Here is a 112,910-nt window from a genome sequence, read left to right as displayed (position 1 = left end):
TTTGGCCCTGGTCAGCTCGCTGAGCGCCTGCAGCTGGTCCCCCTCTGGCAAACCCTATGACTTTCCAAAGCCCGGAGAACCCTCGGCGAACATTCGCATGAAGCAATCCTCCGACACGAATCTGGCCCTGCTGAACATCGATGACCGGGGTTGCTATCAAGGAGTTTCATCCATGCCTTACGCCGATGGCTACCTTAGCGCCGACGTCAGGCCGGACAAGCCATTGGTCCTCAGATATGACGATACCTATGGCAGCCAATACTGCGTGATACAGGTCTCCTTCACCCCCGAGAAAGATGCCTCGTATCTCTTTCAGTCCGATACGTACAACAAGAAGGTGTCCGGTCTGATACCAGGCCTTGAGCGTGACCAGGCATTTTGTGCCATCGGCGCATTGAAAAAGCAGGGTGACGAATGGGTCGCTCAGCCGTTGGAAAAAGTGCGACCTATGCCAACCAGCCCCATGTGCATACGTTTTCGTAAAACCGATGCAACGCCCCGCCCTTCTCTGTTCCCATTTGCAAACTGAGCCACGTACTGAACGCTTAAGCGAGTCGATCAGTTGGCCTGAGACCTGCCCTGGCGACCGAGGCGCGGCGCCAGGCGCACGTAGACCAGCTCGGCGCACAATTCCACCAGGGTCTGGGTGATGATCACCGCTGGCAGCACCGGAATCGCTCCCGGCACCGCCAGGGCCAGCGGCAGCACCACCAGGGAATTACGTGTCGCGGCACTGAACAGCACCGCCCTGCCCGCTGCCGCGTCGAGGCGCCAGGCCCGTGCCACCCAGGCGCCGAGCAACGGGGCGATGACCGCGAACGCCAGGTACACCGGCAACACCGCCAGCGCGCTGGGCAGTGCGGCTTCGATACGCGGCCCGGTTGCGGCGATCACGATGAGCAGCACCAGCGCCGTGGCGGGTACCGGGCACAGCCCCAGGCCGAGATTGACGCCCGCCATCGCACGGCTGCGCCGGCCCAGCCATTGCAGGGCGGCGGCCAGCAGCAACGGCAGTGCGATCAGCCAGGCGAAGGCCTGCAGGAACGGCCCGGCATGAATGACTCCGGTGGCCACCTCGCCCAGCAGGACCTCCAGGTACAGCGGCAGTGCCAGCATCTGCACCACCAGCAGCACTGGGGTGGCGGCCAGCAGCAGCCGTGCGTCGCCGCGTCCCAGTTGGGTGAAAGTCACCACATAGTCGATGCACGGTGCCAGTAACACCAGCAGCACACCCAGGCGCACCAGAGGGTCGGCCGGCACCAGCGGCAGCAGCGCCCACACCAGCAACGGCACGACGATGAAATTGGCACTCAGCAGCGCGCCGATGAAGCGCAGCCGGGTAAAGGCCTGGCGCAGTTCGACCAGTGGCACCTGCAGAAAGGTCACCAGCAGCATGAAGGCCAGTGCCGGCTCGACAGCCGCCTCCAGCGCCTCGGTGCCCGGCAGTCGCCAGGCCAGCACAGCTGCCAGCAGCACGGCGACGAAGTAAATGGTGACCTGACGGTTTTCCAGGGCATCCCGGACAGCTTGCATGCAGCGACTCCTCGTTGCGGACGAAGGCTGGCCAGCCTTCTGGATCAGGCTGCCGAACCTACAGGGATTTGCTCGTCACTTGAAGCCTGCGGCAGCCCTGCCAGCGGATTGATGGACCTTTTGCCATTACCGGCCACTCCAACCTGCAGGACGTGCCTCGGCACCTGTATCGCTGTATTGGAGAGGTAAAGCGATGGTCATTGCCTGCCTGGGATGGGGTTCACTGATATGGAAACCGGGCGATCTGCCTTTGCGCTGCGAGTGGTTCTTCGATGGCCCGAGGCTGCCGGTGGAATTCTGCCGGGTCGGCGACGGCGGCGAACTGGCCACGGCCTTGTGCATGAACGCGACGCCCAGCCAGGTGCTGTGGTCGGTACTGGATGTGCCTGACCTGGATACGGCCTGCCAGGCGTTGCGCGTGCGCGAGCAGATTCCCGAGCAGCGCGACGACGGCGTCGGCCTGTACGTGCCGGCGCGTAACGACCAGGGGGTCCTGGCCGACTGGGCCCTGGAGCGCGGTGTCGACGCCCTGGTGTGGACGGCACTGCCGCCAAGGATCGACAACCAGGAAGGTCGCCTGCCCAGCCGCAAGCAGGCCATCGATTACTTGCAGGGCCTGCAGGGCGAAACCCGCGAGCACGCCCGCGACTACCTGGCCCGCGTGCCGGAACAGATCGCCACGCCCTGGCGGCGTGAGGTCATGCGTGCGCTGGACCTGAACTCAGGCGCCTAGCCGCACGCTGCCGCTCGCGAACGCGGCATCACGCTTACAGCCAACACTGTTCAGTCAGGCCGGGTAGGAGCGGCTTCAGCCGCGAAGCGACCGCATGTTCACAACAGATGCAGGGAGTTTCCTGACGCTTTCGCGGCTAAAGCCGCTCCCACCGGGCCACATGCCGCTTAACCGAACTGTGTTGCCCCTGGCCGTGTTCAGGTCGAGCGTTCGAAGAACACCAGGCGTATGGCCAGGGCCGCCATGACCCCGGCGAAGCCGTAGTTGGCCAGCCGTGCGCGGCGCGAACCGCCGACCAGGCGGCGCTTGAGCAGCAGCGCAGCGGCGGCCAGAAAGGCATTGAACAACAGCGCCATGAGCGACAGCAACGCGCCGAGGACCAGCAGTTGCAGGGCGACATGGCCATTGCCGAGGGTGACGAACTGCGGCAGGAACACCATGAAGAACAGCAGCGCCTTGGGGTTGAGCAGGCTATTGAGCGCGGCGCGCAGCAGCACCCGGGGCCAGGCGGCCAGTTGTGCCGGTTGCCCGGTTGGCGCCTTGGCGTCTTTGACCGCCTGCCAGGCCATCCACAGCAGGTAGGCGGCACCGAGCATGCGCAGGATCTCGAACGCTGGCGCCCAGCTCATCACCAGCGCTCCGACACCGGCGCTGACCAGCAGGGTCAGTACCAGATCAGCCAGCGCATTACCCAAGGCAGCGGCAAACCCGGCCCGCCAACCATAGGCCAGCGCATGGCTGGTAACGAACGCCATGTTCGGGCCGGGCACGACCAGCAGCACAAGTGCGGCGAGGCTGAAGAGGTAGAGGCTGTTCAAGTCCGGCATGGGCAACACTCCCTGAGGTCGAAGCCACACAGTAGAGGCTCGGCGCAGCCGACCATAGATACAGACCGGGGCATTTTCGACCAGACAGTCGCCGCCAGGCTCGATGCCGCGTCTTCGCTGAAGCCAGCCTGACCGACCGTTTTCTAGCGCACGATCCGCTCGACATGGATCTCCAGCTTCTTGATCCGGTACCACAGGCTGCGTTCGGAAATGCCCAGCAGTTGCGCGGCGGCGGCCTGGACGCCCTGGGTGCGCTGCAGGGCAGCGAGGATGCAGGTCTTTTCCACTTGCGCCAGGGCGGCGTCGAGGTCCGAAGGAATGTCGCTCACGGCGTCGAGCGGTGCTGCCTCCTGGGCCGCGGGAGCGTTGAACAGATAGCCCGGCAGGTCGCTGTCCTGGATCACCGGACCGCTCGCCACGATGGTGGCGCGTTCGACGCAGTTCTGCAGTTCGCGGATATTGCCCGGCCAGCCATAGCGACTCATGGCCAGCAGCGCTTCGGGGCTGAAGCCGGTGATGCGCTTGCCGGCCTCGGCACCCAGGCTGTGGGCGAAATGGCGCGCCAGCGGGGCGATGTCTTCGACCCGCTCACGCAGCGGCGGCAGCGGAATCGGGAAGACGTTGAGGCGGTAGTAGAGGTCTTCGCGAAACTCCTTGTTCGCCACCGCTTCGAGCAGGTCCTTGTTGGTGGCTGCGATGACCCGCACGTCGACCTTGCGCTCGCGCGGGTCGCCCACCGGCTCGATGATGCGCTCCTGCAGGGCGCGCAGGATCTTGGCCTGCAGCGCCAGGGGCATCTCACCGATTTCGTCGAGAAACAGCGTGCCCTTGTCGGCCTGCTGGAAGCGCCCTATCCGGTCTGCCACCGCCCCGGTGAAGGCGCCCTTGCGGTGGCCGAACATCTCGCTCTCCAGCAGGCCTTCGGGAATCGCCGCACAGTTGACCGCCACGAACGGCTGGTCGGCGCGATTGCCGTGGCGGTGGATGGCGCGGGCGACCATTTCCTTGCCGGTGCCGCTCTCCCCAGTCAGCAGAATGGTCGCGCCGCTTTCGCGCACCGACTCCACGGCCTGGATCACCCGGCGAAAGGCCGGGCTCTCGCCCACCAGGCTGTCGATCTGCCGATGCTCGTCGAGTTCGGCGCGCAGGCGATGGTTGTCGCGCAGGATGTCACGGAATTGCAGGGCCTTGCTGACGGTGATGTCCAGCTCGTCGATGTCGAACGGCTTGGCGATGTAGTCGAAGGCACCGTTGCGCATCGACTGCACGGCGTTCTTCACCGTGCTGTAGGCGGTCATGACGATCACCGGCACCTGCGGGTAGCGCGTGCGGATTTCCGCCAGCAGTTGCGGACCATCCATGCCAGGCATCCGCCAGTCACTGATCACCAGGTCGATGTCTTCGCGCTCCATCACCGTCAGGCCATGCAGACCGTTACCGGCGGTGAACACCTGCAGGTTGCTGTGGCTCAGGGCCGAGGCCAGCAGGTCGCAGAGCTTGGGTTCGTCGTCGACCACCAGCACGTTGTGGCTCATGGCTGCTTTCCTTGATCGCTGTGTTCATGGCTGGGCAGGTACAGGTTGAAGGTCGCCCCGGCGCCTGGTTCGCTGATGCACTCGATGTGCCCGTCGTGGTTTTCCATGATCGAGTAGACCTTGGCCAGGCCCAGGCCGGTTCCCGAAGCCTTGGTGGTGACGAACGGCGTGAAGATGCGTTCGAGCATGTCGGCCTCGATGCCCTGCCCGGTGTCGCTGACGCTGATCAGCGTCCAGGGCCCTTCGCTGGACAGGCTGAGGGTCAGGGTGCCGCCGTCGGGCATCGCGTCGATGGCGTTGAGCACCAGGTTCAGGCACGCCTGGGTCAGTTGGCGGCCATCGGCGTAGATACGCGTTTCAGGGTCGCGCTCTTCGATGTGCGCCTCGATATGCCGGGTCGCCAGCTCCGGCGCGCAGAAACCCAGCAGGTCCTCCAGCAGCGGGCGGGCCGGCTGCAGCGAGCGCAGCGGCGCGCTGGGCCGGGCGAAATCGAGAAACTCGGTGATCAGGTCGTTGATGCGCGTCACCTCGCTGATCACGTATTCGAGGTGGCGCATGTCGGCTTCCGGCAAGGCCGCACGGCGGTGCAGCAACTGCGTGGCGGTCTTGATGATGCCCAGCGGGTTGCGAATCTCGTGGGCCAGGCCCATGGCCACTTCACCCAGGGTGTGCAGGCGGTCGCGGCGGCGCAACTGGGCTTCGAGGTCCTGCAGCTCGCGCAGGCGCTCGGTCATGTGGTTGAAGGTCACGCTCAGGTCGGCCAGCTCATCGCTGCCGATCACTTCGACATGCTGCTGGTAATCGCCGGCGGTCACCGCCTGAACCCCTGCGGCCAGCCCACGCAGCGGGCGGGTCAGACGCTGCGAGATGAACCAGCCGACGCTCAGCGACAGCGCCGAGCCGAACAGCAGGATCAACAGGAACAGGTTGGTCTGGTTGACCAGCCCGACCAGCGTCGAATGGCGCAGCAGGCCGCTGAACACCACCCCCTGCATGTCGCCGCCGTCGTTGAAGATCGGCGAATACACGCCGCTGTAGCGCGAATTGGACTGTTCGCTGGGCTCACGGGTCTGGCGCAGCAGCGTCTCGATGCCCGGCGGCACGCGCAACGGGTGGTTCTCGAAGCGCTGGGTGGAAAAGACTTCGGCAAAGCCCTCCTGGTCCTTGAGGTACAGGCGCAGGTCGAGGGAATGCACGTCGGCGACGCTGGTCAGGAAGCTGCTGTCCAGGTAGGTGGCGATCATCAACTGGCAATCGACCCCGCCCTGGATGGTGTGATAGGTGGAAACCACCGCCCCCACCGGCGCGCCGCCGTAGCGCACGGTCTGCAGCACTTCATCGGCGCCCAGGCTGATCTGCCCGACCACTGCATCCGGCGCGGTGGAATACAGCACCTGGTGGTCGCTGCTGCGCACCAGCGCCACCACATCGATGCCCATGGCATCGGCAATGTCGGCGATGCGCCGGTCAGGCACCTTGCCCGGTTGCGCGCCGTTGTCCAGGTAGCCGAGGAACAGCTGCGCGGCGCGCGCGTTGTCGCGCAGGATCTCGCTGATCTCGTCGTTGACGATGCGCGTCGACTCCTGCAGCCAGATACGCACGTTGCTGTCGAAGATCTGCGACAGCGTGGTAGCGGCCAGCTCGGCGGCGATCATGGTAGGGATCACACTGACCAACCAGAACGCCAGCACCAGCTTGCGCTGCACGGTCCAGCGCGACAGGGAAAACAACCGGGGTTTGGCCTGGGTCATGAATGTTCGCTTATAGCGGCCGCCATGGCGGGATCGTGTCGGTCGGGGCGGATGAGCCGTTTCACCAGGCGCAGCAAGGTGTCGATCAACCAGTTGCGATGGCGAAAGAACAGCATATTGCCCTGGAATCGGCAACCGAAACGCATCTTGCTGGCGTAGCCGGCCTGCCCGCACTCGTAAGTGCTGATGCCCTGACGGATGCAGTATTCGACATTGGCCAGCCAGCTGCGGGCGTAAAGGCTGTGCTCGCGGGTGCGTTGCAGGTCATGGGCGAAGAATTTGTCGAGCAGGCGGTGTTCGTCGACCAGCAGCAGATTGAAGGCCGCCAGTTGCCCGTCGACCCAATACAGCACGCAGACTGCCCGGCCTGGCAGGCGCTGCAGGACACCGGTGAAGTAATCCGGCCCCAGGCGCTCGAACTGCAGGTCGCTACGTGCCAGGGTGGCTTCATACAGGCGCATCATTTCCGGCAGCACGTCCTCGACCTGCTCGCGCCACTCGATCTGCGGTGCCGGGCTGCGCAACAGGCGCCGCAGGTCCTTGCGGGTGGACTTGCCCAAGGTGCCGACGTAGTCATCCAGGCAGGCGAAGCCCATCGGCAGGCTGGCGCCGGGCAAGCTCGGCAGCGCATGCAACCCGGCCTGCTCGCAGGCCTGCACCCACTCGCCGGCAGCCAGCGGCGCGTCCTTGACCGCCAGCAGGCCAATGTCGAAACGCTGCGCATCCTCACGGGCCAGCGCCAGCAGGCGTTGCAGCAGGGCGGCGCGCTGCACCTGCGGCAGGTGGCGGGCCACCCCCGCTTCACAACGCTCGGCCACGGGCGAGCCCAGGGCATACAGCCCCAGTTGCAAGGCACCCGGCCACAGGCGTGCCAGCGCCTGACTCAAGCGCCTTGCCAGGCCCTGCACCGTGGTGTCCAGGCTGTAGCGGGTGATGAACGCCGGCACCGCCGCCACGAGTTGCTGGTCCTCATACAGCGCCAGGTAGCGCCATGCGAAACCCTCGATGCCGGCTTTCTCCACGGCCAGGTAGTAGTCCCAGTCCTCCAGCGTGCCGGGGAAACAGGCGTTCCACTGTTCACGCTCGATACGTTCGATGCTGGCGAATGCATGGGCGGTGATCATCGCGTCAGGCCCTGCGTGGCAAGGCAGCCACTGCCGGGGCGATGAGCCCTTCGACACGGGCATCGATGAAGTTGGCACTCAGGTTCACCACCTCGCGGTATTGCAGGTCGACGGTGATCATGTGGTAGCAGTTGTCGAGCAGCACCTTGAACACCGGGCCGCCGATGTGCCGTTCGATGTAGTCGGCGTTCCAGCGGCTGGTGATGTCGTCTTCCTGGGAATGCAGCACCAGCGCCGGTGTTCGGATCGACGGCATCCCGCGCTTGGTCCTGGCGATCAGCCGATGCAGCTCGCGCACACTGATGCCCGACATGGTCAACAACCCGGCATTGCTGCTTTCGCCGTCTTTCATCTGCCGCTCGACGATGGCCCGCAGGCGCGGATTCTTGATGCCGTAGGGCGGCTTTTCGTTGAAGCGGCAGATGTGCACGCCAAACGGAATGGCCATGAAAATCCGCGTGAAGCGTGCGGCGAACGGCATGTTCCAGCCGTCGTAGCGCAAGGTCGTGGAGTACAGCAGCAGGCCGGCGACCTGGCCGGGGTGTTCGGCGGCCAGGTGCATGGCCATCACCGCGCCCATCGACAGCCCGCCGACGAACACCTGCGCGTGGCGGGCGCGGATGCCGGCGAACGCGCGCCGGGCGCTTTCATACCAGTCAGTCCAGACCGTGCGGCGCAGGTCGTCGTTGTTGCCACAATGGCCGGCCAGGGTCGGCACGTAGACCGTGCAGCCCCGGTCCGCCAGGCCCTGGGCCACGCGGCGCAGCTCGGCCGGCGTACCGGTCAGGCCGTGGATGAGCAGCACCGCGACCTCACCGGTGCCGACTGCGAAGCCGGCATCCCCCTCACCCATCTCCACCGCGACGGCGTTCATCGTTTCATGGCCCGATGCAGCAGGCGGTCGAGCAGGGCCAGGCCCAGGTCGATCTCCTCGTAGGTGATCTCCAGCGACGGTGCCAGGGTGATGACGTTCTTGTAGTAGCCACCCACGTCCAGTACCAGGCCCAGACGCCGACCATCGACTTCCAGGTCGCCCTTCATGCCTTCTTCGACCATGAAGTCCAGGGTCGCCTTGTCCGGGGTGAAGCCGTCGGCCGCGCAGATTTCCGCACGCAAGGCCAGGCCCAGGCCGTCGACGTCACCGATGATCGGGTAGCGCTTCTGCAGCTCCTGCAGGCCGGCGAGGAAATACTTGCCCTTGGCCATGACCATGGCGCCGTAGTCGATTTCCGAGGTCATCTTCAGCACTTCCACCCCGACGGCCGTGCCCAGCGGGTTGGAGGCGAAGGTCGAGTGGGTCGAACCTGGCGGGAAGATCCCGGGGTTGATCAGCTCCTCACGGGCCCAGAGGCCGCCCAGCGGGTTCAGGCCGTTGGTCAGTGCCTTGCCGAACACGATGACGTCCGGCTTGACGTCGAAGTGTTCGATGGACCACAGCTTGCCGGTACGGAAGAAGCCCATCTGGATCTCGTCGACCACCATCAGGATGCCGTGTTGGTCGAGGACCTTCTTCAGCTCGCTGTAGAAGTTCATCGGCGGGATCACATAGCCGCCGGTGCCCTGGATCGGCTCCACATAGAACGCCGCGTACTCGCTCTGGCCGACCTTGGGGTCCCAGACACCGTTGTATTCGGTCTCGAACAGGCGGGCGAACTGCTGCACACAGAGACTGCCGTACTCTTCCTTGCTCATGCCTTTCGGGCCACGGAAGTGGTACGGGAACGGGATGAACTGCGCACGCTCGCCGAAATGCCCGTAACGGCGGCGGTAGCGGTAACTGGAGGTGATCGACGAGGCGCCCAGGGTGCGGCCGTGGTAGCCACCTTCGAAGGCGAACATCAGGCTCTTGCCCTGGGTGGCGTTGCGCACCACTTTCAGCGAGTCCTCGATGGACTGCGAACCGCCGACGTTGAAATGCACGCGACCGTCGAGGCCGAACTTGTTGCGGGCATCCACGGCGATGCGTTCGGCCAGCTCGATCTTGCCCTTGTGCAGGTACTGACTGGCGATCTGCGGCAGGGTGTCGATCTGCTGCTTGAGGGCGTTGTTCAGACGCGGGTTGGCATAGCCGAAGTTGACCGCCGAATACCACATCTGCAGGTCGAGGTAGGCCTGGTCGCTGGTGTCGAAGACGTAGGAGCCTTCGCAGCGGCTGAAGATGCGCGGGGGTTCGATGTAGTGAACGGTGTCACCGTAGGAGCAGTACTTGGCTTCCTTGTCGAGAAGGATGCGGTCTTCGGCGGTAGCGATGCGGATATCAGACATGATGGAAGCGTTCCTGCAGTTCGGGAGTAAGGGTCGGGACGATCGGGGTCAGCAGCTGTGGCAGGTTGGCCAGCAGCGCGGGGATTTCGGCAAAGGTGTCGAAGCGTGCATGGGGCAGCCCGAGGCGCACGCAGTGGTCGGCGAGGCTGCCGCGGGCCAGGACGAAGTCGGCGGTCTCGGCCACGCACATGTCCGAGCGACCGTCGCCGATCACCAGCACGTGGCGGCCCGCCGGCACCGAGCGGCACTTGCAGTTGCCGGCAGCGGCACGGCAGGTGTCACGGGCATAGGGAAAGACGATGCGCCAGCGGTCGTGGTCGACCTGGCGCAGGCCGTTGGCAACGATCGGCAGCAGCGAGCAGTCGTTGCGCGACAGGATCCGCGCGATGGCCTGCTCCAGGCCGTCGCTGACGATATCCAGGGTCGCGCCGAGGCTGGTGGCCAGGTCGACGAAGGCCGGGAAGTCCGGGTCGATGGCCACGCTGTCGAAGTAGCCCAGCAGTTGCGCCGGGGTGGCCCGTACCAGGGCCAGCTGGCGGGTCAGGCACTCCCGCGAGCCGATCTGGCCGTCGAGCCATTGTTGTTCGATCGCTTCCCAGCCGGGTTCGGCGAAGCGTTCCAGGATGCTGTCAATGACGTCGGTCCGGGTCACGGTACCGTCGAAGTCACACACGATATGCCAGTGCATCATCTGCGTTTGCCCATGTTGAGTGAAGCGCGCTCGGCGCAGTCGCAAGGGGCTGGAGCAGCAAGCGTGCCAACACACCACAAGCCCGCAGGACGTGGCCTGCAGCCTGTGCGGGGGTAAAAGGCGGCGGGTGGAGCTACAAATTTTGTAGCTCGCTACAAACAACATGAGTGCTTGCCGAGCGGCGGCGCGATGGTGATTGATAGCGCCATGTCAATCTGCCCGAGGAATCGCCCATGCCACCGATGCGCAATCTGCTCTGCGGCGTCGCACTCTGCGCCACGCTGGTCAGCCCGCCCGGGCGCGCCGCCGAGCCGGACGCCAGCGCGGCCAAGCCGCTGTGGGGCCTGCAGGGCATGGCCGGAGCGCTGTGGTCGTATCGCCCCTATGACCCCACGGCGAGCAGCTACGAGTTCAAGGCCGTGCCGTACCTGGACCTGAGCCTGGGCGATGTCGACCTGGACTCCGAAGACGGGCTGTCGTGGAACGCCTTCAAGACCGACAACGGCTGGAGCGCCGGACCGTATCTCAACTACCTGCCAGGACGCGACGGCCAGGGCTCGCTGCGCGGCCTGCGGGATGTCTCGGGCATGGGCGTGGCCGGTGGCTTCGTGGCCTACAGCCCGGTGCAATGGCTGAGCCTGTTCGCCCGCGCCGGGCGCACCTTCGGCACCGCCGAGAGCCAGGGCGGCGTATTGGGCCAGGTGGGCGCGGAGGCGGATTATCCATTGGGCGCCGGGGTATTCGGCAGCACCCGGCTGGTGGCGCACCTGGCCAACCGAGAGCTGAACCAGACGTTCTTCGGGGTCAGTGCGGACGAGTCCCTGGCCTCAGGCATCCGCCCGTACAACGCCGGCGGCGGTCTGCGTGACCTGACCCTGAGCCAGAGCCTGGCGGTGCCGCTGTCGCCGCACTGGTCGCTGCTGGGCAACCTGAGCTGGACCCACCTGACCGGCTCGGCCGCCGACAGCAGCATTGTCCAGCAACGCGGCCACGCCGAGCAGGGTGAAGTGGATATCGGCGTGGCCTATCACTTCTGAGAGTCCCCCGCTCAAGCCGACTTGCAGAAACGACTACAGCCGCGAAGCGCCTCTTTTCTAGACCGGGTAGGAGCGGCTTCAGCCGCGAAGCGATCGCATGTTCACGACAGATGCAGTGAGTTTCCTGGCGCTTTCGCGGCTAAAGCCGCTCCCACTGGGCCACATGCCGCTTAAGCGGACAGTAGTGTGGCTATAGCCGCCTGGCCGACCCCATCGGCGAAATCAGGGGCCGGTAAGGCCAATACCCTTTGCGGCTCTTGATACGCGGTTCAACCCTCCCCCTCGGCCATGACCGCGATGCCGCTGATGATGATCGCCACGCCCACCCAGCGCAGCCAGTCGATTTGCTCACCCAGCCCCAGCCAGGAGCCCAGCAGCACGCCGACGAACACCAGTGAACTCAAGGGAAAGGCCACGCTCACCGGGGCACTGCGCAGAATCAGCATCCACACGAAGAACGACCCCGCATAGCAGGCCAGCGCCAGCAGCACCGCGGGCGTCAGCAGCGCAGTGTCTAGCCAGGCCAGGCCGAATGGCAGATCGGTAAGCGCATCGCCGCCCACCTTCATGGCGATCTGCGCCGTGCTTTCACTGCCGATCAGCAACAGCCACAGCACCACGGCGGTGACGCGATGCTGCAACCAGCCAGGCGTGCTGGAAAGACTCGAAGAAGATGTCGTGTTCATGTTCAACCTCCGCTGGCGATGACCAGCATGACGCCACCGGTAATGATCAGCGTACCCAGCCAGCGGCGGCGACTCACCGCTTCGCCGAGTATCAGGCGACCAGCCAGCACCACCCCGCAATAGGCCAGGCTGGCGGCAGGAAAAGCCAGGCTCAAGGGGGCCAGCGACAGCACCGCCAGCCACACCAGGAACTCCAGGGCATAGGCCAGGATGCCGGCCCACAGCAACGGCGCGCCCAGCAGCTGCCACCAGAAGCCGGCCAGGCGAAAGCCGCCGTCCATTTCCGGCAGGCGGTCCAGACCCAGCTTGAAGGCGATCTGTCCGGCGACATCGAGACCGATGGACAGCGCGATCAGCGCAATCACCGAGGGACTCATGGGAACACCTCGTCGAACAGCGCCAGCAAGGCCGCGTTGGTCTGCGCATTGCGCTGGATATCCGCAGCGCTCCAGCGTTCGGCGGGCGGCTGGTCGCTGCGCGCCTCCCAGCGTTTGAACGGGTTGCGGTGCAGCGGTGCGGAAAACTCGCCGCATACGTCGATACCCAGCACCCGCTTGCGCGTGGCCATCAGGCGCAACGCGTCGAGCAGGTGGGTCAGGCGCATGCCGCCCTGGTCCCAGTTGGTGGCGGCGTCCTCGCTGGCCAGCACGTCCTTGTCGATGGTGATCCACACCGCTTCGGTGGGCAGCGTCGCCGCCAGTTGGGCCAGGAAGCGCGACCAGTCCAGCTCGGCCAGGTTGGTCCAGTGCAGGTAGTGGCCGCGCTGCTGGTGGCCAGGGCCGTCGCCCACATGCCCCCAGACCCGCGACGGCGCGTGCTGCCAGGGGAACAGCTGCAGCTGCCCGCTGCGCAGGGCGGCGAAGTTGGCCCCCCGCAACTGCGGGTTATGCAGGTCGTCGCTGCACGGCCCGAGGGTGATCACGCGGCGAACCAGCGGCAACTGCAACGCCCGGTTGACCCACGAGCCGCAATGCCGGCGCGGCGCCAGGCGTACCCAGTCGGGGTGGTTGTCGAAGTGGATCAGGCTGACCGGCTCGGTCAGCCCGGCGAGAAACGCCGGGGTCAGGTGGTGGTAATCGCCGGAGCCGACGAAATAGATCTGCGGCCGGCGCCCCCTGGGGCGGCTGCCCTGCTGCAGGCGCTGGCTGAACGCCCGGTAGCGGGCTTCGGTGGTCCACAGCCGCAGCTGCGGCCCGAGGTCGAGCAGGTCGATATGCGTGGCGCGGCCTTCGGCCAGGCGCCGGGCGATGGGTTCCTGGGCGGTAAGGCTGTGGTCGAGGTCGAGGATGTTCAAGGCGCGAATTCACCTGTTCACCCCGCCCTGACACCGCCGGTACTGGATGTACGAGGCGGCCGGGCGGGCCTGAAAGGGGTGAATGCAAGGGGTGGGCCAGCTGCCGGCCGCGGACTCAATCGACGGCGTTGGCCTGGTGCTCGGTGTCCACCGAGGTGTCGATGCTCACCACCACCGACATCCCTGGCCGCAGCCGCGCGGCCAGCGGCTGGTCGGGGTCGACGCTGATGCGTACCGGGATGCGCTGGGCGATCTTGACGAAGTTGCCGGTGGCGTTGTCGGCCGGCAACAGGCTGAACTCCGAACCGGTGGCCGGCGAGATGCGCTCGACCCGACCATTGAGCTTCTGGTGGTCCAGGGCATCGACGCTGAAGCTCACCGGCTGGCCAAGGCGCACCTGGGCCATCTGGGTTTCCTTCAGGTTGGCGATGATCCACAGGTTATCGGGAACCAGGGCCATGAGCTGGGCACCGGAATTGACGTAGGCACCCAGGCGCACGCCGATCTGCCCCAACTGCCCGTCGCGTGGCGCGGTGATGCGGGTGTTGTCCAGGTCGATACGCGCCAGCTCCACCGCGGCTTTGGCGTTCTCCACCTGGGCCTGCAGCGAGTCACGGTTGACGATCACCGTCTGCAGGTCTTCCCTGGCGATCTGCAAGGCGGCACGCGCCTCGGCTTCGGCGGCCTGGGCCTGGGCGTCGGCCGCGCGGGCGACGTCCAGCTCGCTGCGCGACACCGAGCCGTCGGTGACCAGCGCCTGGTTGCGCTTGAGGTCGGCCGCGCTCTTGCGCACCTGTGCCGAACTGCTCTGCAAGGCGGCCTGGCGCTGGGCGATGGTCGCCTCGGCACTGCGCCGCTGCTGCAGGTTGTTGGCCAGGGCCGCCTGCTGCACGCCCAGTTGCGCCTCGGCCTGCTCCAGGCGCTGACGGTAAATGCGGTCGTCCAGGCGCACCAGCAGTTGCCCGGCCTTCACATGCGCGAAGTCCTGCACCGTGACCTCATGCACGTAGCCGCTCAGTTGCGGGCCGATCAGCGTGGTCTGGCCATGCACCTGGGCATTCTCGGTACTCTGGATGGGGCTGGTGAACGGCGGCAGTTGCCAGGCGTAGAGCACGATGAGAATGCCGCCCAGGGCGATCAAGGCGAACAGCGTGGTGGAAATCACCCGGGCGCGCAGCGGCCGTGGCTTGCTGGTGGCCGGCGAGGTGAGCGGCGCCGGCGGCGGGTTGCTGGCGACCGGGGCCGCATCGGTGGAATCTTTACGGGTGGTGTCGTTCATCGAGTCTGCGCACTGCTGGTGGATGGGGAGGCCGCAGACAGCGGCTGGGTGGGCTCGGTGGTCATCTTCAGCCAGATCATCCGCAGGGTGATCCATAGCATGGTCAGCACGGCGATCAGGGCGATGAGCATGAACACGTCGTTATAGGCCAGCACATTGGCCTCGCGGGTGGCGGTGCTGGCCAGGGCGCGCATGCCCTGGGCGGTGCGTGCGGCGGGGTCGGCGATCACCCCGCCATAGGCCGCTGCAGCACTCTGCAGGCGGGCCTGCACCAGCGGGTCGAAGGCGGTGATGTGCTCCATGAGCTGGCTGGAGTGAAACTTCTCGCGCACGATCTGGAAGGTGCCCAGCGCCGCCGAACCGATCAGCCCACCAATGTTCTGGGTGATGCCGAACAGCACCGAGAAGCTGACCATGTTGCGCGGGTTGGCCAATACGCCGCTGATGCCCAGCACCAGCGTCGGGCCAAGGAAGAAGGTGCCACCGAAGGCCAGCAGAAACTGGCTGAGGTACATGTTTTCCGGACGGGTCTGGTAGGTCGAGCCGCTGTCCATCCAGGCGCCTGCGGCCATCATCGCCAGGGAAATCAGCAGCGGCTTGATCAGGTGCGCCGGGTCGATGGTCAGGGCACTGACCAGCAGGCCTGCGATGCTGCCGAGCAGCATCACCAGGTACAGGCTGTGCAACTGCTCGCTGCCCAGGTTCAGCGCCTGCAAGAACGCCACCGCGCCCACCGATTGTTCGGACAGCACCACCCGGAACAGAATCACCGCCAGTCCCAGGCGCAGGATCGCCCCGCTGCCCAGCCAGCGGGTGATCAGCAAAGGGTTGCGGCGGTTGTGCTCGATGGCCAGCCCCGCGCAGATCAGCGCGATGGAGGCCGCCGAGGCGATGCCGATCCAGGGCTCTTCCAGCCACCATTCGATGCGCCCCAGTGACAGCACCGCACACAACAAGGCAAAGCCGCTGGCCAGCAGGCCGAAGGTCAGGAAGTCGAGCTTCTCGAAGGCCTTGAAGCGGTCGCCCGGCGGCAGCTTGAGCATCAGCACGCAGCCCAGCGAGAGCATCGCCATGCCCAGTTCGAACAGGTACAGCCCGCGCCATTCGGCGATCTGCAAGAGGTCTTCGGAAATCAGCCGCGCCAGCGGCGTGGCCAGTTGCGCGGTGCCCAGCCCCAGTACCAGGGCCTTGAGCCGCCACTTCTGTGGAAAGGCCTGGATCATGTAGTACAGGCCCAGGGTGCTCAGCGCCGCGCCGACCATGCCGTGGGCCGCACGCACGGCCACGGCGGAGTCGATATCGTTGACGAAAAGGTGGGCCAGGGTCACCAGCGCGTAAAGCACCAGGAACAGCTCGGTGAAAGCCCTCAATCCATACTGCTGGCGGAACTTCACCAGCAGCAGGTTCATCGAAACGTTGGTCATCACGTACGCGGCCGGCAGCCAGGCGATGTCCTCTGTGGTGGCGCCCAGAGCACCTTGCAGATACGGCAGGTTGGCGACCACCAGGGCATTGCCCAGGCCACCGGTCAGGGCCACGATCACCCCGACCAGGGCAAAGGCCAGGCGCTTGGGTGTCGGATGCAGGGGCGTGGAGGGCGAACCCGGCATGGTCGGGCGCTCATGGGGCTGCCACTGGCGCGGGGCGTACTTGTCGGTCATGGATGCAGGTTCATGAGCAGGCCTTGAAAGTCCCTTGTGTGACATTGGCGGTCGCCGGAATGCTCAGTGCGCCCCGCAATTAACCGGCAACATCGCCAGTGAAGCGCAAAGGACGGTAAAGCTCCAGAGCCGCCTCGCAGCAAAAGGCTATGCTCTTGGGAAGTGGCGGAACCTTGGCCAGGCCGGCCGCCGGACAAAAACGACAAGGAGTTCGAAATGAGTTCATCGGCTTCACTCCAGCGCCAGGCTAAGCAAAGCGGCGACAAAGCCATTCTCAGCGACGTGCGCAACCACATCGGCCACCTGATCCTCAACCGCCCCGCCGGGCTCAATGCCCTGGACCTGGACATGGTCCGCCACCTGCAATGGCAGCTCGACGCCTGGGCCGAAGACGACGACATCTATGCCGTGGTACTGCGCGGTGCCGGCGACAAGGCATTTTGTGCCGGCGGTGACATCCGCGCCCTGTACGACAGCTATCGCGCCGGCCAGGGCCTGCACCTGCGCTTCTTCGAAGAGGAATACGCCCTCGACCAGACCATCCACGACTACCGCAAGCCGATCCTCGCGCTGATGGACGGCCTGGTGCTGGGCGGTGGCATGGGCCTGGTGCAGAGCGCCGACCTGCGGGTGGTCACCGAGCGCAGTTCGCTGGGCATGCCGGAAGTGGCCATCGGCTATTTCCCCGATGTCGGCGCCAGTTACTTCCTGTCGCGCCTGCCCGGCGAGCTGGGCATCTACCTGGGCGTGACCGGCAACCGTATCGGCGCCGCCGACGCCTTGTACTGCGGGCTGGCCGACTGGCACATGCCCAGCCAGGCCCTGCCCCGCCTGGACCACATGCTCGACCACCTGAAATGGAAGATCACCCCGCTCAAGGACCTGCAGGGTGTGATGGCGCGCCTGGGCAGCCAGTGCCTGCCAGAGCCACCGCTGCAGGCCCTGCGCCCAGCCATCGATCACTTCTTTTCCCTGCCGGATGTGCCGAGCATCCTTGAACAGCTGCAGCAGGTCTCGGTGGCCGACAGCCGCGAATGGGCGCTGGATACCGCTGCCGCGATGCACAACCGCTCGCCCCTGGCCATGGCGGTGACCCTGGAACTGCTGCGTCGTGGCCGACACCTGTCGCTGCCGGAATGCTTCGCCATGGAATTGCAGCTGGACCGCCAATGGTTCGAGCAGGGCGACCTGATCGAAGGCGTGCGCGCCCTGATCATCGACAAGGACAAACGCCCGCGCTGGAAGCACAGCAAGGCCGCAGGCGTCAGCCAAGAGGATGTGCAGCGTTTCTTCACCCGCCAGGAGAGTTGATATGCACGACATCGAACTGAGCGAAGAACAGGTGATGATCCGTGACATGGCCCGGGATTTCGCCCGCCATGAAATCGCCCCGCATGCCGGGCGCTGGGAGCAGGAAGGCTGGATTGACGACGCGCTGGTGGCGCGCATGGGCGAACTCGGCCTGCTGGGCATGATCGTCCCCGAACAATGGGGCGGTTCGTACCTCGACTACGTGGCCTACGCCCTGGCCGTGGAAGAGATTTCCGCCGCCGACGCGGCCACCGGCACCTTGATGAGCGTGCACAGCTCGGTGGGCTGCGGCCCGCTGCTCAACTACGGCAGCGAACAGCAGAAGAACACCTGGTTGGCGCGACTGGCCAGCGGCCAGGCCATCGGTTGCTTCTGCCTCACCGAACCCCATGCCGGCTCCGAAGCGCACAACCTGCGCACGCGGGCCGAGCTGCACGGTGACCAGTGGGTACTCAACGGCGCCAAGCAGTTCGTCAGCAATGGCCAGCGCGCGCAACTGGCGATCGTCTTCGCGGTCACCGACCCGCAGCTGGGCAAGAAAGGTCTTTCGGCCTTCCTGGTGCCCACCGACACCCCCGGCTTCACGGTCGAACGTCGCGAACACAAGATGGGCATCAAGGCTTCGGACACCTGCGCCATCAGCCTCGATGACTGCCGCATCCCCGCCGCCAACCTGCTGGGTGAACGCGGCAAGGGCCTGGCCATCGCCCTGTCGAACCTGGAGGGCGGACGTATCGGCATCGCGGCCCAGGCTCTGGGCATCGCCCGCGCCGCCTTCGAAGCCGCGCTGGCCTACGCCCGCGAGCGGGTGCAGTTCGACAAGCCGATCATCGAGCACCCCAGCGTCGCCAACCTGCTGGCTGACATGCACACGCGCATCAACGCCGCACGGCTGCTGGTGCTGCACGCGGCGCGTCTGCGCAGCGCCGCCCTGCCCTGCCTGTCCGAGGCATCGCAGGCCAAGCTGTTCGCCTCGGAAATGGCCGAGCAGGTGTGCTCCAGCGCCGTACAGATCCACGGCGGCTACGGTTACCTGGAAGACTACCCGGTGGAGCGGCTGTACCGGGATGCGCGTATCACCCAGATCTACGAAGGCACCAGTGAGATCCAGCGCCTGCTGATCGCCCGTGAGCTGCGCCACTACTCGCTGTAGCCGCCATCATTCTGGCACCAGCCGACGGCGGCCCAGCTGAGTGACCAGCAAGGCCACCGTATCGGCGTTGGCAAGCATCACGTCGGTACGCACTTGAACGTTTGCGTAGAACTCGGAACGGGCTTGTGCGAGCGTCTTTTTACCGGTTATGACGAAAATCTTGCGCAGCACCTTTGGGTCTTCAGACCCCAGGTCCTGCCAGGTGCCATCATCGTTGTGGCGATAGAACAGACGATCACTCGGAGTACGGTGCGACAAGCCGTTCTGATGCACGAGCATCTCAGCCTTGAGACCTCTTCGGTAGGTAGAGTTGTCGTCGAGCAGATCTACGAACGGCATATGCGACTCCAGATAGGCGATATCTTCGGTGGCGCAGTAAAGATGCGAGAGCTCGTGCAGCAGCACCGCCGCGCGAAAATGAGTTCCGACGTTGAACTGCCCAATACGCCTTACGCTGGGTTTGAGGCGACACACGGGGTCGAGGAAAAAACGCTCAGTGAGATACAGGCATTTCTGTGGTTCACGAGGAAAGGTGAAGGCCAGCGTGTTCTCCCCGCTGTAGCGCCGGGTGCCCACTACGTAGCGCGATGAGTTCCACGGCGACAACGAGCTGTCCATCAATTCCTGGTAGAGAACCCTGACAGTTCGCTCCAACTCACCGTATAACCTTGCATCGGGCTGCGGTGTGCCAAAGAACTCGGCCACCCAGGCGTCTACGGAAGAATGACGCGCCCCGGCGGCATCACGAAAGGCCAGATTGTCGAGACAGGTTTCCAGATAATTGCGCGCCTGCGCATGCGCCTCGCTGATGGCCATTGCGCGGTTGCTGTAGCGTTGACGTATTTCCGGCATGCCGCGCGCCTCAACAATCATGGAATGGTTGACATCGACTTGGATCAGTCCATTGCTGAGTCGCGTCAATGCCCCACCGCCGCCGCGCAATCCACCGCGAACATCGATTTGCCATTGCTGCTGATTGTCAACGAGGATACGCGGGCCCCGCTCATCATCACGCAAGATGTACCAACCGTTCTCATCACGGGCAGCCTGATAGGTGGCCCCTGCCAAGGGCACGAAGCAACGACCTTCATCATCTACATAGACATTCAGCAGTTCTTCATGCCTGAGCTCATTGAGAAGGACGTCATGAACCTGGAACGGGCGCAGCCGCCCCCAAAGCTCCGGCGTCATCCCGTCGTTGCTCCACGAGAACTCCGGAAAGCCGAGGACATGAGGCCCGTCCGCAACAGCTTCAGATTCGCTGTCGGAGGGCTCGGACTCGGGCTCGGATTCGACCGGAGTCTCGTGGATAGTCCTCCGAGCGGCGATCAGCAAGCTGAGCGCGGCGAGCATCTCGGCAGCCGCCTTGCCCCATTGAGCCTGCTGCGCATCGAGTGCCGAGGCCTTGAACAGCCCGTGGCTTTGCCAAACGCCTAGCAAAGCGCCGAGACGCCCAGGTAAGAGGCTTAGCACTTGCTCCACACCCAGCGTCCAAAGAAAACGGGTCTTGGCATGCTCGGCCTCGGCGTTGGTTACACTCAACCGGCCGAACCACCACCGCATCACCTCGCCTGTGCTTTCGAACAAGGTACGCAATGCGTTGCCCTGTACCGGCGCCATCAGCAACGTTACCGGGCCAGGAGCCTGCCAAGGTACATCGCCAGTCGACTCGGCGCTGAACGGCACGTGTGGCTCACGAAAGCCGCCATTGGCATACAAGCGTCGCCCGAAAGGGCCAAGACGCTCGAGAATCAGAGCCTGTAAAGACTCGCTGGTGTGCAGGTCGTCCAGCAAAGCCTGCTTGCTGCTGTACTCCTGCACGATGAAGTCGGCGTTGAACAGCGTATACAGTAGCCAGGGACCTGTCTGAGGCTCGGTGGGCGCAATGACAAATGCGCCCGGCACCCGGTCTGGCTGCATCCCAGGAGCGGCCAACAACTGCAATGGGCTGAATACCAATCTACGGCCCAGAACCTCCTGCCGGCTGAGTGCCTCAGGCATGTTCAATATGGCTTCCACGAAGCGGTAGCCGGTCTCACTCAAACGCCCGACCACGTACAGCGAGTAACAGCGCAACAACTCCAGCGGGGGAACCTGCTCGGCATAATCGCGCAAGCGCTGCGCGTAATCGGGATCCATGGGGGAAAATCGGGTTTCCAGCATCAGGCGATATGCGGCTGAAATGTCAAGATCTTTCACCAGACGGTCGAGGTAGATCGAGGTCAGTCGCGGGTCAAGGTGCCCACCATGACTGGTCGTCATCGAGATCATCCCCTCTTGGGCCGCCGAAAATCGCTCAATGGCATAGTCGGTCAGGCTAGTACGGACCTGTGTCGTCGCGGCGGGCAGGCTTTGCGGAGTTTCTCCGGAACCTACAAGACCGGGTGTATAGCGGGTCAGGGTCACCATGATGCTATCCGGATCCAGACCAACTCCCGGAAAGTCAACTTCTAACCTTGCCTGAAGCCTGCCGTAGGCGAAAGCCCTCGGCTCAGGGATATCATTAAGAAAACTCCGCTCGGAGTGACAGGCTACGTACCAACGTTGAACTATTCTGCTCAGCTCTTTGAGCTGGTGAATCGAAGCTTTCCTGACCCACAGTGGAAGCCGCGCATCCGCAAGGATCATCTGCATGGTGGCAGTCACACGATCAAGCAGCCGACGGTTCGACTCGTCGAGCTCGAATGGGTATATCGACTCACGTATGATCGGAGCCGGCGCTCGCCATGCCTGAACCCGACGCAGGGTCCTGACGGCCGCCCGACATTGCCGTTCAAGAGCCTCTGTTTGCATAACCTGAATAAAGTGCCCGGTGATGGGTTCCAACTGCAGCTCGAGGCGCAACGCTGCCTCGGGTCTTTCCAGATACTGCTGCAGGCGGTGGCGATCGTCGAACTCAAGTTGCGACATCCAGTTGGCCCTGACTTCGGCATAAGACATCTGCTCGGCCAGACTCCTTTCCAACGCTGCCGGCGAGTCGTGCTCGCTGAACCCTTCGCACAGCGCCCAAAGCACCAGTCCACCCGCTCCCGATTCGCGACGCAACACCAGCGTCTCATCGAGTCGCACCGCGGGCTGTTCGCGACCGCCGATCAACTGCACTCGGCACACCTCGACACGCTCGGCGCCCAACGCGTGACGCAGCGAGTCCACGGGGCGATCAAGGGCTTGTCGCACCATAGCCAGGCTCGGATCTGACAGATCATTTGTCCGCTGCGCCATGCCCATATCAAGACGAAGGGCACAGTCACGCAGCTGGCTGCTCTGCGCTGGCAGCCGCAGTCGGGTATCGAGCCAACGCCGTGGGCTGGAGAAAAGCCGCCGCAAGCCCTTTTCGTAGAACACTACGAAATCAGCACTGACCTTCTCGAGGACGTGCTCCAGTAACGCCAACGACACTTGATCGACTGGCTCCACCGGGCCTTCCGACGCCCCGCGTAACAGCTCGGTGTCAGCCGGCAGCTTCTGTGGTGCACAACCGCTGAATCGCTCCAGGGCCCAGCGGAGCAACGGCCTGTTACCCGTGTGTGCAAACTTTATCCAAAGGTCGGCAGCGTCCAGTTCGACATTGGTACAGACTGCCAGATAGCGATTCAACAACTGCCGCATACGATCGAAAACGCCTTCGACAACTTCAGCCTGACGATCAATGAGCAGGGCCAGAAGTTTCATCTGCCCGCCCCAGGTTTGCGTATTCAGCAACTCGGTGGTATGCACGACATCCGCCCGTAGCGGCCTTGGATTAAGCACCCAACGAGTGTCGAAAGAACCGTGCGAGCCTGCCCATCGCAACGACCCACGCAACTGGAACAGCCGCCTGTCGAGCGGCATGCGCACGTCCAGGGCATCATCCAGCCGAACGCTCGCATGCTCGAAGGCAATGGCCGGCAGCCCGAGAACATGCTGCACACTGCGTTGCTGCAAGCCGATGATCGACTCCAGTTGACGCTGGAATAGCGGATCTTCGACCAAGTCAAAGCGCAAACCGCGAATCTCTGTGGATCGTAATGCAGCGTGCTCATCAAGCGAGCTGTAAAGCAACATCTCGGCCCGCCCTTCATCAGTCCTGAAATACGCCTCCAACGCCTGACGACTGACGAAACGGCGAATGCCGTGGCAGGAAGAATACAGATAGAGCCCCGGCAGCTCGGTACCGGAAGGCTCGAGCACAAAGATTCCCGAGAGCTTGATGAACAGCGGCTGGATGAAAAGTGCAGCGACCTGCCAGACTTGCCCGTGACTGTTCTGGCGCAGGAAGACCAGATCTCGCAGACGCCGAAACTCCAACTCGCTCAGGCGTCGCTCGGTTCTTGCATCGATCAGGGCGCGACGAAAGACTTCGGCTAGCCTATTTTTTACGGCTTCACCCGCAGACACTGCATTGCCACGCGGCGTGTTCCAGAAGCTGTCCAACAGGCGATTGAAGTACAGGCCCAGGTTGGTGCTCGCAGCAACCAGGGAGGCTTCCCACGCACGGCTTTCCTCATCACTGACCGCCCACCCCTGGGCGTCCATGAATACCCATCTTGATGGTGCCCTGACCATGGGCTCACAGGCGGCGTCAATCAGCGTCTGCGTGCCCAGCACGCGAGTACCAGCCGGGTCATCAATGGCGATTTGCAAAAGATGCTGAAAGACATCGAGATTTGCAGAGCCCACTTGTCGCGCCAGCTCATCCTGCAGCTTCAGCGCCATTGCAGCACGCAGATCAGGAAGCTCGTCGAGACGCTCTTCCAGCGCCTGCAGGCGCATAGCCTCTTTGTCGAGTATGCGTCTGGAGCGCTGCACAAACGGATCGCCTTCCACATGTTCCAGCTCCAGCGCGGCCGAACGTCCGCGCAGAAAGCGCAAAGTGATGGCCTCGTCCAGCTGTCGACGATCGGCAAAGGCTTCGGTGCCGAACAGCAGCGTGTTGAGAAACAGCGGAGCCTGGGCGTCCAGGCTATCGCTGATGATCCAGGCGGCGTCGAGTTCGGCACCCAGGTCGAGGCCCGTGTCACTGGACAACCGGTCGATACGTGGCAGCGGCGGCTCGCCTTCGCCGGGCATCGCCAACAGCAGGCGCTGCAACCATTGCTGCTGTGCGGCCGTGATGCGGCCGCTGCCGAGCGCTTCCTTGAGGTGCTGGCCGAACCGCTGCCGTAGCGCCTGTTCGGTGAAATAGGGAGTTGCGAGGGTGGTCATGAAAGCTTCCTTCTTGCACGGCCTCAGCGGGCGCCTGGTGCCTGATGAGGAGGGAATGAAGAAGGAAGCTAAACGTAATGTTCGCCGACACCTGCCGTATATATGGCAATCGTGATCCCAGTATCAGCGGCCGCCGCCCGGCCTTCAGGGCGACGGCGATGGCGCAATCAGAACTTGCGGATCTTTTCCACCCAGGCGGCGAAAGTGTCGATAAAAGTCTGCAGGAACGCTTTGGTGCGCTCGTTAAGCTGGCCGTTCTCGTCGAAACTGGCGCTGATATTGCCCAGGTACGACTCTGGCTGCTGCAGGCAGGCGACGTCGAGGAACACCAGCGACTGGCGCAGGTGATGGTTTGCGCCGAAACCGCCAATGGCACCGGGTGAGGCACTGATCACCGCACCGGGCTTGCCGCTCATTTTGCTCTGCCCGTAGGGACGCGAACCAACGTCGATGGCGTTTTTCAGCGCGCCGGGCACCGAGCGGTTGTATTCAGGGGTGACGAACAGCAGGCCATCGGCAGCGGCCAGTTCCTGACGAAAACGCGTGTAGGCCGCCGGAGCGTCATCGCCATCGATGTCCTCGTTGTACAGCGGCAGGTCGCCGATCTCGACGATTTTCAAATTCAGGCTTGGCGGCGCCAGTTCTGCGAGGGTGTGCGCGATCTTGCGGTTGATCGAGGCTTTTCTCAGGCTGCCGACCAGGACGGCAATCGTATGGACCTTGCTCATGAAGACTCCTGCTGCTCATTGAAGAAAGTGCAGTTATAGACCAGCGGTGGCGCCGGTTGTATGAGGCCTGTGCCTTTTATTGCGCCAGATCGGCTGCCCGAACTGGCGAACCAGTCACCGCTTTGATGGTCTACCTGTGCGATTGACAGCAATTCCGCGGTTTATTTGCAAAGGTTCAAGGTAAAAAATGGCTTCAGTTCTGGTCGGGCAGTTTCAAACAAGGGATGCAGAGGGTCGTGTCTACCCGGTACAAGAGTTTCAGGAAGCACAACTCGATGGTGAGGGCGGCGCCACGGTGGTGACCACCTACCGGCTGGTGATCGGCGACCGCGTCAACCATCTGGGCGGAGATGAATTCGAACTGGTGCAGACCGGCGTGAAGATGACCCGGATCCCCTGAACAGGCTCAGGCGGCGGGAAAGATCAGGTACCAGAAAATGGCCACTTCCCGCGTCTGCGGGTCGATGCCGCGGTAGCACAGGTGATCGACCCCTCCGACCACGAAACCGAAATCCTCGTAGAGCCGACAGGCGTCCAGGTTGTTGTTCTGGGTTTCCAGCATGATGCCTGCCAGCCTGCGCGACTGGCTCCAGCGACAGGCACTTTCCAGCAGTGACCGGGCTACCCCGTTGCGCCTGGCCGGGATGTCCACGGCCAGCTCATCGATATGCGCGAAACCATTGCCATGCGCGCGCAGCACCACATGACCCACCGCCTCCTCGCCCAACCAGGCGACCAGCACCGTGCTGTCGCCGCTCATGCGCCGTTCGCTGAACTCCAGCGAGTCGACCCCGTAGTTCTTTTCGTACGGAACCACTTCCGTCACCGGCCAGGCCGCGACCGGCTCGCCCACCCTGACGCTGGCGTAGCCGCGTACCGTGAAGGTGAATTCGCCGTTGAGGATGTAGTCCTCGAACTGCTCGTCAGCGACACGGATGCTCAGCACGGGACGCGGCGACATGGTCGTGGCCGGCTCAGGAACTGGCCGGCTGCCCGGCTTCCTGCAACTGCACCCACAACGCCGGGGCACCGGCGGCCTTGGCGATGATCGCCATGCGTGCTTCGTGCTCGGCCAGCTCTGCCTCGCTGGCGCGGATGATCCGCCCGGCAGCACGGTCGGCCGCCAGGCGACGGATCTCGCTGGGACGGCTGGCATCACCGTCGCCGCCGTCGGCGCCCTGGCCGGACAGCGACAAGGTGGTCTGCCCACCGGTCATCGCCAGGTAGACGTCGGCGAGGATCTCGGAGTCGAGCAAGGCGCCGTGCAGCTCACGGCCGGAGTTGTCGACCCCGTAGCGCTTGCACAGCGCGTCGAGGCTGTTGCGCTGCCCCGGATGCCGCTCACGCGCCATCAACAGGGTGTCGAGGACCGTGCAGTACTGGGTGACGTCGGCGCGATCCTGCTGGCCCAGCAAGGCGAATTCGTTATTGATGAAGCCGACGTCGAACGCCGCGTTGTGGATGATCAACTGCGCGCCGCGGATGAATTCGAAGAACTCGTCGGCCACCTCGGCGAAGCGCGGCTTGCCGACCAGGAATTCGTTGGTGATGCCGTGGACGCCAATGGCGCCCTCGTCGCTTTCGCGATCGGGCTGCAGGTAGACATGGAAATGGCGGCCGGTCAGGCGCCGGCCGATCAGCTCGACACAACCGATCTCGATGATCCGGTGACCTTCGGTCACCGGCATGCCAGTGGTTTCGGTATCGAGGACGATCGAACGATTATCGGGATTTTGCAGTGACATGGACGCTTGCCTCTTGTGCAGGCGCGCATGTTAACACGCCTGCCGCAGGCGTCGCGTCAGGCCTTGCGGCGCACTTCGTCGACGCCGCGGTTGGCCAGCTGGTCGGCACGCTCGTTGCCCGCATGGCCGATATGCCCGCGCACCCACTTCCACTCCACCTTGTGACGGCTGACCTGTTCGTCGAGCTGCTGCCAGAGGTCGGCATTCTTTACCGGCTCCTTCGCGGCGGTTTTCCAGCCGCGCTTCTTCCAGTTCGCCATCCACTCGGTGATGCCTTTCATCACGTACTGCGAGTCAGTGACCAGGGTGACCTCGCAAGGACGGGTGAGGGCCTCCAGGCCACGAATGGCGCCGAGCAGCTCCATGCGATTGTTGGTGGTGTTGGCTTCACCCCCCCAGAGTTCCTTTTCCTGGCCCTTGTACACCAGCAACGCGCCCCAACCGCCAGGCCCGGGATTTCCCTTGCAGGCACCGTCGGTAAAAAGTTCTACGCGTTCACTCATGGTCGTTTTCCCGGATCAAAGAAACTGCTGACGGCTCACGGCTGGTGACCGTCACGGTTGACCTTGGCCAGTGGCAGGGGAATCAGCTTGCCGATAGGCTCGCGTCGCACCTGGCGCAGTGGCCGCAGCCCCACCACCAGCTTGCGCGCAACCAGCAGGTAGAAGCCGCCGCCGACCAGGCCCTGGCCACCGGCCCAGGTTTCGAGCCCCAGCAGGCGTGCCTGCCACTTGGCCGATGCAAGCGGCGGACGATAACACCCGAAGCGACGCTTCTCCAGCGCGAAGCCCAACAGGTTGAGCCAGTCGGCCACCCGCGACGGCGAAATGCAGCGCGCCTTGCGCAGCGCATCGCGGGCGAACACGCGGCGTGCGCCCCAGAAGCTCCACGGATTGATACCGACGATCAGCAGGTGCCCGCCAGGGCGCACGCTGCTGGCAGCCTCGCGCAACAGCCCGTGGGGCGATACACAGAAATCCAGGCCATGCTGCAGCACCACCACGTCGGCAGCATGCTCGCACAGCGGCCAGGCCTGCTCCTCGCAGGCGATTTCCATGCCCGGCAGTGGCGCACCGAGGCGCACGCTGCGCTGGATCTGTGGCGCCTGTGGCAGCGCCTGCGCAGATGGTCCGTAGTGCACCAGGAAACTCCCGAACAGACGCGCCAACTCTTCTTCCAGCAAGCGCCGTTCCTCGTCCTGCAGCAGTTGCCCCAGCGGCCCCGAGAGCCACTCGCGGGCGGCGCAGGTCAACGCCAGCCATTGGGGATCGGCCTGGGCGAAGGCTTCATCGGTCATTGCTGGTTACCTCCAGGACTCAGGGGCGGATCGACGCCCCAGAGGGACACGGGACAGACATGGCGGTCGACGAGTATGCCGACAGTGCCTAAGATGCACTATCGTTTCTCGCCAGGCGAACTGCGCAATGATACAGATCCACGCCCTCCCCGCTTTCAGTGACAACTACATCTGGTTGTTACAAGACCTTTCGACCCGCCACTGCGCCGTGGTCGATCCGGGCGATTCGGCGCCGGTACTGGCCTGGTTGCAGGACAACCCCGACTGGCAATTGACCGACATCCTCATCACCCACCATCACAACGACCATGTCGGCGGCGTGGTGGCGATCAAACAGGCCACCGGCGCCCGGGTGCTGGGCCCGGCCAGCGAGTCGATTCCGGCCCGCGACGTCGCTCTGCAGGACGACGAATGCATCGAAGTGCTGGGCCGCCGCTGGCAGGTCATCGACGTGCCCGGACACACCGCCGGGCACATTGCTTTCTATCATGATGACGCTCAAAGACCACTGCTGTTCAGCGGCGATACGCTGTTCGCGGCCGGCTGCGGACGCCTGTTCGAAGGCACGCCACAGCAGATGCACGACTCGCTCAGCCGCCTGGCGGCACTGCCCGACCATACCGCCGTCTACTGCGCCCACGAATACACCCTGAGCAACCTGCGCTTCGCCCAGGCCGTTGAACCGCAAAACGCCGATATCGCCCGGCGTCTGGCCGAAGTCAGCCAATGGCGGGCCGAGAACCGGATCAGCCTGCCTACCGACCTGGCGCTGGAGCGCCGGACCAACCCCTTCCTGCGGGTTCATGAAACATCCGTTAAAGAAAAAGCGGATGAATGGAATGGTCGCGACAACCGCTCGCCGGCGGAGATTTTTGCCAGCCTGCGCGACTGGAAAAACAACTTCTGATACAGCCGTCCATCTGCGGAAAAAACCTCAAAGGTTGACCATCGCCGGGTCCCTTCCTAGAATCGCCCGACATTTTTTCCTGGAAACACCCCAGACAATGTCGTCATCTACTGGAAACCCCGCGAATTCCGAGACTTTGACGCGTCTGGCCCGAGCCATCGCGGTGACGGCCAGCGCACTGCTGGCAGGTTGCCAGACCGGCGGTCACGTCCAGCCGGAAAGCACGTATCGCAGCAAACCCAGCTTGGCTTCCGGCATCAAGCAGAAGCCGCTGTTCGTCACCCCGGCGGCGCAGAGTCAGCCCCAGGATGTCTGGGAGCGCATGCGCCAGGGTTTCCAGCTGCAGCAGGGCAATGACCTGAACCCGCGCATCGACCAGCAGCGCCTGTGGTTCGCCAACAACCCCACGTTCCTGGAGAGCGCCGGGGAACGCGGCAGCCTCTATATGCACTACATCGTCGAACGCCTCGAAGAACGCAACATGCCGCTGGAGCTGGCCCTGCTGCCGGTGATCGAGAGCGCCTACAACCCGATGGCCATCTCCCGTGCCCAGGCCGTCGGCCTGTGGCAGTTCATCCCGTCCACCGGTCGCTACTACAACCTGCGCCAGACCAGCTTCTACGACGGGCGCCGCGACATCCAGGCTTCGACCAATGCGGCGCTGGATTACCTGAGCCGCCTGCACGACATGTTCAACGGCGACTGGCTGCTGGCCCTGGCAGCCTACAACGCCGGCGAAGGCACGGTCAGCCGCGCCATCGAACGCAACGACAAGCTCAACCTGCCGACCGACTACTGGAACCTGCCGCTGCCGCAGGAAACCCGTGACTACGTACCCAAGCTGCTGGCCCTGGCCCAGGTGGTACAGACGCCAGCGGCCTACGGGGTGAACCTCACGCCGATCGCCAACGAGCCCTACTTCGAAGTGGTGGAGCTGAACAAGCGCGTCGATCTGTCCAAGGTCGCCAGCCTGGCTGACATCGACGAAGACGAACTGATCCAGCTCAACCCGGCATTCAAGAAGCGCCTGACCGTCGATGGCCCGCAGCACCTGCTGGTACCGACCTCCAAGGCGCAACTGCTGGCGGCCAACCTGCCGAACCTGCAGCCCGCCGAGCTGATGCAATGGCAGCACTACCGGGTTCGCCGCGGCGATACCCTGGAAAGCCTGGCCAAGCGCTACCAGGTGTCGGTCAGCACCCTCAAGGGCAACAACCAGTTGTCGGGCAACCTGCTGAAGGTCGGCCAGTCGCTGAGCATCCCGGTGCGACCGGGCGGCGTCGCCCAACCGGCCTTCGAGCTGGTGGCCAGCGAGGAAAAGCCGGTGCGCTCGCGCACCTACCGGGTCAAGAGCGGCGACAACCTGTCCAGCATCGCCCAGGCCAACAAGGTCGACGTCGACGAACTGCAGCGCTGGAACAAGCTCTCCGGCAACCGCCTGAGCATCGGCCAGACGCTGGTCATTCAGGCGCCTGCCAAGGTCAGCAGCAGCGCCGTGGCCAGTAGCACAAACAGCGAAGGCAAGCCGGTGCAGTACAAGATCCAGAAAGGCGATTCCATGTATGCGGTCGCCAAGCGCTTCAACGTCGAGATGAAACATCTCAAGCGTTGGAACCCGCGCACCGGCCAGGCCCTCAAGCCCGGCCAGACCCTGACCGTCTACCTGCCCCGTTGAGCGAGCGGTTTACCGCTCTGCCACGGTCTTTTGTGGTAGCCATCAAGCTGCTACTGTTAGCGGCCCGATAAAGCCGTGCGGATCGTGATACGTCCCTTCCTGTCAGCCCTCATGCTGGGCCTGAGCCTGAACGCCAGCGCAGCCATCAGCGAAAGCCATGGCTATGCGCAGTTCGGCACGCTCAAGTACCCGCCCAGCTTCACGCATTTCGACTGGGTCAATCCCGAGGCGCCGAAGGCTGGCACCCTGCGGATCATGGGCTTCGGCACCTTCGACACGCTCAACCCCTACACCCTCAAGGGCAGCAGCCCGGTGGCGACGGGCAATTTCCTGCAGTACGGGGTCAATGAGCTGAACGAGCCGCTGATGGTCGGCACCGGTCCCTATGACCCGTCGGGTGACGAACCGGCTTCCAGCTACGGCCTGATCGCCCGCAGCGTCGAGTACAGCGAAGACCGCAGCTGGGTGGTCTACAACCTGCGCCCCGAGGCCAGGTTCCATGACGGCCAGCCCATCACCGCCTACGACGTGGCGTTTTCCTATCGGACCCTGCTCAAGGACGGCCACCCGCAATACCGCACGGCGCTGCAGGAAGTGCAGCGCGTCGACATCCTTGGCCGTCATCGTGTGCGCTTCGTCCTCAAGCGCGTCGGCAACCCGCTGCTGATCCTGCGCCTGGGCGAGATGCCGGTGCTGCCCCAGCACTATTGGAAAGACCGTGATTTCAAGGCCACGACCTTCGAACCACCTCTGGGCAGCGGCCCGTATCGCATCACGCGGGTGCAACCGGGCCGCCAGCTGGTGTTCGAGCGGGTCAAGGACTACTGGGGCAAGGACCTGCCGGTCAATCGCGGCAAGTACAACTTCGACCGGGTCGAGGTGGAGTTCTACCGCGACAGCGAAGTGGCTTTCGAAGCCTTCAAGGCCGGTGAATTCGACATCTATATCGAGCACCAGGCAAAGAACTGGGCCAACGGCTACACCTTCGCCGCCGTACAGCGCGGCGAGGTGATCAAGGCCGAGATTGCCCACCAGATTCCGACCCAGACCCAGGGCCTGTTCATGAACAGCCGACGCGCGACCTTCGCCGATGCGCGGGTGCGTGAAGCCCTGGGCCTGATGTTCAATTTCGAGTGGACCAACCGGGCGCTGTTCAACGACGCCTACCAGCGCTCGAACAGCTATTACCCCAATAGCGAGTTCGCGGCCAGCGGCCTGCCCTCCGGCGCCGAGTGGCTGTTGCTCAGCCACTATCGCGACCAGTTGCCGGCGAGCCTGTTCACCCAGCCACCCAGCCTGCCGCGCAGCGACGGCGGCGGCATTCCCCGGGAAACCCTGCGCCAGGCCCTCGGGTTGCTCAAAGACGCCGGCTGGCGCTTTGCCGGCCAGCGCCTGGTCGATGCGCAGCAGCAGCCGCTGCGCCTGGAGATCCTGCTGGTCAACCCCGGGCTGGAGCGTATCCTGCAGCCTTACGTCGAGGACCTGCGGCGCATCGGTATCGATGCAGGCCTGCGTACCGTGGACCGCGCGCAGTACCGCCAGCGCCTGGAGCATTTCGATTTCGACATGATCCTCATGACCCTGCCGCAGACCCTGAGCCCTGGCCTGGAGCAATGGCAGTACTTCCACTCCAGCCAGGCGGCGATCAGCGGCAGCAAGAATTACGCCGGGGTCAGCAACCCGGTGGTCGACGGCCTGCTCAATCGCCTGCTGGCCGCCCAGAGCCGTGAAGATCAGGTGGCCGCCGCCCGAGCACTTGACCGGGTCCTGCTGTCAGAGCACTACATGATTCCCAACTGGTACCTGAACAACCACCGCCTGGCCTGGCGCAACCGCTTCGCCATGGTCACCACGCCGCCCTATACCCTGGGCTTGCGCGCGTGGTGGCTCAAGCCTCTGGAGACATCCCGATGACCCCCATGCGTTCGCTGCTCGCCGGCGCCTGCGGCCTGATGCTCGCCGCCCTGGCCGGCACCCTGCAGGCCCAGCCGCAACACGCCGTGACCCTGTATGACGAAGCCCCCAAGTACCCTGCCAACTTCAAGCACTTCGACTACGTGAATCCCGACGCCCCGAAGGGCGGCACCCTGCGCCAGGCCGGCTTCGGCAGTTTCGACAGCCTCAACCCCTTCATCAACAAGGGCACGCCGGCCGAAGACGTGGGCATGATCTACGACACCCTGGCACGCGCCAGTCTCGACGAGCCGTTCACTGAATACGGCCTGATCGCCGGCAAGATCGAGAAGGCCCCGGACAACACCTGGGTGCGCTTCTATCTGCGCCCCGAAGCGCGCTTCCACGACGGCCACCCGATTCGCGCCGAAGACGTCGAGTTCACCTTCAACACCCTGATCAAGGACGGCACGCCCATGTACCGGGCCTACTACGCCGGTGTCGACAAGGTGGTGGTCGAGGACCCGCTGCGGGTCAAGTTCGTGTTCAAGGACAACCACAGCCGCGAACTGCCGCTGATCCTCGGTCAGCTGCCGGTGCTGCCCAAGCACTTCTGGGCCAGCCGCGACTTCACCAAGAGCAACCTGGAATTCCCGCTGGGCAGCGGCCCCTACAAAGTGGCGGAGGTCAAGGCCGGGCGCTCGGTGCGCTACGAGCGGGTGAAGGACTATTGGGCCAAGGACCTGGCGGTCAACCGTGGGCAGTACAACTTCGACGTCATGGCCTACGACTACTACCGCGACAGCGACGTGGCCCTCGAAGCCCTCAAGGCCGGCCAATACGATTACCGCGAAGAGAACACCGCGAAGGCCTGGGCCACGGCCTATGACATCCCGGCGGTGCGCGACGGCCGGCTGATCAAGGAAGAACTGCCCAATGGCAACCCGCAGGGCATGCAGGGTTTCATCTTCAACCTGCGCAAGCCGGTGTTCCAGGACCCCAGGGTGCGCGAGGCGCTGAGCCTGCTGTTCGACTTCGAATGGACCAACAAGCAGCTGTTCAATGGTTCCTACACGCGCACCAAGAGCTACTTCGACAATTCGGAAATGGCCTCCAGCGGCCTGCCCTCGCCTGCCGAGCTGAAGCTCCTCGAACCGCTGCGCGGCAAGGTGCCCGAGCGCGTGTTCACCGAGCCCTTCACGCTGCCGGTTACCGATGGCAGCGGGATGATCCGCCCGCAACTGCGCCGTGCGTACCAACTGCTGCAGGAAGCCGGCTGGCGCATCAAGGACGACCAGATGACCGATGCCCAGGGCAACCCGGTGAAACTGGAGTTCCTCATGGTGCAGACGGCCTTCGAACGGGTCATGCTGCCCTACAAGCGCAACCTCAAGGACCTGGGCATCGACCTGTCGATCCGCCGGGTGGACGTGGCCGAATACATCAACCGCCTGCGTTCGCGGGACTTCGACCTGATCGTCAGCAGCTTTCCGCAATCCGCCTCGCCGGGCAACGAACAGCGCGAGTACTTCCACTCGGTCAGCGCCGATCGCGCTGGCAGCCGCAACCTGATGGGCCTCAAGGACCCAGCGGTGGACGCGCTGGTCGACGGCCTGATCCGTGCCGACTCCCGCGAAGAACTGGTCACTCATGCCCGCGCCCTGGACCGGGTACTGCTGTGGGGCTTCTACGTGGTGCCCAACTGGCACATCAAGAGCTGGCGCATCGTCTACTGGGATCACCTGGCTCACCCACAGGCCAAGGCCCTCACCGATATCGGCCTGAGCAGCTGGTGGGCCAAACCGGGCGTGCAGCCCGCCGCACCGACGCCGCTGCCAGAACCCCAGACCGAGGAGGAGCGCTGAGATGCTGGCCTACATCCTGCGGCGCCTGCTGCTGATCATTCCGACCCTGTTCGGCATCCTCATCATCAACTTCATCATCATCCAGGCTGCGCCCGGCGGCCCGGTGGAACAGACGATCGCCAAGCTCGAAGGCTTCGACGGCGCCACCAGCCGCATCGCCGGCGGTGGCTCGGAGGTCGGCGTGGCCGGCTCCAGCTACCGGGGTGCGCAGGGCCTGGACCCGGCGCTGGTGCAGGAAATCGAGCGTATGTACGGCTTCGACAAGCCCGCTCCAGAACGCCTGTGGATCATGATCAAGAACTATGCGCAGCTGGACTTCGGCACCAGCTTCTTCCGTGATGCCAAGGTCACCGACCTGATCATGGAGAAGATGCCGGTTTCCATCTCTCTGGGGTTGTGGAGCACCCTGATCATGTACCTGGTGTCCATTCCACTGGGCATCGCCAAGGCCACCCGGCATGGCAGCCAGTTCGACGTCTGGACCAGCTCGGCGATCATCGTCGGTTATGCCATTCCGGCCTTCCTGTTCGCCATCCTGCTGATCGTGCTGTTCGCCGGCGGCAGCTACTTCGACTGGTTTCCGCTGCGCGGCCTGACCTCGAACAACTTCGACGAGCTGAGCACTACCGGCAAGCTGCTGGACTATTTCTGGCACCTGGTGCTGCCGATCACCGCCCTGGTGATCGGCAACTTCGCCACCCTGACCCTGCTGACCAAGAACAGCTTCCTCGACGAGATCAGCAAGCAGTACGTGATCACCGCCAAGGCCAAGGGCCTGTCGAACAACCGCGTGCTGTACGGCCATGTGTTCCGCAACGCCATGCTGCTGGTGATCGCCGGCTTCCCTTCGGCGTTCATTGGCATCTTCTTCACCGGCTCGCTGCTGGTGGAGGTGATCTTCTCCCTGGACGGCCTGGGCCTGATGAGCTTCGAATCGGCCATCAACCGCGACTACCCGGTGGTGTTCGGCACCCTGTTCATCTTCACCCTGCTGGGCCTGGTGGTGAAACTGATCGGCGACCTGACCTACACCCTGGTCGACCCGCGTATCGACTTCGAAAGCAGGGAGCATTGATATGACGCTGTCTCCAATCAACCGCCGCCGCTTCGAGCGCTTCAAGGCCAACCGCCGAGGCTGGTGGTCGCTGTGGATCTTTCTGGTGCTGTTCGTGCTCAGCCTGGGCGCGGAGCTGATCGCCAACGACAAGCCTCTGGCCCTGCGCTACGACGGCCAGTGGTACGTCCCGGTGTTCGAGCGCTACCCGGAAACCACCTTCGGCGGCGAATTCCCGCTGGAAGCCAACTACAAGAGCCCGTATATCCAGGACCTGCTGGCGGCCAAGAACGGCTGGGTGCTGTGGGCGCCCATTCCCTTCAGTTACCAGAGCATCAACTACGACCTGAAGGTCCCGGCCCCCGCCCCGCCGTCCCGGGACAACCTGCTGGGCACCGACGACCAGGGCCGCGACGTGCTGGCCAGGGTCATCTACGGCTTTCGCATCTCGGTACTGTTCGCCCTGACCCTGACCCTGCTCAGTTCGGTGATCGGCGTCGTCGCCGGCGCCCTGCAAGGCTTCTATGGAGGCTGGGTCGACCTGCTCGGCCAGCGCTTCCTGGAGGTATGGTCCGGGCTGCCGGTGCTGTACCTGCTGATCATCCTGGCCAGTTTCGTTCAGCCCAACTTCTGGTGGCTGCTGGGCATCATGCTGCTGTTCTCGTGGATGAGCCTGGTGGACGTGGTGCGTGCCGAGTTCCTGCGTGGCCGCAACCTGGAATATGTGCGCGCCGCCCGGGCACTGGGCATGCGCAACGGCGAGATCATGTTCCGCCACATTCTGCCCAACGCCATGATCTCGACCCTGACCTTCATGCCGTTTATCCTCACCGGCGCCATCGGCACCCTCACCGCCCTGGACTTCCTCGGCTTCGGCCTGCCGGCCGGCGCCCCCTCGCTGGGCGAGCTGGTCGCCCAGGGCAAGGCCAACCTGCAGGCGCCCTGGCTGGGCATCAGTGCCTTCGCGGTACTGGCGATCATGCTGAGCCTGCTGGTGTTCATCGGTGAAGCGGCGCGCGACGCCTTCGACCCAAGGAAATGACATGAACCAGGACAATCTGATCGAAATCCGCGATCTGGCGGTCGAGTTCGTCAGCGGCGACAAGCGTCAGCGGGTGGTCGAGGGTGTGAGTTTCGATATCCGCCGTGGCGAAACACTGGCCCTGGTAGGAGAAAGCGGCTCCGGCAAGTCGGTGACCGCGCATTCGATCCTGCGCTTGCTGCCCTACCCTTTGGCCAGCCACCCGCACGGCACCATCCGCTATGCCGGCGAAGACCTGCTGCATCTCAATGAACGACGCATGCGCAGCCTGCGCGGCAATCGCATCGCGATGATCTTCCAGGAGCCGATGACCTCGCTCAACCCGCTGCACAGCGTGGAAAAGCAGATCAACGAAGTGCTGGCCCTGCACAAGGGCCTGAGCGGCCAGGCGGCCACTGCGCGCACGCTGGAACTGCTGGAGCTGGTGGGTATCCCCGAGCCGCGCAAGCGCCTCAAGGCCCTGCCCCATGAGCTCTCCGGCGGCCAGCGGCAGCGGGTGATGATCGCCATGGCCCTGGCCAACGAGCCGGAGCTGCTGATCGCCGACGAACCGACCACCGCGCTGGACGTCACCGTACAGCTGAAGATCCTCGAACTGCTCAAGCAACTGCAGGCCCGCCTGGGCATGGCTCTGCTGCTGATCAGCCATGATTTGAACGTGGTCCGGCAAATCGCGCATCGCGTATGTGTCATGCAGCGCGGTTCCATCGTCGAACAGGCATCGTGCGATGAATTGTTCCGTTCGCCCCGGCATCCGTACACGCGGATGCTGATCAACGCCGAGCCCAGTGGCGCCCCTGCGGGCAACCCGCCAGGCCCGGCCTTGCTGGAGGTGCAAGACCTGCGCGTGTGGTTCCCGATCAAAAAGGGCCTGTTCAAGCGCACGGTCGACCACGTCAGGGCGGTGGATGGCGTAGACTTCAGCCTGCCCCGCGGGCAGACGCTGGGTATCGTCGGTGAAAGCGGGTCGGGCAAGTCGACCTTGGGCCTGGCGATTTTGCGTCTGCTGAGCAGCCAGGGCGAGATCCGCTTCCAGGGGCAGTCGCTGCAAGGCCTGGGGCAGCAGCAGGTGCGCCCGCTGCGTCGGCAGATGCAGGTGGTATTCCAGGATCCGTTCGGCAGTCTCAGCCCGCGCATGTCGGTGGCGGAGATCGTCGGTGAAGGCCTGCGCATCCATGGCATCGGCACCCCGGCCGAGCAACAGGCCGCGATTATCGCGGCGCTCGAGGAAGTAGGCCTGGACCCGGAAACCCGGCATCGTTACCCTCACGAGTTTTCCGGGGGACAACGGCAACGTATCGCCATCGCCCGAGCGCTGGTGTTGAAGCCGGCGCTGATTCTGCTGGACGAGCCCACTTCGGCGCTCGACCGGACGGTACAGCGCCAGGTAGTCGAGCTGCTACGCTCGCTGCAAGCCAAGTACAACCTGACGTATCTGTTCATCAGCCATGACCTGGCTGTCGTCAAGGCGCTGAGTCACCAGTTGATGGTGATCAAGCAAGGCAAAGTGGTCGAACAGGGTGCGGCGGAGGCTGTTTTCGCCGCACCGCAACATCCTTACACACAGCAGCTGCTGGAAGCCGCCTTCATGGCACCAGTGGCTGTCGATTAACCTGAAGAGGAACAACACATGGGTTTTCTCGCCGGTAAGCGCGTCCTGATCGTCGGTGTCGCCAGTAAACTGTCCATCGCATCCGGCATCGCTGCCGCCATGCACCGCGAGGGTGCTGAGCTTGCCTTCACCTATCAGAACGACAAGCTCAAGGGCCGTGTCGAAGAGTTCGCGGCAGGCTGGGGTTCGAGCCCGGAGCTGTGCTTCCCTTGCGACGTGGCCAGCGATGAAGAAATCGCCAAGGTCTTCGAAGCGCTGAGCAAGAAGTGGGACGGCCTGGACGTGATCGTCCACTCGGTAGGCTACGCACCGGGCGACCAGCTCGACGGCGACTTCACCGACGCCACCACCCGCGACGGTTTCCGCATCGCCCACGACATCAGCGCCTACAGCTTCGTAGCCCTGGCCAAGGCCGGTCGCGACATGATGAAAGGCCGCAACGGCAGCCTGCTGACCCTGTCGTACCTGGGCGCCGAGCGCACCATGCCGAACTACAACGTGATGGGCATGGCCAAGGCCAGCCTGGAAGCCGGTGTACGTTACCTGGCCGGCAGCCTCGGCCCGGAAGGCACCCGCGTCAACGCCGTATCGGCCGGTCCGATCCGTACCCTGGCGGCTTCCGGTATCAAGAACTTCCGCAAGATGCTCTCCGCCAACGAGGCCCAGACCCCACTGCGCCGCAACGTGACCATCGAAGAAGTCGGCAACGCTGCCGCCTTCCTGTGCTCCGACCTGGCTTCGGGTATCAGCGGTGAAATCATGTACGTCGACGGCGGCTTCAACACCACCGCGATGGGTAGCATCGAGGAATAAGCCCAGGCTTTTTCCAGACGCAAAAAAAAGGCCGCCCCCAGGGGACGGCCTTTTTTTTGGCTTCAAGCCATTAGCTGTAAGTGGATCGCGTTGCCGGGAGAAAGTCTTTCAGGCAACGCGATCAGCTTTCCACTTTTAGCTTACGGTTTGTAGCGGTTCTCAGTACTTCTCGATCTTGGCCTTGTGCTCAAGCTCCGCACGGTAAGCCGCGAAGTCCTGCTGCCCGGCACGCGAAGCCAGGAAGCGACGATACTGCGCCTTCTCCTCATCGCTCGGTGCAGCGGCCTCGTTGACACCCTTCAGGCGCACGATCACGAAGCTGCCGTCGCGCGCGCTCAGGCTGGCGTACTCGGGCTTGTCCTTGCCAGCCGGCTTGGGCATGCGGAACAGGGTCTGCAGCACCGCTGGATCGACGCCGTCCTGGCCGCGGCTGACCGCCTCCAGCACCTTCCACTCGACGCCATCCTGACGAGCGGCCAGCGGCACGCTGCCATCGCGCAGGCCGGCGAGCAGCTTCTCACCCTTGTCCTTGGCCGCAGCACTGGCCTTGTCTTTGACCAGTTGGGTGCGAATCGCAGCAGCGACCTGCTCCAGCGGCAGCTGCTCTGGCTGGCGGTGCTCTTTCACACGCACCACGACGACCGTGTCAGGGTCCAGTTCCAGGGTGCTGCTGTTGGCGCCCTCTTCCAGCACTTCAGGGCTGAACGCGGCCTGGATCACCGAACGGTTGGCCGTCAGGCCTTCGCCACCTTCACGCCCGAATGGCGCGGTGGTCTGCACCTTCAAACCGAGCTCCTGGGCTGGCTGGGCCAGATCGGACGATTCGAAAGCCGAGTCCTGCAGCTGTTTGGTGGCCTCGACGAACTTCTGCTCGACCTGCTGCGACTTGAGGTCGGCGGTCAGCTTGTCCTTGAGACTGGCGAAGCTGGGCACCGAGGGTGCTTCGACGCCGAGCAGCTTGATCAGGTGCCAGCCGTAATCGCTGCGTACCGGCTGCGAGACCTGGTCCTTGTTCAACGAGTACAGCGCGGTTTCGAACGCCGGGTCGTAGACACCCTTACCGGCATAGCCCAGGTCACCACCTTTGGCCGAGGAGCCTGGGTCCTGGGAAAACTCCTTGGCCAGCTTGGCGAAGTCCTCGCCCTTGGCCAGACGCTGCTGGACTTCTTCCAGCTTGGCCTTGGCCTGCTGATCGCTGACCTTGTCGTTCACCTCGATGAGGATATGCGCGGCGCGACGCTGCTCGGTGAGGTTGGCGATTTCGTGCTCGTACGCTGCCTGCAGGTCGGCGTCCTTGACCTGGACCTTGTCGAAGAACGACGACTTCTTCAGTTCCACGTAGTCCAGCACCACTTCCTCGGGGCTCATGAACTCCTTGGCGTGCTGATCGTAGTGGGCCTTGACTTCATCGTCGCTGACCGACACGCCTGCGGTGCTGGCGGGAATGGTCAAGGTCGCGGAATCACGGGTCTGCTTCTCCAGGCGGGCGAATGCCTCGACCTGAGCGTCAGTGACGAATGCACTGCCCGCAATACCGGCACGAGTCTGGGCGATGAGCATTTCCTGGGTCAGCATCTGCCGGAATTGCAGGCGGTTATAGCCCAGCTGACGGATGACCTGGTCGAAGCGATCGGCATTGAACTTGCCGTCGACCTGGAATTCAGGTGTGGCCAGCAGTTGCTGGTCGATCGCCTGCTCGGAGAAAGCGAACTTGTCGTCGGCAGCAGCCTGAAGCAGCAGCTTGCGATCGATCAGGCCCTTGAGCGCCGACTCACGCAGCAGCTTCTCGTCCAGCAGCGCGGGATCGAAGTCCCGACCCAGTTGCTGGACCAGTTGCTGGGCCAACTGGCGACGTTGCATGTCGACCGCCTGGCTCAGTTCGTTCTGGGTCACCTCTTCGCCGTTCACCTCGGCAGCATTCTGCTTGCTGCCATTGTGGGTGAACATCGCTTCGATGCCCGTCAGGGCCATCAGCGCAACGATGATCCCGATAATTGTCTTGGCAATCCAGCCTTGTGAATTGTCCCTGATGTTCTGCAGCATGCGTCCCCCAGAACGGTTGAACTCACGAACCAACCGCGGAGCGTGGGTAGATAGCGGATAGAAGAAAGGCGCATCAGAGGATGCGCCTTCCCGTAAATCGCGGAGCGGAAGGTCTCGAACCTTCCGCTACCGGCTCGCGTCTGACGCGAACCGGCGCGCCAAGGCCGAAGAGAAGCTTAGTTGACTGCTTCTTTCAGAGCCTTGCCAGCCTTGAATACTGGCTTCTTGGCGGCAGGGATTTCCAGGGTCTTGCCAGTCTGTGGGTTACGACCTACGCGAGCAGGACGGTCAGTAACGGAGAACGTACCAAAGCCAACCAACACAACCGAGTCGCCAGCCTTCAGAGCGCCAGTGACGGATTCGATCACTGCGTCCAGCGCGCGGCCAGCAGCAGCTTTCGGGATATCAGCAGATGCAGCGATAGCATCAATCAGTTCCGACTTGTTCACTCTAAGTCCCCTTATCTCTATATGGAGTATGTTTCTAAGTTTTTGGTGTTAAGCAAAACGAGCGCTGAATGGACGGCTATGGCTTGCCTTAAAGAGCCGCTTTATAACAAGCGGCCCAAAAAGCTGTCAAGAAAGCCCATTCAGACTTAATGCGTGCTAATTCTTTCCTTAGAGTCAGACTCGCGTTTTTCATCCTTCGCCACTCTGTCCGGAGCCACATCCGGCAAGGGCTCAGGGGCGTATTGCAGCGCAATTTGCAGGACCTCGTCAATCCATTTAACGGGTTTGATCTGCAAGTCTTGCTTGATGTTGTCAGGAATTTCCTTCAAATCCCGTACATTTTCTTCAGGGATGATTACTGTCTTGATTCCGCCACGATGAGCGGCCAGTAATTTCTCCTTCAGGCCACCGATGGCCAGCACCTGACCTCGCAAGGTGATCTCACCCGTCATGGCCACATCGGCACGTACCGGAATCTGCGTGAGCGCCGAAACCAGGGCGGTGCACATGCCGATACCGGCACTCGGACCATCCTTGGGGGTCGCCCCTTCAGGCATGTGGATATGCGTGTCGTGCTTCTCGTGGAAGTCCGAAGCGATGCCCAGGCTGCGCGCGCGGCTGCGCACCACGGTCTGCGCTGCAGTGATCGACTCGACCATCACATCGCCCAGCGAACCGGTCTTGATCAATTGGCCCTTGCCAGGAACCACGGCCGACTCGATGGTCAGCAGCTCGCCGCCCACCTGGGTCCAGGCCAGGCCGGTGACCTGGCCGATCTGGTCCTGTTGCTCGGCCAGGCCGTAGCGGAACTTGCGCACGCCCAGGTAATGCTCGAGGTTGTCGGCAGTGACCTTGATGGCGAATTTCTTGTCCTTGGCGTGCTCCTTGACCACCTTGCGGCACACCTTGGCGATCTGCCGCTCCAGGCCACGCACACCGGCTTCACGGGTGTAGTAGCGGATGATGTCGCGGATAGCCTTCTCGTCGAATTCCAGTTCGCCCTTCTTCAGGCCGTTGGCCTGGGTCTGCTTGGGCGACAGGTACTTGACCGCGATGTTGATCTTTTCGTCCTCGGTGTAGCCCGGCAGACGGATGACTTCCATACGGTCGAGCAGCGCCGGCGGGATGTTCATCGAGTTGGAGGTGCACAGGAACATCACGTCCGAGAGGTCGTAGTCGACTTCTAGGTAATGGTCGTTGAAGTTGTGGTTCTGCTCGGGGTCGAGGACCTCCAGCAGCGCCGACGCCGGGTCGCCACGCATGTCGCTGCCCATCTTGTCGATTTCGTCGAGCAGGAACAGCGGGTTGCGCACACCGACCTTGGTCATCTTCTGGATCAACCGGCCCGGCATCGAGCCGATGTAGGTGCGGCGGTGGCCACGGATCTCGGCTTCGTCACGCACGCCCCCCAGGGCCATGCGTACGAACTTGCGGTTGGTGGCACTGGCAATGGACTCGGCCAGCGAGGTCTTGCCGACGCCGGGAGGGCCGACCAGGCACAGCACAGGGCCACGGATTTTCTTGACCCGTTTCTGCACGGCGAGGTATTCGAGAATCCGTTCCTTGACCTCTTCCAGGCCATAGTGATCGGAGTCGAGGATTTCTTCGGCGCGGGCCAGGTCAAGGCGGACCTTGCTCTGGGCCTTCCACGGCACCTGGACCAGCCAGTCGATGTAGGAGCGCACCACAGTGGCCTCGGCAGACATCGGCGACATCTGCTTGAGTTTGTTCAGCTCGGCCGTGGCCTTGGCCAGGGCGTCCTTGGGCAGGCCGGCGGCATCGATGCGCTTCTTCAGCTCTTCGATCTCGTTGTGGCCTTCGTCGCCATCGCCGAGTTCCTTCTGAATGGCCTTCATCTGCTCATTCAGGTAGTACTCGCGCTGACTGCGCTCCATCTGTTTCTTGACTCGCCCACGGATGCGCTTTTCGACCTGCAGCAGGTCGATCTCGGCATCCAGCAGCGCCAGCACGTGCTCGACACGCGCAGACAGGTCGATGATTTCGAGGATTTCCTGCTTCTGTTCGATCTTCAGCGCCATGTGCGCAGCCATGGTGTCGACCAGGCGGCCAGGCTCTTCGATGCTATTGAGCGAAGACAGGACTTCGGAGGGCACTTTCTTGCCCAATTGGACGTACTGCTCGAATTGTGACAGCAGGCTACGGACGAAGACTTCGGACTCGCGGTCTGGCGCTTCGACCTCGTCGATCAGTGCCACTTCGGCACGACAATGACCGTCGACTTCCATGAATCGCTCGACGCTGCCGCGCTGCTCGCCCTCGACCAACACCTTGACGGTGCCATCGGGCAGCTTGAGCAGTTGCAGGACGGTTGCGACGGTGCCGACACCATACAGGGCCTTTTCGCCCGGGTCGTCGTCCGCCGGATTTCTCTGCGCGAGCAGAAGGATCTGTTTGTCACCCGTCATCGCCGCCTCAAGGGCTTCGATGGACTTCTCGCGCCCCACGAACAGCGGGATGACCATGTGCGGATAGACCACAACATCACGCAATGGCAAGAGAGGCAGTTCGATGGTGGCTTTCATGATTTCGCCTCTACAGCGGCCAGACGGCCGTGGACAGATGGAATGAGCTTGAAACCAAGATGGGGGCTGCGCCGCAAAAATACAAGCCTTGGTGTCTCGTTCCGGTAATAGTAACGGTTTAATTTACCGGGCCGGCTTGCTGAAGCAGATGCCACGAACGGGCACTTCTGAAAAGCGAAAGGGGCCAAGCAGGCCCCTTCGCGTCGACGCACAGGTACTTACCCACCCGACTCAGGCGTCGGGTGCCGCCTTGGCGGTTGGCTCACTGTTCTCATAGATGAGCAGCGGCTTGGACGAACCTTCGATGACACTCTCGTCGATCACCACCTTGCTCACGTCGGTCTGCGACGGAATTTCGTACATGGTGTCGAGCAGTACGCCTTCGAGAATCGAACGCAGGCCACGAGCACCGGTCTTGCGCTCCAGGGCGCGGCGAGCCACGGCCTTGAGTGCATCGGTACGGAACTCGAGGTCCACACCCTCCATTTCGAACAGCTTGCCGTATTGCTTGGTCAAGGCGTTCTTAGGCTCGGTGAGGATCTGGATCAGCGCCGCTTCATCCAGCTCGTCCAAGGTCGCCAGTACAGGCAGACGGCCGACGAACTCGGGAATCAGGCCGAACTTGACCAGATCGTCCGGCTCGACCTCACGCAGCGACTCGCCCACTTTCTTGCCCTCTTCCTTGCTGCGCACTTCGGCATTGAAGCCGATGCCGCCACGGGTCGAGCGGTTCTGGATGACTTTTTCCAGACCCGAGAAAGCGCCACCGCAGATGAACAGGATGTTGCGGGTGTCGACCTGCAGGAACTCCTGTTGCGGATGCTTGCGGCCACCTTGCGGCGGAACCGATGCAACCGTGCCTTCGATGAGCTTCAGCAGGGCCTGCTGAACGCCTTCGCCGGAGACATCGCGAGTGATCGAAGGGTTGTCGGATTTGCGCGAGATCTTGTCGATTTCGTCGATATAGACAATGCCCATCTGGGCCTTTTCTACGTCGTAATCACATTTCTGCAACAGCTTCTGAATAATGTTCTCCACGTCCTCGCCCACATAACCGGCTTCGGTCAGGGTGGTGGCGTCGGCAATGGTGAACGGCACGTTCAGCAGGCGTGCCAGGGTTTCGGCGAGCAGGGTCTTGCCCGAGCCGGTAGGCCCGATCAGCAGGATGTTGCTCTTGCCCAGTTCGACGTCGTCGTTCTTCTTGTCGCGCTGGTTCAGACGCTTGTAGTGGTTGTAAACCGCTACCGCGAGCACCTTCTTGGCTCGCTCCTGACCAATCACGTACTGGTCGAGGATACCGCTGATTTCTTTAGGCGAAGGCAGTTTATGCGCGCTGCTCTCGGCCTGGGCTTCCTGCACCTCCTCACGGATGATGTCATTGCACAGGTCGACGCACTCGTCGCAGATGAAGACCGAGGGGCCGGCAATCAATTTGCGCACTTCATGCTGGCTTTTGCCGCAGAAGGAGCAATAGAGCAATTTACCGTTGTCCTCGCCGTTGCGGGTGTCAGTCATTCGATCGATCCAATCCGATAGGCTTGCAACACAAGATGAAGGCTCTTGCGGGCTTTTTCAAGTCCGCAGGCGGTCAGTTCCCGGACCGCCCGCATCCCATGCTGCTCAGGCAGGCATTTCACGCTTGGTGATGACGGAGTCGATCAGGCCGTATTCGGCTGCGCGCTCCGCACTCATGAAGTTGTCGCGCTCGGTGTCGCGCTCGATGGTTTCCAGGCTCTGACCGGTGTGCTCGGCCAGCAGGGTGTTCAGGCGGTGACGAATGTGCAGGATCTCGCGGGCGTGGATATCGATGTCCGACGCCTGGCCCTGGAAACCGCCCAGGGGCTGGTGAATCATCATCCGCGAGTTCGGCAGGCAGTGACGCTTGCCCTTGGCACCACCGGCGAGCAGGAAGGCGCCCATGCTGCAGGCCTGGCCGATGCAGATGGTCGACACGTCCGGCTTGATGAACTGCATGGTGTCGTAGATCGACATGCCCGCAGTCACCGACCCGCCAGGGGAGTTGATGTACAGATGGATATCCTTGTCCGGGTTTTCCGCTTCCAGGAACAGCAGCTGAGCAGCGATCAGGTTGGCCATGTAGTCTTCGACCGGCCCGACCATAAAGATCACCCGCTCCTTCAGAAGGCGCGAGTAGATGTCATATGCACGCTCGCCACGGGCGGACTGCTCGATAACCATCGGGACCAGGCCGCCAGCGGCCTGGATGTCAGAGTTGTGCTGAAAATAAGAATTGCGGGACATGTCCTGCATTCACTCCCAAATAGTCGAGTCTTGAATACGCACAAGCCAGCGCGAAGGCTGGCTTGTGAGTGTGTTCGCACGAAAGAGAGAAATCAGTCGGCTTTTGGAGCTTCCACCGGCTTGACCGCTTCTTCGTAGGAGACCGCTTTGTCGGTCACGCTAGCTTTCTGCAAAACAGTATCTACAACTTGCTCTTCCAGCACAACCGAACGAACTTCGTTCATCTGCTGTTCGTTCTTCTGGTACCAGGCGACGACCTGCTCTGGCTCCTGGTAGGCCGAAGCCATTTCCTGGATCATTTCCTGTACGCGGGCTTCGTCAGGCTTGAGGTCGAACTGCTTGACCACTTCAGCAACGATCAGGCCCAGCTCGACGCGGCGCTTGGCCTGCTCTTCGAACAGCTCGGCTGGCAGTTGGTCCGGCTTGATGTTGCCGCCGAACTGCTGAACGGCCTGCACGCGCAGACGGTTGACTTCGTTGTCCAGCAGCGCCTTTGGCACTTCGATCGGGTTGGCGGCCAGCAGACCGTCCATGACCTGGTTCTTGACCTTGGACTTGATCGCCTGACGCAGCTCGCGCTCCATGTTCTTGCGAACTTCGGCGCGGAAGCCTTCCAGACCGGTTTCCTTGATACCGAACAGCTTGAAGAACTCTTCGTTCAGTTCAGGCAGCTTGGGCTCGGAAACGCTGTTGACCTTGACGGTGAACTCGGCAGCCTTGCCGGCCAGCTCGAGGTTCTGATAGTCCTCTGGGAAGGTCACGTTCAGAACGCGCTCTTCACCAGCCTTGGCGCCTACCAGGCCGTCTTCGAAACCTGGGATCATGCGGCCGGAACCCAGAACCAGCTGGGTACCGTTGGCCGAACCGCCGGCGAAGGCTTCGCCGTCGATCTTGCCGACGAAGTCGATGTTGACCTGATCGTCGTTCTGCGCAGCGCGCTCGACTTCTTCAAAACGGACGTTCTGCTTGCGCAGGATGTCCAGCATGTTGTCCAGGTCGCTGTCAGCGACTTCAGCCGACAGGCGCTCTACGGCGATGGAATCGAAGCCCGACACGGTGAACTCGGGGAAAACCTCGAAAGTGGCGACGTACTCCAGGTCCTTGCCCTTCTCGAAGGACTTGGGCTCTACGGAAGGCGCACCCGCCGGGTTCAGCTTCTGCTCGACGACAGCCTCATAGAAGGTGGCCTGGATCAGGTCGCCCAGCGCTTCCTGGCGAGCGCCATCTTCGAAGCGCTGACGGATCACGCTCATTGGCACCTTGCCTGGGCGGAAGCCCGGGATCTTGGCCCTGCGTGCAGTCTGTTGCAGACGCTTGTTGACTTCGGTCTCGACGCGCTCGGCAGGCACGCCAATGGTCATGCGACGCTCGAGAGCAGAAGTGTTTTCAACAGAAACTTGCATGGATATTCCTCGTTGCACAGACGTTAGCCGGCGTTTCCGACCCCAGAATCAAGGGCATGCATTCTAGTGGGTCGAACTCAAGAAGTCACCCTAGTGAAAAAGGGCAATTGGAGAGGATCGAAACCGGTTGCCAGGCAGGAAAAGCCAAATAGCGGCCACCTCCCCCGGCAACCTGTCTACCTCGGCCCCCATGGCAAAGGGGGCAACGACACCCGGGCACCATCGATTCCATCGGATGGCCCACCCTCCGTGACCGACGGCATCGGCACGGGAAGCAGAAACCCTTCTCTTGAAACAAAAAAAGCCGCTCCAGGGCGACTTAGTTTGCTTGCAGGCAGAACCCAGTAGGATTCCGGACTGCATGTATCGTGGTGCGGAAGAAGAGACTCGAACTCTTACGCCTCGCGGCGCTGGAACCTAAATCCAGTGCGTCTACCAATTTCGCCACTTCCGCGCGACCGGTCTTAAAGCAAAGGCGCCAGACCATTTGATCTGGCGCCTTTTCTGAATATGGGGTGGACGATGGGGATCGAACCCACGACAACAGGAGTCACAATCCTGTGCTCTACCAACTGAGCTACGCCCACCATATTGCATTTACTTGTGCCAAAGCTGCCTTTATATGGCGCACCCGGCAGGACTCGAACCTGCGACCATCCGCTTAGAAGGCGGATGCTCTATCCAGCTGAGCTACGGGCACTTATATAATCTGCATCTTGAACGACGACAAATTAAAGGCTTCAAGCCATCTCGGTCCAGCATCTAACTTGACCGATCTGACCAGCATTAACCAGTTCCGATCTTCATCAGCGCTGGGCTCTGCCCGACAAGTGCGACGAATCTTATAGACGCCCCTGAGACCCGTCAACTCTTTTTTAAAAAAAATTCAGTCAGATAAAGGAGTTAGCTGAATATGCCAGCCGAGCGCCTTTGCCCTGACGCGATGGCGTGAGAGAATGCGCGCTCATTTTTTCCCCTACGATGGTTAATCACCCGTCATGACTGCAAAACTAATCGACGGCAAAGCGATCGCCGCCGGCCTGCGCCAGCAGATCGCCCAACGTGTCGCCGAACGCCGCCAGCAGGGCCTGCGCACGCCGGGCCTTGCGGTGATCCTGGTGGGCAGCGATCCCGCCTCCCAGGTCTACGTCTCGCACAAGCGCAAGGACTGTGAAGAAGTAGGCTTCCTCTCCCAGGCTTATGACCTGCCCGCCAGCACCAGCCAGGCCGAGCTGAGCGACCTGATCGACCGTCTGAACGACGACGCTGCGGTCGACGGCATTCTGCTTCAGTTGCCGTTGCCCGCCCACCTGGACGCTTCGCTGCTGCTCGAGCGCATCCGCCCGGACAAGGACGTCGATGGCTTCCATCCTTATAACATCGGCCGCCTGGCACAGCGCATCCCACTGCTGCGCCCCTGCACGCCAAAGGGCATCATGACCCTGCTGGAAAGCACCGGTGTCGATCTCTATGGCCTGGATGCCGTGGTGGTAGGTGCGTCGAACATCGTTGGTCGGCCGATGGCCATGGAACTGCTGCTCGGCGGCTGCACCGTGACCGTGACCCACCGCTTCACCCAGGACCTGGCCAGCCACGTGGCGCGAGCCGACCTGGTGGTGGTGGCCGCCGGCAAGCCAGGCCTGGTCAAGGGCGAGTGGATCAAGCCAGGTGCCATCGTCATCGACGTCGGCATCAACCGCCAGGAAGATGGCAAGCTGGTCGGCGACGTGGTCTACGAGACCGCCCTGCCCCGCGCCGGCTGGATCACTCCGGTACCCGGCGGCGTCGGCCCGATGACCCGCGCCTGCCTGCTGGAGAACACTCTGTACGCGGCGGAAACCCTGCACGGCTGAGTGTTACAGGCATAAAAAACGGCACCTTCGGGTGCCGTTTTTCGTTCATGGCGCTGCGTCAGTCAGCCAGACGCCAAGTCGTACCGCCCTTGCCATCTTCCAGCACCACGCCCATGGCCGTCAGCTGGTCGCGGATACGGTCCGACTCGGCCCAGTTCTTCTCTGCACGTGCTGTCAGGCGTGCCTGGATCAGCGCTTCCACCTGCGTCGCATCCACCTTGCCTTCGGCACCGGCACGCAGGAACTCGTCGGCATCCAGCTGCAGCACACCCAGTACGCTGGCCAGCTGCTTCAGGCGCGCCGCCAGCCCCGCCGCCGCAGCCGGATCGCTATCACGCAGGCGGTTGATCTCACGCACCAGGTCGAACAGCACGGCACAGGCCTCGGGAGTACCGAAGTCGTCGTCCATCGCCGCCTTGAAGCGCTCGACGAAGGCTTCGCCGCCAGCCGGCTCGGCACTCGGTAATCCTTTGAGAGCGTGATAGAAACGCTCCAGCGCACCCTTGGACTCGCGCAGGCTGTCTTCGGAATAGTTGATGGCGCTGCGGTAGTGGCTGGATACCAGGAGGTAGCGCACCACCTCGGGGTGGTATTTTTCCAGCACGTCGCGGATGGTGAAGAAGTTGTTCAACGACTTGGACATCTTTTCGCCATTGATACGGATCATCCCGCAGTGCATCCAGGCATTGGCGTAGGTCTTGCCGGTCGCCGCCTCGCTCTGCGCGATCTCGTTCTCGTGGTGCGGAAACTCCAGGTCGCTGCCACCACCGTGAATGTCGAAGGTCTCGCCCAGGCAGCAGGTCGACATCACCGAGCATTCGATATGCCAGCCCGGCCGACCCGCGCCCCAGGGCGAATCCCAACTCGGCTCGCCCGGCTTGGCGCCCTTCCAGAGCACGAAGTCCAGCGGATCTTCCTTGGATTCGTCGACCTCGATCCGCGCACCGATACGCAGGTCTTCGATCTTCTTGCGCGACAGCTTGCCGTAGCCCTGGAATTTGCCGACCCGGTAGTACACGTCGCCGTTGCCTGGGGCGTAGGCGAAGCCCTTGTCGATCAGGGTCTGGATCATCGCGTGCATGCCGGGAATATGGTCGGTGGCACGCGGCTCCATGTCCGGTTTGAGGATATTCAGGCGCGCCTCGTCCTCGTGCATCGCGGCAATCATGCGCTCGGTCAACTGGTCGAACGCCTCGCCATTGTCACGCGCCCGACGGATGATCTTGTCGTCGATGTCGGTGATGTTGCGCACATAGGTCAGGTCGTAGCCGCTGAAACGCAGCCAGCGGGTGACCAGGTCGAAGGCCACCATGCTACGGCCATGCCCGAGGTGGCAGTAGTCGTACACGGTCATACCGCAGACATACATGCGCACCTTGTTGCCATCCAGCGGCTTGAAGACTTCTTTGCTCTTGGTGAGCGTGTTGTAGATCGAAAGCACGTTGTTCCTACCTCAAGTGGCGTAAAGCCGTACCTCAGTTCCAGGAGTCGCGGAGCGTCACGGTACGGTTGAAGACGGGACGGCCCGGTTTCGAATCCTTGATGTCGGCGCAGAAATAGCCTTCGCGCTCGAACTGGAAACGATCCTCCGGCTGCGCCTGGGCGAGCGAAGGTTCGGCACGACAACCGGTCAGCACTTGCAGGGAGTCGGGATTGATGTTGTCCAGGAAGCTTGCGCCCTCCTCGGCCTTTTCTGGCGTCGGGGAGCGGAACAGACGGTCATAGAGGCGGACTTCGCACTCGACGCTCTCGGCGGCCGGCACCCAGTGGATCACGCCCTTGACCTTGCGACCCTCGGGGTTCTTGCCCAGGGTGTCAGGGTCGTAGGAGCAGCGCAGCTCGACGATATTGCCGTCGGCGTCCTTGATCGCCTCGTCGGCGCGGATCACATAGCTGCCGCGCAGGCGCACTTCGCCGTTGGGTTCCAGGCGCTTGTAGCCCTTGGGCGGCTCTTCCATGTAGTCGTCACGGTCGATGTACAGCTCACGGGAAAACGGCAGCTCGCGCATGCCCATGTCTTCCTTGGGGTGACGCGGCAGCTCCAGCGTCTCGACCTGCCCCTCGGGGTAGTTGGTGATCACCACCTTGAGCGGGCGCAGCACGCACATGGCACGCGGTGCGTTGCGGTCCAGATCGTCACGGATACTGAATTCGAGCATGGCGAAGTCGACCACACCGTCGGAACGGTTGGTGCCGATCATCTCGCAGAAGTTGCGGATCGACGCCGGCGTGTAGCCGCGGCGGCGGAAGCCCGAGAGCGTCGACATGCGCGGGTCGTCCCAGCCGTTGACGTGCTTCTCGTCCACCAGTTGCTTGAGCTTGCGCTTGCTGGTCACGGTGTAGCTGAGGTTCAGGCGCGAGAATTCGTACTGACGTGGCTTGCACGGCACCGGCAGGTTGTTCAGGAACCAGTCGTACAGCGGACGATGGCCTTCGAATTCCAGGGTGCAGATCGAATGAGTGATGCCTTCGATGGCATCCGACTGCCCGTGGGTGAAGTCGTAGTTGGGGTAGATGCACCACTTGTCACCGGTCTGGTGGTGGTGGGCATGGCGGATGCGGTAGAGGATCGGGTCGCGCAGGTTCATGTTCGGCGAGGCCATGTCGATCTTGGCGCGCAATACCCGGGCGCCATCCTCGAACTCACCGGCCTTCATGCGCGCGAACAGGTCAAGGTTCTCTTCGACGCTGCGCTCGCGAAACGGGCTGTTGCGTCCCGGCTCGGTCAGGGTGCCGCGGTATTCGCGGGCCTGCTCAGGGGTCAGGTCATCGACATAGGCCTTGCCGGCCTTGATCAGCTCCACCGCCCAGTCGTGCAACTGGTCGAAGTACTGCGACGCATAGCGAACTTCGCCAGCCCACTCGAAGCCCAGCCACTTGACGTCGCTCATGATGGCATCGATGTACTCCTGGTCTTCCTTGGCCGGGTTGGTGTCATCGAAGCGCAGGTGGGTCACGCCGCCGAATTCCTGGGCCAGACCGAAGTTCACGCAGATCGACTTGGCATGGCCGATGTGCAGGTAACCATTGGGCTCTGGCGGGAAACGCGTCACGATCTGACTGTGCTTGCCCGAATCCAGGTCGGCCTGCACGATCGGGCGCAGGAAATTGGTGGGAGCGACAGGGGCTGCCTTGGCGTTCGCGGCGGACTCGGGGGTGGGCTTGCTCATAGGATCCTTGGACTTCAGGCGCACGGCCAGGAGGGGCCGGCAAATCAAAGCGTCTATCATAGCCGATGCTGTCAAGCCCCTGACAACAGGCAGTGCGAAAACACGACGTACAAGGATCGATGCGCATTAAAAACCCTGAAATATGTAACCAGCACGTTAAACTGCGCGTCAGGGTGGAATCGCACCTGTCCATGCATACACCAAGAGAGCGACTTTTTATGTCCAAAGTGAAACTGACCACCAACCACGGCGAGATCGTCCTGCAGCTCAACGCCGAAAAGGCGCCGCTGACCGTAGCGAACTTCCTGGAATACGTGAGTGCCGGTCACTACAGCAATGTCATCTTCCACCGCGTCATCGGCAACTTCATGATCCAGGGCGGCGGTTTCGAACCTGGCATGAAAGAGAAGAAAGACAAGCGCCCAAGCATCCAGAACGAAGCCGACAACGGCCTGCCGAACAAGAAGTACAGCATCGCCATGGCCCGTACCATGGACCCGCATTCGGCCTCGGCACAGTTCTTCATCAACGTGGCCGACAACAGCTTCCTCAACCACACCGGCAAGACCACCCAGGGCTGGGGCTACGCGGTATTCGGTGAAGTGATCGAAGGCCAGGACGTCGTCGACAAGATCAAAGGCGTGGCCACCACCAGCAAGGCCGGCCACCAGGACGTACCGGTCGATGACGTGATCATCGAAAAAGCCGAGACCGTTGAGTGATTCTGCTGATCTCCGATCTGCATCTGGAAGAAGAGCGCCCGGACATCACCCGGGCGTTTCTGGATCTGCTGGCCGGCCCGGCTCGCCAGGCCCAGGCACTGTATATCCTCGGGGATTTCTTCGAAGTCTGGATAGGCGACGATGCCATGTCGCCCTTCCAGGCGTCGATCTGTGCAGCACTGCGCCAGCTCAGCGACGCCGGCACGCGGATCTTCCTGATGCACGGCAACCGCGACTTCATGATCGGCCGACGATTCTGCAAGGCCGCCGGCTGCACCCTGCTCAATGACCCCACGGTGGTGGCCCTCAATGGCCAGCCCGTGCTGCTGATGCACGGCGACAGCCTGTGCACCCGCGACGTCGGCTACCAGAAGATGCGTCGCCTGCTGCGCAACCCGCTGAGCCTGTTCATCCTCCGTCACCTGCCACTCAAGACCCGCCAGAAGCTGGCCCGCCGGCTGCGCAACGAAAGCCAGGCCAAAACGCGCATGAAGGCCAATGACATCGTCGATGTCACGCCCGAGGAAGTGCCACGCATCATGCGTGCCTTCGGGGTCCGTACGCTGATCCACGGCCACACTCACCGCCCGGCGATCCACAAGCTGCAGATCGACGAGCACACCGGCCAGCGCATCGTGCTGGGCGACTGGGATCGCCAGGGTTGGGTCCTGCAGGCCGATGGCCAGGAATTTGCCCTGCACACCCTGGACTTCAGCACCCAAACCCCGCTGCGTCTCGCCTGCCAATAGCCGCGCTGGCTCACGGCAGGCTGTCCACGACCCGCCCGCGACACTCACCAAAGCCGATCGATACCACTCCCGGTGCGCGACAGCGCGCGCGCAAGATCACCTCATCGCCGTGTTCGAGAAACAGCCGTTGCTCGCCATTGCCCAGCACCAGCGGCACCTTGCCGCCCTGGGTCATCTCCAGCAGGCTGCCATGCTGGCCCACCTGTGGCCCGGACAGCGTACCGGTGCCGAACAGGTCGCCAGGCCGCAGGCTGCAACCGTTTACCGAGTGATGCGCGACCATCTGCGCCAGCGTCCAGTACATGTACAGGGTATTGCTCAGTGCAACGCGCTGCGCGGCCAGCCCATCGCGGCGCATCCGTTCGGTGTGCAGCAGCACCTCCAGTTCGATATCCAGTGCTCCCGTGCGCTGGTCCGCCGGGTCGTCAAGGTACGCCAGCAGTGGCGGGTCGCCCTCAGGGCGGGACGGCTGTGGGCGCCGGAAGGGCTCCAGCGCCTGCGGGCTGACCACCCAGGGCGACAGGCTGGTGGTGAAGCTTTTCGACAGAAACGGCCCCAGCGGCTGGTACTCCCAGGCCTGGATATCACGCGCCGACCAATCGTTGAGCAGGCACAGCCCGGCGATGTGTCGGCCGGCCTCGGCCAGCGCAATGGGCTGGCCGGTGGCATTGCCAGGGCCGATCCAGACACCCGCCTCCAGTTCGAAATCCAGGCGTCGCGAGGGGCCGAACAGCGGCGCCTGGCCTTCGCCGTTGGGCAACTGACCACAGGGCCGCCGCACCTCGGTGCCGGACACGCAGAGGGTCGAAGCGCGGCCATGGTAGGCGACCGGCAGGTACTTGTAGTTGGGCAGCAACGGGTTGTCGGGGCGAAACAGCCGACCGACGTTCAGGGCGTGATGGATACCGGCATAGAAGTCGGTGTAGTCGCCGACCCGGGCTGGCAGATGCATCCGGCACTGGCTCATTGGCAGCAACAGCGGCTCCAGCCTGGAACGCTGCGGGCTGGCCTCGTCCAGCAATTGCATGAGTGCAGTGCGCAAGGCCTGGTGCGCATCGGCCCCCAGGGCGAAATAGGCATTGAGCGATTCGCCTGCGGCGGCCTCGGCGGCCTGACCTGCCAGGCCGGCGAACAGACCGGCGGCGAGTACCGCTTGCAGGTCGAGGACCCAGTCACCGATCGCCACGCCGCCCCGGCGCCTGTCGTCACCGTGACTGAAGATGCCCAGGGGCAGGTTCTGCAAGGGAAAGTCCGGATGACCGTTGGCCGACTCCACCCAACTCAGGCGGCAGGATGCTGCGTTCATGAAGCGGCCTCCGGTTTGAAGGTACGGGCCATGCCCTCCCAGCAACGGTCGTAGTCCATCTGCCGCTGCGGGCACTGCAGCGCCTCGCCGGTGGGCCGTAGCACCTGCCCGGTCTCGAACATGAAGGCCAGGGTACCGTCGATCTTGTGCGGCTGCAGGTGCGCGGCCATGGCCGCCTGCACCGTGGCGTTGTCCGGCCCATGGGCGCTCATGCGGTTGTGCAGGGACGCACCGCCGGGCAGGAAGCCGTCGGCCTTGGCATCGTAGACCCCTTCGATCAGGCCCATGAACTCGTTCATCAGGTTGCGGTGGAACCATGGCGGGCGAAAGGTGTGTTCCGCCACCATCCAGCGGGGTGGAAAGATCACGAAGTCCACATTCGCCTGCCCCGTCACGCTGCCCGGCGAGGTCAGAACCGTGAAGATCGACGGATCCGGATGATCGAAGCTCACCGTACCCAAGGTGTTGAAACGCCGCAGGTCGTACAGGTAGGGCACCAGATTGCCATGCCAGCCCACCACATCGAACGGCGAGTGATCCAGCTCGGTGGCCCACAGCTGGCCCATGAACTTCTGCACCAGTTGCATGGGTTGCTGGCTGTCCTCGAACCAGGCGCAGGGCGCGAGGAAATCACGCGGACTGGCCAGACCATTGCTGCCGATGGGGCCGAGATCCGGCAGACGCAGCGGGCTGCCGTGGTTTTCGCAGAGGTAACCGCGAGCGCTGCCGTCGGGCAGCTCGATGCGAAACTTCAGCCCTCTGGGCAACAGCACAATCTGCCAGGGCGCGGCTTCCAGCACGCCCAGTTCGGTGATGATGCGCAAGCGCCCTTGCTGCGGCACCAGCAGCCACTCACCGTCGGCATCGAAGAATGCCCTGTCCATGCTGCGGTTGGCGGCATATAGGTAAACCGTCACGCCTTCGGCCTGTGTGGCGGGCGCCGTGCGTGCCATGGCCACCAACCCGTCGAGCAGGTCGACGGATTCGCTGGGCATCGGCAGTGGGCTCCAGCGCAGGCGGTTGGGGTCGGCCGGGCCATCTTCCTGGCCACGCAGTTGGCGCTTCAGCAGCTCGAAGCGGCCATGCGCCGCCGACGGCAGAATGCGATACATCCAGGTACGTCGCGCTTCGCTGCGCGGCACGGTGAACGCGGTGCCGGACAACTGCTCGGCGTACAGGCCCAGCGGGTGGCGCTGGGGCGAATTCTGCAGTCGCGCAACGGCGCCTGGCAAAGCCTCGCTGGTGAAATGATTGCCGAATCCCGACTGGTAGTCCGGCACGGCAGGGACATCGGTAGCCGCAGGCATGCGGGCCTCCTGGAAAGCATTGTTATTGTGGTGGTTCCAACATGCGGACCGCGTTCAGTCCTGAGCCAGCACGCCCCGGCGGATCTGGTCGCGCTCGATGGACTCGAACAGTGCCTTGAAGTTGCCTTCGCCGAAGCCCTCGTCGCCTTTGCGCTGGATGAATTCGAAGAACACCGGCCCCAACAGCGTCTCGGAGAATATCTGCAATAGCAGGCGGCGCTGCCCGCCCTCGCTGGAGCCATCGAGAAGAATGCCGCGCGCCTTGAGCTCATCGGCCGGCTCGCCATGCCCCGGCAGGCGCTCTTCGAGCATTTCGTAGTAGGTGTCCGGCGGTGGCGACATGAAGCGCATGCCCAGCGCCTTGAGGGCGTCCCAGGTGCGCAGCAGGTCGTCGGTAAAGAACGCGACGTGCTGGATGCCTTCGCCGTTGAACTGCATGAGGAACTCTTCGATCTGCCCGGCGCCTCGGGAAGACTCCTCGTTCAGCGGAATGCGGATCAGGCCATCCGGAGCGGTCATGGCCCGGGAGGTCAGGCCGGTGTACTCGCCCTTGATGTCGAAGTAGCGCAGTTCGCGGAAGTTGAACAGTTTCTCGTAGAAACCGGCCCAGTAGGCCATGCGCCCGCGGTACACGTTGTGAGTGAGGTGGTCGATGAACTTCAGCCCGGCGCCGACCGGGTGGCGGTCGACCCCTTCGATGAAGTTGAAGTCGATGTCGTAGATGGACGTGCCCTCGCCGAAGCGGTCGATGAGGTACAGCGGCGCCCCGCCGATTCCACGGATCGCCGGCAGGCGCAGTTCCATCGGGCCAGTGGGAATTTCCAGCGGCTGAGCGCCCAGTTCCAGGGCGCGCCGGTAGGCATGGTGGGCATCCTTGACGCGGAACGCCATGCCACACACCGACGGGCCGTGCTCGGCGGCGAAGTACCAGGCCAGGCTGTGGGGTTCGTGGTTGACGATCAGGTTGATGTCACCCTGGCGATACAGGGTCACGGCCTTGGAGCGGTGGGTGGCCACCTGGGTGAAGCCCAGGCAGTGCAGCACCGGCTCGAGCACGCCTGGAGTGGGAGCGGCAAGCTCGATGAATTCGAAGCCCATCAGCCCCATCGGGTTGTCGTACAGATCAGCCATGGTCTGGCTCCTTGCAGGAAAGTGAGAACGGCGGGTAACCGGAATCAGCTTTCCAGCGGCGGCGCACAGGAAATCCCGCGCACGCTACGCGCGAGAAAATCCCCGATGAGCAACTGCAAGGCACCTGTCTTCATGCCTCCAGACTAGCCCGGCTTGTCCGGGCGTGCATGAAAAATGCTGGCCCAGCCGCTATGCTGCCAGACCCGGAGGCGCTCCCCCGGCCTTCTACCCCCGCCGAAACAAGGACCCCGCATGAAAAGCAAAGCCGTGCTGACCCAGACCGAAACCAGTCAGATCCTCGCTGCCGCCCGGCAGGAAGCCCTGGCCAACGCCTGGGCGGTGTCCATCGCCATCGTCGATGACGGCGGCCACCTGCTGGCCTTCGAACGCCTGGACGGTGCCAGCCCGATCAGCAGCTACATCAGCATGGAAAAGGCCCGCACGTCGGCACTCGGCCGTCGCGAGTCCAAGGGTTACGAAGAAATGGTCAACGGCGGCCGCACCGCCTTCCTCAGCGCCCCGCTGCTCACCTCGCTGGAAGGCGGCGTGCCAGTGATCGTCGATGGCCAGGTGATCGCCGCCGTGGGGGTGTCCGGGGTGCGTTCAGACCAGGACGCGCAGGTCGCCAAGGTGGGTATCGCCGCGCTGAACACCGACTGACAGGCCCTGACGCGCACCGCAGCCAGGCTGTGGCGGATGCCGCCTTCAGGATTGCCATCCACGGACAACCCTCAAGGATCCGCCCATGACGGACTACATCACCCGGCACCGTCTCAAGGTCGCCACAGCACTGCAACGTTTCATTGACGACCAGGTCTTGCCGGGCACTGGACTGCACGCCGAGGCCTTCTGGGAAGGCTTCGCCGATCTGGTCCATGAGCTGGCCCCGCTGAGCCGCGACCTGCTCGCCGAGCGCGAACGCCTGGCGGCGCTCTTGAATGACTGGACAGCGGCCAACCCGGCACCACGCGACCCCGGTGCATGGCGCGACTGGCTCATCGAGTGCGGCTACCTGCACTCGCCCCCTGCGCAGGTACGCGTCAGTTCGGCGAATCTGGACCTGGAAATCAGCGACCTGGCCGGTCCCCAACTGCTGGTAGAAGGCACCGACCGCGCGGCCCTGCTCGACGCCCAGCAGGCACGCTGGGGCTCGCTTTACGATGCGCTGTACCAAAGCGACGCCGACCAGCACAGAGCGCCCGCGACCTCTGCGCATGACCCCCAGCGCCTGGCCCGCGTGGTGGTGCAGGTGCGCGAATTGCTCGACCGCTTCGTGCCCCTGGCGGTGGGCAGCCATATCGATGCCCGGCGCTACCGGGTGCGTCAGGGCCAATTGAGCGTCAGGCTGGCACGCGGCGAAGAAACCGCGCTGCGCTCCCCGGAGCACTACCTGGGCCACCGGGGCAACCCGGACCAGCCCGACGCTGTGCTGCTCCGGCACCACGGCCTGCACCTGGAACTGCGCTTCGACCCACAGAGCCCGGCCGGCGGCGGCGACATCGCGACCCTCGCCGACGTGCGCCTGGAAACGGCGCTGACCGCCCTGGTGGACATCACTGACCCGCTGCCGACTGTGGATGCAGCCGGCCCGCTCAAGACCTACGGCAACTGGCTGGCGCTGATGACCGATACCCTTGCCAGCGAGCCATCGACCAAGGACAGGGCCAGGCCGGTGCCGGCCCATGACCTGCGCTACCAGGGCAGCGCCGGTGGCGAGCTGCTACTGCCAGCCCGGCCGCTGCTGGCGCTGCACGTCAATGCCCTGCAGGTGAATGGCCCGGCGCTGCTCGATGTGCAGGGCAACCCGGTCAGCCAGCTGATCGTCGATGCAACGCTGGGCAGCCTGATCGGCCTGCATGACCGACAACGCCGGGGCAATTCACGTACCGGCAGCCTCTACCTCAACGTTCCGAACCTGCAAGGTTGCCAGGAAGCGGCCTTCGTCCAGCTGTTGTGCCAGCGTATCGAGACCCTCCTTGAGCTGCCGGAGTACACGCTCAAGCTGGGCCTGGTCGACGAGCACTGGCGCACCAGCCTCAACCTCGAAGCCTGCCTGCAGGCCATCGCGCCGCGCCTGGCCCTGCTGCGCGGCCCACTGGAGCACGCCCGGCCCGCGGCGCAATGCCCGGCCTGGCAGGCGACCGCCACCCAACGTCGCCGCGCCGTGGCAATGGCCTGCGGACTGCGTGGGCGTGTGCAGCTCGGGGTCGGGCCGTGGTCGCCGTTGCAGCCCGACGAACGCCGCCAGGCGCTGCACGACGGCATCGGCACGGGACTGGTCGACACGCCACTGGCGGCGACCCTGCATGCCCTGGATTATCACGAGGTCGATGTACGCGAGCGGCAGGCCGGCCTGGAATCGCAAGCGTGGGCAGAACGCTGCACACACCTGCTGCAGAATCTGCTCGACCAGACTCCGGAATGAACCCGCACGCCGGCGGCTGCCGGTAGAATCGCCGCGACGATCACGCGACAGGAGCGGCGATGGACAAGTTGCTGGCGATACGGATGTTCATCGAGACGGTGGACGCCCAGGGGTTTTCTGCTGCGGCGCGCAAGCTGGGCCTGGCCACTTCCTCGGTCAGCCGCGCCGTCGATGCCTTGGAGCATGACCTGGGGGCCACCCTGCTCAACCGCTCGACGCGGCAGATCTCGGTCACCGAAGCCGGTGCGCGCTATTACCAGAAAGCCCGCCGGGTCCTGGACGACCTGGCCGACGCCGATGCCCAGGTTTCCGATCGGGGCAGCGAGCCGGTGGGCCGTTTGCGGGTCTGCGTACCCGTGGAGTTCGGGCGCCAGCGCATTGCGCCGCATCTGGGGCGCTGGTTGGCGCGCTACCCGGCACTGGAGCTGGACCTGAGCCTCAGTGACCGCCTGGACGATCTGCTCGACGGACGCTTCGACGTGGCCATTCGCCTCGGCGCTGCGGCATCCGATGCCGATATGGTGTGCCGCCCGCTGGGCGAGTTTCGCCGCTGGGTGGTGGCCAGCCCCGCCTACCTGGCCAGTCGGGGGATACCGCAGACCCCACAAGAACTGGCCGGCCATGAGTGCCTGCGCTTCAACTACGCCTCGACGCGCCCGCTGTGGCGCTTCAATCAGCCCGGCGGTCAGGTGGAGGTGGCGGTACAGGGGCGACTGTGCAGCGACAATGCCGATGTGCTGCGCCAAGCCATTCTGGATGGCCTGGGCCTCGCGCTGCTGGCTGACTGGCTGGTGGCAGCGGACGTTGCCGCCGGGCGGCTAGTGCGCGTACTCGACGACTGGGAATGCGGACCTGAGCATGCCCGGAGCCAGATCAACGCGCTGTACCTGCCGAATCATCGCGGCTCACGGCGAGTCGGCGCCTTCATGGAATTCCTCGAAGGACTGCTCAACGAGGCACCGCGCTGAGCAGTTTTGCGTTTTTCACAACGATGCATTGCCTGGAAAGATAATTCTCTAAAAATTTCGCAAAACTTAATCTGAGCCGGTTCCTTACCCTGCGGAGAACCGCCATGAGCCTTACCCTCGCCCATTCACCTGCGCCGGCACTGTCACGCTGGCTGGTGACCCTGTTCGCCTTCTGCTGCGGCGCCATCGTCGCCAATATCTACTATGCACAACCCATCGTTGGCCTGATCGCCGCGCAACTGGGCCTGGGCCCGTCCAGCGCCAGCCTGATCGTCTCGCTGACCCAGATCGGCTACGCCGCCGGCCTGCTGCTGCTCGTCCCTCTGGCCGATCTGCTGGAAAATCGTCGCCTGATGATCGGCGCGTCACTGGCCGCAGCGCTGTGCCTGCTACTGGCCGGCACCACCGAGCACGGTAGCGTGTTCCTGGCCCTGTCCCTGGCGCTGGGATTCAGTTCCGTAGCGGTACAGATGCTGGTACCACTGGCCGCGCACATGGCCCCCGAAGAAAGCCGCGGGCAGGTGGTCGGCACCATCATGGGCGGTCTGTTGCTCGGCATTCTGCTGGCCCGCCCTCTCTCCAGCCTGGTGGCCGATCACCTGGGCTGGCGCATGGTGTTCATCGGCGCCGCCGCGCTGATGCTGGGCATCGTCGTGCTGCTGGCGGTGCTGGTGCCACCGAGAATGCCGAGCCACCGTGCCAGCTATGCACAGCTGATGAGTTCGCTACTGGGCCTGCTGCGCCGCCACCCACGGCTGCGTCAGCGTTCGGTGTACCAGGCGCTGATGTTTGCGGCCTTCAGCCTGTTCTGGACCGCCGTCCCGCTGGAGCTGATGCACAGCCATGGACTGAGCCAGAGCCAGATCGCCCTCTTCGCCCTCGTCGGTGCGATAGGTGCCATCGCAGCGCCTATCGCTGGGCGTCTGGCCGACGCCGGGCATACCCGGCGTGCCTCGCAACTGGCCATGGGCTTGGCGCCCCTGGCCCTGCTGCTGGGCCTCTGGCAGCCCGGCACCAGCGTCATTGGCCTGGCGCTGACCGGGATCCTGCTGGACTTTGCCGTGCAGATGAACATGGTCCTGGGACAACGCGAGGTCTACGGCCTGGATGCGGCCAGTCGCGGGCGCCTCAACGCTCTGTACATGACCAGCATTTTCATCGGCGGCGCCGGTGGCTCGGCGCTGGCCGGCCTGCTGTACCAACAGTTCGCCTGGAGCGGCATCGCCGCCGTCGGCGCTGTCCTTCCTGCCCTGGCGCTGCTGCTGTTCAACCGCGACCTGCGCGGTGCTGCAAGTTGCTGAACGACCGCTCAGGAGCTTTCCCGCACCACCAGTTCGAACCCCAGATCCACTTGGCTCTGGGTCGGCTGCTCGTCGAGCAGCGCCAGGAGCATCTGCGCCGCGCGCTGGCCGACCGACTCGCGCGGGGTACGGATCGAGGTCAGGCGCGGGATCATGTGCGCCGACCCGGGCAGGTCGTTGAAGCCGACCAGCGACACCTGCTGCGGCACGCTGATACCCAGGCGCAATGCCTCGAGTGCCGCGCCCTGGGCCAGGTCGTCGTTGCAGAAGAACACGCCATCCACGTCCGGATGCTGCGCCAGCAAGCGGGCGAACAGCTCGCAACCCAGGCCGATAGAGGACGGTCGAGGCGACATCAGGTGCAGGGCCGGATCGTCCAGCCCCGCGTCGGCGAGCACCTGGCGAAAACCGCTGCCGCGCTGCAGCACACGCGGATCGAGCTGCGCGGCGATGTAAGCCAGGCGCCTGCGGCCACGGCCCAGCAGATGGCGCGCCGCTGCGGCACCGGCCTGCTGCTGCGAAAAGCCCACGCAATGCGCCTGCTCGCTGGCATCGAGTTCCATCATGTGTACACAGGGAATCGCGCTGTCGGTCAGCAACTGGCGTGACACCGAGGTGTGATCCAGGCCAGTGAGCAGGATGCCGCGCGGCCGGTTGACCATGTAATTGCGCAGCAGCTTCTCTTCTTCCTGCGGATCGTAGTGGTAGTTGCCGATCACCACTTCCAGGCCGCGAGGGCGCAAGACGTTCTGGATGGCTTCCAGCGTCTCGATGAACAACTGGTTGGACAGTGACGGCACCAGCACCACCACCGTCGGGCTGCTCGACGAAGCCAGCGCACGGGCTGCGGGATTGGCCACATAGCCCAGTCGCTGTGCGGCGGCGCGAACCTTGTCGACCAGTTCCGGGGCCACCGTGGCGATACCGCGTAATGCCCTGGAAGCCGTGATGGGGGAAACGCCGGCCTGTTGCGCCACTTCATTGAGGGTCGGGCGGCCGGTAGAGCGGGAACCAATACGTGCCATGCGTTGCCAACTGAACGGAGGGGGTTGCCAGGGAAATGGGCCAGGCACTAAGGTAGCGCTGTCCCATTCCTGCTGGCAATGTCTGCCTGACCCGGCTTGCCACGTCCATCGAGTGATGGCGACCCGCGACCCCAATACAACGACAAGAGCTGAAGCACCGCAGCAGACTTTGTTCAAATCGGCAAAGACAGCGCTGTCTTCAGAAAAGGTGGCAACAGTGAACAAGGCTCCATCGAACATATCCGCCCTGGTGGTGATGGGCGTCTCCGGCTGCGGCAAGAGCGAAGTCGGCAGCCAGATCGCCCGTCATACCGGCAGCCGCCTGATCGAAGGCGACGCATTCCACCCACCGGCCAATATCGAAAAGATGAGCGCCGGCATCCCCCTCGACGACACCGACCGCGCCGGCTGGCTGACCCGCCTGGGTGAAGAACTGGCCGCCGCCGTAGCGCGGGGTGAACGACCGATACTGGCCTGCTCGGCGCTCAAACGCAGTTATCGGCAACTGCTGCGCGACGCGGTACCCGAGCTGGGTTTCGTGTTCCTTGAACTGCCGGTGGAAGTCGCCCGGCAACGTTGCGCCAGCCGCCAAGGGCACTTCATGCCGGCCAGCCTGGTGGACAGCCAGTTCGCCACCCTGGAGCCGCCCCATGATGAACCGCGAACGCTGTGCGTGGACGCCACCCTGACTCTCGACACGCTGGGCCGCAAGGCGGTCGAGTGGTGGCGGGCGCACTGGCCGCAGTAAAGCGCTGCCTGTGAAAGACAGCGCTATCTTTTAGTGAACATCCGCTTCGGCGGTCGCTCCATAGAACAATGACAATTGGAGAATACCCATGTTCGGTTTGACCCATGAGACCTACCTGCTGCTCGACGCCCTGGTCACTGTCGTCGGCCTGGTTCTGCTGATCACCCAATTCAAGGTGCACCCTTTCATCGCCCTGACCGTGGCAGCCGGCTTCCTTGGCCTGACCTCCGGCATGCCGGTGGAAAAAGTCATGAAGTCCTTCCAGGACGGCTTCGGCGGCGTGCTGGGCTTCGTTGGCATCATCCTCGGGCTGGGCACCATGCTCGGCAAGCTGATGGCCGACTCCGGCGGCGCCGACCAGATCGCCCAGACCCTGATCCGTACCTTCGGTAAACAGAGGGTGCACTGGGCGATGATGTTTTCCGCCTTTCTGGTGGGCATCCCGCTGTTCTTCGAAATCGGCTTCGTGCTGCTGATTCCGCTGGTCTACATCGTCGCCCGACGCACCGGCATTTCCATCATCCGCATCGGCATCCCACTGTTGGCAGGCCTCTCGGCGGTACATGGCCTGGTCCCTCCGCATCCAGGCCCGCTGCTGGCCATTGGCGTGTTCGGTGCCGACATCGGCAAGACCATCTTCTACGGTCTTCTGGTCGCCCTGCCGACGGCGATCATCGCCGGGCCGCTGTACGGCATGTGGATCTCCAAGCGCATTCCCGGCAGTCCTTCGGCCGAGCTGATGGCGCAGATCGGCAAGGAGTCCACGGCGCAGAACCTGCCCGGTTTCGGCATCACCCTGGTGACCATCCTGCTGCCCGTGGTGCTGATGCTGCTCAAGACCTTCGCCGACGTAGTGCTGCCTGAAGGCAGCCTGTTCCGAACCTGGATGGACTTCATCGGCCACCCGATCACCGCGCTGCTCGCGGCCCTGCTCCTGGCGTTCTACACCTTTGGTGCAGCCCGCGGCTTCGATCGTGGGCAGATCATGAAACTGCTCGACCAGAGCCTGACCCCGGTCGCAGCCATCGTGCTGATCGTCGGTGCCGGCGGCGGCTTCAAGCAGATGCTGGTGGCCAGCGGCGTGGGTGACGTGATCGGCCATATGGCCGTCCAGGCGCAGCTCAACCCCATCCTGCTCGCCTGGCTGGTCGCCGCAGTGATCCGCATCGCCACCGGCTCGGCCACCGTGGCGACCATCACCGGCGCCGGCATCGTCGCCCCGGTGGTGGGGCTGATTCCAGGGGTCAATCGCGAACTGCTGGTACTGGCGACGGGCGCCGGCTCGTTGATTCTTTCCCATGTCAACGACGCCGGGTTCTGGCTGGTCAAGCAGTACTTCAACATGACCGTCACCGAAACCTTCAAGACCTGGACCGTGATGGAAACCATCCTGTCGGTGGTCGGCATCATCTTCATCATGCTGCTGTCGATCGTGGTCTGAGCGCATCCCCCACTCGTGCGGCCTGACACGCCGTGCGAGCCTGCCGCGCGCCAGGGTGACCCGACCCAGCCCCGCCAGACAGCGCGCCGGCGCCTTCCAGCCAATCCCCCGCCCTTCTTGCCCCACGCTTTCCTACAGCGCCTTACTCGCTTTCATTTGAAATATGAGAAAGCTAAGGCAATGCTTCCAGAATCCGCCTACTCTCTGGATCAGCAAGGGACTACTTTTTGAAGCAGAACGTCCTACACGCAACTAAAACGGGTTTATCAGGTCAATGAGGATCCAATCGAGTCTTTTTCAGCCTTTTGCCAGTAAATCCGGGCATTTGCGCGACAAAACGGGCAGAATTGGCAAGCTCGTCACGTGTTGATGCAAATCAAGGTGACAGAAACATGAACCGAGGGAATTAAATTCACCGCTGCAACGTCGTATCGATGGAAGCATTTTGATGCACTCGGCAACAATCACCACGCAAAGGCACATGCCAGCCTCTTGAAAGAGGCGTCAAGAGAGGCCATCAAGGAAAAGATTATGTTGATACTCACCCGCAAAGTAGGCGAAAGCATAAACATCGGTGACGACATCACCGTCACCATTCTTGGTGTTCAAGGGCTGCAAGTCCGCCTGGGCATCAACGCCCCAAAGAATGTTTCCGTGCATCGCGAAGAAATCTACAAGCGTATCCAGGCAGAACTGGCGCCCAACCAGAACTCCCAATAATTCCTGCTGCCCCTCGATTCGTGCGGCCCCACCTTTGCCCAGGGCCGTCCCACGGCGCCCTTCGCGGCGCCGTTTTCATTGTCGCCTCCATTGGTCATTCCACCTGAACGCCAAGCCGCGCGGTTCAGTCCACTTCCCGTGCCCGCCCCGAAATAAGCAGTGAGCCGAGCATTCCATCCGCCAAGAACACGGAGAATGACCATGGCAACTCCACAATACGGGGCGTCGGGCGGTGATGACCGCACCACCGGCGCGCCTCTCGAAGATCATTTCGACGATACCCCCTCTACTGGCAGCGAGGCCGACGGCCTGGCCCAGTATGTCGATGAACTGGCCCAAAGCATCGCGCAGCTGGCCGACGACCTGCGCGGGCAGAACGCCGACCAGGCGCTGCAGCAGGCGGGCAACCTGGCCAGAGACAACCCGGCCAAACTGCTGCTGGCCAGCCTGGCGCTGGGCTTCGGGCTTTCCCGGGTCTTCGCCGGCGACCGTCAGGCCGACCCGTTCGCCCAAGCCGAGCCGAGCAACTTCGGCGTAGCACCCGCGCCAGGTCTGAACGGACACCCCGATGAAGCCGCGCAAGGCATGCAAGGAGCCTGACCATGAGCGATATTCCACAAAAGCCCGGCACCGACGGCGATGCCTCGGTCATCGGGCTGGTCGGGCAGTTGTTCCACGAGGTGCCGCTGCTGGTCGCCAAGGAGATCGCGCTGGCCAAGGCCGAGTTGCGCGAGTCGCTGCAGTCGGCGCGTCAAGGGGCCAGGACCATGGCCGCCGGCCTGATGTTCATGCAGGCCGGTCTGGTCATCCTGCTGTTGGTGATCGTGCAGATTCTCGCCTGGTTCGTGGCGGTCTGGCTGGCCGCCCTGATTGTCGGGGTCGCTGCGCTGATCGCCGGCATGCTCATGCTCAAGGCCGGCAACCGTCGCCTGGATGCCGCCAACCTGACGCCTGAGCGCACCGCCCAGGCACTCAACAAGGACAAGGACGTGATCAGGAGAAAAGCATCATGACTAGCAATGACCGCTCCGACAGCCCTGAGCAATTGCAGCGCGAAGTCGACGAGCAGCGCTCCAGCATCGACCAGATAGTCGATGCTCTGGAGAAGAAGATGTCCCCTGGACAATGGGTGGATCAGACCCTCGCCTATGTACGCGACAACGGCGGAGAGTTCGCCGGCAACCTGGGCAGCAGCGTACGCCGCAACCCCTTGCCAGCCGTACTGATGTCGGTGAGCCTGGCCTGGTTGATGCTGGGCCAGCAACGCAGTGGCGCCACTACGCCGCAGTCGGGCGACGGGGCGTCCGGCGGCCTGGACGGCCTGAAGGATAAGCTGCAGGACACCGCCTCGACCCTGAAGGACAAGGCCGGTCGCCTGGGCGACCTGAAGCTGGGCGAACAAGGCCAGCGCCTGCAGCTCGGGCTTTCCAGCCTGGTGCACCAGCAGCCCCTGGTGCTGGCGGGCGTAGCCCTGGCCCTGGGCGCGGCCATCGGCCAGAACCTGCCGCCGGTGGAACGGCAATGGTCCAGGCCGGCGCAGGGACATTCGGCGCCGGGCAGCGTACCTTCGGCATCGGGTACGGCACCTTCAACCTCGGGCACCGCACCTTCAACCTCGGGCACCACCCTCTGAGCGAAGCAGCGGCCTTGCCGGCAAGGCCGCTGCCGACCGGTCACTGCAGCCCGTGCAGTCGCTCGACGATCCGGTCCTTGACCAGCAGACGATGCTCCTTGAGCTTTTTCAGGGCTTCATCACCTATGCCACCCGCCACGCCCTTCTCGGCCTCCAGCACCTCGGAATCGGCCTGCTGGTAATCATCGAGCAACTGCTGCAGACGCGTATCGCTCCTGCCATGTGCCAGCACTTCTTCCTTGCTCAGGTGCAAGTCCGCGAACAGATCATGTTTGACAGGCATGGATCGGGCCTCCATCGGGAATAGGAAACAGCGAAGGCGCTGCTCGAATGGCGAGCAACGCTGGGTGTACTGCACCCTAATGGTAGCAGCGCCCCACCGATAGGCTGTTTGTGCCCAGCCAGCGCGACGCCCGAACAAAAAAACGCACGGGCCAGCCGTGCGTAAAGGAGGGGACTGCCGGGAGAAATGGCCTCAGGCTTCGCGGCTCAGGCCGGGCAACAGCAGCCGCATGTTTTCATCCAGGGTCTGTACCAGCGAATGGCGCGCCGACACCGGCTGGCGGGTAAAGCGCTGCAGGCGCGCCTGCACGGCCTGGATCACCGCCAGGCTGGCATCATGGTGAAATTGCCATACGCCATAGATGCGTCCTTCGAAGGACGCCTCGCTGCCCAGTTTGGGGTCCGCCGCCAGGCCTGCGCCGATACCGAACAAGTACAGTCCATCGAGCCGCCGCCCATCCTGGTCCAGCGGGCAGCCTTGGGCGTCCGAATCCAGCCCGCCATGCGCCTGACGCAAATGGATCGGCGTAGCGTCTTCGTGCCGCAGGGTCGGCAGCACCGGCTGGTAACCCGTGCACTGGATCACCGCACCTGATTCGGCCAGCCATTGTGCGGCGTGGTTGCCGGCCTCGACGCCGCCATCCTGCAGCTGTACGCGGCAGATCTTCACACCGGTCTTGCCGACCCGCTGGTTGAGCAGCACTTCGCGACCGATCTCCTGGGCCCGGTAGCGCAACCCGCCAGAGCGATTGATACGCCCCGACACCGGACATACATCCTGCTGCGGGTCGAAACGATAGTTCGCCTCGCGAGCCTGCTCGGCGCTCTCATAGAACAGGCGGATCGGCGTGCGATGGATCAGCGTCAGCTCCTGCAAACCGCCGAACTCCAGGGCATCGGCAAGGTTCTCCAACACCGAAAAGGCACTGTGCGAACCGCCCACCACCGTGACACGCTGCCCGGCATCGACGACCGGCATCAATTGCTCACGAATCTGCACCGCGCTCATGCGCAACAGGTCGTCAGAGCCAATGACACGAGCGCCGGGCGGCACTTGCAGGCGGTATTGCGCCAGCGCGTCGAACAGCTGCCCGGGTTCCTGGCGGCCTCCCAGGTTGAGCACCAGGGCACGGCAATGGATACGCCGCTCGAAGCCCGCGGTGTCGACCTGCAAGCACAAGCCGCCCGGTTGCCAGGTGACGGCGGTGAGCGTCGTGCTGTGCCAGATCCTCACCCCGTAGCGCTGGACGATATGGCGCAGCACCAGGCGATGGGCCTCGCTCATCAACTCACCGACCTCCGCCAGCGGTGGTGCGCTGTCCGCCTGCCGACGGATGCGCCAATAGGCCGGCGAATACTCCAGAGGCTCGAAAATTGCCGCCAGGCGGGGGTCGCGCAGGCAATCGATGAACACATCGCCCACCGAATTGGCGGTGATGCGGTACTGCCCCAGGCTGCCGATGCCCGCTTCGGGCGCTGCATCGATGACCATCAGCCCCTGGCTGGCGATCTGTTCGAGGGCGCCGGTCTTCAGGGCGTTGAACAGGAAACCCATGCCTGCCAAGCCGGCGCCGCCCACCACGCAGCCACACTCAATGTGTAAATGATCTTCGAACATGATTTGGCTTCCTTGACCTGCTGTTGGAACGGCACGTGGCAACGCCTGCCTCGATTATTGAAATAAGCGGACATATTCAGGCGTGCAGGAAAGTGCAAGTTGAATAAGTGAATGAATGCGTTTGTTCATTAAAAACAACAGCACATGAAACGCGCACGTGAGCGGAACACCACGTTGATTGAAAGGCCGTAAGCGGCACACCCTTGATAAGGCCGGGCGACAAAAAGCTGATGATCGGACAGGCTACCGCCCGCTTCTGACAAGAAGCCGACGCGGAGGATCAAAGAATAGGTAATAGCGTGTTACGAAGGGAATAAGCGCACTGACAGCAATAATGTTTGCAAAGGTTTTCAACGCTGTCAAACCCGCTCGGCAGCTACCCGAAAACCGCTTGGAAACGCCATAACAGGCAGAACGTCGGGCAACCCCGCAGAACATCTGCAATTGGGGCAATTTTCTTCCAGCGATGGACGCTGCTTGATTCTTTCAATCGGCTTGGCGCGAGGTGTCGGCTATTTGACGATCCGCAGCCGACACCGCTGTGCCGGCCGCTTCAGTTGGCGTATCAGGCCAGGCGGGAGTAAACCTGAGGCTGCGCGACACTGACCAGTTCGTCACGCAGTTCGGCGACCAGATTGGAGATGTCCCGGCTGGAATTCAGACGCTCCAGGGAAATACCGGTGACCAACAGGTCGACCCGGCCAGTGCGAGGCTCGGCGATCTGTACGGTCATGGATTGGTCCGGGGCGATGGTACAGGTGCAATTGAGAGGCAGGAACGCCCCTTCTACGATGCTGCGTAGTTCGAGCGTAGAAAGTCCACAAGCGATCATTGGCTATCTCCTTATTTGCAAGCGCAACTATGCGATCCCGCGTGCGCCCACGCTTATTGGTGACTTGAGTAATTAAGCAAGCACTCCGCCTGCTCAAGGAATACCACCAGAAAACCGGTGATCTCCACCCCTTATACGCGTGACAACTACAGCAGGCAATCGACTTCAGACGTAACGGGCCGCTCGTCACCCGTTATCCGACGCAGGGCAATGAAAAAACGATTCACTGAATATTTAAAACAATTGATCTCGATCAAATGAATAACGTTTGTTAATTATTGAACCTACTTTGTGAGGTTTTGTACGTACAGTTGACGGGCAAAGGCCAGGCCTGGTAAAAACCGGCAAGCAGGCCCCGTCGCCTATGTGTCAATGAGCATTCGGACCCAGTTGGTGATCCGGCCTGTCCTCGCAGCACGGCCGAGCGCAGACACTTTTCGCACACTGCCTGATGTCATGCGGCACTGCCAGGGCAGGCCGCCTACGCCTCAGCTTTCGGGACGCTCCAGGCGCAGGTGAATCAGCGCCACAGCCTGGCCCTGTTTGTCACGCCGCTCCTCGATGGCGAAGGGGCGCAGACCGATGCGTGAGTAGAACAGCAGGCCGGTGACGTTGTGGTTGAAGCACGACGCGGTCAGTTCGCGGGCTTCGTGCTTGTCGAAGGCGATCTCGGCCATGCAGCCGATCAGGTAGCGACCCACACCCTTGCTGCGCGAGTCGGCGGAAATGATCACGTTGCCCAGGGTGCAGCGCCCACGGAAATCGCACCGGACGAAATTCGCATAGCCCACCACTTCGCCCTGCATTTCGATCACCGTAGGATCGGAGCGCTGCTCCAGCGACTCGGCCAGTTGCGCCGGGGTGAAGGGATAACTCGCCCGTGGAAACATGTGGAACAGTTCATCCGGGGTGCGCGGCAACGCGCAGACAGCGGCAAAGTCTTTCTCTTCCAGGGGGCGGTAAAGCAGCATCGGGCATTGACCTCTTGAGAAGTGGAGAGCACACAATAGCCTGCAAGCAACGTACCAGCTGGCATCATGACCTCCGCCCTGCCACATCGAGCCTCGTGCCCTGATTGACTTCAGTACAGCAGGCCCCCACCGCGCGGACACGACGCGTCATCGGATCGCCCTGCCCGGCTGTCGATGCCCGGTGGCAGGACCAGCCCATGCCGCAAGCGACCATTCAGACGTAGGCGAACTGGCCGCCGAGCAATATCCTGTAACCGAACTGTCTGGCAGCGTCTGTAATGCCGAGGTATGAACGGCATCTATGTCATTTTGGTTACCGGATTTCCCAATGTCTTCTCCCAAACCTGCGCGCCGCGGCCTGCGTCGGCTGACCTGGACGCTGATGGCGATGTTCGCCGTGGGCCTGCCGGTCGGCTGCTCGGTGCTGGAGCGCAAGGAACGCGAACTGGTGTTCCGCATCGAACCGGGCACCGCCAGCTGGTACGGCGGCCTGCCGGCAGGTGTCCAGGAACTCGACCTCAAGCCACCCAGCCTGGCCGCCGGACAGAATATCCACGCCTGGTGGTGGCCGGCACCGCGCAAGGACGCCCCCGCGGTGCTGTACCTGCACGGCTCACGCTGGAACCTTACCGGCCAGCTGTTCCGTATCGAGCAACTGCGCAGCCTGGGCTTTTCGGTACTGGCCATCGACTACCGGGGCTTCGGCCAGAGCAAGGGCGAGCTGCCGTCGGAGAAAAGCGTCTATGAAGATGCGCGTATCGCCTGGGAACGCCTCAAGCTGCTGCAACCCGACCCTGCCCGGCGGCTGATCTACGGTCACTCCCTGGGCGGCGCGGTGGCCGTGGACCTGGCCGCCGAGCTAGGCCGCGACGCCGATGGCGACCCGCAGCAACTGCAGGCGCGCGGGCTGGTGATCGAGTCGACCTTCACCAACCTCGCCGACGTGGCCAGTTCCATCGCCAGCAGCTACACCTCGCTGCCGGTACGCTGGCTGCTGTCGCAGAAGTTCGACTCCGAAGGCAAGATCGCCGACATCGGCATGCCCGTGCTGATCGTGCATGGCACCGACGACCGCTACGTCCCGCCGCGCTTCAGCGAAGCGCTGTACCAGGCCGCCGCCGAACCCAAGACCCTGTTGCTGGTGCCCGGCGGCACCCACAACAACAGCATGCGCCTGGGCCGCCAGGCTTATAGCCAGGCCCTGCAGACACTGCTCAAGACACCAGCGCCCAGCGAACAGGCCCGCCAGGCGGCGCACAAATCCGCTCAGCCGGGTTGATCAGGCTCATACTGGAAAATCGCCTCGATGGGCAGGTCGAACAGCCTGGACATCTGAAAGGCCAGCGGCAGGCTGGGGTCGTAGCGGCCGTTCTCGATGGCATTGATGGTCTGTCGGGAGACCGCCAGGCGGCCGGCGAGATCCTCCTGGGACCACTGGCGCTCGGCCCGCAACGCCTTGAGCCGGTTGTTCAACGGTAGCGCCTTGCGGCGATCAGCAAGCCCAGCATCCACATCACCGCCATCAACGGCCAGACCACGAAGAGCGACAGTTTCGGCAGCCCGGCGATTTCCAGAAAGCCGTAGCTGAAGGTCAGCAGCGCGCTGGCCGCGAAGGCGAAGCCCAGCGCTTCGAACTGAATGCGCAGCTGCAGTTCATCCAGGCGGCGCAGCTGGCGGACCACTGCCCAACACAGCAGCAGGCCAGGCAACATCGGCGCCAGGCTGATTGCCGCTCGTGCTGCCGCTGACAGGTCAGCCCGCGCCAACGCCGCCAGGCTCAGGATCAACACGGCGACATAAGCCACCAGGGCAGCGGCGAATTCACGTAGATAGCGATTCATGGGACCTCTCTCGAAATGGAAAGCATGCTTTACATGCTGCAACGAAGCCCGCCGGCATGTAAAGCAAACTTTCCTTCTGCTCAGTCGCGTTCGAGCATTTCGTAGATCCGGCTGGCAAACGCTTCCATGGCGAACGGCTTGGTCATGATCCACATACCCGGCTCAAGATGGCCGTTGCCAATCACCGCGTTCTCGGCATAGCCGGTGATGAACAGCACTTTCAGCTCAGGGCGCAGGCGTCGCGCGGCATCGGCCAGCTGCCGACCGTTCATGCCACCGGGCAAGCCCACGTCGGTGACCAGCAGGTCGACCGGCTTGTCGCCTTCGAGAATGCGCAGCGCGCTGGCGCCATCCACCGCTTCGATCGCCGCGTAGCCACGCTCTTCGAGCACTTCGCTGACCAGCATGCGGATGGTCGGCTCATCGTCGACGATCATCACCCGGCACACGGCCGGCGCGCAGGCGCCCGGACTCTCGGCATCCAGTGCCTGCGGCTCTTCGGCAGCCTGGTAATGGCGCGGCAGGTATAGGCACAGCGTGGTGCCCTGCTCGAGTTCCGAATAGATACGCACCTGGCCGCCGGACTGGCGCACGAAGCCATACACCATCGATAGCCCCAGCCCGGTGCCCTGTCCCAGCGGCTTGGTAGTGAAGAAGGGATCGAAGGCGCGGGACATGACCTCCGGGGTCATGCCGGTGCCGGTATCGGTCACGCACAGCGACAGGTACTGACCCGGCGACAGGTCGCGCACCCGCGCCTCGCGCTCATCGATCCACTTGTTGGCCGTCTCGATGGTGATCCGTCCGCCCAGTGGCATGGCATCGCGGGCGTTGACGCACAGGTTGAGCAAGGCGCTTTCCAACTGCGGTGCGTCGATGAACGTCGACCACAGGCCGATGGCGGTGACCACCTCGACGGTGATGTGCGGGCCGACCGAACGGCGAATCAATTCTTCCATGCCGGCCACCAGGCGGTTGACGTCCACCGGCTTGGGGTCCAGGGTCTGGCGGCGCGAGAACGCCAGCAGGCGGTGCGTCAGGGAAGCGGCTCGCCGCGAAGCATCCTGGGCCGCTGCGGCATAGCGATCGATGCCGTCGAAACGCCCCTGGCTCAGACGCGCGCGCAGCAGCTCCAGCGAGCCGTTGATACCGGTCAGCAAGTTGTTGAAGTCATGCGCGATGCCCCCGGTCAGCTGCCCGACGGCCTCCGTCTTCTGCGCCTGACGCAGGGCCTCCTCGGCCTGCTTGAGTCGTTCCTGCTCGCGCAGTCGGTCACTGATGTCGTAGGCGAACATGTAGGCGCCGATCACCTGGCCATCGGTCCCGCGCAAGGTGCGGTAGCGGATCTCGTAGAAGCGCGATGGCGCGCCGCTGGTCTGGAAATCGGTAACCTCGATGAATTCCTCGCCGCCCAAGGCGCGATCCCACAACCTGCGGACGTGCTCGCGGGTATCGGGCAAGTGATCCAGGGCATCGAGCACACTCTGCCCGACCCGCGGTTGCACACCGAACAGTTGTTCACACTCGGTGATCGCCATGACGTTGAACGCCAGCCAGCGGTACTGGGGGTCGATGACATGAATACGAGCATCGGTTCCATCGACCACGTCAGCCAGCACGTTGCGTTCAGCCACGGCCTCGCGCACACGGCTTTCCAGGGTCTCGTTGAGCTGCTGCAGGGCCAGTTCGGCACGCTTGCGCTGGGTGATGTCCTGGAACAGCACCGCCACCTGCTTGCGGCTGGCCGGCTCGATGCGAAAGGCCGCCAGGGCCAGGTAACGCCCGGTGGCCACCAGCTCGCGCTCGAACCGGATCGGTACGCCGCTGCGCAGCACCTCGCCGTACAGCTCGATCCAGCCATCGGCCTCGGCACCGACCATCTCGCGAACCTTCTTGCCGACCACGTTGGGAATCCCGGCATGGTTGGCGTAGGCAGCATTGGCCTCGACATGCACATAGTCGCTCAGCGGACCATGCGGCCCATCGAAGAACTCGATGATGCAGAAGCCTTCGTCCATGGTGTCGAACAGGAAGCGGTAGCGCTCCCGAGACAGCGCCAGGGCCGTCTCGGCCTGCAGGTCACGCGCCGCCATCTGCTGGCGCAAGCGGGCATTCTCGGCCTCGAGGCGCTGCAGTTGGTCATGCAAGGGGTTCATCTGATGATCGGTCACGGCTCGAAGTCCCGATAGGAAGGGTCGCTGTGGCGACACGTACGACGGCCACGGCACGCAGCGAGAATATCCCTGCGCAGCCACAGACCATGCGGCCGCAAAAGGGTTTTATCGCAGCAGCAATGCTCGCCGTTTTTTTAACGCAGGCCACCGAAACGCTGCCAGAAGCTTTCGCCTACATCGGGTAGAGGTCCGTCGGCGGTCTCCATCGCGCCGGCCAGCCATTGCTCGGCCTTGGCACACACCAGCCGGTAGATATTGCGACACAGCTGACGGGCCGCACGCCCCTCCCAGTCGCCGGGCAGCAGTTCGTCGGGCAGTTGCGGGTCGCGCAGCAGCAGGCGGCGATACTCATGGACCAACAGGGTACGTGCCAGGAAGCAATCCTCACCGCGCAGCTCGTCCTGTTCACGCAGCGCCTGCCAAAGCGGGCGGAACAGCTGGATGAATTCACTGTAGTGCTGGCCCAGCTCGTCGATGTTCCAGCTCTCGCGCACCTGCGCACGCAGCGCCTTGGACGCCAGAACATCCTGGCCGCGGGTTTCGAAGACGATGCTGTCGTCCAGTGCGTCGAGTTCCTGCAGGGTGGCGCTGACGTCTGCCTTGTCGCCGCGCGGGTTGGCCAGCACGGTCGGAGCGATCGCGCCAAAACCCTGCCACTCCAGTTCTTCGCGCACCTGCTTGCGTTTGTCCGCTGGCAGTTGCGAGAGCACCACCAGGCACCAGGCACCATCCCAGGCTGGCACGCTGGTGCTGTACACGCGCTTGAAGGCCTTTTCGAAACGCCGTCGTCCGGTGCCGGTCAGGCTGTAGTAGCTGCGTCGGCCGACTTTCTCGGAGGTCAGCCAGCCCTCCTTGGTAAGACGAAAGATCGAGGTGCGGATCAGCCGCTCGTTGATGCCCATGGGCTCCAGCAGCTGGATCAGGCTGCCCAGCCAGACCGTGCCGCCGTGGGGCTCGATGGCATCGCCATACAAGGTGATGATCAGTGAACTGGCGCGGATCGGCGTGCGCTCCTGAAAGCGCTGGATGAGCTGGGCGAGCGGGGCAAGGGACGTCATGGGCGTACCGGACAGCGAAAAAGATGCCGAATATAACCGCCCGGCGGGATGCCTGCGAGCCTGCCCATCAATCCCCGGCCTTGGGCCGCAAGGCGCTGTCGCTGATTCGCGGCCGTCCGGCTTCCACTTCGCTCAGCGGCTCACAGGCCACCAGGCCGTGCCGACAGCGTTGCGCCAACTGCTGGTATTCACGGGTGCCAGCCTGCTTCCAGGCCACTTCGTCATCGCTCAGGCGGCGTTTGACCGTCGCTGGCGAACCGAGCACCAGCGACTGCTCGGCGCAACTGAAGCGTGCCTTGACGAAAGTGGTGGCGGCAACGAACGACCGCGCGCCGATCTCGGCGTAGTCCATCACCACCGCGTTCATGCCCACCAGCACATCCTCACCGATACGGCAGCCGTGCAACACCGCGCCATGGCCGATATGGCCGTTGCGTCCCACCACCGTATCGCTGTCGGGAAAACCGTGCATCACGCAGGTGTCCTGCAGGTTGGCGCCCTCCTCCAGGACGATGCGCCCGAAGTCGCCGCGCAGGCTGGCCAGCGGACCGACATAGCAGCCAGGACCGATGATCACGTCACCGATCAGCACCGCCGTGGGGTGCACGAAAGCCGTGGGATGCACCACGGGGGTCAGGCCATCGAGGCTGTAACAGGTCATTCATGAGTCTCCTCGTATCACGTGGGTCGGCGCAGGCGAGCCGATCATGCTCTACCGCATTACCCATACCTATAAAATCATGCGTATCACGTTCAGATCTTTCCAAACGCCATGAAAGGCTTTAACTCATTGGATCAATCGCCAATGCTGGTGATTTACTCGCCTTCTCAAACACATATTAGACACACAAATAAAATAAAACATATGTTGTTTTGTATCGCATCAAGCCTATACTCGGTCCAGCACTGCCCCGAGGGCATCTGCCCATTCCAATAATCAGCGGCCCCAAGGTCGCGCGTGCCATCCGAGGACCTGACGATGCCTCACACCCTAGCCGTAACCACAGCCGCCACTGGCGTACGGCTCATCACCCTGCAGCGCCCGCAGGCACTCAATGCGCTGAACACCGAACTGCTCGCCGAACTGGCCGACCAGCTGGACCTGGCCGCAGCCGACCACGCGGTGCGTGCCGTGGTCATCACCGGCAGCCGCAAAGCCTTCGCCGCCGGTGCCGACATCAATGAAATGGCCGAACGTGACCTGGTGGGCATCCTCGACGACCCGAGGGTGGCCTGCTGGCAGCGCATCAGCGCCTTTGCCAAGCCGCTGGTGGCAGCCGTCAACGGCTTCTGCCTGGGCGGCGGCTGCGAACTGGCCATGCATGCCGACATCCTCGTTGCCGGGGAAGATGCACGCTTCGGCCAGCCGGAAATCAACCTGGGGATCATGCCCGGCGCCGGTGGCACCCAACGTCTGTTGCGCGCCGTGGGCAAGTCCCTGGCCATGCAGATGGTGCTCACCGGGCAACCCATCGACGCACGTCATGCCCTGCGCGCCGGGCTGGTCAGCGAAATCACCCAGCCGGAACTGACCGTCGAGCGCGCCGTGGCCATCGCCAGGCTCATCGCCGAAAAGGCCCCGCTGGCCGTGCGCCTGGCCAAGGAAGCGCTACTCAAGGCCCAGGACACCGACCTGGCCAGTGGCCTGCGCTTCGAGCGCCATGCCTTCACCCTGCTGGCCGGCACCGCCGACCGCGACGAGGGCATCCGCGCCTTCCAGGACAAACGCACGCCGACCTTCAAGGGCCGGTGATTCAAGCCATTCATCGAGAGCGCCATCATGGACTTCCAGCACATCCTGTTTGCCATCGAGGACGGCGTGGCCTTCCTCAGCCTCAACCGTCCCGAGCAACTGAACAGTTTCAACACCGCCATGCACCTGGAAGTACGCGAGGCCCTCAAGCGCGTGCGCCAGGACGGCGCGGCGCGGGTGCTGCTGATTACCGGCGAAGGCCGCGGCTTCTGCGCCGGCCAGGACCTCTCCGACCGCAACGTCGCACCCGGCGCGCAGATGCCCGACCTGGGCGAGTCCATCGAGCAGTTCTACAACCCGCTGATCCGTACCCTGCGCGACCTGCCAATGCCAGTGATCTGCGCGATCAATGGCGTGGCTGCCGGTGCCGGGGCGAATATCCCGCTGGCCTGCGACCTGGTGCTGGCAGCGCGCTCGGCCAGTTTTATCCAGGCGTTCTGCAAGATCGGCCTGGTGCCGGATTCTGGCGGTACCTGGAGCCTGCCGCGCCTGGTCGGCATGGCACGGGCCAAGGCCCTGGCCCTGCTCGGTGAGCGGCTCAGTGCCGAACAGGCCGAGCAATGGGGCTTGATCTACCGGGTGGTGGACGACGCCGACCTGCGCGATGAAGCCCTGAAACTGGCCCGCCACCTCGCCACCCAGCCCACCTACGGCCTGGCGCTGATCAAACGTGCCTTCAATGCCAGCGCCCACAACAGTTTCGACGAGCAACTGGAGCTGGAGCGTGACCTGCAGCGCCTGGCCGGGCGCAGCGACGACTACCGCGAGGGTGTCTCGGCCTTCATGAACAAACGCACCCCCACCTTCAAGGGACACTGAGCCATGGCAGCCCTGGATAAAAACACGCAGGTGGCGGTCATCGGCGCGGGCGCCATGGGCGCCGGCATCGCCCAGGTCGCCGCCCAGGCCGGCCACTCGGTTCTGCTGTTCGACACCCGTGACGGCGCGGCCGCCCAGGCCATCGTCGGCATCGACCGACAGCTGGGTCGGCTGGTCGAAAAGGGCCGGCTGGCGGCCAGCGAACACAGCGCCATCCGCGCACGCCTGCACGCAGCCGACAGCCTCGCCGGGCTGGCTGATGCTGGCCTGGTGATCGAAGCCATCGTCGAGAACCTGGAGGTCAAGCGGGGCCTGCTGCGCGAGCTGGAGAGCGTCTGCACCGCCAGCTGCATCCTGGCCAGCAACACTTCGTCCCTGTCGATCACCAGCCTGGCCGCCGGCCTGCAACACCCCGAGCGCGTCATCGGCCTGCACTTCTTCAACCCGGCGCCGCTGATGGCGCTGGTCGAGGTGGTGTCGGGTCTGGCCACCGCCCCGGCACTGGCCGACGCCCTGTATGCCACCGCCCGGGCCTGGGGCAAGCAGCCAGTGCATACGCGCTCTACGCCGGGCTTCATCGTCAACCGCGTGGCGCGACCGTTCTATGCCGAGAGCCTGCGCCTGCTGCAGGAAGGCGCGGCGGATTGCGCCACCCTCGACGCCCTGCTGCGCGAAGCCGGCGGCTTTCGCATGGGTGCGTTCGAACTCACCGACCTGATCGGCCATGACGTCAATTACGCAGTGACCTGCTCGGTGTTCGAGGCCTATTACGGCGACATGCGTTTCCAGCCGTCGCTGCTCCAGAAGGAACTGGTGGACGCCGGGCACCTGGGCCGCAAGAGTGGCCGCGGCTTCTATGACTACAGCGATGGAGCACTGCGCCCGACCGCGAGCCAGGCACCTGGCGCACCATCCATCGAAGGCTGTGTGGTGGAAGGCGAGCTGGGCATTGCCGAGCCGCTGGTCGAACGCCTGCAGCAGGCCGGGGTGGTGGTAACCCGGCGTGCCGGAGCCGGGCTGATCCGCGTGGGTGACGCGGTACTGGCGCTCAGCGATGGCCGCCTGGCCAGCCAGCGCGCCCGCCAGGACGGCATCAGTGGTCTGGTGCTGTTCGACCTGGCCCTGGATTATGCCAAGGCCGAGCGCCTGGCCATCAGCCGCGCAGCCCGCACCTCGGAAGCGGCGTTGCAACAGGCGATCGGCCTGTTACAGCGCGCCGGCCTGAAGGTCAGCCTGATCGAGGACACCCCGGCGCTGGTGGTACTGCGTACCGTGGCGATGCTCGCCAACGAAGGCGCCGACGCGCTGCTGCACGGCGTGGCCAGCGCCGCCGACATCGACCTGGCCATGTGCGCCGGCGTCAACTACCCACGCGGCCCGCTGGCCTGGGCCGATGCCATCGGCCCCGCGCAGATTCTCAGAACCCTGGAAAACCTGCAGGCCGCCTACGGCGAAACCCGCTACCGCCCCTCGCTGCTGCTGCGGCGACGCACCGAACAAGGGAGCACCCTGCATGCCGCTTGATGCCCAGCAGCTGGCCGAAGCCTGTGCCAGCACCCTCTACGAACGCGATGCCGCCAGCCAGGCCATGGGCATGCAACTGCTGGAGGTCGGTCCCGGCCGCGCCAGTGTCGGCATGCACGTGCGCGCCGACATGCTGCAGGGCGTCGGCACCTGCCATGGCGGGCACCTGTTCGCCCTGGCCGACTCGGCCTTCGCCTTCGCCTGCAACACCTACAACGCAGTGACCGTGGCCATCGGCTGCAGCATCGACTACGTCGCCCCTGCGCAGCTGGACGACCGGCTTGTCGCCAGGGCCGTCGAGCAGAGCCGCAGCGGTCGTACCGGCAACTACGACGTGCGAATCGAAAACCAGCGTGGCGAGCTGATCGCCCTGTTCCATGGCAAATCCTACAAAGTGCGCGGCACCCTGCTCGACCTGGAGAACCTGCAATGACTGACGCCCTGATCATCGACGCCATCCGCACGCCCATCGGGCGCTACGCCGGGGCCCTGGCCAGCGTGCGCGCTGACGACCTGGGCGCCGTACCGATCCGCGCCCTCATGCAGCGCCATCCCGAGCTGGACTGGAGCCAGGTGGAGGATGTGTTCTACGGCTGCGCCAACCAGGCCGGCGAAGACAACCGCAACGTGGCGCGCATGGCCGCCCTGCTCGCCGGCCTGCCGGTAAACGTGCCAGGCGTCACCCTCAACCGCCTGTGCGGGTCCGGGCTGGACGCCGTGGGCAGTGCCGCGCGGGCGATTCGCGCGGGCGAGGCCGGACTGCTGCTGGCCGGTGGCGTGGAGTCCATGTCCCGCGCGCCGTTCGTGATGGGCAAGTCCGAGCAGGCCTTCGGCCGCACGGCGGAACTCTTCGACACCACCATCGGCTGGCGCTTCGTCAACCGTTTGATGCAAGCACAGTACGGCATCGACTCCATGCCGGAGACGGCGGAAAACGTCGCCGCGCAGTTCAGCATTTCCCGCGCCGACCAGGACGCCTTCGCCCTGCGCAGCCAGCACAAGGCCGCAGCGGCCCAGGCCAGCGGTCGCCTGGCACGGGAAATCACCCCGGTGGAAATTGCCCAGCGCAAAGGCCCCGCCAAGGTGGTCGAGCACGACGAGCACCCACGCGCCGACACCAGCCTGGAGCAGTTGAGCAAACTGGGTACGCCGTTCCGCGACGGCGGCAGCGTCACCGCCGGCAACGCCTCGGGGGTCAACGACGGTGCCTGCGCCCTGCTGCTGGCCAGCCCTGCCGCCGCCCAGCGCCATGGCCTGAAGGCGCGCGGCAGGGTCCTGGCCATGGCCAGCGCCGGGGTCGAGCCACGCATCATGGGCATCGGCCCGGTGCCCGCGACACGCAAGGTGCTGGACCTGGCCGGCCTGTCGCTGGCCGAGATGGACGTCATCGAACTCAACGAAGCCTTCGCCGCCCAGGGCCTGGCGGTGTTGCGCGAGCTGGGCCTGGCCGACGACGACCCGCGGGTCAACCCCAACGGCGGCGCCATCGCCCTGGGTCATCCGTTGGGCATGAGCGGCGCGCGCCTGGTCACCACGGCCCTGTACGAGCTGGAACAGCGCCAGGGCCGCTATGCGTTGTGCACCATGTGCATCGGCGTCGGCCAGGGCATCGCGCTGGTCATCGAAAGACTCTGACACGCATAGAAAAGATCGGACACGGCGGCGCGGGCTAACCTGCGCCAGACCACTCAGGGCGCTACCGGCCCGTACAAAAACAATCGAGTGAACCATGAACATGATCGCCAATACCGCCTTGCTCGACCCCATGGAAACCGCCAGCGTCGACCAGTTGCGCCAGCACCAGCTCGACCGCCTGCGCTGGAGCCTCAAGCATGCCTACGACAACGTGCCGCTGTATCGCCAGCGCTTCGACCAGCAGGGCTTGCACCCGGACGACCTCAAGCAGCTGGAAGACCTGGCGCGCTTCCCCTTCACCGGCAAGAACGACCTGCGTGACAACTATCCCTATGGCATGTTCGCCGTGCCGCAGAGCGAGGTGGTGCGCCTGCATGCTTCCAGCGGCACCACCGGCAAGCCCACGGTGGTCGGCTACACGCAGAACGACATCGACACCTGGGCCAACGTGGTCGCCCGCTCGATCCGAGCGGCAGGCGGGCGGCGCGGCGACAAGGTGCACATTTCCTACGGCTACGGGCTGTTCACCGGCGGCCTGGGCGCACACTACGGCGCCGAGCGCCTGGGCTGCACGGTGATCCCGATGTCGGGTGGGCAGACCGAGAAACAGGTCCAGCTGATTCGCGACTTCCAGCCCGACATCATCATGGTCACACCGTCGTACATGCTCAACCTGGCCGACGAGATCGAGCGCCAGGGCGTCGACCCGCACACGCTGAAACTGCGCCTGGGCATCTTCGGTGCCGAGCCCTGGACCGCCGAACTGCGCCGCGCCATCGAAGAGCGCCTGGGCATCACCGCCCTGGACATCTACGGCCTGTCGGAAATCATGGGACCAGGCGTGGCCATGGAATGCGCAGAAACCAAGGACGGCCCCACCGTGTGGGAAGACCACTTCTACCCGGAGATCATCGACCCGGTGACCGGACAGGTGCTGCCCGACGGCGAGATGGGCGAGCTGGTGTTCACCTCGCTGTCCAAGGAAGCGCTGCCGATGATCCGCTACCGCACCCGCGACCTGACCCGCCTGTTGCCCGGCACGGCACGGCCGATGCGGCGTATCGACAAGATCACCGGGCGCAGCGACGACATGCTGATCGTGCGGGGCGTCAACCTGTTCCCCACGCAGATCGAAGAGCAGATTCTCAAGATCAAGCCACTGGCCGAGGTCTACGAGTTGCACCTGCACCGCAACGGCAACCTGGACAGCGTCGATGTGCATGTAGAACTCAAGCATGAGCAGCAGCACCTGGACGCCGAACAGCAGAAGCGCGTGGCCGATGAATTGAGTCGGCAGATCAAGACCCACATCGGCATCAGCGCCCGGGTGCTGATCCAGCCCTTCCACACCATCAAGCGCTCCGAGGGCAAGGCCTGCCACGTGTTCGACAAACGCCCCAAGGGCTGAGCCCTCGCCCGCCCATGCGCAAACGGCAGGAACGGCTTTATCCCAATACTGATCTTTTAGACCAGAGCAAGCTGATCTGGCGTCGCTTTTGCTTTTAAAGCACAGAACTTGCAGACGCCGCCGAACGCGACTTCGGTGCAGGCCGAGTGGAGGTGTCATGGAAGGGGGTAAGCCGGCAGGGATGCCGGCTTAGGCGCACTGGGCCAGGGACGGCCCATTGCGCCGCCCCCCTGGAATGGCGCCGAAAGGAGGGAAGTCTGCCCGCAGGGCAGACCCAAGCCAGGAGCAATGCCTTTTGGTTACTTTTGGCGCGCAGGGCACCTGGAAACCAAAAGGGACCCGCCGTAAAGGCGGAAAGGTGACTCAAGGGCACTGATGCAGCGACGGGTGTACCCGCTCCAGATAGCCTGCTATTCGCGAGCAAGCTCGCTCCCACGGCCTGACTGACCCGTATTGGCTTTATCCGGGATGCCTTTCGGGGCTGAAGCCGCCTGCCGGGTGCGCGCTCTCGCGCCCAAAAAAAGCGATACACAAACCAATCAGAAAACCAATCCAAAAGCAGCGATACACCCAAGCAAGACGACCTCCCTCGCAAGCATCAGGATTCATAGCCATAAATCCGGGCACCTGCTCGCCCGAAAGAGCCATGAAAAGCGATACACAAACAAATTACGATTCATCATTTTTTGTTTGATATTTGTTTTTGTATCGCTTACAACTATGACCATGGCACACGCCAACCTCACGAACCAAGCTGGAGGCACAGCATGTACGCACAACTGGTCGAGACCGGCGTCAAGCGGCTCAAGGCACTGGAAGAGATGTCCGCCGAGGAGCGCGCCTTCCAGGAGAAGATCGACGCCGAAATCAAGATCGAGCCCAAGAATTGGATGCCCGAGGCCTATCGCCAGACCCTGATCCGGCAGATTTCCCAGCATGCGCACTCCGAGATCGTCGGCATGCTGCCTGAAGGCAACTGGGTTACCCGTGCGCCTACCCTCAAGCGCAAGCTGCAACTGATGGCCAAGATCCAGGACGAAGCCGGCCATGGCCTGTACCTGTACAGCGCCATGGAAACCCTCGGCGCCGACCGCGACGAGGAGATCGCCAAGCTGCACAACGGCAAGGCCAAGTATTCGAGCATCTTCAACTACCCGACCCTGACCTGGGCCGACATGGGCGCAGTGGGCTGGCTGGTGGATGGCGCAGCCATCGTCAACCAGGTGGTGCTGCAGCGCACCTCCTACGGCCCCTACTCGCGGGCGATGATCCGCATCTGCAAGGAAGAGAGCTTCCACCAGCGCCAGGGCTACCAGCTGCTGCTGACCATGATGAAAGAAGGCACCCAGGCGCAGAAGGACATGGTCCAGGACGCCATCAACCGTCTGTGGTGGCCATCGCTGATGATGTTCGGCCCCAGCGACGCCGACTCGCCCAACAGCGCCCAGTCCATGGCCTGGAAGATCAAGCGCCAGAGCAACGACGAGCTGCGCCAGCGCTTCGTCGACCAGACCGTGCCGCAGCTCGAACTGCTGGGTTGCACCGCCCCGGACCCGGACCTGAAGTGGAACGCCGAACGCGGTCATTACGACTTTGGCGAGATTCAGTGGCAGGAATTCTACGAAGTGCTCAAGGGCAACGGCCCGTGCAACCAGGAGCGCGTCGCCAAACGCCGCCAGGCCATCGACGACGGCGCCTGGGTGCGCGAAGCCGCCGTGGCCTACGCGAAAAAACAACAAGCCCGGCGCGACGTCGCCTGAGCCCCTGCCTGATCGGGAGAACCACCATGTCCGAATGGACCCTTTTCGAAGTCTTCGTGCGCAGCAAGCACGGCCTCAACCACAAGCACGTGGGCAGCGTGCATGCCGCCGACCCGGCCATGGCCATCGAGAACGCCCGCGAGCTGTACACCCGGCGCAACGAAGGCGTCAGCCTGTGGGTGGTGCCTTCGGCGCAGATCACCGCCTCGTCACCGGACGAAAAGGACCCGCTGTTCGACCCGGCCGACGACAAGATCTACCGACATGCCAGCTTCTACGAACTGCCGCCTGAAGTCGGCCACATGTGAGGAGCCGGCCATGACCTACCCTACGCAACGAGAAGACTTGATCCAGTACCTGCTGCGCCTGGGCGACACCGCCCTGGTGCAGGGTCAGCGCCTGTGCGAATGGTGCGGCGGCGCGCCGGCCATCGAAGAGGAACTGGCACTGATGAACGTCGGCCTGGACCTGGTCGGCCAGTCGCGAAACTGGCTGGAATATGCTGCCGAACTGCTCGACGACGGTCGCGATGCCGACCACCTGGCGTTCCGCCGCGACGAGCGTGCCTACCGCAACCTGCTGCTGGTGGAACAACCCAACGGCGACTATGCGGTGACCATGACCAAGCAGTTCCTCTACGACGCCTGGCACTTGCCGGTGCTGCAGGGCCTGAGCCAGTCCCGCGACGAGCGCATCGCCGGCATCGCCGCCAAGGCGGTCAAGGAAGTCACTTATCACCTGCGTCGGTCGGGCGAATGGATCGAGCGTCTGGGCGATGGCACCGAAGAAAGCCATGCACGGATGCTCAAGGCCGTGACCCAGCTGTGGCGCTTTACCGTGGAATTCACCAGCGCCGACGATGTCGAGCTGCGCCTGTTCCAGGCCGGCATCGCACCAGACCCGCAATATGTGGCCAGCGCCTGGCAGAGCCGGGTCGGCGAGCAGTTCGCCCGCGCCACCCTCCCCCTGCCGGACGCCGCCAGCCACTTCTACCTAAGCGGTCGCCAGGGCCTGCACACCGAACACCTGGGCCTGCTGCTGGCAGAAATGCAGTTCCTGCAAAGAGCCTATCCCGATGCGACCTGGTGAGCTGATCCTCGGCGACCGCGGCGCCCGCGCCCAGCAGCCCGACGACCTGGCCAGGGCCTGGTGCGTGCTGGCTGAGGTCATGGACCCGGAAGTGCCGGTGGTCAGCGTGGTCGACCTGGGCATCGTCCGCGACCTCGACTGGCAGGCCGGCCACCTGCACGTGGTGGTCACCCCGACCTACTCCGGCTGCCCGGCCACCGAGGTGATCGAGCACGACATCGCCCAGGCCCTGGAACAGGCCGGCTTCGCCGCGCCGCAACTGGAACGGCGGCTGAACCCGGCGTGGACCACCGACTGGATCAGCGCCGCAGGTCGCCAGCGCCTGCGCGAGTACGGCATCGCGCCACCCGAAGGCAGCCACAGCAAGCGCAGCCTGCTCGGTGAAGCACCGCAGGTGTGCTGCCCGCAGTGCGGCAGCGCCCACACCGAGCGCCTCAGCGAGTTCGGCTCCACCGCCTGCAAGGCCCTGTATCGCTGCCGGGACTGCCTGGAACCCTTCGATTATTTCAAGTGCATCTGAGCGGCACCCGCGCCGGAGAACGACAATGAGCCAATTTCACAGCCTGACCATCAAGGACGTGCGCCCGGAAACCCGCGACGCGGTGTCCATCGCCTTCGACATCCCGAGCGAGCTGGCCGAACAGTTCCGCTTCACCCAGGGCCAACACCTGGTAATGCGTACCCACATTGGCGGCGAGGAAGTGCGCCGCTCCTACTCGATCTGCACCGGCACCCAGGACGGCGAGCTGCGCGTAGCGATCAAGCGCGTGGCCGGCGGGGTGTTCTCGGCCTACGCCAACGAAACCCTGCAGGTCGGCCACCGGCTGGAGGTGATGCCACCTTCGGGCCATTTCCACGTCCCCCTGGACCCCGCGCGCCACGGCCGTTACCTGGCGGTGGCGGCCGGCAGCGGCATCACGCCGATCCTGTCGATCATCAAGACCACCCTGCAGAGCGAACCACACAGCCAGGTCACGCTGATCTACGGCAACCGCTCCAGCAACGCGGCGCTGTTCCGTGAACAGCTGGAAGACCTGAAGAACCGCTACCTGCAGCGCCTCAACCTGGTGTTCGTGTTCAGCCGCGAGCAACAGGACGTCGACCTGTACAACGGACGCATCGACGCCGACAAGTGCAGCCAGCTGTTCAGCCGCTGGATCGACGTCAAGGCGCTGGACGCGGCGTTCATCTGTGGCCCCCAGGCCATGACCGAGACCGTACGCGAGCAGCTCAAGGCCAATGGCATGCCGACCGAGCGCATCCACTTCGAGCTGTTCGCCGCCGCCGGCAGCGAGGCGCGTCGCGAAGCGCGCCAGGCCGCCGCCCAGGTCGACAGCGCAGTGAGCCAGATCACCGTAATCAGCGATGGCCGCGAGCTGTCGTTCGAGCTGCCACGCAATACCCAGAGCGTGCTGGACGCCGGCAACGCCCAGGGCGCCGAGCTGCCCTACTCCTGCAAGGCCGGGGTGTGCTCGACCTGCAAGTGCAAGGTGCTGGCCGGCGAGGTGGAGATGGACAGCAACTTCGCCCTGGAAGACTACGAAGTGGCCGCCGGCTACGTGCTGTCGTGCCAGGCCTATCCGCTGAGCGACAAGGTGGTGCTGGACTTCGACCAGCTTTGATGCAGGTGGGTGTGCAGAGCCCTGAAGATCGCCCCCAACGCATCCCCCGTCTCGACAATCACAACAACAGAGAGCCGCGTCATGACACCCCACGACATCGAGCAATTGCAGGCCCACCCCGACTTCATCCACCTGGTGCAGCGCAAGCAGCGCCTGACCTGGACCCTGACCCTCGGCATGCTGGGGATCTACTACGGCTTCGTGCTGCTGATGGCCTTCGCCCCGCAGGTACTGGGCCGCTCGCTCAGCGGCGGGGTCACCACGCTGGGCATTCCCGTTGCCGTGGCGGTGATCATCCTGTCGTTCCTGCTTACCGCCTTCTACGTGCGCCAGACCAATCAGGTCCTCGACCCGCTCAACCAGAAGCTGGCGCAGGCGGTGCGGCCATGATCGCCGGGCACCTGATCGCCCTCGCCGGTGGCCTGCTGGCCAGCGGCACTGCCCTGGCCGCCGAAGCGCCGGTACGGCCGTTGAACTGGCACGCCATCGGCATGTTCCTGGTGTTCGTGCTGTTCACCCTCGGCGTGACCCGCTGGGCGGCCCTGCGCACCCGCTCGGCCAGTGACTTCTACACCGCCGGCGGCGGCATCACCGGACTGCAGAACGGCCTGGCGATTGCCGGCGACATGATCAGCGCCGCGTCCTTCCTGGGCATCACGGCGATGATCTTCATGGCCGGCTACGATGCCCTGCTGTATTCCCTGGGCGTGGTGGCGGCCTGGCCGATCATCCTGTTCCTGATCGCCGAGCGCCTGCGCAACCTGGGCAAGTACACCTTCGCCGACGTGGTGTCGTACCGCCTGGAGCAGACGCCCATCCGCATCACCGCCGCACTGGGTACGCTGATCGTGGCGCTGATGTACCTGATGGCGCAGATGGTCGGTGCCGGCAAGCTGGTCGAGCTGCTGTTCGGCATCAGCTACCTGCAGGCGGTGCTGCTGGTCGGGGTGCTGATGGTCTGCTACGTGACCTTCGGCGGCATGTTGGCCACCACCTGGGTGCAGATCATCAAGGCGGTGATGCTGCTCTCCGGTGCCAGCTTCATGGCCTTCATGGTGCTGCGCCACTTCAACTTCAGCACCGAAGCGATGTTCGCCGGCGCCGCCGCCGTGCATGCCAAAGGCGCGTCGATCATGGCCCCCGGCGGCATGCTGGCCAACCCCATCGACACCCTTTCGCTGGCGGTGGGCATGATGTTCGGCACCGCCGGCCTGCCGCACATCCTGATGCGTTTCTTCACCGTCAAGGACGCCCGCGAGGCGCGCAAGAGCGTGCTCTATGCCACCGGTTTCATCAGCTACTTCTTCCTGCTGCTGATCGCCATCGGCTTCGGCGCCATCGTCATGGTCGGCACCGACGCCAGTTTCCGTGACGCCAACGGCGCGATCATCGGCGGCGGCAACATGGTCGCAGTGCACCTGGCCCAGGCGGTGGGCGGCAGCCTGTTCCTCGGTTTCATCTGTGCCGTGGCCTTTGCCACCATCCTCGCCGTGGTGGCCGGCCTGGCGCTGTCCGGTGCCTCGGCAGTGGCCCACGACCTGTACGCCTGCGTGATCCGCAAGGGCAAGGCCAGCGAGCGCGAGGAAATGCGCATGTCGCGCCTGGCGACCCTGGTGATCGGCGCGCTGGCGGTGGTGCTCGGGGTGCTGTTCGAATCGCAGAACATCGCGTTCCTCTCCGGGCTGGTACTGGCCATCGCCGCCTCGGTGAATTTCCCGGTGCTGTTCCTTTCGATGTTCTGGAAGGGCCTGACCACCCGCGGCGCCGTGGCCGGCAGCCTGGCAGGCCTTGCCTCGGCGGTGGTGCTGCTGGTGCTCAGCCCGGTGGTGTGGGTCAAGGTACTGGGCCACGACAGCGCGCTGTTCCCTTACGCCAACCCGGCGCTGTTCTCCATGACCTTCGCCTTCGCCGGCGCCTGGCTGTTCTCGGTCACCGACCGCTCCGAGCGCGCGGCGCAGGAACGCGGCCGTTACCTGGCGCAGTTCATCCGCTCGATGACCGGCATCGGCGCGGCGACGGCCAGCCGACACTGAGCGTGCGCCTTTTCGCGGTTCAAGCCGCTTCTACCGATTCAGACGAACGAGACAATAACAATGCATAACGTCCGTATCGCTTCATCCCTGCTGGCCGCCTTCGGCCTGGGCGCCGCGGCCAACGCCGGAGCCGCCTTCGTCGAAGACAGCAAGGCCAGCCTGGAAATGCGCAACTTCTACCTGAACCGCGATTTCCGCCAGAGCAATGCGCCCCAGGCCAAGGCCGAAGAATGGGCGCAAGGCTTCACCGCGCGCTTCGAGTCGGGCTTTACCGAAGGTCCGGTGGGTCTGGGTCTGGACGCCATCGGCGAACTGGGCATCCGCCTGGACTCCAGCGCCGCGCGGCGCAACACCGGCCTGCTGGCCTTCGATCCCGCCACTGGCGAACCGGTGGACGAGTACAGCGAACTGGGCGTGGCCGCCAAGCTGCGCGTGTCCAAGAGCGTGCTGAAAGTCGGCACCCTGCAACCGACCCTGCCGGTGGTGACTTACAACGACACGCGGCTGCTGTCCTCGACCTTTCAGGGCGGCCTGCTGAGTTCCAAAGAAATCGATGGCCTGACCTTCAACGCCGGGCGCCTGACCAAGGCCAACCTGCGCGACTCATCGAGCCGCGACGACATCGGCTATGGCGCCGCCCGCAGCGATGCCTTCGACTTCGCCGGTGGCAGCTACGCCATCACCCCGCAACTGACCGCCAGCTACTACTACGGCAAGCTGGACAACATCTACCGCCAGCACTTCGTCGGCCTGGTGCACACCCTGCCCTTGGGCGAAGGACGCAGCCTGCGCAGCGACCTGCGCTACTTCGACAGTGGCAACGACGGCCAGCAACGCGCCGGGCGCATCGACAACCGCAACCTCAACGGCATGTTCACCCTCACCCAGGGCAGCCATAAGTTCGGCCTGGGCTTTCAGCGGATGTCCGGCGACAGCGCCTTCCCATTCCTCAACGGCGGCGACCCCTATTCGGTGAACCTGGTGACCTACAACACCTTCACCCGCGCCGACGAGGATGCCTGGCAGGTGCGCTACGACTATGACTTCGCCGGCCTGGGCATTCCGGGGCTGAGCTTCATGACCCGCTATGTCGATGGCCGCAACGCAGCCACCGCCAGCGGCAGCCGCGGCGAGGAATGGGAACGCGACACCGACCTGGCCTATGTGCTGCAAAGCGGGCCGCTCAAGGGTCTGAGCCTGCGCTGGCGCAACCTGACCTTCCGTTCCGGCAACGGACTGACCACCGACCTGGACGAAAACCGCCTGATCCTGGGCTACACCCTGGCGCTTTGGTAGCCACGACACATCAACCGGCAGGAGCGGCCTCATGTTCATGTCCCCGCCCTTTCGCGGCTGAAGCCGCTCCTACCGGCTGTCTACAGATACGGAGAGACCCTGATGAGCAACGCCCCTACCCTGCAAAGTTTCATCGGCGAACGCTGGATCGGCCAGCACGCGGCAACGACCCTGCGCAGCGCCCTCAACGGCCAGGGCATCGCCCACACCCACGAGGAGTCGCCGGACTTCGCCGAAGCGTTGCAGCATGCGCGCCAGCAAGGCCTGGCCGGGCTGCTGGCGCTGGACTTCCAGCAGCGCGCCGCACGCCTCAAGGAACTGGGCAAGTACCTGCTCGAGCGCAAGGAACTGCTCTACAGCCTGTCGCACCACAGCGGCGCCACCCGCGCCGACAGCTGGATCGACATCGAAGGCGGCGCCGGCACGCTGTTCGCCTATGCCAGCCTGGGTCGTCGCGAACTGCCTTCGGGCAACCTGGTGCACGAAGGTCCGGCGATGCCGCTGGGCAAACTGGGCAGCTTCGTCGGCAGCCACATTCTGGTGCCGCGCGCGGGCGTGGCGGTGCATATCAACGCCTTCAACTTCCCCATCTGGGGCATGCTGGAAAAGTTCGCGCCGAGCTTCCTGGCCGGCATGCCGTGCATCGTCAAGCCGGCGACCGCCACCAGTTACCTGGCCGAAGCCACGGTACGGCTGATGCACGAATCCGGCCTGCTGCCGGCCGGCAGCCTGCAGTTGATCATCGGCGGCACCGGCGATCTGCTCGACCGTCTGCAAGGTCAGGACGTGGTGACCTTCACCGGCTCGGCGGACACCGCCGCACGGCTGAAGGTGAATGCCAACCTGGTGCGCCAGTCGATTCCCTTCAATGCCGAGGCCGACTCGCTGAACTGCGCGATCCTCGCCCCGGAAGTGACCCCGGACGACCCCGAGTTCGACCTGTTCGTCAAAGAGGTGGCCCGCGAGATGACCGTCAAGGCCGGGCAGAAATGCACCGCGATCCGCCGCGCCATCGTGCCGGCGCGGCATATCGATGCGGTGGCGCAGAAGCTGCGCGAGCGCCTGGCCAAAGTAGTGGCCGGCGACCCGTCGGTGGAGGGCGTGAAAATGGGCGCCCTGGCCTCCCACGCCCAGCAGGCCGACGTCAACGAGCGGCTGCAAGCCCTGCTGGCCAGCAGCGACCTGCTGTTCGGCGCCGCTGATGGCTTCAGCCCGCGTGGCGAAGGCGTGGCCGAGGGCGCATTCTTCGCCCCGACCCTGCTGCGCAGCCGCGACCCGCATGCCGCAGGCGGTGCCCATGACATCGAGGCGTTCGGCCCGGTCAGCACCCTGATGGCCTATGACGACCTGGACGAAGCCGTGGCCCTCGCCGCCCGCGGCAAGGGTAGCCTGGTGGCCAGCCTGATCACCCGCGACCCGCAAGTGGCCGCCCGGGTGGTGCCGCAGATGGCCGCGCTGCATGGTCGCCTGCACATTCTCGACCGCGAGTCGGCCGCCGAATCCACCGGCCACGGCTCACCATTGCCGCAGCTCAAGCACGGCGGCCCGGGCCGTGCTGGCGGTGGCGAAGAGCTGGGCGGACTGCGCGCGGTGAAGCATTACCTGCAACGCAGCGCCGTACAGGGCTCGCCGAGCATGCTGATGGCCGTGACTGGCGAATACGTGCGCGGCGCGCAGCGCCTGGAAACCGAGGTGCATCCATTCCGCCGCCACTTCGAAGACCTGCAGATCGGCGAGTCGCTGCTGACTCACCGACGCACCGTCACCGAGGCCGACCTGGTGAACTTCGGCTGCCTGTCGGGGGACCACTTCTACATGCACTTCGACGAAATCGCCGCCCGCGAATCGCAGTTCGGCAAGCGCATCGCCCACGGCTACTTCGTGCTCTCGGCCGCCGCCGGCCTGTTCGTCTCCCCCGCGCCCGGCCCGGTGCTGGCCAACTACGGGCTGGACACCCTGCGCTTCGTCAACCCGGTGGGCATCGGCGACACCATCCGGGCGCGGCTGACCTGCAAGCGCAAGATCGACCAGGGCAAGCTCAGCGCCAAGGACGAACCCCAGGGGGTGGTGGCCTGGGACGTGGAAGTGACCAATCAGGACGGCGAGCTGGTGGCCAGCTACGACATCCTCACCCTGGTACTCAAACGCCCGGCCTGAGCAACTGCGTTACACGGCACAGGACTGCTAGGAGCGGCTTCAGCCGCGAAGCGATGGCATGTTCATGACAGATGCAGTGAATGTCCTGGCGCTTTCGCGGCTAAGGCCGCTCCCACCGGGCCACATGCCGCTTAAGCGAACAGTATTGGTTTTAACCGCAATACGGGTCAGTTCAGACCGTGGGAGCGAGCTTGCTCGCGAAGGCCGAGGATGCGTAGCTGATCTGCAGGGAGTTCAAGCTGCACCTGACGCGTTATGAGCCCAGCCCGCCCTCAATCCGCCTCGCCCACCAACTCGACGCAGTCGCGCTGCACCTTGGCGCGGTACAGCGCGTGGTCGACGCTGCGCAGCAAGGCATCGAAACTCTGCGGCGCCGGGCTGCGGCCGGTCTGGGTCAGGCCGGCGCTGAACGCCAGGCGCAAAGGCAGTCGGGCATCCAACTGGCGGCTGCTCAGCGCCTCGCGCAAGCGCTGCATGAACGCCTGGGCCTGCTGGATATCGGTGTTGGGCAACAACAGCAGAAACTCCTCGCCCCCCCAGCGCACGAACACGTCTGAATGACGTTTGAGCGCGAACACCGTCGCGGCGAACACCTGCAGGGCGCTATCCCCCACCGCATGCCCGTACTGGTCATTGATGCGCTTGAAGTTGTCCAGGTCGATCATCGCCACCGCCATCGGACAGTGCCCCAGCAGCGCCTGTTTCCATTGCTGGTCGAGGATCGACTGCGCACCACGGCGGTTCAGGGCGCCGGTCAGCACGTCGGTGATACTCAGCTGCACGGCCTGCAGGCGCAGGTGCTCCTGCAGCATCAGGGCGAAGCCCAGGGTCAGCAGGAACGACACCATGAAGTCCACCAGCAACGCCATGCGCGACGGCATGTCTGGCTCATCGAAGGGCAATGGGCCGAGGGGTTCGACCAGCAGGCTGACGCACGACCAGGCCTGGAATCCAAAGGCGAACAGCTGCGTGGCGAAGATACCCCAGGCCCCGCGATAGCGACGCAGCAGGCCCAGACACGGGCGCATCTGCAGAGCGATGCCCAGGGCCGCGATGCCGGCAAACCAGGGCACGATGTAGGCGGTGTCGAGCAGCATCAGCGCGATGCTCAGGTAGAGCAGCGGCAGGATCAGGAGCAGCCGCGCTTGCCTGGCTCGGCTACCGGCCGCGCCGGTGAAATGCAGCAGTGCCACGGTGTGGCAGCCGATACTGGCAATCAGCAGCCCGGTGCTGGCCAGTAGCGCGGCACGCGGGGAGAGAATCTCCAGCCAGTGCAACTGCGGCACCAGCAAGCCGGGCTGGAGCATTTCCGAGAGGCGGTAGCTGGTGTTGAACAGCTCGCCCAGCAACCACCAGTGCAGTGCTTTCGAGGAACGGCCAGGACCGACATAGGACAGGCACAGCAGCAAGGCGGTCATGACCCCGAAGGGCGTCAGGACCAGCAACAGGGAAAAGGGATCACTGAGCAGCATGAAAGGCGGGTGTCTCGGGCAGGATCGCGGGTGCCGAGCATTATGGCAGAGTGCCAGACATTTGGCTCGGCGCGACCCGCCGCACGCACCTGCCGGGCGATTGACGGTACATGCTTCAGTCAGCAGCCGACTCCACACGATTGCGCCCGCCCCGCTTGGCGCGGTACAGCGCGCTATCGGCGCTGCTGTAGGCGGCATCGAAACGGCTGCCCGCCGGGCAGGCGCTGACCCCGAAACTGGCAGTGATCTGCCGGTTGACCGGGGCCGCAAACCCATGCGCAGCGATGGCCTGGCGCATGCATTCGGCCAGTTCCAGCCCTTGCTGCAGGCTGTCACCGGGCAGGACCACGGTGAACTCTTCACCGCCGACCCGACCGATCACGCCGGCCTTGGCCACGATCGGCGTCAGGCATTCGACGATGCCGCAGATCACCGCGTCGCCCGCCGGGTGGCCGAAGTCGTCGTTGATCTGCTTGAACAGGTCGATATCCAGCACGATCAGCACCGCGCCGCTGCTTTCCAGCAGGCGCTTGGCGCGTTCGATCACCGCTCCCCGGTTGAGAACCCCGGTCAGGGCGTCGTGAGTGGCACGGAATTCCAACTGTTCGGCCAGGGTCTGCAGCTGCAGGTTGAGGGCGTTCATGTCCCGTTCGGCACGGTCACTGCGGGTGATCAGCCGGCGGGTTTCACGAATCAGACGCTCGAAGTGCCCGGTCAGCTCGCTCAGCGACTGCCGATACAGGCCCGCCTCGCCATCGGCCTGCGCCAGCACCGCGCGCGCCCGGGCCAGGGCGTCGGTTTCGCTGCTGAACAGGTCAACGGCCTGATCGGCTCGCACCTGGAGCACAGAACCTGAGGTCGGCATGGCCTCTTTCCTCAAGAAATGGAAACGGGGTGGTCGTTGAAGGTCAACGACGTGAAGTCGGCCTTCAGCTCCTCTCCGAACTCGAAGATGGTCTCGTCCTCCTCGTCGTGATACCAGTTGACCACCACCTTGTTGCCGGCGATCGCCGCATGGTCGAGGGTATCGAAGATGTTGAACAGCATCTTGGTGCTGGAGCTGTTGAAGTAGGCCAGGGCGATATTGGCGGTGATCACCGTAGCGTGGCATTCGTCGAGGAATTCGCGCAGTTGCTGGACGATGGGCGCATAGAAGGCGGCGGCGTTCTCTGGGTAAGACTCGCCCTTGATGGTCAGCAGCTGCTGGTCATAGCGAAAATCGACTTCCGGCGAGGTGGCCGTGGCAGCGACGAAATAATTGTCCATGGCGTTGAAGGACTCCGTTCAGATGGTGGCTTTGAGGCAGAACAGGGTGGTTTGCGGATCTTCCGGACGCGGCTGGAAGCTGTACTCCAGCGGCTCGCTGGCATCGCGGGCCATGGTCAGGAAGCCCAGCCCGGCGCCTTTGCTGCCTTCGGGTGTTTCAGCGCGCAGGGATACCTTGTAGGCCTGCTTGATTTCCTCGACCGACATGCCGCGTAGCGGTTCGAGGTTGGAGCGCAAGCGCTCGACTTCGGTGCTGGCCACCGGGTTGGCGCACAGCATGGTGTAGCGGTCGTTTGCCGCACTGATGCACACCGAGCCCTGACGCAGCGGCGTCTCGCTCTCGGTGGCGGCGCCGAGGGTGTCGGCCGAGTAATGCACGATGTTCTGCGACAGTTCGATGAACGAAGAGAACAGCTTGCGGCGGGTCGGCCCGCTGACCCCGGAGACTTCCAGTTGCAGCTTGACCACTTCGGCCATGGCCGAGACCACGCTGTGGGAGAAGTAGCCCATGTGGTAGAAGATCACGTTGCGCTGCTGGGCAAGGTCGAAAAAGCTCATGTCGTGGTCCTGAGTGGCGCATAGCAGATTAGTCATCATGGCTCCTGAGGCGGGCGCAAAAGAAAGTCAGGTCGTCGCGGCGGTTCTGTTCGCCCTGCCATTGCGAGAGGCTGTGCAGCAGGCCCTGGCCGATCTCGGCGGCGGGCCGGTCGCAGTTGGCCAGCAGGCTCTCGAAGACCCGGCGCTTGCCGAAGGCGATGTGCTTGGCGCCGCCGATCTGGTCGGTCAGGCCGTCAGTGGCGATGAAGATCACGCTGCCCGGTTCCAGGGGCACGCTGTGCAGCTCCCACTGATAATCCATGCCACTGTCGACGTAGCCCACGCCCATGCGCTGGCCGGCGATGACTTCGAACTGCGCGGCCTCCGGGTAGAGCACCTGCAACGACAGGCGCGCGCCGGCGAAGCGCAGCGTCCAGGTCTGGGTGTCGAACCAGAAGAACGCCGCATCCAGGCCGTCGTCGGACTCCGGCATGCCGTCGCCATCGCGGTCCTGGCCGAGCATGCCCTTGACACTGCGGTTCACCGCCGACAGCAACGTCGCCGGGTTGCGCGGGCCATGCTGCTCCAGGGCCTGGCCCAGGGCGCTGGACGCGATCAGGGTCATGAAGGCGCCGGGCACGCCATGGCCGGTGCAGTCGGCGATGGCACCGAACCAGCCATCGGGGTAGGTGCAGAAATGGTAGAAGTCGCCCCCCACTACATCGCGCGGCTCCCAGACCAGCGCCGCGTCACTCAGGGTCGACGCCAGGGTATCGCGGGAGGCGCGCAACATGGCCTTCTGGATGACGCTGGCGTATTCGATGCTCTGCATCATCTGGCGGTTTTTTTCCGCCTGCATGGCGGCCACCACGGCGATCAGCTGCAGGCCGTTGCCCAGCCCCGCGAAGCGCCCCTGGCGGGTCACCACGAAGCCATCGGCCAGGGCCTTTTCACCGAACTCGACGGTCTTGAAGGTCAGCTCTTCGATGCTCATGCCGGCGTCGACGATCAGCGGGTCCTTGTCCATGAAGGCGATGCAGCTTTTCTTGTCGTACAGCTCACGGTGATAGAGCTTGCTCATCTGCGACAGGAAGATGTTGCGGTTGATCAGGCCGATGGGACGTTCTTCGTCCACCACCGCCAGGCATACCAGATCGCGCTGCGCCGTGAAGATTTCCATGACCAGCGAATTGGTGGCCTCGGCATCGACTGCAGGGACGTAGTTGCACAGGTCACCGGCACTCTTGTGGTCGCGAGGCAATCGGGGACGCATGAATTGGAAATGTTCGGCTTGCATGGGCGGGCCACTGCGCATCGTAAATACATGACCCTACACCAGCGATATTAAAGTGATATTACATAGCGATGACGGCGCTCACTGCGCAGGCATCAGGGTGTCGAGCAGCCAGGCACCTGCAGGCCCCAGCCCGCGCTGCCGGGACCAGATCACATCCACCGGGCCACTGCGCGGCCAGCCGGGCACCTGCAGTTCCTTGAGCCGCCCGCTGGCATAACCGGACACCAGCCAGCGCGGCAACGCCGCCCAGCCGAAGCCGAACGCCGCCATGTCCATCAGCAGCAGGTAATTGGGCGCCGACCAGCTGCGCCGCCCTCTGATCGGCAGGTCGTTGGCCGGCACGCTGTGTTCGACCAGGGTGTTGAGACGCAGCGCGCGGTGTTCAGCCAACTGCTGGTAGCTCACCGTCTCCAGCGCCGCCAGGGGGTGGGCATGGGCGACGAACAGGCCGAAATTGGCACGCTCGGCGATGGTCGCGTGGCCGATCTCAGGCGGATAGCTGGCCTGGGCCGAGAGCAGCCCGAGGGTGGCGCGACCACTCTGGATCAGGCTGATGGCGTCGCCATGCTCGGCGAACATGCATTCGAACTCCAGGTCCGGAAAACGCTGGTCCAGCTCGGTCATACGCGTCTCGAATTCGACGAACTGGTTGGCGTCGGACAACACCAGGGTCAGGCGCGGCTCGACCCCAGCGGCCAGGCGGCCTGCGGTGCGGCGCAGCAGGTCCTGGGCACACAGCACGTCCTCGACCCGTTCGAGCATCGCCCGACCGGCGTCGGTGAGCACCGGTTGGCGACCGGAACGGTCGAAAAGCTTCAGGTCCAGGTCGATTTCCAGACGCGCGATGGCTTCGCTGAGCGTCGACTGGCTCTTGCCCAGGCGCCGGGCGGCGGCGCTGAACGAGCCCAGGGCAGCGATCTGCACGAAGGCTTGCAGGGCTTCGGGGGAGTAGTTCATCACAGGCCTCTTATCGGTTTTACCGATGGTAAGTATTTTCACTTTACTCGGATGACCGATGAGAATGCAGGCTTTTCCGACTTCGGAGCCTCTGCCATGAACGCTGCACAGCCCCACTCCTCCACTCCGGCCGTGCCCGCCAAGACCCTGCGCGAGCGGATTCTGCATGCCTTGCTGTTCGAAGCCATCGGCGTGCTGATCTGCGCGCCAGTGCTGGCCTGGGTGATGGACCGCTCGCTGGGCAGCATGGGTGCGCTGACGGTGATGATCTCCACCGCTGCCATGCTGTGGAACATGCTGTTCAACGCCGCGTTCGACCGCCTGCGGGCGCGCCGCCGGTTCGCCCTGACCTTCACCACCCGCGCCCTGCATGCGATCGCCTTCGAGGGCGGGCTGGTGGTGATCGTCGTCCCGCTGGCCGCCTGGTGGCTGTCGATCAGCCTGGTCCAGGCCTTCTGGCTGGATATCGGCGTGCTGCTGTTCTTCCTGCCCTACACCCTGGCGTTCAACTGGACCTACGACCTGCTGCGCGAACGCCTGCTGACCCGCCAGCCGGTGGCGCACTGCCGACACTGAATGGTCGCAAAACCGCCCTTCTGTATGGTTTCGGGCGCCTCGCCTTGAGGCACACTGGGCGCCTGACAACAGGGAGCAGTGATGATGACCGAGATACTCAAGCTGGCCGCCTTCAGCGACGGCGACCAGGGCGGCAACCCGGCGGGGGTGTGGATCGGCGCAACCTTGCCGGACGACGCCAGCATGCAACGCATCGCCGCCGAGGTGGGCTTTTCCGAAACCGCGTTCGCCGCGCAACAGGCCGATGGCAGCTTTCGCGTGCGCTATTTCTCACCCTTGGCCGAAGTGCCGTTCTGTGGCCACGCCACCATCGCCTTGGGCGCAGCGCTGGCGGCCCGTGAAGGCGACGGCATCTTCGACCTGCAACTCAACCAGGCGCGCATCACCGTCGAAGGCCACGCCCAGGGCAAGCTGGTCTCGGCCGCCCTGCAATCGCCGCCGACGCACAGCCAGCCGGTCAGCGACGCGCTGCTGCAGGAAGCCTTGCAGCTGTTCGGCTATGGCCATGAGCAACTCGACCCGCGTATCCCGCCTGCCGCGATCAACGGCGGCGCCGGGCATCTGGTGCTGGCGTTGAACAGCCGTGCGGCGCTCAAGGCCATGCACTACGACCAGGCCGCCGGTCGCGAGCTGATGGTCCGCGAGGGCTGGGCGACCATCGTGCTGGTGTATGCCGAGACCGAGCAGTTCTTCCACACCCGCAACCCCTTCGCCTTCGGCGGTGTCTACGAAGACCCGGCGACCGGCGCGGCGACTGCCGCACTGGCCGGCTACCTGCGTGACATCGGCTGGCCGCACGGTGGGGTGATCGACATTCTGCAGGGCGAAGACATGGGCAGCCCGTCGCGGCTGCGTGCGGAAATCAGTGCCCAGCCAGGCAGCTCGATCCGTGTGTCGGGGATGGCGCGCTATCTGTAGCAGCGGCTTCAGCCGCGCCTACGGGTTGAGCCGGCTGCCGCTGGCCGCCACCCCCAGCAGCATCGCCGCCACCACCAGAAACGCCACGCCCAGGCTGCTGATGTGCGCGACGAAACCAATGGCCGCCGGCCCCATCAGGATGCCGGCGTAGCCCAGGGTGGTGACCGCCGGGATCGCCACGCTTTCCGGCATGCTCTGCTGCCGACCCACCGCGCTGTAGCACACCGGCACGATGTTCGAGCACCCCGCGCCCACCAGGGCATAGCCCAGCAACGCAGCTTCCCAGGCCGGCACCAGTGTGGCCACGCAGAGGCCGCTGGCCGCCAGCAGGCCGCCAAGGATGATGATGCGGTGGGGGCCGACGCGGCGCACGATGGCGTCGCCGAACAGCCGGCCGAAGGTCATGGTCACCGCGAACACCGCATAGCCCAGCCCGGCGTAGGCGGTCTCCATGCCCCGCACGGAGGTGAGAAACACCGCGCTCCAGTCCAGCATCGCGCCTTCGGCGAGAAACACCGTAAAGCACAACAGGCCGATGAACAGCACCACACCATGGGGAATGGCGAACGCCGGCCCCTCGGCGGCGCTGCCATAAGGCAGCAAATGCGGCATGGCCTTGAGCATGGTCGCCAGGGTGACCGCCACCACTACCAGAATCGCCAGCAGCGGCGAAGCCCCCAGGGCCAGCAAGGCACTGACGCCAGCGGCACCGACGATACCGCCCAGGCTGAACAGGCCATGGAAGCCCGACATCATGGTCTTGCCGCTGGCCCGCTCGACGATCACCGCCTGGACATTGGCAGTGCAATCCACCGCGCCCATGCCCACGCCGAACACGAACAGCGTCGCCACCAGCAGCGGCAGACTTTCCAGGGTCGCCAGCAACGGCAGGCACAGGCAGATCAGGACACTGCCGCCCACCAGCAGGCGCCGGCAGCCCCAGCGAGCGGCCAAGGCACCGGCGAGCGGCATGGCAGTGATCGAGCCGATGCCCAGGCACAGCAGCAGCAGGCCCAGCATGCCGTCCTCCAGCCCTACCCGAGCCTTGGCATAAGGCACCAAAGGTGCCCAGGCAGCCATACAGAAACCGGCGATGAAAAATGCCAGGCGGGTAGCCATCTGTTCCTGGCGCGGCGTGCTGCCGGTGTGAACAGCTGGGGTTTCAAGCGCGGTCATGGCGGCTCCTTGTGCATGACGGTAGTCGGACGGTGCAACTCTGAGACAGGCTCCGGCCCGGAAAGTCCCGGCCAGGCACGAATGCCGCGCCTTTTAAACGGCCCGCCCGATCCGATACGCAGGCAGGAGCGGTCAGAACGGTGCGTCGCTGTTCACAGGCTGCCCGACCAGTTGCAGGAACTGCGTCACGGCAGGGTCGCTCAGCGCAACGAATTCGGCCGATTCGGAGAACGCCACCACCACTTCCTGGCGGTTCATGCTCTGGCCCTGCAGCATGCTCATCCACCAGTCCTTGCCACCGCTGTCCGCCGGGCGGTCAAGCACGTTCAGGTACAGACGATCGACGAACGCCGAGTCGTCCAGCGCCCCGTAGGACTGCTGGAACTCGTTGCCGTTGATGAAACTGGCAGCGATATCGCTCACGCCCATGCCGCGGTCGGCCTGCTGCTCCCAGTAGCGGAAACCGCCAAGGTCGGGGCTGCGATCGAAGACCGCCATGTACAGCCGGGCCAATGCGGCATCACTCGTGCCTGAAACGCCTGCGCCCTCACGGCTGTGCGATACCGAGATTTCCCTGTAGGTGCCGGAGCCGTCTGTGTCGCGATACAGGGTAGTTTCCACCCAGCCATCGTCACGCTCTTCATGCACGACGTCGGAGCCCGACACCGTATAGCGCTCGTCCGCCTCGATGGCATCGACCTCCCAGACGCCGTCGTCCCATTCGTACACACCCTGGACCTGCCCATTGACGATATCGAAACGCTTCAGATCGACTTCTGCCATGCCTGCCATCCCTCTTCCCAGATTGAACATCAATGTGATGGCGAGGAAGGTACGGTCCATGGCTTAAACCAAGCTTAAAGATTGGTAACAAACTCGTCGGTAAAACCCCTTCTAAAATGCGGGGAGAAGTATTCGCAGGACGCTTCTGGACAGGCGTGGGCTGATGATCTGTTGCAATTTCGATGACACGGCTGTTCTGAATCATGCACAGCCCCTAGAATAGCCGCCCCGCCCCATTCCGGTGCAGGGACCTTCTTCTACTTCACCCATATCAAGAGTCTTCCGTGCAGAAAGGCATCGCGCTCTCGGTACTGGCTTCCTGCTTGTTCGGGGTCATGTACTACTACACCTCCCTGATGACCCCGCTCAGCGGCGAGGAAATCTTCGGCTGGCGCATGCTGCTGACCGTGCCTTGCGTGACCCTGTTCATGATGGCCAGCGGCGACTGGCCGCTGGTACGGGCCATGGCCGCACGCCTGCTGCAACAGCCGGCCCTGGTGATGGGCATCATGCTGTCGTCGCTGCTGATGGGCATCCAACTGCTGCTGTTCATGTGGGCGCCGTTGCACGGTCGCAGCCTGGAAGTCTCGCTGGGCTATTTCCTGCTGCCCTTGACCATGATCCTCACCGGCCGCGTGGTGTATGGCGAACATCTCTCGCACCTGCAGAAGATCGCCGCCGCCTTCGCCAGTTTCGGTGTCGCCCACGAGGTCTGGCGCCTGGGCAGCTTTTCCTGGGAAACGCTGGTGGTCGCGGCCGGTTACCCGGTGTATTTCGTGCTGCGCCGTAAGCTCAAGACCGATAACCTCGGCGGCCTGTGGTTCGACATGCTGTTCATGCTGCCGGTAGGCGTGTGGTTCATCCTCAGTGGCAACCCCGCCGCTGCCCAGGAAACCCCGCGCCTGTACCTGCTGATTCCTCTGCTCGGGGTGATCAGCGCCTCGGCGCTGGTCAGTTACCTGCTGGCCAGCCGGCTCCTGCCGTTCAGCCTGTTCGGGCTGCTCAGCTATGTGGAGCCCGTGCTGCTGGTTGGGGTGGCGCTGCTGCTGGGCGAGAGCATCGGTCCGGATGAATGGCTGACCTATATCCCGATCTGGCTGGCGGTGCTGGTGCTGATCCTCGAAGGCGCCCGCCACCTGTTGGCTCAACGACGGCGCAATGCGCTTTGAAGTCAATACAGTTCAGTTCAGACCGTGGGAGCGCGCTTGCTCGCGAAGGCGGCGTCACGTTCACAGCAAATTCAGCGACTTTGCCCGCTTTTCGCGAGCAAGCTCCCCACAAAGCCGCAAGGCGCTTAATCGAACAGTATTGGCCTTAAGGCCGCTTCGCGGCTGAAGCCGTTACCTGCCTGACGCTATTGCCGCTCATTCGGTGAAGCGCTGCAGCTGCATTTCCTGCAGGCGGCTGAGGGTGCGCTGGAAGGCGAAGCCCAGGTAGCCCTCGGTGTACAACTGCTCCATGGGCACCAGGGCTTCGACGTAAAGGGGCACGCGTCGGTCGTAGCATTCATCCACCAGGGCGATGAAACGTCGCACGCCGTCGTCCTTGGGTGACAGCTGCGGCAGCTCGCGGTCGCCGGCCTTGACCTGCTCGGCACCATCTTCGGTGCCCCTGGCGATCTTCGCTTCGCGCTGTGCAGCGCTGAGCAGGGGCACTTCGCTGAGCATCACCACCGCGAAGCGGTCGCACAGGGCGATGAAATCCATGGCTGCCAGCGGCTGTTCGCACAGGTCGCGGTAGCGGCACCAGATCACGTTGTCGGTATGCTGCACCACATTGACGCTGCGATACCCCAGCATCACCTGGGTGTCGTGGACGACCTGCCCGGTGGTCAGCGCCTGGAACACCTCGCCCAGGGCGCTGGGCTGGCCGGCCTCGCGCACCCAGTAGCGTTGCAACAGCTGGCCGGGGTGCAGGCGATGGTCTTCGCCACCATCGACCCGCACCACTTGCATATGCCGTTCGATGGCGGCGATGGCCGGCATGAATCGCTCACGGTTGTGGCCATGGCTGTACAGCTCCGGCGGCGGAATGTTCGAGGTACAGACCAGCACCACGCCTTCTTCGAACAGGGTCTGCAACAGACCGCCAAGAATCACCGCGTCGCCGATGTCGGTGACAAAGAACTCATCGAAGCACAGCACCCGAACGTCGCCGGCCAGTTCCCGGGCAATGCTCGCCAGCGGCTGGGCCGTGCCGGTCAGTTCGAACATGCGCTTGTGCACCCAGCGCATGAAGTGATGAAAGTGCTGGCGCCGCGACGGCACCTGCAGGCTTGGCACCTGCAGGCTTTCATGGAAACGGTCCATCAGCCAGGTTTTGCCCCGCCCCACCGGCCCCCACAGGTAAATGCCGCGGGGCCGGGCCTTGCCCGCCGCCAACGCCTGCCAGCAGGCCTGCAACTGCTCGGCCGCCTCGCGTTGCGAAGCGTCGGGCAGAAAGCCCCGCTCCAAGGCATGTTCGTAGGCTTGTAAAGGCGACAGACCGGGCATGTTTACGCTCCTTGTTCTAATGCTGGACGCCGACTCGCCTGAGCAGGCTGCGGCAGCGCTCGGAAAGGTGCACCACACGCAGGTGCTTGCCAGCCTTCTCGTAGCGCTCGCGCAGGGTCTTGAGCGCGGCGATGGCCGAATAGTCGACGAAACTCAGGTGCTGGCAGTCCAGCACGACCAGGGCCGGGTCAGCCTGCGGGTCGAACTGTTCGAGAAAACGCGTGGTGGAGGCGAAGAACAGCGTGCCGCGCACCTGGTAGACCTTGCTGCCATCGGCGGCCTCGTGGGCATCGGTGTACAGCTCGCGGGCATGCTTCCAGGCGAAATCCAGGGCCGCGACTATGACCCCGAAGAGCACCGCCATGGCCAGGTCGGTAAGCACAGTCACCACGGTTACCGCGACGATGGCCAGCATGTCGCTGGTCGGCACCTTGCGCAGAATACGCAGCGAAGCCCAGGCAAAGGTCTGCTGGGCCACCACGAACATCACCCCGACCAGTGCCGCCAGCGGAATACGCTCGATCAGCGGCGAGAGAAACAGCACGAACATCAGCACCATCAGCCCGGCCACCACGCCGGACAACCGGCCACGGCCACCGGAACTGAGGTTGATCACCGTCTGGCCGATCATCGCGCAGCCACCCATGCCGCCGAATACACCAGAGACCATGTTGGCCGCGCCCAAGGCCACGCACTCGCGGTCCGGGTAGCCACGGCTCTCGGTGATCTCGTCGGTGAGGTTGAGGGTCAGCAGCGTCTCCAGCAGCCCGACCATGGCCATCACCAGCGCGTAGGGCGCGACGATGTACAGGGTGTGCAGATTCCACGGCACTTGCGGCCAACTGAAGCTCGGCAGGCCACCGGCGATGTGCGCCATGTCGCCCAGGGTGCGGGTCGGCAGGTCCAGCAGGTACACCGCCAGCCCGACGCCGAGGATCGCCACCAGCGCCGGCGGTGCGGCGCGGGTCAGACGCGGCAGAAGATAGACGATGGCCATGGTCAGCGCCACCAGGCCGAGCATGATGTACAGCGGCGTGCCGCCAAGCCAGGCGCCGTCGTGCTGGAAGTGCTCCAGCTGAGCCATGGCGATGACGATGGCCAGGCCGTTGACGAAGCCCAGCATCACCGGGTACGGCACCAGGCGCACCAGCTTGCCCAGGCGCAGCACACCGAACAGCACCATCAGCAGCCCACTGAGCAGCACCGTGGCCAGCAGGTACTGCACGCCGTGCTCGACCACCAGGGCGACGATCACCACCGCCATGGAACCGGCGGCGCCGGACACCATGCCCGGACGGCCGCCGAACAGGGCGGTCAGGGTGCAGATCATGAACGCGCCATACAGTCCCATCAGCGGGTTGAGGTGCGCCACCAGGGCGAAGGCGATGCACTCGGGCACCAGGGCGAAAGCAGTGGTCAGGCCGGCCAGGACGTCGGCGCGGAGGTGGCGGGATTTGATCAAAACACGGGCCTTGAGGCGGGTAAAAGGCTGGCATGTTACGCAAAGGCGCCGGATGCGAACAGACACACGCAGTAACAATGGTCCATCATAGGCGGGTCTTGGTAGACGAATGTCTGCTGAGTGCTGCACCGCACCACTTAGTTTTGAAGGGTTTCGACCCCTACAGAGGAACCGCAATGCACAGGACGATTTACCTGGCCCTGGCCGCCTGCACCAGCCTGGCCGCCACTCCGGCATGGAGCCTGGACGCCCCCGCTGCCCCGGCAGCTTCCCCCATCGGCCGCGACCGCGCCGCCATCGACCATGCACGGGTCCAACGTACCCAGCAAGACCGTGTGATCCAGAACGCCGCCCGCGAGGTCATGCGCAAGCAAGGCATTGCCGGCATGGCCATCGCCGTCACCGACCACGGCACCGAACGCTTCTACAGCTTTGGCGTAGCCGACAAGACCAGCCGGCAGCCGGTGAGCAACGACACCCTCTTCGAGCTGGGCTCGATCAGCAAGACCTTCACCGCCACCCTGGCCACCTGGGCCCAGGAACAGGGCAAGCTGCGCCTGCAGGACGACATCGGCTATGCCCTCCCAGCCCTGGAAGGCAGCCGCCTGGGCAAGATACCGGTCCTGCACCTGGCGACCCACACCGCCGGTGGCTTCCCCCTGCAGATGCCGGACGCGGTGCAGGACGAGCGGCAAATGATGGACTACTTCCGGAACTGGCAACCGCAGTACCTGCCAGGGACGCACCGCAACTACGCCAACCCGAGCATCGGCCTGCTGGGCGTGATCAGCGCCCACGCCCTGGGCCAGCCCTTCGACCAGGCAATGCAGCAGGGCCTGCTGCCGGCCCTGGGCCTGACGGCGACCTTCCTCAAGGTGCCGCAAGCGCAACAGGGGCTCTACGCACAAGGCTACGACCGCCAGAACGCCCCGGTACGGGTCAACCCCGGCGTGCTCGCCGACCAAGCCTATGGCCTGAAGTCCAGCAGCCGCGACCTAATTCGCTTCCTTGAAGCGAACATCCGCGCCAGCCAGGCGCAAACCCCACTGCAGCGCGCCCTGCAGGCCACCCACACGGGCTACTTCAGCTTCGGCCCGGCGACCCAGGCGCTGGCCTGGGAAAGCTACCCGGCACCGATCAGGCTCGACGATCTGCTGGCCGGCAATGCCGGCGAAATGGTGCTCAAGACCCAGTCGGTGCGCGAACTGCAACCGCCGCGGGCGCCCGCCGCCGGTACCTGGATCAACAAGACCGGTTCGACCAATGGCTTTGGTGGTTATGTGGCGTTCATCCCGGACCGCCAGCTGGGCGTGGTGATCCTCGCCAACCGCAATTACCCGAATGCCGACCGGGTACGCCTGGCCTACCGCATCCTCAAGGCCGTAGACCCGTCGTTCAATCGCTGAGCGCCTTGGGCTGCGGCCCGGCGCTGATCCGCCAGCCCCTGGGCAAGCCTTGGCGCCGCATGTCGCCAAGGCTTGCCGATGAGCTGAACCTGAACTGAACAGCCTGGCGGAAATCGCCGGTTTTGCGAAAAACAACTATCCCCATTCGGGAATGACTATCATTATGTTGCGCATTGTTACAGCCGCAACAGGTTGAAACACTTCACCCGCCCGTCGTCATTCCTGGTGAAAAATGCTCGTTCCCTTCCTGATCATGCTGCGTGAAGGCATCGAAGCCGCGCTCATCGTCGGCATCATTGCTTCCTATCTGAAACAGACCGGCCGCGGCGCCTGGATGCCAGCGGTGTGGGTTGGCGTGTTCCTCGCGGCGGCCCTGGCGCTGTTCGTCGGTGGCGGCCTGGAGCTGGTCAGCGCCGAGTTCCCGCAGAAGGAGCAGGAGCTGTTCGAAGGCCTGGTGGGCCTGGCGGCGGTGGGCATTCTCAGCTCGATGGTGTTCTGGATGCGCAAGGTCGCCCGCTCGATCAAGCGCGAATTGCACCAGTCGCTGGACAGCGCCCTGTCCGGCTCACGCAACCAGACCTGGGCGCTGATCGCCATGGTGTTCTTCGCCGTCGCCCGTGAAGGCCTGGAAACCGTGTTCTTCCTCCTCGCGGTGTTCCAGCAGAGCACCGGCGCTGGCGCACCGCTGGGCGCCCTGCTCGGCCTCCTGGTCTCGGTGGCCGTGGGTGTGGCCCTGTACCGCGGCAGCCTGCGCCTGAACCTGGGGCAGTTCTTCCGCTGGACCGGCCTGTTCATCCTGGTGGTGGCCGCCGGCATCCTCGCCAACTCGGTGCAGGCCCTGCACGAAGCCGGCCTGTGGAACCACCTGCAGGACGTGGTCTTCGACATCAGCGCCACGCTGCCGATGGACGGCCCCACCGGTGCGGTCCTGGCCGGCATGTTCGGTTATCAGGACGCGCCGACGGTCAGCACCCTCGGTGCCTGGCTGATCTACCTGGTGGTGGCACTGGTGCTGTTCTTCCTGCCGCACCGCCCCGTTCGGCAGGGCACCCGCCCGACCGCCACCCACCCCTAGGTTTCAAGAGGCCCCCATGTCCAACCCCTCAACAGGAGCCTGGTCTCCACGCGCCCTGCGCCTGGCCGTGGCCGGCTCGGTGGTGCTGATGTTCGCCGCCGGCGGGCTGTTCTACTACGCCGCCCGGGTGGCCGCCGACAAGCGCGCGGCCAACGCTGGCAACGAAACCGTGGTGAACATCCACCCGCGCAGTTGCGAGCCGAATGCGTTGAGCGTGGCCGCCGGCAAGCACAGCTTCCGCATCGTCAACCAGTCCGAGCGCGCCGTGGAGTGGGAGATCCTCGACGGTGTGCTGGTGATCGAAGAACGCGAGAACATCGCCCCTGGCATGAGCCAGGTGATCAACGCCAACCTGCGCCCCGGCGACTACACCATCACCTGCGGGCTGCTGAGCAACCCGCGCGGCACCCTGCACGTGACCCCGACTGCGGAGTCCGAAGCCCAGGCCAGGGCACGACCGACGCTGACCGCGTTCATCGGTCCGCTGTCGGAGTACCGCGTGTACCTCAGCCAGCAAGGTACGGCATTGATCAAGGCGACAGCGGCCCTGCAGCAGGCCATCGCAGCCGGCGGCCTGGACGCCGCACGCCGCGCCTACCTGCCGGCCCGCGCGGCCTATCAGCGCATCGCCCCGGCGGCGCAGCGCCTGGCGGAACTGGACAACGCCATCAACGCCCGCGCCGACTACTTCGAGAAACGCGAGCAAGACCCGGGCTTCGGAGGCTTCCACCGTATCGAGTACGCCTTGTTCAAGCAAGCCAGCGTGCAGGGCCTGGCGCCGGTGGCGGACAAACTGGCTGCCGACGTCACCCGGCTCAAGCAGGAGCTGCTGGCGCAGAGCATCGCCCCCGATCAGTTGACCGGCATCGTGGTGCGCAACCTGCTGAGCCTGGCCGAGAACCGCAGCCGAGGCGAGGAAGAACGCTACAGCCACAGCGACCTGAACGGCTTCGCCGCCAACCTGGAGGGTGCGCGCAAGGTTATCGACGTACTGCGCCCGCTGCTGTCGCGCAACCACGCCGAGCTGCTGCAACGCCTGGACGCCGCTGCCGCCAGCCTGGACACCACCTTCGACAGCCTGACGACCGACAGCGGCTACCCGCCTTACGACCAGGTCGACGCCGGCACGCGCCAACAGATCGCCACCCAGGCCAGGACCCTCGCCGAAGCCCTGCAGGCCATTGACCCGGCACTGGGCCTGTCGAGCCTGTAATACCTTGGAGTACCCCACCCAGATGAAGACCCCAGACGCGTCCCCTGCCCTTGAATCGCCCCAGCGCCGTCGCGTGCTGATGGGCCTCGGCGCCGCCGGTGCCGCCCTGGCCGGCAGCGGTCTGGCGAGCCCGGCCATGGCGGCCCGCCCCGCGCAGGTCACCGAAGCCCCGGACAGCGACCGCACCCAGGACAGCCAGCCGTTCCATGGCGTGCACCAGAGCGGCATCGTCAACCCCCGCCCGGCTGCTGGCATGCTGGTGGCCTTCGACGTCCTGGCCACCGACCGCGAGGACCTGGAGCGCTTGTTCCGCACCCTCAACGAGCGCATCGCATTTCTGATGAAGGGCGGCCCGGTGCAGGACATCGATCCCAAGCTGCCACCGCTGGACTCCGGCATCCTCGGCCCGGTGGTGACTCCGGACAACCTGACCATCACCGTCTCGGTAGGTGACTCGCTGTTCGACGAGCGCTTCGGCCTGGCCCCGGTCAAGCCCAAGCGCCTGAGCCGCATGGTCGGCTTTCCCAATGACGCCCTGGAGGCTGCCAGCTGCCACGGCGACCTGAGCATCCAGTTCTGCGCCAATACCCCGGACACCAACATCCACGCCCTGCGCGACATCGTGAAGAACCTGCCCGATCTGTTGCTGGTGCGCTGGAAGCAGGAAGGCAGCGTGCCGCCGCAAGCGCCGAAGAAGCCGGGACAGCCCGCCGAGAGCGCACGTAACTTCCTGGGCTTTCGTGATGGCTCGGCCAACCCGGACTCCAACGACCGCCAGGTGATGGACGAGCTGGTCTGGGTCCAGCCCGGCAGCGACGAGCCCGCCTGGGCCGCGCATGGCAGCTACCAGGCGGTGCGCATCATTCGCAACTTCGTCGAGCGCTGGGACCGCACTCCGCTGCAGGAGCAGGAGTCGATCTTCGGCCGTGCCAAGCACAGCGGCGCACCGCTGGACGGCAAGGTGGAAAGCGACGAGCCGAACTACGCCGCCGACCCGCAGGGCAAGAAGATCCGCCTGGATTCGCACATCCGCCTGGCCAACCCGCGCACCCCGGGCAGCCGCCAGAACCTGATCCTGCGCCGGCCGTTCAATTACTCCAACGGCGTGAACAAGAACGGCCAGCTGGACATGGGCCTGTTGTTCATCTGCTACCAGGCCGACCTGGAGAAAGGCTTCATCACCGTACAGAACCGCCTCAACGGCGAGCCGCTCGAGGAATACCTCAAGCCGGTCGGCGGCGGTTACTTCTTTACCCTGCCGGGGGTGACCAACGACGAGGACTTCATCGGTCGCTCGCTGCTGGCCGCCGCCCCGGCCCCCGAAACCGCCTGAACCGAAACGGAAGCGCCGACATGCACAAGACCCCGCTCGCCCTGCTGTTCACCCTGGCTGCCCTGGGCGCCCCCCTGGCCGCACAGGCCGCCCCCGCGCCACTGGACCTGGTGGGTCCGGTCTCGGACTACAAGATCTATGTCACGGAAAACATCGATGAGCTGGTCAGCCACACCCGGCAGTTCACCGATGCGGTGAAGGCAGGCGATCTGGCCACCGCCAAGAAGCTCTATGCCCCTACCCGGGTCTACTACGAGCGCATCGAGCCGATCGCCGAGCTGTTCAGCGACCTGGATGCGTCCATCGACTCACGCGTCGATGACCACGAGCAAGGTGTCGAGGCCGAAGACTTCACCGGCTTCCATCGCCTGGAGTACGCGCTGTTCGAAAAGAACACCGCCAAGGGCCAGGATGTCATCGCCGACAAACTGATGAGCGACGTGCAAGACCTGCAAAAGCGCGTCGCCGACCTGACCTTCCCGCCCGAGAAAGTGGTGGGCGGCGCGGCAGTGCTGCTCGAAGAGGTGGCCGCCACCAAGGTCTCCGGCGAGGAGGACCGCTACAGCCATACCGACCTGTATGACTTCCAGGGCAACGTGGACGGCGCGAAGAAGATCGTCGACCTGTTCCGCCCGCAGTACGAGAAGCAGGACCCGGCGTTTGCCGGCAAGGTGGACAAGAACTTCGCCGCCGTGGACAAGATCCTCGCCAAGTACAAGACCCCGGACGGCGGCTTCATGACCTATGACAAGGTCAAGGAAAACGACCGCAAGGCGCTGGTCGGCCCGGTCAACACCCTGGCCGAAGATCTTTCCACCCTGCGTGGCAAGCTGGGCCTGAACTGATCCAGGGCGGAGCCATGCAGGAGCGGCTTCAGCCGCGAAGCGACCACCTTTTCACAGCAGATGCGGTGAATTTCCTCGCGCTTTCGCGGCTAAAGCCAATACTGGTCAGTTAGCCCGTGGGAGCGAGCTTGCTCGCGAAGGCGGCGTCACGTTCACAGCAAATTCAGCGACTTTGCCCGCTTTTCGCGAGCAAGCTCGCTCCCACAAAATGAACTGCCCCCAAGAAGTTGGAGATTAATCCAACCCTTGGGGGGTGTTATGAGTAAGTACACAGAGCCATTCAGGCTCACCGCCGTCAAAGCCTACCTGCAAGGCACAGACGGTTTACGCACGGTC

Annotated in this window: 101 protein-coding genes and 3 tRNA genes (1 of these 104 running past the window's edge); 51 read left to right on the top strand and 53 right to left on the bottom strand. The window is 64.1% G+C overall.

All coding sequences use genetic code 11. The features are described 5' to 3' along the window. Nucleotides 1–529, top strand: the 3' portion of a protein-coding gene (locus tag QZ497_RS16750) for a hypothetical protein (protein WP_295476954.1). 38 nt of this gene lie to the left of the window's left edge; the window shows 529 of its 567 coding nt (coding positions 39–567); the start codon falls outside the window, past its left edge; the stop codon is at nucleotides 527–529. A gap of 29 nt (nucleotides 530–558) precedes the next feature. On the opposite strand, the gene QZ497_RS16745 is transcribed toward QZ497_RS16750, so the two are convergent. Then, nucleotides 559–1,533 (bottom strand): arsenic resistance protein, encoded by a 975-nt coding sequence (locus QZ497_RS16745; protein WP_295476952.1) that lies wholly within the window; start codon nucleotides 1,531–1,533, stop codon nucleotides 559–561. 193 nt (nucleotides 1,534–1,726) lie between these two features. Here QZ497_RS16745 and QZ497_RS16740 point away from each other — a divergent pair, with 193 nt between their 5' ends. Next, a complete protein-coding gene (locus tag QZ497_RS16740) occupies nucleotides 1,727–2,266 on the top strand; it encodes a hypothetical protein (RefSeq protein ID WP_295476950.1) in 540 nt (179 codons plus the stop codon). A gap of 197 nt (nucleotides 2,267–2,463) precedes the next feature. Here QZ497_RS16740 and QZ497_RS16735 read toward each other — a convergent pair whose 3' ends face one another. The 7 genes from QZ497_RS16735 to QZ497_RS16705 form a co-directional block, all read right to left on the bottom strand. Next, nucleotides 2,464–3,093 (bottom strand): LysE family translocator, encoded by a 630-nt coding sequence (locus QZ497_RS16735; RefSeq protein WP_295476948.1) that lies wholly within the window; start codon nucleotides 3,091–3,093, stop codon nucleotides 2,464–2,466. A gap of 143 nt (nucleotides 3,094–3,236) precedes the next feature. Next, entirely contained in the window at nucleotides 3,237–4,628 is a 1,392-nt protein-coding gene (locus tag QZ497_RS16730; protein ID WP_295476946.1) for a sigma-54 dependent transcriptional regulator, read from the bottom strand. After that, nucleotides 4,625–6,379, bottom strand: a complete 1,755-nt coding sequence (locus QZ497_RS16725; protein ID WP_295476944.1) for a sensor histidine kinase — start codon at nucleotides 6,377–6,379, stop codon at nucleotides 4,625–4,627. The genes QZ497_RS16730 and QZ497_RS16725 overlap by 4 nt, the downstream gene beginning before the upstream one ends. Next, a complete protein-coding gene (locus QZ497_RS16720) occupies nucleotides 6,376–7,503 on the bottom strand; it encodes a GNAT family N-acetyltransferase (RefSeq protein WP_295476942.1) in 1,128 nt (375 codons plus the stop codon). The genes QZ497_RS16725 and QZ497_RS16720 overlap by 4 nt, the downstream gene beginning before the upstream one ends. A 4-nt stretch (nucleotides 7,504–7,507) precedes the next feature. Further along, entirely contained in the window at nucleotides 7,508–8,377 is an 870-nt protein-coding gene (locus QZ497_RS16715) for an alpha/beta fold hydrolase (protein ID WP_295476940.1), read from the bottom strand. Beyond that, nucleotides 8,374–9,768: an aminotransferase class III-fold pyridoxal phosphate-dependent enzyme gene (locus tag QZ497_RS16710; RefSeq protein WP_295476938.1), complete on the bottom strand. Its 1,395-nt coding sequence runs from the start codon at nucleotides 9,766–9,768 to the stop codon at nucleotides 8,374–8,376. Before QZ497_RS16710 ends, QZ497_RS16715 begins: the two co-directional genes overlap by 4 nt. Continuing rightward, nucleotides 9,761–10,459 (bottom strand): HAD-IB family phosphatase, encoded by a 699-nt coding sequence (locus QZ497_RS16705; RefSeq protein WP_295476936.1) that lies wholly within the window; start codon nucleotides 10,457–10,459, stop codon nucleotides 9,761–9,763. The genes QZ497_RS16710 and QZ497_RS16705 overlap by 8 nt, the downstream gene beginning before the upstream one ends. Before the next feature lie 233 nt (nucleotides 10,460–10,692). Between QZ497_RS16705 and QZ497_RS16700 the strand changes: the two genes are divergently transcribed. After that, nucleotides 10,693–11,496 (top strand): MipA/OmpV family protein, encoded by an 804-nt coding sequence (locus QZ497_RS16700; RefSeq protein WP_295476934.1) that lies wholly within the window; start codon nucleotides 10,693–10,695, stop codon nucleotides 11,494–11,496. A gap of 269 nt (nucleotides 11,497–11,765) precedes the next feature. On the opposite strand, the gene QZ497_RS16695 is transcribed toward QZ497_RS16700, so the two are convergent. From QZ497_RS16695 to QZ497_RS16675, 5 genes are all read right to left on the bottom strand, one after another. Further along, a complete protein-coding gene (locus QZ497_RS16695; RefSeq protein ID WP_295476932.1) occupies nucleotides 11,766–12,182 on the bottom strand; it encodes an EamA family transporter in 417 nt (138 codons plus the stop codon). Between the two features lie 2 nt (nucleotides 12,183–12,184). Beyond that, on the bottom strand, nucleotides 12,185–12,559 hold the full coding sequence (locus QZ497_RS16690; protein ID WP_295476930.1) for a transporter: 375 nt from the start codon (nucleotides 12,557–12,559) through the stop codon (nucleotides 12,185–12,187). Continuing rightward, nucleotides 12,556–13,476 (bottom strand): arginase, encoded by a 921-nt coding sequence (locus QZ497_RS16685; RefSeq protein WP_295476929.1) that lies wholly within the window; start codon nucleotides 13,474–13,476, stop codon nucleotides 12,556–12,558. Before QZ497_RS16685 ends, QZ497_RS16690 begins: the two co-directional genes overlap by 4 nt. Nucleotides 13,477–13,591: 115 nt before the next feature. Continuing rightward, nucleotides 13,592–14,755, bottom strand: coding sequence for an HlyD family secretion protein (locus tag QZ497_RS16680; protein WP_295476927.1), 1,164 nt, complete (start codon nucleotides 14,753–14,755; stop codon nucleotides 13,592–13,594). Next, nucleotides 14,752–16,416: an MFS transporter gene (locus tag QZ497_RS16675; protein WP_295476925.1), complete on the bottom strand. Its 1,665-nt coding sequence runs from the start codon at nucleotides 16,414–16,416 to the stop codon at nucleotides 14,752–14,754. The genes QZ497_RS16680 and QZ497_RS16675 overlap by 4 nt, the downstream gene beginning before the upstream one ends. Nucleotides 16,417–16,632: 216 nt before the next feature. On the opposite strand from QZ497_RS16675, the gene QZ497_RS16670 reads away from it, so the two are divergent. After that, entirely contained in the window at nucleotides 16,633–17,727 is a 1,095-nt protein-coding gene (locus QZ497_RS16670) for an enoyl-CoA hydratase/isomerase family protein (RefSeq protein ID WP_295476923.1), read from the top strand. Nucleotide 17,728: 1 nt separating this feature from the next. Further along, a complete protein-coding gene (locus QZ497_RS16665) occupies nucleotides 17,729–18,880 on the top strand; it encodes an acyl-CoA dehydrogenase family protein (RefSeq protein ID WP_295476921.1) in 1,152 nt (383 codons plus the stop codon). A gap of 6 nt (nucleotides 18,881–18,886) precedes the next feature. Here QZ497_RS16665 and QZ497_RS16660 read toward each other — a convergent pair whose 3' ends face one another. Together QZ497_RS16660 and QZ497_RS16655 are read right to left on the bottom strand one after the other, a co-directional pair. Further along, complete coding sequence (locus QZ497_RS16660) at nucleotides 18,887–24,064, bottom strand: DUF6543 domain-containing protein (protein WP_295476919.1); 5,178 nt, start codon at nucleotides 24,062–24,064, stop codon at nucleotides 18,887–18,889. A 167-nt stretch (nucleotides 24,065–24,231) separates the two neighbouring features. Beyond that, nucleotides 24,232–24,792, bottom strand: coding sequence for an NADPH-dependent FMN reductase (locus QZ497_RS16655; RefSeq protein WP_295476917.1), 561 nt, complete (start codon nucleotides 24,790–24,792; stop codon nucleotides 24,232–24,234). A gap of 187 nt (nucleotides 24,793–24,979) precedes the next feature. Here QZ497_RS16655 and QZ497_RS16650 point away from each other — a divergent pair, with 187 nt between their 5' ends. Beyond that, complete coding sequence (locus QZ497_RS16650; RefSeq protein ID WP_295476915.1) at nucleotides 24,980–25,192, top strand: hypothetical protein; 213 nt, start codon at nucleotides 24,980–24,982, stop codon at nucleotides 25,190–25,192. Nucleotides 25,193–25,198: 6 nt separating this feature from the next. On the opposite strand, the gene QZ497_RS16645 is transcribed toward QZ497_RS16650, so the two are convergent. Genes QZ497_RS16645 through QZ497_RS16630 form a run of 4 tightly spaced genes read right to left on the bottom strand, consistent with a single transcriptional unit; the run spans nucleotide 25,199 to nucleotide 27,834 of the window. After that, a complete protein-coding gene (locus QZ497_RS16645) occupies nucleotides 25,199–25,753 on the bottom strand; it encodes a GNAT family N-acetyltransferase (protein ID WP_295476913.1) in 555 nt (184 codons plus the stop codon). A 13-nt stretch (nucleotides 25,754–25,766) separates the two neighbouring features. After that, nucleotides 25,767–26,537: a DNA polymerase III subunit epsilon gene (dnaQ, locus tag QZ497_RS16640; protein WP_295476911.1), complete on the bottom strand. Its 771-nt coding sequence runs from the start codon at nucleotides 26,535–26,537 to the stop codon at nucleotides 25,767–25,769. A 56-nt stretch (nucleotides 26,538–26,593) separates the two neighbouring features. Then, nucleotides 26,594–27,040, bottom strand: coding sequence for a ribonuclease HI (gene rnhA / locus QZ497_RS16635; protein WP_295476909.1), 447 nt, complete (start codon nucleotides 27,038–27,040; stop codon nucleotides 26,594–26,596). A 35-nt stretch (nucleotides 27,041–27,075) separates the two neighbouring features. After that, complete coding sequence (locus QZ497_RS16630) at nucleotides 27,076–27,834, bottom strand: methyltransferase domain-containing protein (protein ID WP_295476908.1); 759 nt, start codon at nucleotides 27,832–27,834, stop codon at nucleotides 27,076–27,078. A 127-nt stretch (nucleotides 27,835–27,961) separates the two neighbouring features. Here QZ497_RS16630 and gloB point away from each other — a divergent pair, with 127 nt between their 5' ends. The 8 genes from gloB (at nucleotide 27,962) to fabI (ending at nucleotide 38,695) form a co-directional block, all read left to right on the top strand. Beyond that, a complete protein-coding gene (gene gloB / locus QZ497_RS16625) occupies nucleotides 27,962–28,741 on the top strand; it encodes a hydroxyacylglutathione hydrolase (RefSeq protein WP_295476906.1) in 780 nt (259 codons plus the stop codon). Between the two features lie 97 nt (nucleotides 28,742–28,838). Next, nucleotides 28,839–30,416, top strand: a complete 1,578-nt coding sequence (locus tag QZ497_RS16620) for a lytic transglycosylase domain-containing protein (RefSeq protein WP_295476904.1) — start codon at nucleotides 28,839–28,841, stop codon at nucleotides 30,414–30,416. A gap of 111 nt (nucleotides 30,417–30,527) precedes the next feature. Then, nucleotides 30,528–32,330, top strand: a complete 1,803-nt coding sequence (locus QZ497_RS16615; RefSeq protein WP_295476984.1) for an extracellular solute-binding protein — start codon at nucleotides 30,528–30,530, stop codon at nucleotides 32,328–32,330. Continuing rightward, nucleotides 32,327–34,174, top strand: a complete 1,848-nt coding sequence (locus QZ497_RS16610) for an extracellular solute-binding protein (RefSeq protein ID WP_295476902.1) — start codon at nucleotides 32,327–32,329, stop codon at nucleotides 34,172–34,174. The genes QZ497_RS16615 and QZ497_RS16610 overlap by 4 nt, the downstream gene beginning before the upstream one ends. A 1-nt stretch (nucleotide 34,175) precedes the next feature. Next, nucleotides 34,176–35,249: a microcin C ABC transporter permease YejB gene (locus QZ497_RS16605; protein WP_295476900.1), complete on the top strand. Its 1,074-nt coding sequence runs from the start codon at nucleotides 34,176–34,178 to the stop codon at nucleotides 35,247–35,249. Between the two features lies 1 nt (nucleotide 35,250). Next, nucleotides 35,251–36,270: an ABC transporter permease gene (locus tag QZ497_RS16600; RefSeq protein WP_295476898.1), complete on the top strand. Its 1,020-nt coding sequence runs from the start codon at nucleotides 35,251–35,253 to the stop codon at nucleotides 36,268–36,270. Between the two features lies 1 nt (nucleotide 36,271). Further along, on the top strand, nucleotides 36,272–37,882 hold the full coding sequence (locus QZ497_RS16595; protein ID WP_295476896.1) for an ABC transporter ATP-binding protein: 1,611 nt from the start codon (nucleotides 36,272–36,274) through the stop codon (nucleotides 37,880–37,882). A gap of 18 nt (nucleotides 37,883–37,900) precedes the next feature. Beyond that, nucleotides 37,901–38,695 (top strand): enoyl-ACP reductase FabI, encoded by a 795-nt coding sequence (gene fabI, locus QZ497_RS16590; RefSeq protein WP_295476894.1) that lies wholly within the window; start codon nucleotides 37,901–37,903, stop codon nucleotides 38,693–38,695. A 159-nt stretch (nucleotides 38,696–38,854) separates the two neighbouring features. Here the strand turns inward: fabI and QZ497_RS16585 are convergent, their stop codons facing one another. The 9 genes from QZ497_RS16585 to QZ497_RS16545 form a co-directional block, all read right to left on the bottom strand. Continuing rightward, a complete protein-coding gene (locus QZ497_RS16585; RefSeq protein WP_295476892.1) occupies nucleotides 38,855–40,738 on the bottom strand; it encodes a SurA N-terminal domain-containing protein in 1,884 nt (627 codons plus the stop codon). Between the two features lie 176 nt (nucleotides 40,739–40,914). Beyond that, nucleotides 40,915–41,187, bottom strand: coding sequence for an HU family DNA-binding protein (locus tag QZ497_RS16580; protein WP_045489741.1), 273 nt, complete (start codon nucleotides 41,185–41,187; stop codon nucleotides 40,915–40,917). A 146-nt stretch (nucleotides 41,188–41,333) separates the two neighbouring features. Beyond that, entirely contained in the window at nucleotides 41,334–43,730 is a 2,397-nt protein-coding gene (lon, locus tag QZ497_RS16575; protein ID WP_295476889.1) for an endopeptidase La, read from the bottom strand. A gap of 231 nt (nucleotides 43,731–43,961) precedes the next feature. After that, nucleotides 43,962–45,245, bottom strand: a complete 1,284-nt coding sequence (gene clpX / locus QZ497_RS16570; protein ID WP_295476887.1) for an ATP-dependent Clp protease ATP-binding subunit ClpX — start codon at nucleotides 45,243–45,245, stop codon at nucleotides 43,962–43,964. Nucleotides 45,246–45,350: 105 nt separating this feature from the next. Further along, entirely contained in the window at nucleotides 45,351–45,992 is a 642-nt protein-coding gene (gene clpP, locus QZ497_RS16565; protein WP_295476885.1) for an ATP-dependent Clp endopeptidase proteolytic subunit ClpP, read from the bottom strand. 92 nt (nucleotides 45,993–46,084) lie between these two features. Continuing rightward, nucleotides 46,085–47,395 carry a trigger factor gene (gene tig, locus QZ497_RS16560; protein WP_295476883.1) on the bottom strand — a complete coding sequence of 437 codons (1,311 nt, stop codon included), beginning with the start codon at nucleotides 47,393–47,395 and terminating at the stop codon, nucleotides 46,085–46,087. 369 nt (nucleotides 47,396–47,764) lie between these two features. Beyond that, nucleotides 47,765–47,849, bottom strand: a tRNA-Leu gene (locus tag QZ497_RS16555). A gap of 57 nt (nucleotides 47,850–47,906) precedes the next feature. Then, nucleotides 47,907–47,982 (bottom strand) — tRNA-His (locus QZ497_RS16550). A gap of 36 nt (nucleotides 47,983–48,018) precedes the next feature. Continuing rightward, nucleotides 48,019–48,095: transfer RNA gene (locus QZ497_RS16545), tRNA-Arg, on the bottom strand. A gap of 298 nt (nucleotides 48,096–48,393) precedes the next feature. On the opposite strand from QZ497_RS16545, the gene folD reads away from it, so the two are divergent. Continuing rightward, complete coding sequence (gene folD / locus QZ497_RS16540; RefSeq protein WP_295476880.1) at nucleotides 48,394–49,248, top strand: bifunctional methylenetetrahydrofolate dehydrogenase/methenyltetrahydrofolate cyclohydrolase FolD; 855 nt, start codon at nucleotides 48,394–48,396, stop codon at nucleotides 49,246–49,248. 58 nt (nucleotides 49,249–49,306) lie between these two features. Here the strand turns inward: folD and cysS are convergent, their stop codons facing one another. Then, complete coding sequence (gene cysS, locus QZ497_RS16535; protein WP_295476878.1) at nucleotides 49,307–50,689, bottom strand: cysteine--tRNA ligase; 1,383 nt, start codon at nucleotides 50,687–50,689, stop codon at nucleotides 49,307–49,309. Between the two features lie 34 nt (nucleotides 50,690–50,723). Beyond that, nucleotides 50,724–52,418 carry a glutamine--tRNA ligase/YqeY domain fusion protein gene (locus QZ497_RS16530; RefSeq protein WP_295476876.1) on the bottom strand — a complete coding sequence of 565 codons (1,695 nt, stop codon included), beginning with the start codon at nucleotides 52,416–52,418 and terminating at the stop codon, nucleotides 50,724–50,726. 218 nt (nucleotides 52,419–52,636) lie between these two features. Between QZ497_RS16530 and QZ497_RS16525 the strand changes: the two genes are divergently transcribed. After that, on the top strand, nucleotides 52,637–53,140 hold the full coding sequence (locus tag QZ497_RS16525) for a peptidylprolyl isomerase (protein WP_295476874.1): 504 nt from the start codon (nucleotides 52,637–52,639) through the stop codon (nucleotides 53,138–53,140). Beyond that, complete coding sequence (locus QZ497_RS16520) at nucleotides 53,137–53,889, top strand: UDP-2,3-diacylglucosamine diphosphatase (protein WP_295476872.1); 753 nt, start codon at nucleotides 53,137–53,139, stop codon at nucleotides 53,887–53,889. The genes QZ497_RS16525 and QZ497_RS16520 overlap by 4 nt, the downstream gene beginning before the upstream one ends. A gap of 10 nt (nucleotides 53,890–53,899) precedes the next feature. Here the strand turns inward: QZ497_RS16520 and fahA are convergent, their stop codons facing one another. Genes fahA through hppD form a run of 3 tightly spaced genes read right to left on the bottom strand, consistent with a single transcriptional unit; the run spans nucleotide 53,900 to nucleotide 57,633 of the window. Then, nucleotides 53,900–55,195: a fumarylacetoacetase gene (fahA, locus tag QZ497_RS16515; protein ID WP_295476870.1), complete on the bottom strand. Its 1,296-nt coding sequence runs from the start codon at nucleotides 55,193–55,195 to the stop codon at nucleotides 53,900–53,902. After that, nucleotides 55,192–56,502 carry a homogentisate 1,2-dioxygenase gene (hmgA, locus tag QZ497_RS16510; protein WP_295476868.1) on the bottom strand — a complete coding sequence of 437 codons (1,311 nt, stop codon included), beginning with the start codon at nucleotides 56,500–56,502 and terminating at the stop codon, nucleotides 55,192–55,194. Before hmgA ends, fahA begins: the two co-directional genes overlap by 4 nt. 54 nt (nucleotides 56,503–56,556) lie before the next feature. Continuing rightward, nucleotides 56,557–57,633 carry a 4-hydroxyphenylpyruvate dioxygenase gene (gene hppD / locus QZ497_RS16505; protein ID WP_295476866.1) on the bottom strand — a complete coding sequence of 359 codons (1,077 nt, stop codon included), beginning with the start codon at nucleotides 57,631–57,633 and terminating at the stop codon, nucleotides 56,557–56,559. 252 nt (nucleotides 57,634–57,885) lie between these two features. On the opposite strand from hppD, the gene QZ497_RS16500 reads away from it, so the two are divergent. The 4 genes from QZ497_RS16500 to QZ497_RS16485 all read left to right on the top strand — a co-directional run bounded on the left by QZ497_RS16500 (nucleotide 57,886) and on the right by QZ497_RS16485 (nucleotide 62,327). Then, entirely contained in the window at nucleotides 57,886–58,293 is a 408-nt protein-coding gene (locus QZ497_RS16500) for a heme-binding protein (protein ID WP_295476864.1), read from the top strand. A gap of 85 nt (nucleotides 58,294–58,378) precedes the next feature. After that, complete coding sequence (locus QZ497_RS16495; RefSeq protein WP_295476862.1) at nucleotides 58,379–60,058, top strand: malate synthase G; 1,680 nt, start codon at nucleotides 58,379–58,381, stop codon at nucleotides 60,056–60,058. A 59-nt stretch (nucleotides 60,059–60,117) separates the two neighbouring features. Further along, nucleotides 60,118–61,026, top strand: a complete 909-nt coding sequence (locus tag QZ497_RS16490; protein WP_295476860.1) for a LysR family transcriptional regulator — start codon at nucleotides 60,118–60,120, stop codon at nucleotides 61,024–61,026. Between the two features lie 104 nt (nucleotides 61,027–61,130). Then, a complete protein-coding gene (locus QZ497_RS16485) occupies nucleotides 61,131–62,327 on the top strand; it encodes an MFS transporter (RefSeq protein WP_295476858.1) in 1,197 nt (398 codons plus the stop codon). Between the two features lie 8 nt (nucleotides 62,328–62,335). Here QZ497_RS16485 and QZ497_RS16480 read toward each other — a convergent pair whose 3' ends face one another. Further along, nucleotides 62,336–63,352, bottom strand: coding sequence for a LacI family DNA-binding transcriptional regulator (locus tag QZ497_RS16480; protein ID WP_295476857.1), 1,017 nt, complete (start codon nucleotides 63,350–63,352; stop codon nucleotides 62,336–62,338). A 256-nt stretch (nucleotides 63,353–63,608) separates the two neighbouring features. Between QZ497_RS16480 and QZ497_RS16475 the strand changes: the two genes are divergently transcribed. The 6 genes from QZ497_RS16475 to QZ497_RS16450 all read left to right on the top strand — a co-directional run bounded on the left by QZ497_RS16475 (nucleotide 63,609) and on the right by QZ497_RS16450 (nucleotide 67,894). Next, the gene (locus QZ497_RS16475; protein ID WP_295476982.1) at nucleotides 63,609–64,100 is read left to right on the top strand and encodes a gluconokinase; all 492 of its coding nucleotides are present in this window, start codon (nucleotides 63,609–63,611) and stop codon (nucleotides 64,098–64,100) included. Nucleotides 64,101–64,188: 88 nt separating this feature from the next. After that, on the top strand, nucleotides 64,189–65,541 hold the full coding sequence (locus QZ497_RS16470; RefSeq protein ID WP_295476855.1) for a GntP family permease: 1,353 nt from the start codon (nucleotides 64,189–64,191) through the stop codon (nucleotides 65,539–65,541). 531 nt (nucleotides 65,542–66,072) lie between these two features. Then, nucleotides 66,073–66,261: a carbon storage regulator CsrA gene (csrA, locus tag QZ497_RS16465; protein WP_045489705.1), complete on the top strand. Its 189-nt coding sequence runs from the start codon at nucleotides 66,073–66,075 to the stop codon at nucleotides 66,259–66,261. Nucleotides 66,262–66,462: 201 nt separating this feature from the next. Further along, on the top strand, nucleotides 66,463–66,861 hold the full coding sequence (locus QZ497_RS16460; protein WP_295476852.1) for a hypothetical protein: 399 nt from the start codon (nucleotides 66,463–66,465) through the stop codon (nucleotides 66,859–66,861). Between the two features lie 2 nt (nucleotides 66,862–66,863). After that, nucleotides 66,864–67,274 (top strand): phage holin family protein, encoded by a 411-nt coding sequence (locus tag QZ497_RS16455; RefSeq protein WP_295476850.1) that lies wholly within the window; start codon nucleotides 66,864–66,866, stop codon nucleotides 67,272–67,274. After that, nucleotides 67,271–67,894 (top strand): DUF3618 domain-containing protein, encoded by a 624-nt coding sequence (locus QZ497_RS16450; protein ID WP_295476848.1) that lies wholly within the window; start codon nucleotides 67,271–67,273, stop codon nucleotides 67,892–67,894. Before QZ497_RS16455 ends, QZ497_RS16450 begins: the two co-directional genes overlap by 4 nt. Nucleotides 67,895–67,934: 40 nt before the next feature. Here the strand turns inward: QZ497_RS16450 and QZ497_RS16445 are convergent, their stop codons facing one another. From QZ497_RS16445 to QZ497_RS16430, 4 genes are all read right to left on the bottom strand, one after another. Further along, entirely contained in the window at nucleotides 67,935–68,177 is a 243-nt protein-coding gene (locus tag QZ497_RS16445) for a DUF465 domain-containing protein (RefSeq protein ID WP_295476846.1), read from the bottom strand. 192 nt (nucleotides 68,178–68,369) lie between these two features. Further along, nucleotides 68,370–69,794, bottom strand: a complete 1,425-nt coding sequence (locus QZ497_RS16440; RefSeq protein ID WP_295476844.1) for a pyridine nucleotide-disulfide oxidoreductase — start codon at nucleotides 69,792–69,794, stop codon at nucleotides 68,370–68,372. Between the two features lie 565 nt (nucleotides 69,795–70,359). After that, the gene (locus tag QZ497_RS16435) at nucleotides 70,360–70,626 is read right to left on the bottom strand and encodes a DUF1652 domain-containing protein (protein WP_295476842.1); all 267 of its coding nucleotides are present in this window, start codon (nucleotides 70,624–70,626) and stop codon (nucleotides 70,360–70,362) included. 488 nt (nucleotides 70,627–71,114) lie between these two features. Next, nucleotides 71,115–71,597: a GNAT family N-acetyltransferase gene (locus QZ497_RS16430; RefSeq protein ID WP_295476840.1), complete on the bottom strand. Its 483-nt coding sequence runs from the start codon at nucleotides 71,595–71,597 to the stop codon at nucleotides 71,115–71,117. A 382-nt stretch (nucleotides 71,598–71,979) separates the two neighbouring features. On the opposite strand from QZ497_RS16430, the gene QZ497_RS16425 reads away from it, so the two are divergent. Further along, entirely contained in the window at nucleotides 71,980–72,876 is an 897-nt protein-coding gene (locus tag QZ497_RS16425; protein ID WP_295476980.1) for an alpha/beta hydrolase, read from the top strand. On the opposite strand, the gene QZ497_RS16420 is transcribed toward QZ497_RS16425, so the two are convergent. The 5 genes from QZ497_RS16420 to paaY all read right to left on the bottom strand — a co-directional run bounded on the left by QZ497_RS16420 (nucleotide 72,864) and on the right by paaY (nucleotide 77,331). Beyond that, nucleotides 72,864–73,070, bottom strand: coding sequence for a helix-turn-helix transcriptional regulator (locus QZ497_RS16420; protein ID WP_295476838.1), 207 nt, complete (start codon nucleotides 73,068–73,070; stop codon nucleotides 72,864–72,866). The genes QZ497_RS16425 and QZ497_RS16420 overlap by 13 nt on opposite strands. Beyond that, nucleotides 73,067–73,438: a hypothetical protein gene (locus tag QZ497_RS16415; RefSeq protein WP_295476836.1), complete on the bottom strand. Its 372-nt coding sequence runs from the start codon at nucleotides 73,436–73,438 to the stop codon at nucleotides 73,067–73,069. The genes QZ497_RS16420 and QZ497_RS16415 overlap by 4 nt, the downstream gene beginning before the upstream one ends. An 80-nt stretch (nucleotides 73,439–73,518) precedes the next feature. Continuing rightward, nucleotides 73,519–75,456, bottom strand: coding sequence for an ATP-binding protein (locus QZ497_RS16410; protein WP_295476978.1), 1,938 nt, complete (start codon nucleotides 75,454–75,456; stop codon nucleotides 73,519–73,521). 290 nt (nucleotides 75,457–75,746) lie between these two features. After that, the gene (gene paaX / locus QZ497_RS16405) at nucleotides 75,747–76,670 is read right to left on the bottom strand and encodes a phenylacetic acid degradation operon negative regulatory protein PaaX (protein WP_295476834.1); all 924 of its coding nucleotides are present in this window, start codon (nucleotides 76,668–76,670) and stop codon (nucleotides 75,747–75,749) included. Between the two features lie 67 nt (nucleotides 76,671–76,737). Continuing rightward, a complete protein-coding gene (paaY, locus tag QZ497_RS16400) occupies nucleotides 76,738–77,331 on the bottom strand; it encodes a phenylacetic acid degradation protein PaaY (RefSeq protein ID WP_295476833.1) in 594 nt (197 codons plus the stop codon). A gap of 318 nt (nucleotides 77,332–77,649) precedes the next feature. On the opposite strand from paaY, the gene paaF reads away from it, so the two are divergent. From paaF to paaZ, 15 genes are all read left to right on the top strand, one after another. After that, the gene (gene paaF, locus QZ497_RS16395) at nucleotides 77,650–78,423 is read left to right on the top strand and encodes a 2,3-dehydroadipyl-CoA hydratase PaaF (RefSeq protein WP_295476831.1); all 774 of its coding nucleotides are present in this window, start codon (nucleotides 77,650–77,652) and stop codon (nucleotides 78,421–78,423) included. Between the two features lie 27 nt (nucleotides 78,424–78,450). Further along, nucleotides 78,451–79,242 carry a 2-(1,2-epoxy-1,2-dihydrophenyl)acetyl-CoA isomerase PaaG gene (gene paaG, locus QZ497_RS16390; RefSeq protein WP_295476829.1) on the top strand — a complete coding sequence of 264 codons (792 nt, stop codon included), beginning with the start codon at nucleotides 78,451–78,453 and terminating at the stop codon, nucleotides 79,240–79,242. Nucleotides 79,243–79,245: 3 nt separating this feature from the next. Continuing rightward, nucleotides 79,246–80,766 carry a 3-hydroxyacyl-CoA dehydrogenase PaaH gene (paaH, locus tag QZ497_RS16385; protein ID WP_295476827.1) on the top strand — a complete coding sequence of 507 codons (1,521 nt, stop codon included), beginning with the start codon at nucleotides 79,246–79,248 and terminating at the stop codon, nucleotides 80,764–80,766. Next, nucleotides 80,756–81,199 (top strand): hydroxyphenylacetyl-CoA thioesterase PaaI, encoded by a 444-nt coding sequence (gene paaI, locus QZ497_RS16380; protein ID WP_295476825.1) that lies wholly within the window; start codon nucleotides 80,756–80,758, stop codon nucleotides 81,197–81,199. The genes paaH and paaI overlap by 11 nt, the downstream gene beginning before the upstream one ends. Beyond that, nucleotides 81,196–82,401 carry a 3-oxoadipyl-CoA thiolase gene (gene pcaF, locus QZ497_RS16375; RefSeq protein ID WP_295476824.1) on the top strand — a complete coding sequence of 402 codons (1,206 nt, stop codon included), beginning with the start codon at nucleotides 81,196–81,198 and terminating at the stop codon, nucleotides 82,399–82,401. Before paaI ends, pcaF begins: the two co-directional genes overlap by 4 nt. Before the next feature lie 94 nt (nucleotides 82,402–82,495). Continuing rightward, nucleotides 82,496–83,809 (top strand): phenylacetate--CoA ligase PaaK, encoded by a 1,314-nt coding sequence (gene paaK, locus QZ497_RS16370; protein ID WP_295476822.1) that lies wholly within the window; start codon nucleotides 82,496–82,498, stop codon nucleotides 83,807–83,809. A 767-nt stretch (nucleotides 83,810–84,576) separates the two neighbouring features. Next, entirely contained in the window at nucleotides 84,577–85,569 is a 993-nt protein-coding gene (gene paaA / locus QZ497_RS16365; RefSeq protein WP_295476820.1) for a 1,2-phenylacetyl-CoA epoxidase subunit PaaA, read from the top strand. 26 nt (nucleotides 85,570–85,595) lie between these two features. Continuing rightward, a complete protein-coding gene (gene paaB, locus QZ497_RS16360) occupies nucleotides 85,596–85,877 on the top strand; it encodes a 1,2-phenylacetyl-CoA epoxidase subunit PaaB (protein ID WP_295476818.1) in 282 nt (93 codons plus the stop codon). 10 nt (nucleotides 85,878–85,887) lie between these two features. Beyond that, entirely contained in the window at nucleotides 85,888–86,658 is a 771-nt protein-coding gene (paaC, locus tag QZ497_RS16355; RefSeq protein WP_295476816.1) for a 1,2-phenylacetyl-CoA epoxidase subunit PaaC, read from the top strand. Further along, nucleotides 86,645–87,178: a 1,2-phenylacetyl-CoA epoxidase subunit PaaD gene (paaD, locus tag QZ497_RS16350; protein ID WP_295476814.1), complete on the top strand. Its 534-nt coding sequence runs from the start codon at nucleotides 86,645–86,647 to the stop codon at nucleotides 87,176–87,178. The genes paaC and paaD overlap by 14 nt, the downstream gene beginning before the upstream one ends. A 25-nt stretch (nucleotides 87,179–87,203) precedes the next feature. Continuing rightward, a complete protein-coding gene (gene paaE / locus QZ497_RS16345; RefSeq protein ID WP_295476812.1) occupies nucleotides 87,204–88,280 on the top strand; it encodes a 1,2-phenylacetyl-CoA epoxidase subunit PaaE in 1,077 nt (358 codons plus the stop codon). An 81-nt stretch (nucleotides 88,281–88,361) separates the two neighbouring features. After that, the gene (locus QZ497_RS16340; protein WP_295476810.1) at nucleotides 88,362–88,670 is read left to right on the top strand and encodes a DUF485 domain-containing protein; all 309 of its coding nucleotides are present in this window, start codon (nucleotides 88,362–88,364) and stop codon (nucleotides 88,668–88,670) included. Continuing rightward, entirely contained in the window at nucleotides 88,667–90,313 is a 1,647-nt protein-coding gene (locus QZ497_RS16335) for a cation acetate symporter (RefSeq protein WP_295476808.1), read from the top strand. The genes QZ497_RS16340 and QZ497_RS16335 overlap by 4 nt, the downstream gene beginning before the upstream one ends. A gap of 60 nt (nucleotides 90,314–90,373) precedes the next feature. Then, entirely contained in the window at nucleotides 90,374–91,609 is a 1,236-nt protein-coding gene (locus QZ497_RS16330; RefSeq protein ID WP_295476806.1) for an OprD family porin, read from the top strand. Between the two features lie 102 nt (nucleotides 91,610–91,711). Continuing rightward, nucleotides 91,712–93,766, top strand: coding sequence for a phenylacetic acid degradation bifunctional protein PaaZ (paaZ, locus tag QZ497_RS16325; RefSeq protein ID WP_295476804.1), 2,055 nt, complete (start codon nucleotides 91,712–91,714; stop codon nucleotides 93,764–93,766). Between the two features lie 272 nt (nucleotides 93,767–94,038). On the opposite strand, the gene QZ497_RS16320 is transcribed toward paaZ, so the two are convergent. The 6 genes from QZ497_RS16320 to QZ497_RS16295 form a co-directional block, all read right to left on the bottom strand. Next, entirely contained in the window at nucleotides 94,039–95,238 is a 1,200-nt protein-coding gene (locus QZ497_RS16320; protein ID WP_295476802.1) for a GGDEF domain-containing protein, read from the bottom strand. A gap of 115 nt (nucleotides 95,239–95,353) precedes the next feature. Next, nucleotides 95,354–96,103 (bottom strand): GGDEF domain-containing protein, encoded by a 750-nt coding sequence (locus QZ497_RS16315; RefSeq protein ID WP_295476800.1) that lies wholly within the window; start codon nucleotides 96,101–96,103, stop codon nucleotides 95,354–95,356. Between the two features lie 11 nt (nucleotides 96,104–96,114). After that, on the bottom strand, nucleotides 96,115–96,504 hold the full coding sequence (locus tag QZ497_RS16310) for a DUF1987 domain-containing protein (protein WP_295476798.1): 390 nt from the start codon (nucleotides 96,502–96,504) through the stop codon (nucleotides 96,115–96,117). 18 nt (nucleotides 96,505–96,522) lie between these two features. Continuing rightward, complete coding sequence (locus QZ497_RS16305) at nucleotides 96,523–97,098, bottom strand: SiaB family protein kinase (protein WP_295476796.1); 576 nt, start codon at nucleotides 97,096–97,098, stop codon at nucleotides 96,523–96,525. Continuing rightward, nucleotides 97,091–98,314: a SpoIIE family protein phosphatase gene (locus tag QZ497_RS16300; RefSeq protein WP_295476794.1), complete on the bottom strand. Its 1,224-nt coding sequence runs from the start codon at nucleotides 98,312–98,314 to the stop codon at nucleotides 97,091–97,093. Before QZ497_RS16300 ends, QZ497_RS16305 begins: the two co-directional genes overlap by 8 nt. A gap of 102 nt (nucleotides 98,315–98,416) precedes the next feature. Next, nucleotides 98,417–99,295 (bottom strand): LysR family transcriptional regulator, encoded by an 879-nt coding sequence (locus QZ497_RS16295; protein WP_295476792.1) that lies wholly within the window; start codon nucleotides 99,293–99,295, stop codon nucleotides 98,417–98,419. A gap of 96 nt (nucleotides 99,296–99,391) precedes the next feature. On the opposite strand from QZ497_RS16295, the gene QZ497_RS16290 reads away from it, so the two are divergent. Next, nucleotides 99,392–99,871 (top strand): multidrug/biocide efflux PACE transporter, encoded by a 480-nt coding sequence (locus QZ497_RS16290; protein ID WP_295476790.1) that lies wholly within the window; start codon nucleotides 99,392–99,394, stop codon nucleotides 99,869–99,871. 81 nt (nucleotides 99,872–99,952) lie between these two features. Beyond that, nucleotides 99,953–100,789 carry a PhzF family phenazine biosynthesis protein gene (locus QZ497_RS16285; RefSeq protein WP_295476788.1) on the top strand — a complete coding sequence of 279 codons (837 nt, stop codon included), beginning with the start codon at nucleotides 99,953–99,955 and terminating at the stop codon, nucleotides 100,787–100,789. 18 nt (nucleotides 100,790–100,807) lie between these two features. On the opposite strand, the gene QZ497_RS16280 is transcribed toward QZ497_RS16285, so the two are convergent. Together QZ497_RS16280 and QZ497_RS16275 are read right to left on the bottom strand one after the other, a co-directional pair. Further along, nucleotides 100,808–101,965: an MFS transporter gene (locus QZ497_RS16280; RefSeq protein WP_295476786.1), complete on the bottom strand. Its 1,158-nt coding sequence runs from the start codon at nucleotides 101,963–101,965 to the stop codon at nucleotides 100,808–100,810. A 132-nt stretch (nucleotides 101,966–102,097) separates the two neighbouring features. Next, the gene (locus tag QZ497_RS16275) at nucleotides 102,098–102,748 is read right to left on the bottom strand and encodes a DUF4214 domain-containing protein (RefSeq protein WP_295476784.1); all 651 of its coding nucleotides are present in this window, start codon (nucleotides 102,746–102,748) and stop codon (nucleotides 102,098–102,100) included. Between the two features lie 284 nt (nucleotides 102,749–103,032). On the opposite strand from QZ497_RS16275, the gene rarD reads away from it, so the two are divergent. Next, nucleotides 103,033–103,917 (top strand): EamA family transporter RarD, encoded by an 885-nt coding sequence (rarD, locus tag QZ497_RS16270; protein WP_295476782.1) that lies wholly within the window; start codon nucleotides 103,033–103,035, stop codon nucleotides 103,915–103,917. A gap of 195 nt (nucleotides 103,918–104,112) precedes the next feature. Here the strand turns inward: rarD and zapE are convergent, their stop codons facing one another. Both zapE and QZ497_RS16260 read right to left on the bottom strand, forming a co-directional pair. Further along, nucleotides 104,113–105,240 (bottom strand): cell division protein ZapE, encoded by a 1,128-nt coding sequence (zapE, locus tag QZ497_RS16265; protein WP_295476780.1) that lies wholly within the window; start codon nucleotides 105,238–105,240, stop codon nucleotides 104,113–104,115. Between the two features lie 16 nt (nucleotides 105,241–105,256). Next, nucleotides 105,257–106,699 carry a SulP family inorganic anion transporter gene (locus QZ497_RS16260; protein WP_295476977.1) on the bottom strand — a complete coding sequence of 481 codons (1,443 nt, stop codon included), beginning with the start codon at nucleotides 106,697–106,699 and terminating at the stop codon, nucleotides 105,257–105,259. A gap of 179 nt (nucleotides 106,700–106,878) precedes the next feature. On the opposite strand from QZ497_RS16260, the gene ampC reads away from it, so the two are divergent. The 5 genes from ampC to efeO (QZ497_RS16235) all read left to right on the top strand — a co-directional run bounded on the left by ampC (nucleotide 106,879) and on the right by efeO (QZ497_RS16235) (nucleotide 112,574). After that, nucleotides 106,879–108,108 carry a class C beta-lactamase gene (ampC, locus tag QZ497_RS16255; protein ID WP_295476778.1) on the top strand — a complete coding sequence of 410 codons (1,230 nt, stop codon included), beginning with the start codon at nucleotides 106,879–106,881 and terminating at the stop codon, nucleotides 108,106–108,108. Between the two features lie 232 nt (nucleotides 108,109–108,340). Then, a complete protein-coding gene (gene efeU, locus QZ497_RS16250) occupies nucleotides 108,341–109,183 on the top strand; it encodes an iron uptake transporter permease EfeU (protein WP_295476776.1) in 843 nt (280 codons plus the stop codon). Between the two features lie 16 nt (nucleotides 109,184–109,199). Then, nucleotides 109,200–110,396, top strand: coding sequence for an iron uptake system protein EfeO (efeO, locus tag QZ497_RS16245; protein ID WP_295476774.1), 1,197 nt, complete (start codon nucleotides 109,200–109,202; stop codon nucleotides 110,394–110,396). A gap of 22 nt (nucleotides 110,397–110,418) precedes the next feature. Further along, a complete protein-coding gene (gene efeB / locus QZ497_RS16240) occupies nucleotides 110,419–111,729 on the top strand; it encodes an iron uptake transporter deferrochelatase/peroxidase subunit (RefSeq protein WP_295476771.1) in 1,311 nt (436 codons plus the stop codon). 20 nt (nucleotides 111,730–111,749) lie between these two features. Further along, on the top strand, nucleotides 111,750–112,574 hold the full coding sequence (gene efeO, locus QZ497_RS16235; protein WP_295476769.1) for an iron uptake system protein EfeO: 825 nt from the start codon (nucleotides 111,750–111,752) through the stop codon (nucleotides 112,572–112,574). The last annotated feature ends 336 nt before the right edge of the window (nucleotides 112,575–112,910 follow it).

It is taken from the genome of uncultured Pseudomonas sp. (assembly GCF_913777995.1).
Taxonomy (GTDB): Bacteria; Pseudomonadota; Gammaproteobacteria; order Pseudomonadales; family Pseudomonadaceae; genus Aquipseudomonas.
This window is presented reverse-complemented; position numbering and strand designations above follow the sequence as displayed.

What these genes read in the sequence shown, in the direction of transcription:
- QZ497_RS16745 (WP_295476952.1), bottom strand. Translation starts at nt 1,533, where the DNA reads ATGCAAGCTGTCCGGGATGCCCTGGAAAACCGTCAGGTCACCATTTAC.
- QZ497_RS16740 (WP_295476950.1), top strand. Translation starts at nt 1,727, where the DNA reads ATGGTCATTGCCTGCCTGGGATGGGGTTCACTGATATGGAAACCGGGC.
- QZ497_RS16735 (WP_295476948.1), bottom strand. Translation starts at nt 3,093, where the DNA reads ATGCCGGACTTGAACAGCCTCTACCTCTTCAGCCTCGCCGCACTTGTG.
- QZ497_RS16730 (WP_295476946.1), bottom strand. Translation starts at nt 4,628, where the DNA reads ATGAGCCACAACGTGCTGGTGGTCGACGACGAACCCAAGCTCTGCGAC.
- QZ497_RS16725 (WP_295476944.1), bottom strand. Translation starts at nt 6,379, where the DNA reads ATGACCCAGGCCAAACCCCGGTTGTTTTCCCTGTCGCGCTGGACCGTG.
- QZ497_RS16720 (WP_295476942.1), bottom strand. Translation starts at nt 7,503, where the DNA reads ATGATCACCGCCCATGCATTCGCCAGCATCGAACGTATCGAGCGTGAA.
- QZ497_RS16715 (WP_295476940.1), bottom strand. Translation starts at nt 8,377, where the DNA reads ATGAACGCCGTCGCGGTGGAGATGGGTGAGGGGGATGCCGGCTTCGCA.
- QZ497_RS16710 (WP_295476938.1), bottom strand. Translation starts at nt 9,768, where the DNA reads ATGTCTGATATCCGCATCGCTACCGCCGAAGACCGCATCCTTCTCGAC.
- QZ497_RS16705 (WP_295476936.1), bottom strand. Translation starts at nt 10,459, where the DNA reads ATGATGCACTGGCATATCGTGTGTGACTTCGACGGTACCGTGACCCGG.
- QZ497_RS16700 (WP_295476934.1), top strand. Translation starts at nt 10,693, where the DNA reads ATGCCACCGATGCGCAATCTGCTCTGCGGCGTCGCACTCTGCGCCACG.
- QZ497_RS16695 (WP_295476932.1), bottom strand. Translation starts at nt 12,182, where the DNA reads ATGAACACGACATCTTCTTCGAGTCTTTCCAGCACGCCTGGCTGGTTG.
- QZ497_RS16690 (WP_295476930.1), bottom strand. Translation starts at nt 12,559, where the DNA reads ATGAGTCCCTCGGTGATTGCGCTGATCGCGCTGTCCATCGGTCTCGAT.
- QZ497_RS16680 (WP_295476927.1), bottom strand. Translation starts at nt 14,755, where the DNA reads ATGAACGACACCACCCGTAAAGATTCCACCGATGCGGCCCCGGTCGCC.
- QZ497_RS16675 (WP_295476925.1), bottom strand. Translation starts at nt 16,416, where the DNA reads ATGACCGACAAGTACGCCCCGCGCCAGTGGCAGCCCCATGAGCGCCCG.
- QZ497_RS16670 (WP_295476923.1), top strand. Translation starts at nt 16,633, where the DNA reads ATGAGTTCATCGGCTTCACTCCAGCGCCAGGCTAAGCAAAGCGGCGAC.
- QZ497_RS16665 (WP_295476921.1), top strand. Translation starts at nt 17,729, where the DNA reads ATGCACGACATCGAACTGAGCGAAGAACAGGTGATGATCCGTGACATG.
- QZ497_RS16660 (WP_295476919.1), bottom strand. Translation starts at nt 24,064, where the DNA reads ATGACCACCCTCGCAACTCCCTATTTCACCGAACAGGCGCTACGGCAG.
- QZ497_RS16655 (WP_295476917.1), bottom strand. Translation starts at nt 24,792, where the DNA reads ATGAGCAAGGTCCATACGATTGCCGTCCTGGTCGGCAGCCTGAGAAAA.
- QZ497_RS16650 (WP_295476915.1), top strand. Translation starts at nt 24,980, where the DNA reads ATGGCTTCAGTTCTGGTCGGGCAGTTTCAAACAAGGGATGCAGAGGGT.
- QZ497_RS16645 (WP_295476913.1), bottom strand. Translation starts at nt 25,753, where the DNA reads ATGTCGCCGCGTCCCGTGCTGAGCATCCGTGTCGCTGACGAGCAGTTC.
- dnaQ (WP_295476911.1), bottom strand. Translation starts at nt 26,537, where the DNA reads ATGTCACTGCAAAATCCCGATAATCGTTCGATCGTCCTCGATACCGAA.
- rnhA (WP_295476909.1), bottom strand. Translation starts at nt 27,040, where the DNA reads ATGAGTGAACGCGTAGAACTTTTTACCGACGGTGCCTGCAAGGGAAAT.
- QZ497_RS16630 (WP_295476908.1), bottom strand. Translation starts at nt 27,834, where the DNA reads ATGACCGATGAAGCCTTCGCCCAGGCCGATCCCCAATGGCTGGCGTTG.
- gloB (WP_295476906.1), top strand. Translation starts at nt 27,962, where the DNA reads ATGATACAGATCCACGCCCTCCCCGCTTTCAGTGACAACTACATCTGG.
- QZ497_RS16620 (WP_295476904.1), top strand. Translation starts at nt 28,839, where the DNA reads ATGTCGTCATCTACTGGAAACCCCGCGAATTCCGAGACTTTGACGCGT.
- QZ497_RS16615 (WP_295476984.1), top strand. Translation starts at nt 30,528, where the DNA reads ATGCTGGGCCTGAGCCTGAACGCCAGCGCAGCCATCAGCGAAAGCCAT.
- QZ497_RS16610 (WP_295476902.1), top strand. Translation starts at nt 32,327, where the DNA reads ATGACCCCCATGCGTTCGCTGCTCGCCGGCGCCTGCGGCCTGATGCTC.
- QZ497_RS16605 (WP_295476900.1), top strand. Translation starts at nt 34,176, where the DNA reads ATGCTGGCCTACATCCTGCGGCGCCTGCTGCTGATCATTCCGACCCTG.
- QZ497_RS16600 (WP_295476898.1), top strand. Translation starts at nt 35,251, where the DNA reads ATGACGCTGTCTCCAATCAACCGCCGCCGCTTCGAGCGCTTCAAGGCC.
- QZ497_RS16595 (WP_295476896.1), top strand. Translation starts at nt 36,272, where the DNA reads ATGAACCAGGACAATCTGATCGAAATCCGCGATCTGGCGGTCGAGTTC.
- fabI (WP_295476894.1), top strand. Translation starts at nt 37,901, where the DNA reads ATGGGTTTTCTCGCCGGTAAGCGCGTCCTGATCGTCGGTGTCGCCAGT.
- QZ497_RS16585 (WP_295476892.1), bottom strand. Translation starts at nt 40,738, where the DNA reads ATGCTGCAGAACATCAGGGACAATTCACAAGGCTGGATTGCCAAGACA.
- lon (WP_295476889.1), bottom strand. Translation starts at nt 43,730, where the DNA reads ATGAAAGCCACCATCGAACTGCCTCTCTTGCCATTGCGTGATGTTGTG.
- clpX (WP_295476887.1), bottom strand. Translation starts at nt 45,245, where the DNA reads ATGACTGACACCCGCAACGGCGAGGACAACGGTAAATTGCTCTATTGC.
- clpP (WP_295476885.1), bottom strand. Translation starts at nt 45,992, where the DNA reads ATGTCCCGCAATTCTTATTTTCAGCACAACTCTGACATCCAGGCCGCT.
- tig (WP_295476883.1), bottom strand. Translation starts at nt 47,395, where the DNA reads ATGCAAGTTTCTGTTGAAAACACTTCTGCTCTCGAGCGTCGCATGACC.
- folD (WP_295476880.1), top strand. Translation starts at nt 48,394, where the DNA reads ATGACTGCAAAACTAATCGACGGCAAAGCGATCGCCGCCGGCCTGCGC.
- QZ497_RS16530 (WP_295476876.1), bottom strand. Translation starts at nt 52,418, where the DNA reads ATGAGCAAGCCCACCCCCGAGTCCGCCGCGAACGCCAAGGCAGCCCCT.
- QZ497_RS16525 (WP_295476874.1), top strand. Translation starts at nt 52,637, where the DNA reads ATGTCCAAAGTGAAACTGACCACCAACCACGGCGAGATCGTCCTGCAG.
- fahA (WP_295476870.1), bottom strand. Translation starts at nt 55,195, where the DNA reads ATGAACGCAGCATCCTGCCGCCTGAGTTGGGTGGAGTCGGCCAACGGT.
- hmgA (WP_295476868.1), bottom strand. Translation starts at nt 56,502, where the DNA reads ATGCCTGCGGCTACCGATGTCCCTGCCGTGCCGGACTACCAGTCGGGA.
- hppD (WP_295476866.1), bottom strand. Translation starts at nt 57,633, where the DNA reads ATGGCTGATCTGTACGACAACCCGATGGGGCTGATGGGCTTCGAATTC.
- QZ497_RS16500 (WP_295476864.1), top strand. Translation starts at nt 57,886, where the DNA reads ATGAAAAGCAAAGCCGTGCTGACCCAGACCGAAACCAGTCAGATCCTC.
- QZ497_RS16495 (WP_295476862.1), top strand. Translation starts at nt 58,379, where the DNA reads ATGACGGACTACATCACCCGGCACCGTCTCAAGGTCGCCACAGCACTG.
- QZ497_RS16490 (WP_295476860.1), top strand. Translation starts at nt 60,118, where the DNA reads ATGGACAAGTTGCTGGCGATACGGATGTTCATCGAGACGGTGGACGCC.
- QZ497_RS16485 (WP_295476858.1), top strand. Translation starts at nt 61,131, where the DNA reads ATGAGCCTTACCCTCGCCCATTCACCTGCGCCGGCACTGTCACGCTGG.
- QZ497_RS16480 (WP_295476857.1), bottom strand. Translation starts at nt 63,352, where the DNA reads ATGGCACGTATTGGTTCCCGCTCTACCGGCCGCCCGACCCTCAATGAA.
- QZ497_RS16475 (WP_295476982.1), top strand. Translation starts at nt 63,609, where the DNA reads ATGGGCGTCTCCGGCTGCGGCAAGAGCGAAGTCGGCAGCCAGATCGCC.
- QZ497_RS16470 (WP_295476855.1), top strand. Translation starts at nt 64,189, where the DNA reads ATGTTCGGTTTGACCCATGAGACCTACCTGCTGCTCGACGCCCTGGTC.
- csrA (WP_045489705.1), top strand. Translation starts at nt 66,073, where the DNA reads ATGTTGATACTCACCCGCAAAGTAGGCGAAAGCATAAACATCGGTGAC.
- QZ497_RS16460 (WP_295476852.1), top strand. Translation starts at nt 66,463, where the DNA reads ATGGCAACTCCACAATACGGGGCGTCGGGCGGTGATGACCGCACCACC.
- QZ497_RS16455 (WP_295476850.1), top strand. Translation starts at nt 66,864, where the DNA reads ATGAGCGATATTCCACAAAAGCCCGGCACCGACGGCGATGCCTCGGTC.
- QZ497_RS16450 (WP_295476848.1), top strand. Translation starts at nt 67,271, where the DNA reads ATGACTAGCAATGACCGCTCCGACAGCCCTGAGCAATTGCAGCGCGAA.
- QZ497_RS16445 (WP_295476846.1), bottom strand. Translation starts at nt 68,177, where the DNA reads ATGCCTGTCAAACATGATCTGTTCGCGGACTTGCACCTGAGCAAGGAA.
- QZ497_RS16440 (WP_295476844.1), bottom strand. Translation starts at nt 69,794, where the DNA reads ATGTTCGAAGATCATTTACACATTGAGTGTGGCTGCGTGGTGGGCGGC.
- QZ497_RS16435 (WP_295476842.1), bottom strand. Translation starts at nt 70,626, where the DNA reads ATGATCGCTTGTGGACTTTCTACGCTCGAACTACGCAGCATCGTAGAA.
- QZ497_RS16430 (WP_295476840.1), bottom strand. Translation starts at nt 71,597, where the DNA reads ATGCTGCTTTACCGCCCCCTGGAAGAGAAAGACTTTGCCGCTGTCTGC.
- QZ497_RS16425 (WP_295476980.1), top strand. Translation starts at nt 71,980, where the DNA reads ATGGCGATGTTCGCCGTGGGCCTGCCGGTCGGCTGCTCGGTGCTGGAG.
- QZ497_RS16415 (WP_295476836.1), bottom strand. Translation starts at nt 73,438, where the DNA reads ATGAATCGCTATCTACGTGAATTCGCCGCTGCCCTGGTGGCTTATGTC.
- QZ497_RS16410 (WP_295476978.1), bottom strand. Translation starts at nt 75,456, where the DNA reads ATGGACGAAGGCTTCTGCATCATCGAGTTCTTCGATGGGCCGCATGGT.
- paaX (WP_295476834.1), bottom strand. Translation starts at nt 76,670, where the DNA reads ATGACGTCCCTTGCCCCGCTCGCCCAGCTCATCCAGCGCTTTCAGGAG.
- paaY (WP_295476833.1), bottom strand. Translation starts at nt 77,331, where the DNA reads ATGACCTGTTACAGCCTCGATGGCCTGACCCCCGTGGTGCATCCCACG.
- paaF (WP_295476831.1), top strand. Translation starts at nt 77,650, where the DNA reads ATGCCTCACACCCTAGCCGTAACCACAGCCGCCACTGGCGTACGGCTC.
- paaG (WP_295476829.1), top strand. Translation starts at nt 78,451, where the DNA reads ATGGACTTCCAGCACATCCTGTTTGCCATCGAGGACGGCGTGGCCTTC.
- paaH (WP_295476827.1), top strand. Translation starts at nt 79,246, where the DNA reads ATGGCAGCCCTGGATAAAAACACGCAGGTGGCGGTCATCGGCGCGGGC.
- paaI (WP_295476825.1), top strand. Translation starts at nt 80,756, where the DNA reads ATGCCGCTTGATGCCCAGCAGCTGGCCGAAGCCTGTGCCAGCACCCTC.
- pcaF (WP_295476824.1), top strand. Translation starts at nt 81,196, where the DNA reads ATGACTGACGCCCTGATCATCGACGCCATCCGCACGCCCATCGGGCGC.
- paaK (WP_295476822.1), top strand. Translation starts at nt 82,496, where the DNA reads ATGAACATGATCGCCAATACCGCCTTGCTCGACCCCATGGAAACCGCC.
- paaA (WP_295476820.1), top strand. Translation starts at nt 84,577, where the DNA reads ATGTACGCACAACTGGTCGAGACCGGCGTCAAGCGGCTCAAGGCACTG.
- paaB (WP_295476818.1), top strand. Translation starts at nt 85,596, where the DNA reads ATGTCCGAATGGACCCTTTTCGAAGTCTTCGTGCGCAGCAAGCACGGC.
- paaC (WP_295476816.1), top strand. Translation starts at nt 85,888, where the DNA reads ATGACCTACCCTACGCAACGAGAAGACTTGATCCAGTACCTGCTGCGC.
- paaD (WP_295476814.1), top strand. Translation starts at nt 86,645, where the DNA reads ATGCGACCTGGTGAGCTGATCCTCGGCGACCGCGGCGCCCGCGCCCAG.
- paaE (WP_295476812.1), top strand. Translation starts at nt 87,204, where the DNA reads ATGAGCCAATTTCACAGCCTGACCATCAAGGACGTGCGCCCGGAAACC.
- QZ497_RS16340 (WP_295476810.1), top strand. Translation starts at nt 88,362, where the DNA reads ATGACACCCCACGACATCGAGCAATTGCAGGCCCACCCCGACTTCATC.
- QZ497_RS16335 (WP_295476808.1), top strand. Translation starts at nt 88,667, where the DNA reads ATGATCGCCGGGCACCTGATCGCCCTCGCCGGTGGCCTGCTGGCCAGC.
- QZ497_RS16330 (WP_295476806.1), top strand. Translation starts at nt 90,374, where the DNA reads ATGCATAACGTCCGTATCGCTTCATCCCTGCTGGCCGCCTTCGGCCTG.
- paaZ (WP_295476804.1), top strand. Translation starts at nt 91,712, where the DNA reads ATGAGCAACGCCCCTACCCTGCAAAGTTTCATCGGCGAACGCTGGATC.
- QZ497_RS16320 (WP_295476802.1), bottom strand. Translation starts at nt 95,238, where the DNA reads ATGCTGCTCAGTGATCCCTTTTCCCTGTTGCTGGTCCTGACGCCCTTC.
- QZ497_RS16315 (WP_295476800.1), bottom strand. Translation starts at nt 96,103, where the DNA reads ATGCCGACCTCAGGTTCTGTGCTCCAGGTGCGAGCCGATCAGGCCGTT.
- QZ497_RS16310 (WP_295476798.1), bottom strand. Translation starts at nt 96,504, where the DNA reads ATGGACAATTATTTCGTCGCTGCCACGGCCACCTCGCCGGAAGTCGAT.
- QZ497_RS16305 (WP_295476796.1), bottom strand. Translation starts at nt 97,098, where the DNA reads ATGACTAATCTGCTATGCGCCACTCAGGACCACGACATGAGCTTTTTC.
- QZ497_RS16300 (WP_295476794.1), bottom strand. Translation starts at nt 98,314, where the DNA reads ATGCGTCCCCGATTGCCTCGCGACCACAAGAGTGCCGGTGACCTGTGC.
- QZ497_RS16295 (WP_295476792.1), bottom strand. Translation starts at nt 99,295, where the DNA reads ATGAACTACTCCCCCGAAGCCCTGCAAGCCTTCGTGCAGATCGCTGCC.
- QZ497_RS16290 (WP_295476790.1), top strand. Translation starts at nt 99,392, where the DNA reads ATGAACGCTGCACAGCCCCACTCCTCCACTCCGGCCGTGCCCGCCAAG.
- QZ497_RS16285 (WP_295476788.1), top strand. Translation starts at nt 99,953, where the DNA reads ATGATGACCGAGATACTCAAGCTGGCCGCCTTCAGCGACGGCGACCAG.
- QZ497_RS16280 (WP_295476786.1), bottom strand. Translation starts at nt 101,965, where the DNA reads ATGACCGCGCTTGAAACCCCAGCTGTTCACACCGGCAGCACGCCGCGC.
- QZ497_RS16275 (WP_295476784.1), bottom strand. Translation starts at nt 102,748, where the DNA reads ATGGCAGAAGTCGATCTGAAGCGTTTCGATATCGTCAATGGGCAGGTC.
- zapE (WP_295476780.1), bottom strand. Translation starts at nt 105,240, where the DNA reads ATGCCCGGTCTGTCGCCTTTACAAGCCTACGAACATGCCTTGGAGCGG.
- ampC (WP_295476778.1), top strand. Translation starts at nt 106,879, where the DNA reads ATGCACAGGACGATTTACCTGGCCCTGGCCGCCTGCACCAGCCTGGCC.
- efeU (WP_295476776.1), top strand. Translation starts at nt 108,341, where the DNA reads ATGCTCGTTCCCTTCCTGATCATGCTGCGTGAAGGCATCGAAGCCGCG.
- efeO (WP_295476774.1), top strand. Translation starts at nt 109,200, where the DNA reads ATGTCCAACCCCTCAACAGGAGCCTGGTCTCCACGCGCCCTGCGCCTG.
- efeB (WP_295476771.1), top strand. Translation starts at nt 110,419, where the DNA reads ATGAAGACCCCAGACGCGTCCCCTGCCCTTGAATCGCCCCAGCGCCGT.
- efeO (WP_295476769.1), top strand. Translation starts at nt 111,750, where the DNA reads ATGCACAAGACCCCGCTCGCCCTGCTGTTCACCCTGGCTGCCCTGGGC.